Raw genomic sequence first — 115,343 nt, 5'->3', positions numbered from 1 at the left:
GATCTTGCAGGCGTAGCTGTCCAAACGGCGGACAGGATGAGCTTACTGGCAGCGGAGAAGCAGATTAGGCTGGTGCTTGAAGCCCCCGATGAACTTCGGGTATGTCTGGATCAGGAAAAAATCGTACAGTTGCTTGTCATTTTGCTGGAAAATGCGATCAAATATACCACAGCCGGGGGAAGCGTGAAGCTAATCGTCGCGCACAAGTACGCGCCGCCCAAGGGGAAGTTCGTTCTGGAGGTTCGCGATACGGGAGTGGGCATCCCGGAAGAAGAGCTTCCGCGCATCTTCGATCGTTTTTACCGGGTTGACAAATCGCGCTCACGGCAGATGGGCGGACATGGGCTCGGACTTGCCATCGCCAAGCATATTGTAGAGGAATGCGGGGGGACGATACTCGTGGAAAGCAGGCCGGGGGAAGGCAGTGTGTTCAAAGTGGAAATGGCGGATATGCTTTCTCCCTCTGAGCGGTAAAGCTGTTGCTGCGAATGAATCCCGGGCTCGTAAATATAACAACGTTATTAAGAAATTTCTTAAAACTATAAGGATCTTTAACAAGGGAGCTTCAAAGATGTCGAATTAATGAAGCCAAAGAATTTTATCCTAAAGCAATTGGAGGATGGTTACTTGTTTATTTATATAAAACGTACTTAAAAAACTTACCACGCCGTCAAATGGGTAAATAGTCAGTGAGACAATCCTAAAGGTGTCAGTAAGGATGAGAAAAAGTGAAATCCATCAGTTGAATCGAGCGATGAAAGAAACGCATGATAAGCGGTTGTATGAACGTTATCGTTACTTGGCTGTACGGCTACACTTGGAAGGAAGCTGACTCAGGGACAGCAGCATAAAATTCAAACTTATAGTCGACATGAAGGCGCCAAATTGTTCGGTGCGATTAACTATGAGACTGGCAGATCCATCATCGGGAAGAAGAGAAGGCAGACGTAGCTGCTTGGACCCGTTTCTTATCCGATTTGCAAAGTTTATCCAAAAGGAAAAAATGTCATGATTTTGGATAACAGCCATATTCATCACCCCACAGACTTCCAGCCCTTTCTAAGGGGTCATTTCCACTTGGGAACAGGAGGACTTATAGTAATTAAATGAGATATCTCAAGATATCTCTGATGATTTAGCAACAGAAGTTAAAAACTTGCTTGAAAATTGGAATTATCCTGACTTAAAAGGTGTATCCATTGATCAAGATCTAATTGTATCTGGGAAAAAACGAAAAAATCACGGGAAAGGTTATCGTGCAATTCTAAACACAGCATTTATTATCCCCATTATGAAGTATATGAGAATTAGGAATAAAGCATCCGGGATTAGTTATTATTGATTCTCCATTAACTACTTATAAAGAGAAAAGTAACCAAAGAAATATTTTAAAATAGACTTGACTTTCCGGAATTGCTGTAACTATAATTGTTATAGCATAGACAGTATGCTTAGTGGAAAAAATAGCTCCATAGGAGCCCCTGCAAAATACCACAGTTTTGAGCAGATGATGTGACATTGGTAAATTTTTTGCCGGATTCTGCGACAAAAATTAAAAAATGCAGTCCGTCCTCCTTCTGAAGGCGGGCTGCATTTGTCTTATCAATTCTACCACTCGCTTCGCATTACGACGAAAACGGTCAGTACAAATAGCTCCCTCCCATATTACTTTTTCATTTCAGCATTCTTATCCTCAATCTTAGGTCGACGACGAATTCGCTCTTTGAACGTATCGCTATTCTCAACCTCGATCTGTTCACTGATAGTGCTCTTCTACCATTCGAATCGAGTAGGTCTTATTTTTCACCCCAGGTTTACCCCCTCCTTCACTGAGTGGACATGTCTTGCAGTTCTCTATATGAAAGTAAAACATAAGAAAACGACTGTCACCGCTCTTCTTGCCTCCTTGTACGGTTTTCCGGCAGCTTCGGATCACAAATGGCGAAAAAGGCGCTTAGCGGCGTCTCGTAGCACCTGAAGTGGCTTCTGCTTTTGTGCAGCAACAGGGTATGGGTGGAATCCGAATAGCCGCTTAAAGCACCTCGTCTACTGCTCCAGCGCACAACTGATGATTCCGAGACTAATAATCGATTATATTTTAGAGAAGATGTATGTGTAGAATAGCTAGGGAATGGGCTTTTCTTTGAATTGCCGACATAGATAAATTGGCTTGTAACGATTCCTAATTTTCCCCAAGTGTCAATAGGTGATAATTGGATTGATCCCTAGTTGTCCTGCTCAATGAAATGAAGTAAACGTAGATGGAATTGCAGATATTTTGGCATATAAGTCAATTGAACGTTAGTCAAAGCATGCGCAAATTTAAAGGACAGCGGTTGATGAAAAAATAAAAGAGGGCAGAGGGTACTTACTAAGAATTATTCAAAAACTCACATTAAATCCCAAACAGATTCTTTCGGAAAAGACAAGATCTATTCTGTAATTTGCGAAGAAAATGACTGTGGAATGAACACAGGAGGACTTTCATGATTTACCTTGCATTTTTCATATTTATTGTTACGTTGGTTTTCGTGATCTGGCAGCCGAAGGGATTAAAGATCGGTTGGTCGGCTATGGGTGGATCAATACTTTCCCTTATTTTTGGTATCGTAAGCATTGAAGATGTAAGAGACGTCACACTAATCGTATGGAATGCGACATTGACATTCGTTGCTATTATTCTGATCTCACTTATTTTAGATGAAATTGGTTTTTTTGAATGGGCCGCGCTACATGTAGCGCGAATCGCTCGGGGCAATGGCACATTGATGTTCGTTTACGTTATCCTGCTTGGTGCTGCCGTGGCTGCATTTTTTGCGAACGATGGCACAGCACTGATTCTAACCCCAATTGTTTTAGCGATGGTCCGCGCTTTAAAGTTCGATGAACGTATGGTCCTGCCATTTATCATGGCAAGTGGTTTTATCGCAGATACCACATCCCTTCCTCTTGTGGTTAGTAATTTGGTGAATATTGTTTCTGCTGACTATTTTAATATCGGGTTTGTCGAGTACGCAAGTCGAATGATTGTACCCAATTTCTTTGCATTAGGAGCCAGTATCTTCGTCCTTTATTTGTTTTTTCACAAGAGCATACCGAAGCAATATGACATGATGCAATTAAAACAACCTCACCAAGTAATCAAGGATAGTAAGTTGTTCAGATTATCCTGGGGGGTTCTCGCTGTACTGTTTATTGCATATTTGCTTAGCGAATTTATTCATGTCCCTGTATCAATTATTGCAGGAGTTGTGGCAATAATATTGATTTTAGCCGCAAGACGTAGTTCAGTTATTCAAACAAAACGGATCATAAAAGAAGCTCCGTGGACAATCGTCGTGTTTTCCATCGGAATGTATGTCGTCGTTTACGGATTAAGAAATGTTGGATTAACGGATGCTCTAAGTAAGGTCATACAAGCCGTCGCAGACAGTGGTTTACTTGCAGCAACTGTGGGGACCGGTTTTATTGCGGCCATTTTATCGTCCATTATGAATAACATGCCGACCGTCATGATTAACGCTCTAGCCATAAAAGGGACGGAAACCGAGGGAATCATACGTGAGGCGCTGATCTATGCCAATGTCGTCGGTTCCGATTTGGGGCCAAAGATCACGCCAATCGGCTCTTTGGCAACCTTGCTTTGGCTTCATGTATTATCTACCAAAAACGTAAAGATCAGTTGGGGCTATTATTTAAAAATCGGCATAATCCTGACTGTGCCAACGCTGTTCATCGCCCTTACAGGTCTTTATTTCTGGTTGTATGCTATTCAGACTCTCCACATAAATATATGGTTAGGCATCATAGCATTTATCTTTCTGCTTACAGCAGTTGCAATGGTCGTAAAAACTGTACTAACTAGTAAACTTACTAAAAGAGACATCAAGGCGTATAAATAATTACTCTATTTGTGAATGAATCTTATAAACCCGAACAAATGAAAAGTTGAAAACCCGCATGCGATGCAAGTCATTATTGAAGCCGGATATCTATCTAAATGCTCCACCTCCAAAAACTATCATGCTCTAATTCTGGACAAAGTTTTCATGAATAAAGTTGCGAGGTTAAATCCATTGTGAATAATCAAGGCATTGAAGTGGTTATGGCACAGAACTCATACCTCTCTAAATTCTTGAAAGAACAAGGATTTTCTATATTTTAGGGTAAGGATTATATCGCAAAATAAAGGAACAGGCTCACGAATTAGGCGTACTGGAGCACAGATTTCAATCGATGTTCAAGTATATTGCCGAACTGCTCAATCGGGAATATCGTCATCGCTAAGACTAGCGACATACTGATTTCAAGTTAACATCACGTTGGTAAGCCGGTATGCCTTAGTAAGGCACGTGCGGTTCGAAAAGGGGAGAACCATGAGAGTGGTTCCCCTACTTTATTTGCAGAAGAGGGACGTTGTCCAAGCGAAGGCGCGACAGCGTCCTTTTATTTTGGGTTGGATGGGATTGACAAAGTAACTACGTTGTAACTATGGTTGTTACATCGGTTGTGATACATTTGGAGCAGATCAGTTCCTGTTTTTCATTGCTGTGCACACCCTTTTCCTTATTTCCGTATACCCGAATGATTGCACGGGGGACTTCATTGCAGGCAGCGTAAATAACAAATCCCGTTGTATCGGAGAATTTCTGCGGATGGAGACAATGAAACAAGAATCAGGCAACACTCAAATGCGGTAGCTGCTGCTGAGCGTGCCGGAGTTAAATTTATTGCTTATACCAGCATAGCCAGCGCCAAGGAGAGCAAGAACTTCCTTGCTCCAACGCATCGGACAACCGAGGAAGCTATTTTGAGGGGATTCCGAACTCTTTTTTGCTGACTCAAGAAGAACTGGCTTCCGCTCTCGGCGCCGTATTGGGTAAGGAGGTTCCGGTGCAGCAGGTTGACGCCGCCGCTTATGCCGACATCATGAAAGCCACGGGCATTTTTTTCTATGCAAATTGCCCGAATACAAAAACAATCTTAAAATCCCTGCTTTGTGAGGCACATGATCGAATAATGGTCTGATTGAGCTTGGTTTGATGTTCCTGGGTTAACCGCGAGGGCTTTCCTCCTCCCTTATACATAACGAACTCAAATGCTGGTCCAGCAAGTATTCCATCCGTTCCGGCGAGAGTCGCCCTGGCTGCATCAGCTGGTGTATGGCCAGTCCGTCGACCAGCGCGTACAATTTCTCCGCTTCCAAAGCGGCATCCAATCCCGATTTCGCCAGATTGGACTCTACCAAGGTTTCAATGACGAATTCAGCGGTCCGATACAAGCCGTTCTGCATTTCTTCACTTACTTTCTTTAGCTCGGGATAAATCATGACCTTAGCGTTAAATAAAAACCAAACCTCTATCTCCTTTGTTCTCTCCTCATTTACAGGCAAAAACTGCAACAGCAATTGCTTCAAATCCGGTAAAAACGGCTTCTCGACAGTAAGCTCTGCAACACGATTTTGGACGCGTTGAGCATAGAGGTCCATGCAAAAGGCAAAAAGCTCGACCTGTGTGGAAAAGTAATGCCGCATCGATCCTACGGACAGGCCGGCTTGAGCAACAATATGTCGCTGTTTCTCATGATCAACGATTTTTGGCATAGCTCTATTTATTTGAAAGCTGACGATTTTTGACCTCATAAATCCCGTTAAATCAAGCTGCTCAGTCTAAAACTTTATTTTCACTGAACACGAGTGATCATCGGCTTCGCTAGCCGCTGCATGCTCGACTTACTTCAGCTGCCACAGCGCCGCAACGTTGGGCGGCTCCCAGCCTTGCAGCGAGGTGTGGTTTTGGCGGCACACATAGGTTTTGCCTGCGTACGTAACCTCATCGCCGATTTTATAGGCGGTTCCGGGAGCCCACGGCTGCGCGCCTGACGGGGCATCCGTCGTCACCGTAATTACTGCGGCAGGCGAGACATTGCCGGCGGCATCCCTGGCCGTTACCGAGAACGTGTAGCTGGTATTCGGCTTCAGGCCTTCTACCGAGGCACTCGTTCCTGTCACGTTCACTTGCGAAGAGCCGTAGGCGACCGTGTAACCGGTCACGCCGACATTATCTGTCGATGCCGCCCAGCTCAACGTCACGCTCGTAGCCGACTTGGAGACCACGCTCAGTTGGGTCGGCGCGGTCGGGGCCTGGGTGTCGCCGGACGATTCGTCCGTCTTGACCGTCACTGCATTGCTGGCGGTCGAGACGTTGCCGGCGGCATCCTTGGCCGTTACCGTGAACGTATAGCTGGTGTTCGGCTTCAGGCCTTGGATGGTTGTGCTCGTGCCCGTTACGCTCACCTGGGTAGGGCCGTAGGCTACCGTGTAGCCCGTCACGCCGACATTGTCGGTCGAAGCGTTCCAGGACAGAGAGACGCTGGTCGCGGTTTTGCCTGTCGCAACCAGATTTGCCGGAGCTGTCGGAGGCTGCGTATCCGGCGCCGGCGGGTTCAAGGCGTTCAAATAGGCGCGGTGCTTCGTGGAAAACTCGAATTGATTGAACTTATCCCAGTTGATCGACCACGTCATCAGACCGCCAAAGTTCGGATAGCCGGTTGCGCTGCCCCGCGTTTTGTAGGAGCCAAGCTGCTGGCCCTTCACGAGCGCGTCGAGCGCCTTATGCACTTCGGCAACCGGTGTAAAGCCGCCGCCCGCATTGGCGTTCGCCGGCAAGCCAAGCAGCACCTGCTCCTGACGCAGCGGTGGGAAGAACAGGTTGGCGTTCTTGTTCACGGGGAACCCGGTCAACAGCATATCGGCCATGGCGACGTGAAAATCCGCGCTGCCCATCGTATGGTACTGGTCGTCGAGGCCGGTGATCGGGCCGGAGTTATAATTTTGCACTTGGAGCCAGTCCAGAATGTCGCGCGTCGCATAGATAACGGGCAGGTAAGCGCCGGCGCGCGAATCGCAGCTGATGCAGCTTCCGCCGTAGAACGAATACCCGAGCTGGACGAAGAACGTCTCTGGGGCCATGGTCAGAATGAATTTGTCCGTGCCAAAGTGGCTGTTCAGCGACTTGAGCGCATCGATCAGGTTGACGATGACGGGCGTAGTCGGATGGCGGAAGTCGGAATCGCCGGCGTTCAAATAGAGCGAGTGTCCTTCGAAATCGACATCGAGTCCGTCGAACCCGTATTTCTCGATGATGCTTGTCACCGAGCTGACGAACGCGTCGCGGGCGGCCGTAGTCGCCAGCTGCACTTGCCCGTTCGCGCCGCCGATGGAGATGACGACCTTTTTTCCTTTGCTCTGCAGATACGCAACGTCGGCTTTGAAGTCGGCTTCGGTATAGTTATAGGGGGTGAAGCCGATCACACCGCCACCGCCGCTTGTCGGCTCCGCGAACGAAACGTTAATCACGTCGAAATCCGGAGAGACGTCGCGCAGCCGGATAAAGCCGGAGCCATTATCGAAGTTGTGCCAATAGCCGACGATTTTATAGCCTCCGGCGGGAGCCGCGGCAGAGGGGAGAGGGGATGCCATCGCGGAGAAAAGCGAGACGATGAGCGAGGCAATGAGCCCTAGCAGCAGACGAGGGCGCAGGCGTGCGTACAAGGGAGAACCATGGAAGTTCATCAGTCGAGCCTCCTTTAATAGATTGGTATTTGAAATCGAACCATTTATTAAGCGCTTACAAAAAATCCTCCTCGCAAAAGACGATCTTCCGCATACCCTCCTTCCAGTCGTTCGGTCCCTTATGTATCCTCCTTTCCGCTATAAGGATTACTTACTATTATATGGGATGTTCCGCCCCCGAAAGAAGGGAGAACTTTTTATCGAAAGGGGAGAAATTAGTCCAAAGCACTTGCTCTGCAAGAGAAAAAGCTCCTGTCATTTCAGTATGACAAGAGCTTTTTTCATGACTATCGCTTGGATTGAACATAATGCTCAATCCCATCCAGTATTCGGGCGAGACCAAAATCAAATTCGAAACCGTAGGCATGCCCATCCTTGTAATCGTTCTCCGGCGAATAGGCGCCCGCAAGCACGACCGGCGACAGATAAGGAAACCGTTCCGAAGTGACGAGATGCTCCAATGCAGCCTTATAGCTTACGCCAGGGACAGGGCCCGAGTTAACGCCTGTCTGGACGGCACGGTCCATATCCCGTTGAAAAAAGCTGTGTACACGCGCATGACTGGTCAGCATGACCACGATCGAGATCTTCTCGCGGTGATCTAACGGAAGGTCGAACATTATCCGCAAGGCCCAATCGACAATACGCAAATTATTTGGCGTGATCGGGATGCCGGAGGCTGGGATATCGCACAACCATGGATGATCCTGAAAGCACCGCATGATGGCCAGGACAAAGGTGCGCATATTTTCGCGCCAATGAGTGGAATTTTCCTCCGGGATCGAGATATCGAACACGGCGTCCTGCATAAGAAGTACGAGATCTTCTTTGCTAGGAACGTAACGGTAGAGGGCCATGGTCGTAAATCCCAAGGATGCGGCGACCTTGTTCATAGACACAGCGGACAGTCCGTCTTTATCGGCTATGGCAATGGCGGAATCCACGATTTGCTTCAGACTCATCTCACGTTTCGGCCCGCGCTGCGTCGGTTTGACCAGCCCCCAGCTGAGCGCCACACCGGGTGGCAGCCCTTCTGCAAATTTGTTGTTATCCATACGAACGTCCTCCTGAATTGCTGAATGACCGTCAAGATGCCAAGCATTGAAAAAAGTCATTGCACCTTAATTGTATATATTATATACTGTTTATGCAATACACAGTAAATTCGAACGGACAACATCCTTTTATTGTAATGACAGGAGCGTGTTCTTCTATGACCGAAAAAACGAAACGCATACTGATTTCAGGAGCTAGCATTGCCGGACCTGCGCTTGCCTACTGGCTTCACCGTCACGGCTTCGAGGTGACGATCGTCGAGCGGGCCCCGGCCCTACGACGGGGCGGCTATGCGGTCGATATTCGCGGAGCGGCTTTGTTGGTCCTCGAACGGATGGGCATTCTCGATCAAGTACGTGCGGCGGATACGCAAATGACCGGCGTTTATTTTGTAAACGACAGCGGCAAGATCAAAGGGCGGATCGGCGAAGCGAGCATCGGCAACAAGGCAGGTCTGGACATCGAGGTTATGCGCGATGATCTGACTGACATTTTGTACAATCTCACCAAAGATACGGTGAACTATCTATGGAATGATTCGATCACTGCAATTCGCGAGACGGAAGAGGGGGCGGAGGTGCAATTTGCGAACGGCAAGCCGCAAACCTTCGATTTGGTGATCGGAGCGGATGGGCTTCATTCCAATGTGCGCAGGCTGACGTTTGGCGAGGAGGAACAGTTTAAACGTTCACTGGGCTGCTATATTTCGATATTTACGACCCGCAATTTCCTGGACCTCAACCATAGCCTGCAATTGTATACGGTTCCCGGCAGGACGGTAGGGATGTACAGCGCCCGTGACAACACGGAAGCGAAGGGCCTGTTCGTTTTTAAATCGGGACCCTTGCTATACGACCGGCACAATCCCGAAGCCCAGAAGCAGCTAGTGTCCGATACGTTTGGCGGTGAGAACGGTTGGGAAACCCAGCGGCTGCTCCAGGCCATGAAGGCGGCAGAAGATTTTTATTTTGACGAGATATGCCAAATTCATATGCCTGCATGGTCGAGAGGCCGTGTTGCGCTTGTCGGCGACGCGGCCTATGGCCCATCGCCGCTTTCCGGGCAGGGCAGCAGCCTGGCGCTTGTCGGTGCTTACGTGCTGGCCGGTGAGTTGAAACTCGCGCAAGGGGATTATACACGGGCTTTTGCGGCCTACGAGCAAGAGATGAAGGCATTTGTGGAGAAAAACCAAAAAATCGGCCAGTCAGCGGCAGAGGGGATGGTCGCCAGCTCCAGCTTCAAAATCATCCTGCAAAACTGGATGCTTCGCGTACCGTTCTTGATGAATGCCACGTTTCAAATGATTTCGAAGATGATCGCCAAAGCCGCGAACGGGATCGAGTTAAAAGGATATGAGGGAACATAAACTGGCACAACGAACGGAGCGCCTCCACCATGCGAATCATGTGGAAACGCTCCGTTTTCTAGTCGGCCACGATGGTTCGGTTTTTCCCCGATTCCTTCGCCCGATATAAAGCGTGGTCGGCCCGTTGAAACAGCATGTCAGCCGATTCGGCGTGGGATGGATAGTGAGCGATGCCTGACGAGACGGTTATCTGGATTTCGAGAGGATTTTCCCTCGTTTCAAAAGCGGTACGAATTCGCTCCGCCGTGGTCAGAGCATCCGGAACGCTCGCGAGCGGCAGAAGCACGACAAATTCCTCTCCGCCGTAACGGCAGCATATATCATGGGGACCTACGGACGAAGTGACGATGCGGGCCAGATGCTTCAATACTTCGTCACCCGCTTGATGACCGTAGGTATCGTTGATGGACTTGAATCGGTCGATATCCATGACAATCAGGGCGAAGGAGTACTGCTCATCCGTCCATTGCGTCATGATGGATTCAAACGTCCTGCGGTTCGTTAACCCCGTTAAAGAATCGGTCATGGCGGCATGAGCCAACTGCTCGGTCTGCTTCTGCAGATCGCTTAACGCAAGCGTAATCGTCTGTGTCAACAAGTCGGCTTCCCGGTTCCAGTGATGCTTGGCCTCCGGAAGAACGATTCTTTCGCCCCTGCCCAATCGGCCAGCCAGATCGGCAAGAGACACGAACGGACGGGCCAAACGCCGGGCAAGCCAGATGGCGGCGATCAACAATACGACAAACGGTGCCAGAGTGTACAGCAGAATCGTGCGAATATTGCGGTTCAATTCGTCATATACGACATTGATGGGGGACTGGACGACGACTCCCCAGCCGTTCTCCAGAACGGGGGAATAGCCGGCAAGAAAGGTGATTCCTTGGGAATTGGTTACCTGTTCGAATCCGCTTTCGCCCCGAAGCGTCTTCTGAACGACTAGATTGGCATTGATATCGTCGCCGATCCGGGATTTGTCGGGATGAAACAATAAATGACCGTTGGAGCTGACGACATAAAAGTACGAACCGTCGCTATTGAGATGATTATGCATCCCGAACATCATATTCAATATATTGTTTTCCTGCAAATAAAGACTGCCTCCGATAAAACCCCGATATGTTCCGTCTTTGTCGAAAAGCGGCTCGCTCATAAAAACGATAAGCCGTCCGGTGGCCGAATAGTAGGGCTTGGATATATAGGATTTTTTTACCGCGAGCGCTTCTTTGGTCGCTTCCGTTGCGATATGCAGTCCGGTCGTGCCGACGGAAGGCGGGTCCACACCGCGGACAAGGCCCGTTTCGTCCACGACGGCGATGGAGTTGAAATAGTGACTGCCTAAGCGCAGCGCTTCAAGCTGCCTCTGTATTTCTTGCGCATCCGATAGATCCCCGGCCGAAAGACGGACGCCGGTATAGGCCAGACCGGTCCGCATCGATTGGAATAAGGAATCGATGGAATGGCTCATTTTAGTCGCCGCCGAATAGTTCAACGCAAAGGTCGTTTCGAATAACGATTCCTTATTGGAATGATAAGAGGCGAGAAGCAGAATTGTCAAAGTAAGCGCGACGGAAAGGGAGACCAGCCCGGTTAACAGGGTGGCAAGACTGATTTTATTTTTTTCGGCACAGCGAATCCCGAACGGTCCGGACATGGTATCCCCCTCCTTATTTTCCAAGTTAAGTTCCACTTCATTTTCGACATGACCCGCCATAATCCTTTATCGCTCCCCGATTTTATTAAAAAGCTCCCAAGCTACATATAGACCTGGATTTGGAAGGTTGGCGGATGAATCTTCTTTCGTTTATACTCATTTTAAAAAATATCTTCATAGGGGGAACACATGTGAGGCGGTTTCTCAAAAATGAAACGATGCAAATTCTGCTTATCGCCCTGACGACGGCTATTGGTGCGGAAATCAAAGTATATCCGTTTCATGGAGATTATTTCCGTATGGGGCTTGGCGCCAGTACGTTTTTGTTCTTCTTGCTGTTTATGCGACACTTGCCTTACCTCAAGATCGGGATCATAACGGGAATATTCAGCGTATGCTTTCAGGGGACCGAATGGCTGACCCACTCGACTCCGCTTTCTTTCACAGCAAGCCTGCAGAATAATGTGGCCGCCGGTGTATATTATATCGTATTTGCTCTCTGCATGGGCAGGCTTCGAACAACAATTCACGAATATAATCCCCTTAGGCTAGGCGGGCTTGTCGCGGGCATCGATCTGATCTCGAACGGGGCCGAGCTCTTCTTGCGGTGGCTGCTGCTCGGCGTGAATGTGATGGATTGGGACGACTGGCTTCTTTTATTGGTCCTTACCGTGGTGCGCAGTTATTTTGTCATCGGGCTGTACAGCAGCATTGTGATAGGCCAAATGCGCGTCCTTCATGCCGAGAAGGAAAAACGGATGGAGCAGATGCTGCACGTGGGTACGGGGCTGTACGGGGAAACGTTTTATTTGCAAAAATCCATGGGCACGATCGAAGCGATTACCGAACAGAGCTATACTCTTTATTCCAAATTGAAAGAAGAGAACCTGGAGCGCTATGCCCAAAAGGCATTAAGTATCGCCCAGCAGATTCACGAAGTCAAGAAGGATTCCCAGCGCATCCTGGCCGGCCTGACCAAATTATACGACAGTGAAATCGTTGTCGATATGAGCTTGGCGGAAATGCTGGGCTTTGTCGTAAAAGCGAATCAAAAGTACAGTCGCATGTTCCAAAAGAAAATCAAGTTCACGACCGATCTGGATGCGGATTACCGGACCGCCGATTTCATTCCCCTGCTTACCATTGTGAATAACCTCGTCTCGAACGCGGTGGAAGCCATTCAAGAGCATGGGAGCATCAGTATACGTGTTTACGAAGATACGGCGGAGACGGTCTTCGTTGTTTCCGATACGGGCTGCGGCATTCGGGAATCGCACCGCGGCATTGTTTTTCAACCCGGATTTACGACGAAATATAACGAAAGCGGGGTAGCCGCAGCCGGGATCGGACTGTCGCATGTGCGCGATATCGTCCATTCGCTCGATGGGGAGATTGCCATCGGCTCTTCCGAAGAAGGCAGCGGAACGACATTTATCGTGCGTCTTCCGACCTTCAAAATAAGAAGTGCTTCAACCGCCGTGTAGATTTTTATATTTTTTAGTAGTCGAGATGGTATGTTCAAAGTGTACTTGACTATGAAAATAATGGATATTCGCCATTTCCGGCCGTGAGACTGAAAGCGTTGCCGAGGCAAACGAATGGTTGTGGCCGGAAGGGGACGGGGTTGGTTATCAATGGACATGACGAGCGTAAGCGATAGAACGATAGACTTGGGCGAATGGGTGGACCGGTACCGGTCTTACTCCGCCCTTGGGAACTGTGCCGATTACATTCCCGCGTTACGAAAGGCGGATCCGTCTCAATTGGGCATTTGCATGATTGGAACAGACGGAAGGATCGTAAAAGCCGGAGAGACCGAGTCGCCCTTTACCATCCAAAGTATTTCCAAAGTTATCGGATTTATGGCCGCTTGTTTAAGTTGCGGCATTGACACCGTGCTGGAGTATGTAGATGTGGAGCCTACTGGAGACGCTTTCAATTCAATCGTTCGGTTGGAGCTTCACAAGCCGGGCAGGCCTTTTAATCCCATGATTAATGCGGGAGCCATCACTATAGCTTCCATGCAGCCGGGAACGACCGCGGAATCCAAGCTTGAGGTTATCACGGCTTTATTGGAAGCCTTAACGGGAAAGCGCCCGACTTGCAACCGAGAGGTGTTTCAGTCCGAGTGGCAGACAGCCCATCGCAATCGAGCGCTGGCGTATTGTCTGCAGGAAATGAATTGTCTGCAATCTGACGTGGAAGTCGCGCTGGAAGTTTATTTGAAGCAATGCTCGCTTGAAGTCACGGTGGAAGATTTGGCCGCGATCGGGATGATTCTTGGGTGCGACGGCTACGACCCGGTACGGAAGAAGCAAGTGGTATCCAAAGATATCGCTCGCATCACGAAAGCGTTGATGCTGACATGCGGAATGTATAACGCTTCGGGAAAATTCGCCGCTTTTGTGGGCGTACCGGCCAAAAGCGGGGTATCCGGAGGAATTATGGCGGCTGTTCCGCCTCGCGCGAAATCCAGAGAGCTTCCTTTTCCGGACGGATGCGGGATCGGCATATATGGCCCTGCCATCGATAAGTATGGCAACAGTACGGCGGGACATATGCTCTTGAAGCATATCGCCCAAGCGTGGGATTTAAGCGTCTGTTAACCGACAATAGGAGGCAGTGCATTCATGAGAAACACGGCCATTGGAGAGGCAAAGTCATGAGATTTTTTATTGTAGACGATGACCCTGCGGTCCGTCTCATGCTGGCGCAAATGATTGAAGATGAGGGTCTGGGCCAAGTCGTGGGAGAAGCGGAAGACGGAGCGAAGATCGATGCTCAATCGATCGTCATGAACCAGGTGGATATTCTTTTCGTTGATGTCCTCATGCCTTACCGTGACGGGATTGAGACCGTTCGTGCACTATTGCCCGTATTTTTGGGAAAGATCATTATGCTCTCCGAAGTCGGTTCGAAAGATATCGTCAGCCGTACTTACTCGCTAGGCATCGAATATTACGTCCTTAAGCCTTTAAACCGGATCGAGCTCATAACGATCGTTAAGAAAGTGATGGAAAGCATGCTGCTTGAAACGTCGATTCAAACCATCAAGCAATCGATCGATTTTCTTTCTCCGTATGATATAAGCGAGAATAAGACCCGGCGATCAGGAGATGCGTCCATCCTAACTTGCGGAAATTATCTGTTGTCGGAGCTGGGTATGGCGGGAGAAAGCGGAACCCAGGACTTGCTGGAGATGTTGGAGTATTTATTCCAAGATGAATCGGAGCGAGCGTTAAAGGATGAATTTCCGGCTTTAAAAGATATTTTTTGGCAAATTTCATTGAAAAAACTCGGGGAACGCGTTGACTCCGAGCTCATTCAAAAAGAATTCAAGGCGGCTGAGCAGCGTGTACGGAGAGCGATATCTCATGCGCTAAATCATCTCGCATCGTTAGGCATAACGGATTATACCCATCCCAAGTTTGAAAATTACGCAGCGAAATTTTTCGATTTTATGGAAGTCCGGAGAAGAATGAACGAATTGGAAGAAGATCAAAAATCCAGCGTAAACCATAAAATCAATACGAAAAAATTCGTGCAAGTCCTGTATTTGGAAGCAAAGCAAATGATGGCGACATTGAACTGACTCCCAAAGCATACCCGATACGAAGAACACCTGTTACTGGCGTAAGCAGCTTGCCGGTGCAGGTTTTTTTATGAACGAAACAAAGATATCATAAAATGTAATTGTTTGGAGATAATACGGAATGGAAATTGATAAACAACCCATGGCTGAAGAAGGTGTATGACATGCCGGATGTTCCGTTCACAGACAACCTGTCCGCAAACCTTCGGATGATGAAGGATGCGATTGGGCATAGCCCCGACGTTATTTTCCGAGAGTTTCGAGTTGGACATTCCTCCTGGCAAGCGGCTGTCGTTTATATCGACGGTCTGGTGGATAAAACCGTTCTGAACGAGCAAGTGATCAAGCCTTTAATGCGGGAACGAGGTCTTTCCAGCGATTCCGCCATGAATAAAGAGCAGCTCAAGAGCACCATTTCCGATTCCGTCGTTTCGACAGCGGAGGTTCATGAGATACCCTGCTTGAAGGATTGCGTTCGTAAAGTCCTTGACGGGAATACCGCGCTATTACTGGACGGCTTGACCGATGTTATCGTTCTAAGCACCGTCGGAGGAGAGAGCCGTTCCATTGAAGAACCGTTATCGGAAGCGGTTGTTCGGGGACCGAGAGAAGGTTTTGTCGAGAAGCTTCATACCAATACGGCCATGCTTCGGCGCCGAATTAAAGACCCGGGCTTCACCATGATCCCTTACAAGCTTGGACGCCGGTCTCAAACGGACGTGTACCTGATTTATATCCAGGGATTAACGAACCAAGAGCTCGTGGAAGAAGCGAAGAGCCGAATCGGGCGGATCGATATTGATGAGATATCCGACTCCGGCTATATTGAGCAGCTTATCGAGGATCATACTTACTCTCCGTTTCCGCAGATGCAAAATACGGAGCGGCCCGATCGGGTAGCGGGCGCTTTGTTGCAGGGCCGTATCGCCTTGTTGGTAGACGGGACTCCTTTCGCCTTGATTATACCGGTTACTTTTTCCATGCTGATGACTTCTTCCGAAGACTATTTCGAACGGTGGATGCCCGCTTCCTTGATCCGCATCCTGCGATATGGGGCGGCATTCATCGCTCTGTTTCTTCCTGCACTTTATATTGCTTTGATTTCTTACAACCATGGATTAATTCCGACGAAACTCGTCATCTCCATTGCAGCGGGACGGGAAGGGGTTCCTTTTCCATCGATCATCGAAGCGCTCATTATGGAAGTGACGCTCGAACTTCTTCGGGAAGCGGGGCTGCGCCTGCCGAAACCGATCGGACAAGCGGTCGGTATTGTCGGCGGATTGGTAATCGGACAAGCCGCCGTCCAAGCGGCCATCGTGAGTCCTATCATGGTGATCGTCGTTGCGCTGACCGCCATTTCTTCCTTTGCCTTTCCTCAGTATTCTTCGGCAATTGCTATTCGCATGCTCCGGTTTGCGATGATGATGGCGGCGGCCATACTCGGGCTTTACGGTGTAATTCTGCTTTTCATCCTCATCATGGCCCATCTTGTGAAGCTCAAGAGCTTCGGGGTTGATTATATGGCTCCTTTCGCGCCCATGCAGGCAAAAGATTGGAAAGACCTGATCGTAAGAGTGCCTCTGCAAATGATGAAGCGGCGTCCCGGACTAATCAGACCGCAAGACCGCACGCGCCAATAGAAAAGGTAAAGGTGAGTCGTCACCATCATGAGTCGTAAAGATGAAATTACATCGTTGCAAGCTTCATTTATCGTATCGAAAAGCATGATTGGGACAGGGATTCTGTTTTTGCCGCAGCTTATGGCGAAGGAGGTAGGGACCCCGGACGGATGGATTTCCGTTCTGATTGGCGGGTTCCTCGCTTTGCTGGCCGGGTATGTCATCATCAAACTAAACCAGCGTTTTCCCAAACAAACGTTTTTCGAATTCAGCCAAACGGTGTTCGGCAAGGTGATAGGCGCGGTTCATATTGTCCTGCTGAGCGCTTATTTTACGATATCTGCCGGGTATTTGGCTCGTGTCATGGGCGAGGTGATCCACATGTATTTGCTGGATAAAACCCCGATTGCGTTTATCATCCTTGTCTTTATGATGGTTGGGGTTTATCTCGCCATAGGAGGAATCAACCCGATTGCGCGCTTGATCGAGCTATTTTTTCCCGTGATCTCAATCATCCTCGTTACGCTGATCGCGTTCAGCTTTCAGGAGTTCGAACTGGACAATATACGGCCGGTACTGGCAGAAGGATTCACGCCGGTATGGAAAGGGATACCGTCTTCGACGTTCGCTTACAGCGGCTTCGAGATTATGTTGGTTTTAAGCGCGTTTATGAAGAAGCCCCGGGACGTCGTAAAATCCATGCTGACAGGCATCGGCATCGTGATTCCTCTGTATACGTTAACCGTTTTAATTTCAATCGGAACGCTCACGGTAGACGAAGTTAAGACGCTGACCTGGCCAACCATGTCCGTAGCCAAGGACATCGAATTGCCGGGAGGATTTTTCGAGCGGTTCGAGTCGTTGTTCTCCGTGCTTTGGGTCATCTCGATGTATGCGACTTTTGTTCCGTACTATTATGTGGCAAGCCTCGGGTTAGGGCATCTATTCCGAACAAATTACCGAACCTTTATTTACCTCCTGTTCCCAGTGGTTTATCTCGTTGCCATGATGCCGAAAACATTAAACAACGTACTACGTTTCGGCAATTTTCTTAATGACTTTGCTTTGTTCATTATTGTGATCATGCCGCTCTACTTCTGGATCTTCGTCAAGTTGAGGGGGAAAGGCCATGCGAACGGCTAGAAGGCTGCGCTTGCTTTCGGCAAGTCTATTTCTTGTGTCCATGACGGGTTGCTGGGATCGGATAGAGATCGAGGACGTAGGGATCGTGCTGGGCATCGGCTTTGACATGCCTTCCCATGAAGCAACGAATCAAGAGAAAGGGATGCCCGAAGGTAAACAAAGCAAGGCTGAGCGAATCGCCATGACGCATCATTTTGCCGTGCCCAAGCAATTTTCCGCAAAAGAGGGGGTTTCAGCACAAAAGGATTATATAAACGTCTTTAGCGAGGGAAGGGTCGTATTTGACAACATTAACGGTTTATCAACGCGCTTGTCCCGCACTCCCAGTTATGAGCATCTGAGAGTTATTCTCATCAGCGAAGAGGTGGCACGCAGCTTTGATTTGAGAGATATCATCAACTTCTTGCTGCGCAACCCGGAGGCGAGACGGTCGATCCGTGTATTGGTATGCGAGGGAAAAACAAGAACCGTACTAGAAAAGAAAGGCATCGTGGCGAATCCGGCTTTGAATTTAAGGGGACTTGTAGAAGGCTTCCGCAAGACGCTGCGTATCCCTCCGATCATGAAGCTTGGAGATCTGTCCGAAAATTTAACGAAAAAAGAAAATTTCGTCATTCAATGGGTAACTGCAGCGCGAGAAGAAACGACGCTGTCCGGGGCCGCCGTGATCCGGGGAAAGGATGCCAGAATGGCCGGTTGGTTGGATGAGGAAGAGACGGTTGGCTTGAACTGGCTGAAGGGGGAGAAGAAGAGAACGGGAATTATCGAAGGAACGGACCCGATCAGCGGGGAAAAGATCGTCTATGAGGTCCGCAAGTTCGCAAGAAGCATCAAGCCCAGGCACAAGGACGGGCGAATCTCCTTTCAGGTGGAAATTAAGACGGAAGGAAGGCTGAGGGAAGATTGGGTCGATTCGGACGATGCTTTTAAAGAAAAATTTATCGCCAGGGCGGAGCGGGCGGCAGAAGCGTCGATTAAGTCTTCGCTTAAAAGAGTGCTGGTCAAAATGCAAAAGAAACTGAGGCTGGATGCCGCCGGGTTCGGGAAACGGCTGCAAGTCGAATATCCTCAGGTATGGAACAAAGTGAAAGAGAACTGGGATTCTACATTTAGCGAAGCTTCGATTGAGGTTAAAGTGAATGCCCGAATCGTCGAATTTGGAACAAGAGGAAGCAGGGGGGGATGAAGGGAACGGCATTTTTGCTGCCTTTGCACATTAATGCTCATTTGCGACTGATAATTAATAATTTAGACAAAAGTAAGCGCTGTACAAATCATAAATAATCATATACAATCATAAATGAGAAACATCGATGAAATTTCAGTCAAAAATGAGCATGTGAACGCAGCGTAGAGGGAGGGGCACGAATGTTGTTTGAGGAGGAACGTCAGCAGAAAATCGCCGATTACGTTCAAACGCGGGAACGAGCCTCGGTGCAGGAACTGGCACAGCAGTTTCAAGTATCCGAATCGACCGTCCGCAGGGATCTGAAGATTCTGGAGGAGAGCAGCCAGCTTCGCCGCACGCATGGGGGAGCGGTAGCGCTGGTAAACGATAATTCGGAGCCGCCGTTCATCGAGAAGGAAGACAGCTACCGGGCACAGAAGGAGGCGATCGCCAAAGCCGCCGCGGCCATGATCCAGGAAGGGGATACGATTGTTCTGGATTCCGGCACGACAACTTATTATTTGGCCAAGGAACTGAAAGCTTTCAAGCAATTAACCGTGGTGACCAATTCGGTCATGGCCGCGCAAGAGTTGCTCACGCATCCGGGTGTGGATCTCGTGCTAACCGGCGGGTCGCTTCGTCATGAAACGCTCGCGATGGTCGGGCCGTTGACGGAGAAAGCTTTGAAAGCGATCTATGTGGACAAAGCCTTCCTGGCAACCAACGGGCTGGACCCGGTGATCGGGCTGACGACGCCGAATATATTGGAAGCTTCGGCGAAGCAAAGTATTCTTCGCTCGGCCAAACAGGTGATTTTGCTTGCGGACCATAGCAAATTCGGAAAAGTTTCGTTTGCCAAAGTGGCCGAACTTCCGGAGATCGACCACTGGATCACCGACGACGGATTGCCGGACAATGCGCGAGAGGAGCTGGAGGCGGCTGGCCTGTCGGTGACGGTTATCCATGTGGGGGGCGAGAGGGTATGAGCTCTAAAGTTCTTACCGTCACCCTCAATCCGGCTTTGGACAAAACCGTAACGATTGAAGAGTTCGTGAGCGGCGGATTAAATCGGATTAAAGCGTGGAGGACGGACGCCGGTGGCAAAGGAATCAACGTCGCCAAAGCGCTCAAGCATTTTTCCGTCGACGTGGCATCATGGGGGCTGACGGCCGGCCACCAGGGAAAGATCGTTACCGAACAGCTTACCGGACTGGGCATCCCCAGCTATTTTATCGAGACGGAAGGCGAGACCAGAACCAATCTGAAAGTATACGTCGAATGCACCCAAGAAACGACCGAGCTCAACGAAGCGGGCTTTACGGTCAGCCGGAAAGCGCTGCATGAGTTCATTGAGAGGTATACCGACGCAGTCCGCAACGCTTCGATTGTCGTCTTGGGAGGCAGCCTGCCGCCCGGAGTTCCGGACGATACGTACAACACGTTAATCGAGATTGCGAATCGCGCCGGAGCCCGGACGGTGCTGGATGCCGACGGAGATCCGTTCAGGCACGGGATTGAGGCTGTTCCGTATGCGATCAAACCGAACATTCACGAGTTGGAAGCGCTTTTTAAAGAAACCTTCCAAAGTGACACGGAGATTGTTTCCGCTGCAAGAAGGCTCACAGGCAAAGGAATCGCTTACGTATCCGTTTCTTTAGGAGCCGAAGGGTCGATTCTGGTCAGCGAAACGGAAGCGGTACGCGCCAAGCCGTTTCCGATTGTACCTCTGAGCACGGTCGGCGCCGGCGATTCCATGGTGGCCGCTCTGGTGTACTGCCTGCTGGAAGGGAAGCCGCTTGTAGAGATGGCCCGCTGGACATCGGCGGCGGGAACGGTGACCGCTTCCAAGCCGGGAACGGAAGTTTGTACGCTTGCCGAAGTGGAAGAGAAGGTAAGCAAGGTGACAATATGGCCCTTATAATTTCATTTGCGATCATGAGTTGAGGAGGCGCTCCATATGAAAAAGATTTTGGCTGTGACCGCATGTCCGACGGGGGTAGCGCATACTTATATGGCTGCCGAATCTTTGGCCAAAGCGGCGAGAGAGAAGCAGGTTCCGATGAAAGTAGAGACGCGAGGAGCCGTCGGCGTGGAGAATGAGCTTTCTCCGGAGGAGATTGCCGAGGCGCATGCGATTATTGTGGCGGCTGACACGGATGTATTGGAATCCCGTTTCGCAGGAAAGCCCGTTGTTAAAGTGCCGGTAGCTCAGGCTATTAAAGACCCGTCGGGGCTTATTGACGAAGCGTTGAACAAACAAGCTGCATCCGCCGCAGACTACCGGGAGCAGGTGGAGCAATCGAAGGCGCAGCGCAGCGCTTCCCGGACCGGGGCGTATAAGCATTTGATGACCGGCGTATCCAATATGCTTCCTTTGGTTGTGGCAGGCGGACTGCTGATTGCCCTTTCCTTTGTGTTCGGCATCGAGGCGTTTAAAGAGAAAGGCACGCTGGCCGCCGCGTTAATGGATATCGGGGGCGGAGCGGCGTTTGCGCTCATGGTTCCGATATTGGCCGGATTTATTGCATTTTCGATTGCGGAAAAGCCGGGTCTTGCTCCTGGTCTCGTAGGCGGCATGCTGGCCTCCAAAATCGGGGCAGGGTTCCTTGGCGGCATCATTGCCGGATTTTTGGCCGGTTATGTGGCGAAGTGGTTAAAGGACTATATCAAGCTGCCCAGAAACTTGGAAGGCTTAAAGCCGATTCTGATTATTCCGCTTCTGGCGACCGGCATAACCGGACTTCTGATGATCTACGTCATCGGCGAGCCTGTGAAGACGATCATGGACGGCTTGACGGAATGGCTGAAATCGCTCGGATCGACCAACGCCGTCCTGCTCGGCGGTTTGCTTGGACTGATGATGGCGTTCGATATGGGCGGACCGGTGAATAAAGCGGCATATACGTTTTCCGTAGGCTTACTGGCCAGCGATGTATACGGGCCAATGGCCGCCGTGATGGCCGCAGGGATGACGCCTCCGCTTGGACTATGGTTAGCGACTCTGCTCGCTCCGAAGAAGTATACCAAGGAAGAGCGGGATGCCGGCAAGGCAGCCTCCGTACTGGGAATTTCGTTCATTACCGAAGGTGCCATTCCGTTTGCGGCAAGTGATCCGTTCCGCGTCATTCCTTCGATTATGGTCGGCTCCGCTTTAACGGGCGCTCTATCAATGCTTTTCGGCGCGACGCTTCGTGCGCCTCACGGCGGCATCTTCGTCTTGCCAATTCCGAACGCGGTGAGCCACCTGGCCTTGTATGCCGCAGCGATCGTCGCAGGAACCATCGTTACGGCGATCGTATTGAATGTATTAAAAAAGCCTGTTTTGAAATAATCGCCGATTTTATCCAATACCACCCTTATTCCATCAGGAGGATGAACGTATGAATATTCAAGCACTTTTGCAGGAACAAAGCATTATGATTCCGCTGGAAGCATCCGACAAGGAAAGCTGTATCCGGGCGATGATTGACGGACTCGAAGCCGCGGGATGCCTCCGCGACAAGTCCGCTTATTTGGACGCCGTGCTGAAGCGGGAGGAGACGGGATCGACAGGAATCGGTTTCGGCGTCGCCATTCCGCACGGAAAGTCTGGCGGCGTAAGCAAAGCCGGACTGGCTTTTGCCAAGCTAACGCAGCCGCTCGATTGGCAGTCTCTGGACGGAAATCCGGTATCGATCGTGTTTATGATCGCCGTTCCGGAGGAAGCGGCGGGCAATGAGCATCTGCAAATCTTGATCGCGCTTTCCCGGAAGCTAATTGACGAACAGTTCCGTCAAAGCTTGTTGAACGTTACAGAGCCACAGCAATTGATCGACCTATTGCAAACCATCTAGGAGGAGACAAGCGTATGATAACGAAAGAGGTTACGATCCGGAACGCATCCGGATTTCATATTCGGCCTGCCCAGCTGTTTACGGAGAAAGCAACGACATTTGAATCGAAAATTACCGTGAACTTCCATAAGGAATCCGGTACGGCGGAAGCGGATGGGAAAAGCATCCTGGGTCTGATGACCTTGGGACTGGAGAAAGGCTCTGTCGTTACCCTTTCGGCGGACGGACCGGATGAGCGTGAAGCGCTTGAATCGCTAGTCGAACTGGTGGAGAGCGGCTTTGGGGAAGTATAGCATCGTAGAACAAAGAGCCAGGAAATGGAGAGACGATCGATGGCGGAAAAAAGGCTGAAGGGACTTGGCGTATCGGCCGGGGTGAGAATCGGAAAGGCTTTCGTCTACTCGCCTGTCAGGCTGGCGGATATCGAGAGCAGGAAAACCGATGATAGCGGCCTGGAATTGCAGCGGCTTCAAAAAGCGAAAGAGAAATGCTCGGAGCAGCTTCAAGCGCTGATTGATCGCGCGCAAAGCACGCTAGGAGAAGATAAGGCGATGATCTTGAAGGGGCAGCTCAGCTTCTTGTCGGACCCGGTCTTTTATCCGCCGATGGAAGATCTGATTGTGCGGGAGCAGTGGTCAGCCGAGACGGCGGTTCACAAAGTCGTGACCCAAGTCGCGGGTTTGTTCGAGAGTATGGCGAACGAGTACATGCGGGAAAGAGCAGCCGACGTTCGCGATGTGGGCAACCGGCTGTTCGCTCAATTGTCCGATCATCAAGGCACCGGGCTTTCGGACATTCGGGAGCAGGTCATTCTCGTCGCGGACGATCTGACCCCTTCGGATACGGTGCAATTGGATAAAAACCTGGTGCTCGGGTTTGTTACCCGAGTAGGGGGCAAGACGTCGCATACGGCGATTCTGGCCAACTCGCTAGGCATCGCCGCTGTCTTGGGGATCGGAGACGGGATAGAAGCTATCGGTCACGGCGACGAGCTTATTATCGACGGCTCCGTGGGGGATTGCATCCTGAACCCGTCTGCGGCAACGATCGAAACGTATCGGGAGCAGCAGCAACGGGAACAATCGGAATGGGCCGATCTAAAGGCCTACGCGAATCGTGCGGCCGTCACGAAGGATGGCTTTCAGGTGGAGCTGGCCGCGAATATCGGAACGGTTGAGGAATCGTTGTCCCTGTTGGAGCAAGGGGCCGAAGCGGTAGGGCTGTACCGGACGGAATTTTTGTTCATGGGACAATCGCAATTGCCCGATGAAGAAACCCAATATCAAGCGTATTCGGCCGTGGCCGAAGCGATGCGGGGCCGTCCCGTCGTCATTCGTACGCTGGATATCGGAGGAGATAAGGAGCTTTCTTACCTGGAGCTGCCGAAGGAGATGAACCCTTTTCTCGGCTATCGTGCGATCCGGATCGGCTTGGATCGAACAGAACTGCTTCTTACCCAGCTTAAGGCCATCGCCAGAGCCGGCGTTCATGGAACCGTCAAGATTATGTTTCCGATGATTTCGGGGCTGGAGGAATGGCGCGAGGCGAAAGCGATTTACGAGCAGGCATGCGAACAGCTTCGTCAGGAAGGCAAGCCGTTTGCCGATAAGGTAGAGCTTGGGATCATGATCGAAATTCCGTCCGCGGCTCTGATGGCCGACAGCTTCGCTAAGGAAGTTGATTTTTTCAGCATCGGAACAAATGATTTGGTACAGTATACGGTTGCCGTCGATCGCATGAACGAAAAGGTATCCCATTTGTACGATTACTTCCATCCAGCCGTTATCAGATTGGTGAAACAGGTTATCGATGCGTCGGTTCGTCACGGGAAGTGGACGGGGATGTGCGGAACGATGGCCGGCGACCCGCTTGCCGCCCCTCTATTGGTCGGTTTGGGCCTTCACGAATGGAGCATGTCCGCTTCTTCGCTTTCCAAGGTGAAAAAGGTGCTCGTCCATGTGAATCGAAGCGAGTGTGCCGCCTTGGCAGAGCGCGTATTGTCGCTGGATACGGCCGCCGAGGTAAGACAAGCGCTGGAAGCCTTCCATCGGCAGGTAGAGGCGGGCGCGTGACTCGCTTAAATGAATGATATCCATTGGTAGACTGTCTCGGCAGTCTATTTTTTTTATCTTCAATGAACTTCGAAAACCTTGAATGAATTTTCATAAAAAGTTATTATAGGCATATTAAGTCTATAAAAGAAACGATATATTTCTGTTTTTCAATATGTCTGCAAGTGTATATCACATGCGAGTAGATCTGGCGTTGGACTGTACGCTAATTCTTAATAAGGAAACCTCCTATCCAAATAATTTGGATAGGGAGGCTTTTTAGTATTCTAGCGTTGTATAATATAGGTAATAATTTAGATCGGAAGGTATTTTATGGTTGATATGGCGCCAATTTTATTCACAATCCCTATTTATTTCAGAGAAAGGATGCGTATCGAGCCAGGAACTCCACTTGCATATGAGGAGTTCGAGTCGGGTGTGGGCAAGCGTGTTAAAATAAACTTTAAACCGAAGCAACCTTTTCTATTCGGAAACAAAAATCAAGATGTTTATCAGGTTTCAGCAAATGGACAGATTACCATTCCAAGGCATGTGCTTGCCTATCTAGGGATTCAAAATAAGGATGAAATAGATATCGAGCTTTACGCTAACGATTTAAGTCTAATCCGGGGCCACTTATTTCAATTTGAAGATATTATTGTAGCTAAAAGAAACGATTTCTTCACGAACAATTGTTTGGATCTTCTGATCGTAAGGTTCCATCAAGAATCCGATGAAGAGCATGAATCGACTCTATTTGTAGATAATTCAACCTTCCTTGAATTAAGACACTTATATTTCAAAATAAAATCGAAATTCGATCCAAACAGTTCCAATCCATGGGTAAACGTTCCCGAAGATAGGGAAGCCGGTTTAAAGGGGATTTCAATTCATTATTCAACAAAACCGGAAGCAGTAATCATTCAGAAATCCATTTTTGAATTTTTGCCAAATGCAGTGGCCCATCTTTGTCGTGAGCGAATTCCTTTTACCATACATGAATCCAAGATAACCTATGAGATGGATAATCTCCAACGTGTTGAAGAAATTCCTGTTTCATCGCGGATTATTGCAGCCTTATTTCAGAGACACGGACATGAAGCTGAAGACTATGTTTCCGATAACGGATCTATGGTCACTACTGTAAAATTACATACGAATGATTTGGTAGTTATTGAGCAACGGGGTTCAGTTGTCGTTCGCTTTTGGCCTTGCGACCGCCTCAGCAAAATTTTCTCATGATCAGCTCAATCGGACCACGGTTCATCCATCTTCTCCACACCGTCGAAAAAACGACGGCGAGCATGAAATAAACGATACCATATGACATGGCGATAGAAAGTTTGCCATTTTCTAAATAACCTACGGTCTCAAGCAGTCCTAATCCGATAACAATGTGCCCGATATAATGGGATAACGATAATTGGCCGGTATGGATTATCGCCTGTGTCAGAGGGGACTTCTCGAATTTGTCGACCACATAGACACAGATCGCAATAATGGCTAAAGCCGAACAAATGCCGGATAATACATACAGCATGTTGGGCGGCATCGGTTTCGTCCCAAAAAGATAATAGGCCGCCTTACCGAATGCAGGAGTTTTCCATTGGACCAAAACGAAAGAAATCGTTTCAAAAACAACCGTTCCCGACAGCGAATAGAGCAGTACCTTCGATCGGTTTTGTTTATTCAGCCAACGCTTTCTGCCGATCCACAAGCCGATGAGGAAGAAGCTCAACCAAGGAAAGACAGGATGGAATCCGTTAAAAAACAGATTGCGAGCGAACCCTTCTACCGTCCAAAAGCCCGTATATTGCTTAAAACTTGAGTCCCACCCTTGGGTGTAATCGAATACGACTAAAAATAACTGCGATGTTAATAGAATCATCAAGAACAGACCGAATATTTTATTGTCAGATACGGTGATCAAGACCGCAGCGACTAGCATGAACACGGCATAATAATGCAAAATGTCGGCGCTCCACCCCATTAGCATTAAAAGCACGCCAGCTACAAACAGGAAAGCGGCTCGCCGGTACAAGCTGTTCCGGCTTTGACGAATGAGCTCCTCGTTCATTGAATTTCGCGCTTTCGAGGTCATTAATGATATCCCGATGCCGGCCAGTACGACAAACAAGGCGGATGCTCGTCCCTCAAACAAACCAGCTATCGATTGCAGCCATGCCGGTCCGCCATTCTCCGCCTGCATGGCAAGCTTATAGTTCACGATAATCATTCCGAAGATCGCCAATGCTCTTGCAAAATCAAGGGCGGTTATCCGCTCTTTCGCTTGACTCATGGATTGACTCATGCTATTCCATCTCCCTTTAACGTTTCCTTTACAAATTACATTACCATATAATCCCATCTCGACTCCTTGAATATGAGATGCCACACGAAACTTTTCGATTGTGAATGAGTACGGAATAATAATTGCTCGTATAGCTGCTTCGCCCGCGGGTTTTTACCTGAGACGTACAAACTTAACCTATTCGGATTTCCATTTGATGGATATGGTTCCGATCGCTTCTCCATCCTGCCGGGCGACCATTCGTTGACTTGCCGGGTCGGCAGGAAAATGGTCAAGAAGCTTTTCGAAAAAAAGAGCAAGCTCGCCATCGTTCATATTCGTCAGGCACTGAAATTTTCCGCCAAACCCTTGGACAAGCAATCGGCCGACCTGTGGATTATACTTGGCCTGCATAGGTTCAATCGTTATAGATGCTGCCGTCATGTTCCATGCCTCCTTTCGGATTTTGCAGCCGGTTCGATTAAGGCCAGCAGCTCGTAGTGCAGCTTGTTTTCGCTAAATAGGGATAAATAAGATTTTTCAATGAGAATCAGAGGACCTGTGGTGACATAAGATTGCGCAGCGGCATAGCCGTGAAACTGTTCGATCAACGGTTCAAGATCTTCGTCTTCATTCACAAGGCTCTGTATGGAAAGGTAATCGCCGCCAGGCAAGCGCAAATCGCCAGACGCCTGCGTTTCCAGGTATAAGGCAACGGTGCTCGAACTGTCGTATACATAATGAATGTCTGATTCGAACAAGTTCGGAACGCGCTTCGTCTGCTCAGCCAATCGTGCGGCATTCAGCCTCGTGTGCGAATCCAGTTCAATCCAACGTGCCAGATAAGTGGTATCACGCCGCTTGATTTGGTACGGATTGGGCTGCGAGCTAAAGCTTTGTTGTTCGTGCAAAACTTTTTTGATAAACTGCTGAAGCTCTTGGAGCCGCAGCAGTTCCGCATCGATTTCCCGCAAGGAATGATGAAGAAGCTGGCGATATTGATCCGCGGAATAGGAAGTCATACAATCTTTGATGGACTGAACAGGCACTCTCAGCTTGCGAAGCAACAGAATATGCGCTAACTGATAAATTTGATCCATGCTGTACATTCTGTACTGATTATGATCCGTGTGAGCAGGTTGAAGGACTCCTTTCTCTTCAAAATAACGAATTTGATGAACAGATACGTTCATAAGCTTAGCTAATTCACTAATCGTAATTTCACTTTTCATCAAGTTCACTCCTAGGATGTGGCTTGGAATATGTTAACGATACACCTTAGGTCAGACCTAAGGTCAAGTGTTTCGAGTAAAATAATCGTTACTATCTATTGAACTCGACGCTCATATAGAGTAAATTCAAACATAGGCAAAAGATGGATTTGGGGAGGAACACACCTTGAAACACTTCACGATATTCGCATCCAGGAACGACATTGATGATATCGAAACTACGATATCGGACGTATTTGCAAAAGGCTACGAAATCAAGAGAGACGAGAATGATTATTTTCTCAAGTCCAGAACGCTGTTCAGCAAACATAAAATAACGATAAGAGTTGCGTCCGAAGATACGAATCCCGATTATTTCGCTAACAATATTCCCGGGATGATGGGATTCTACGATCGCATTCCGTTTGAAGACGAAAACCTCAAAGGACTGGTCATGACGCAAATATCCGTCTTAAATACGATGCTTGCGATCGAAACGGAGAAGGACATAACCGACGGGCAGCAGCAATTATTTACGGGGCTGCTGTCGCGAATCGGAGGAATCGGCTTTTTGCCGAACGGAATTTTGCTTGATCAAGCGGGAGAGGTTATTGTGTATCCCGACGGTACATCGGGCCCGTCTAACTTCAGGCCTCACGCCTGCACCAGAAAGGTGCTAGGCCCTGAAATCACATCCGAGGAAGGCGAACAACGAAAAAACAAGACCATCGCCTATTTAAGTGAAAGAGGGGTTCCGTTTATTCACGGACTGCCGCAGCTTCCGCCCTTGGGGCAATGCCGGTTTAAAACAAAGGAAGACATCGCAAGAAGAGCGGTCTCCTTATTAATCGTCATCCAATTCGCTTGCGACGTGGCGCAAGGCGAAGATATTCAGGGGTCGAGAGACTTTTTCACGGGCATGCTGCAAAAATTTGGCGTGGAAGAGTACCTCACGGAGAACGAAAGAAAGCTATTGCAGGATGATGAGCCGGCTAGGGAAGAGGCGATTAATATTTCCTGGCAATATGAAGCGTATTGGGCGCTTATTTGGGCACTGGGTCTTGTGGAGACGCTTGATTTTCCCGATCAAGTATGCGACTGTGACTATGCGATTGAGGTCGTCTCCAGCTGCGAAACGTTCGAACAATTCGTTCTCAAAACCGCGCTGCGCAGCGAGGAAGAAATGTTGGATGAGGCTGACAAAATTTATCGGCTTCACTGGGCGTGCGTCAACAGCCGAATCAAAGGGGAGGAAGCTCCGGCCGGCATGAACGAAAGCGTCGTTTTAGAAAGACGCCGTGGGTTGTTCTGGATCATAGGTCACCGCAATGAAGAATGGGATCATATTTCGATGGATACCTAGAATCAAAATGGCAGTAAAGGGAACTGCTCTTTTGGGCAGATCACGTTCTGCTTAAGGGATCAGATTAAAGGTGAATGAAATGAAAAAAGAGAATTCACACGCAAAAGAAGGTGCCGAAAGAACACGAAGAGCCATTGTGAAACTGCTCAAACACAACGGCTCTATGGACGCTTTAAGCTTGGCCAGCCAGCTTGGGGTGACCGCGATGGCGATAAGGCAGCACTTATATGATCTGCAGGAGCAAAGGCTGGTCACCTTCAAGGAAGAATCGCGAACGATGGGGCGGCCTGCGAAGATGTGGACGCTTACTTCCGAGGCAAATCGGCTGTTTCCTGATGGGTACGCCGATCTTACAGTCAGTTTGATCGAATCGATGAAAGAAGCGTTCGGAGACGAAGGCTTGGAGAAACTGCTGGAAATCCGTAATCGTAAACAACTGGAGGACTACCGGAACAAAGTGCCGGCGAGCCTGCCGCTCAAGGAAAAATTAAAGACTCTTGCGGAATCGCGAACGGCTGAAGGATATATGGCCGATGTTATCGAGAACTCCGACGGCTCCTTTTGCCTTGTAGAGAAGCATTGCCCGATTTGCGAGGCGGCGAAAGCATGCACCGGACTTTGCAAGAAGGAATTGGACATGTTCCAACGCATCCTTGGCGACGGGATTGAGATCACAAGAGGCGAGCATATTTTAAAAGGCGACAGCCGCTGTGTGTATTGGATTAAACCGGAATAGGAAGTGACTATATCCAAACGATGCTCTGGGGATTGTTCCAGGAGAGTTTTCATTCCAGCAATCCTCATTTTTCGTATATTATTGACGAGACGGCCAATAACCTCCAATCCCGCTTGACGTAAGCGAGACGGGAGGTTTTGTTGTTTTGTATAAGCATTCCATTCATCCATCGGGTGAACAACGATCTCAAAAGTTATGGTACTCACGGCGCAGATCCGCCGCATGATTCGGCTCGGGAAGGACGCCGCGGCTCATCTGCTCCAGCTCATCGTCCGATACGGGCTCTTTAATGACAACGAAATGGTACATGATCTCCTGCACGACATTGGCTTGCAGCGTATTCAAAACTTCCAGCTCCTCGGGCTCATAGAGCGGCGGGACAAAAGGCACCTGATAAAACAGCTCCATACGCAGCAAACGAAAGTCGTAGGGCGGAGGCGTTTCCGGCCAATAAGCGTACAGCTCGGGACAAATAGCTCCCTGAGAGGGCTGGAAGAAGGAAGCGGTAAGATAGCGCGGCGTATACTCATCAAATTTGTGCTTGAGCGACGGATTGGATATATGAGCAAAGCTATGAGCGTAAGGAGCCAAAATACAGACGACGGCTTTATGAATGCACAATCGGTATAACTCTGCCATGACGGATTCAAAGTGATGAACATAGGGGAGGGAGCGGCTGGCCATGACGAATTCGACACAATTATCGGGGAGGGGAAGGGGAGCATTCAAATCGCACACCAAGTCGACTCCGGGAAGAGCTCTGTTATCGATTCCCCAAAAGCCCGGATGCTTATTCAGGCCGCAGCCAATATCGATTTTCATCCAGATCACTCTCCAGATATGCGAACTTGTTGGAGGACGGTTCCAAATTCATAAGTGTAACGGATTAAACATTACCCTATTGTACGTTTGCACTTCATGAGCCGTATGGATGATTATCATGAATAGCAAGATTCATCCGTCAAAAAAATGGATTTACATTAGACATTTATATAAGTTGATGATATAATTTTGTCCATGGAACCTAAAACGAACTTAACAGAACTGAACGTTAGCGACTTCGCTATGGCGTTCGAAGAATTGACGAGGCTATTCATTCGGATGCCGTCTATCGAAAAGCTAAGCTTCACCACGCTATCCGTGTTACACACACTCTCCCTTAGAAGCCCGATGAGGCTGAGCGAGCTGATTGCGACGGAACAGGTAACGCAGTCCGCAATTACGCAGCTGGTGACTCGGCTGGAGCGCGATGGGTTGGTTGAGCGCCGTCCCGATCCGAGCGACGGTCGTGCAGTGCTTATCCACATCACCCCCCAGGGAGCAAGCGTCATCGATTCACGCCGGTCTGAACGCATAATGCGAATCGCCAAGCTTATTGAAAGGCTCTCTCCAGAGGAAAGAGCAGCTATAGCATCCGCGCTGCCCGCATTGACGCGCCTTGCCGAGTTCGGAAACGCTTAGCCTGAACTACATTCCAATGGTCCAAGGAGGAGTACTCGTGACAGAATCTCTTTTCGCGCTTGAACCGACTCCTATCTACGTGCCGGACGATCTGCTGGCAGATTTGAGAACCCGGCTGAAATTGACCAGATGGCCCCTCGATGCCAGTAACGACGACTGGTTTTACGGCGTCAGCCGGCGCTACCTTGAGGAACTGGTCGACTACTGGATCAACGAATTCGACTGGCGCAAATCCGAGGCCGCGATCAACGTCTACGAGCATTACAAGGTAAACGTTAATGGCGTTCCCGTGCATTTTATGCGCAAGCCCGGCGTAGGACCGAACCCGATTCCGCTGATTTTGACGCACGGCTGGCCGTGGACGTTCTGGCATTGGTCCAAAGTGATCGATCCGCTTGCCGACCCCGGCGCATTCGGGGGAGATCCCGCGGAGGCCTTCGACGTGATCGTGCCATCTCTTCCAGGCTTCGGTTTCTCGACGCCGCTGCCGAACAATCCGGACATGAACTTCTGGAAGGTCGCCGATCTTTGGCATACGCTAATGACCGATACTCTCGGCTATGCGAAATACGCGGCAGGGGGGTGCGATGTAGGTGCTCTCGTGACCGGTCAACTGGGGCACAAATATAGTGACGAGCTCTACGCAATACATATCGGGTCTGCGCTAAAGCTGAGCTTTTTCAACGGCGATCGCGCCTGGGATTTCTCCGGAGGGCAACCAATTCCTGACCATATCCCTGAAAGCATACGGAACGAGATCTTGAAGTTTGATCGTCGCTTCGCGTCGCATCTCGCCGTACACGTGCTCGATCCGAGTACGCTCGCCTTCGGGCTGAGCGACTCACCGGCAGGTATGCTTGCATGGATTTTGGAGCGATGGGCAAAATGGAGCGACAATGGCGGTAACATTGAGAGTGTCTTCTCGAAGGACGATTTACTTACACACGCGACGATCTTCTGGGTGAACAACACCATCGAAACCTCCATTCGCGTCTACGCGAACAATAACCGTTATCCATGGATACCCTCTCATAATCGCTGGCCTGTCATTGAGGCGCCCACAGGTATTACTTTTGTAGGTTACGAGAATCCGCCGGGTGTCACGACCGAAAATCGAGTACAGAATTTTCTGGACAGTGACCGCGCGTCCTGGTACAACCATATCAATATCGCCGTTCACGACCGCGGCGGTCACTTCATCCCCTGGGAAATTCCGGACCAGTGGGTTGACGACTTGCGCCGCACCTTTCGGGGACGCAGATAAGCGAATATCACGCATCTTAAATGGACATCCGTTTTCAAAAGACGGGATGTCCATTTTTGTCATCCCAAGTTCGCTGAATCGCGAAGCTATAGAAGGTGTGCGCCGCTGTCGGCAGATAACGGCCCATGATTCTCGATATGCCGGTAGTCATGGTGCAATGGGGCTCGGTTAGGGTAAGAACATGAAGCCGATCCTTTAAGAGTTCGGAGAATTTTTCCCAAAGGGGCTTCGGGATAAATGAGATGCCAAGACCGAGGCTCACCATTTCTCCGATGACAATAGAATCATTTCCCTCGAACGAAATTTTCGGAGCAAAGCCGGCTTGCCGACAAAGCTTTTCCAGCCAATTCGACGAATCGTAGCTCGTGTTGCTGCTAATAAATCTTTCGTCGGCGACTTCCATTAGTCGTATTTCCCGACGATGAACAAAGCGCTCTTCTCTCGGCACCAGCAATAGTAACTCTTCCGAAAATAAAGGGTCCCATTGGACATCGGGGCCTTCAATTAGCTCGGAAGAAATGCACATGTCGATCTCGCCTTTTTCCAGCAATTGATACATATTGATGTCGCTTCGCAAATACTGACGTATCCGAATATCCGGGTATTGACGGAGAAAAGCCGATACCAGACTCGGAAATAGACTGACGTTTGTGGTAGCAATGGAGACCGAGAGATTTTCGATCCGCGCCATGTCATTGATTTTCTTCTTGGCTTGATCCAGCTCCAGAAACGACCGCTCCAGATGGGCAAGAAAAATTTCGCCATATCGATTCAGCCGAATATGACGTCCTTTTCTTTCAAATAGAGGAACGCCGATATCTTCTTCCAATCGGGAGATCGTTCTGCTCAGCGCCGGTTGGGTAATGTTTAATTCCTCGGCTGCTTGTGTCATATGCTCCAATCGGGCTACGGTTTGAAAATAGCGAAGCTGCTGCAGTTCCATTGCCTGACCCCATTCATTGTTTCAATGTAATGAATTGATGTTCAATTATATATTGGATATTATGGATCGCCGCGGTTAAAATAAACCCATACTTTCGAATAAGTTTTCGAAGGTTAGGGTAATTTTTGTTACCGATGTTGGGGAATATTAACTACAAAAAGAGGGAGGTTTCTTTATGGAAAATCTGATGCCGATCCCCCAGCCCAAAACCTATGGCGTTCTAGGAAATATTCCGTTAATCGATAAGGATTCGCCTACGTTATCTTTCTGTAAGCTTGCTGACGAGTACGGTCCTATTTTCCGTTTCGAGGCATTGGGAAGATCCGTTTATATCATCTCGGGACCCGACTTGGTGGCCGATGTATGCGATGAATCGCGTTTTGACAAAGCGATAGGGCATCTGCTGAAAGTACGCGATTTTGCTGGAGACGGACTATTCACAAGTCTGACGGAAGAGCCGAACTGGAAAAAGGCGCATGCGATTCTGATGCCTTCCTTTAGCCTTCAAGCCATGAAGGGCTACCATGACATGATGGTGGATATCGCTGTGCAGCTTGTCCAGAAATGGGCGCGCCTCAATCCGGACGAAAGCATCGACGTTCCGGACGATATGACAAGGCTTACCCTGGATACTATAGGCTTATGCGGATTTAACTATCGTTTCAACAGCTACTACAGAGAAACGCCAAATCCTTTTATTGTCAGTATGGTTCGCTCTCTGGATGAAGCGATGCATTACGGCAACAGGCTGCCGATTCAGAACATGCTGATGGTGAAAACCAAACGCCAGTACGAGCAAGATATTCAATCGATGTTCTCCTTGGTCGATAAAATCATCGCCGAGCGTAAGGCAAAAGGGGATCAGGGAGAAACCGATTTGCTCGCCCGAATGCTGACCGCCAAAGATCCCGAGACCGGTCAACAGCTGGACGATCAAAATATTCGTTACCAAATTATCACGTTCCTGATCGCGGGCCATGAAACCACAAGCGGACTGCTGTCATTTACGATTTACTTTTTATTAAAGCATCCGGAAGTATTAAAAAAGGCTTACGCCGAAGTGGATGAAGTGCTGACAGGCGCAACGCCAACCTACGAACAAGTTCTGAAGCTGAAATATATCCGAATGATTTTAAACGAGTCTTTGCGTTTATGGCCGACCGCCCCTCAATTTAGCCTGTTCGCCAAGGAAGACACCGTCATCGGAGGAAAGTATCCGATTAAGAAAGGCGAGGCCGTCTCCATTGTTTTGCCCAAGCTTCACCGGGATAAAGGGGTATGGGGGGACGATGCGGAACAATTCCGGCCGGAACGGTTTGAAGACCCTGCCAAAGTGCCGAACCATGCCTATAAACCGTTCGGGAACGGGCAGCGAGCCTGTATCGGCATGCAGTTTGCGCTTCACGAAGCGACTTTGGTGCTCGGGATGATCCTCCAGCAATTTCAATTGCTCGATCCTTTGAACTACCAGTTGAAAGTCAAACAAACGCTGACGCTGAAGCCGGACGATTTCAAGATCCGCGTTCAATTGCGGGACAGGAAAATAACCGCTGCGCATCCCGACAAACCGGGAGAAGACCTTGCCCAAGCTTCCAGCCCTGAAAAACAAGCGCAGCAAGCTTCCGTCATCGGAGTGAACAACAGACCGCTGCTTGTGCTTTATGGCTCTAATATGGGAACCGCAGAACGTATAGCAAAAGAACTGGCGGACCTCGCACGACTGCACGGCATTCGAAGCGAAGCGGCGGCATTGAACGATCGGTTGGGCCATTTGCCGAAGGAAGGCGCTTTAATCATCATCACCTCTTCCTATAACGGGAAACCGCCGGGCAATGCGCGACAGTTCGTTCAATGGCTGGAGCAGGTTGAAGCGGGAGAGCTTAGCGGGGTGCATTATTCCGTATTTGGCTGCGGGGACCACAACTGGGCCTCGACGTATCAAGAGGTGCCGAGATTTATTGACGAGCAACTCGCCGCCAAAGGAGCGACAAGGTTCTCCCTGCGCGGGGAGGCTGATGCGAGCGGCGACTTCGAAAAGCAGTTTGAAGCGTGGAAAAGTCAAATGTGGACCGATGCGATGAAGGCGTTCGATCTCAAACTGAACGAAAATGCGGAAAAAGAACGGAACACCCTGAACATTCAGTTTGTCAGCGGCTTTGCCGAGACGCCTCTCGCTCAATCGTACGATGCGGTTCACGCGACAGTGGCGGAAAACCGCGAGCTTCAGCAGCTTGGCAGCGAACGCAGCACGCGGCATATCGAGATCGAGTTGCCGGAGGAGGTTACGTATCAAGAGGGCGATCACCTTGGCGTCTTTCCAAGCAACAGAAAAGAAAATGTCGACCGCATTCTGCGACGGTTTGGCTTGAGTGAGAAGGATCAAGTGATTTTGACGGCCAGCGGGGTCAGCGCATCCCATCTGCCTTTAGACAGGCCCGCATCGCTCTCGGACCTACTTAGCCATAATGTGGAGCTGCAGGAGCCGGCAACCAGAACCCAGATCCGTGAGGTTGCCGCTTTTACGGTTTGTCCTCCGCATAAGCGCGAACTGGAAGCTTTGTTAGAAGAGGGGACCTACGAAGAGCAGATATTGAAGAAACGGATCACAATGCTTGACCTTGTTGAAAAATACGAAGCCTGCGAAATTCCATTTGCGAAGTTTTTGGAGCTGCTGCCTCCGCTCAAACCCAGATATTATTCGATATCCAGTTCCCCCCGAATGAACGCAGGTCGGGCCAGCATTACGGTAGGTGTCGTCCGTAGTCCGGCATGGAGCGGACAAGGGGAATATATCGGAGTCGCCTCGAATTACTTGGCAGATCGCAAGTCGGGAGACGACATCGTCATGTTCGTCCGTACGCCGGAATCCGGCTTCCAGCTCCCCGACGATCCGCAGACTCCCGTGATTATGGTAGGGCCGGGGACAGGGGTAGCGCCATTCCGCGGGTTCCTGCAGGCCCGAGCGCAGCTGAAGCGGGAAGGACAATCGCTAGGCGAAGCCCATCTGTATTTCGGCTGCAGGAACGAAGCCGATTATATTTACCGCGAAGAGCTTGATCAGTATGAAAAAGACGGCGTGGTTACGCTTCATACGGCTTTTTCCCGCAAGGAAGGCGTATCCAAAACGTACGTACAGCATTTGATGGCAGACAATGCAGCTGAGTTAATCCGCATTCTTGATGCTGGAGGACGGCTTTACGTATGTGGTGACGGCAGCAAAATGGCGCCCGATGTCGAAAACGAGCTGAAGAAAGCTTACCAGGCCGTCCATGGGGTTGAACCACAAGAAGCGGAAAAATGGTTGGAGCACCTTCAGTCGAACGGCAGCTATGCCAAGGACGTCTGGGCAGGGATCTAAATGATATGAAAAAAGTCGCATATTGCGGCTTTTTTTAATTCCGAGATGCGCGAAACTTGTCCAAATACCGCTTTATTCAATATAATAGGGTAAGGAAAAAAAATAAGAAAGAGAAAGCGGGTACCAGTATGGGACGTAAGTGGAATAATATTAAAGAGAAAAAAGCATCGAAGGACGCCAGCACGAGTCGGGTCTATGCGAAGTTCGGAGTTGAGATTTATGTCGCGGCGAAGAAGGGTGAACCTGATCCGGAATCCAATCAAGCTTTAAAATTCGTGCTCGAACGAGCCAAAACATACAACGTACCGAAAGCGATCATCGACCGTGCGATCGAGAAGGCGAAAGGAAACTCGGAAGAGAGCTATACGGAGCTCCGCTATGAGGGATTCGGTCCGAGCGGCGCCATGATCATCGTCGATACGCTCACCAATAACGTAAATCGTACTGCCGCGGACGTACGTTCGGCTTTCAATAAAAGCGGCGGAAGCATGGGAGTCAGCGGCTCAGTAACTTATATGTTCAGCCCGACGGCCGTCTTTGGGGTCGAGGGGAAGACATCCGACGAAGTTTTGGAGCTATTGATGGAGGCGGATGTAGATGTTCGGGATATTGCGGAGGAAGAGGATTCGGTTATCGTCTATGCCGAGCCGGATCAGTTTCATGCCGTACAATCCGCGTTCAAGCAGGCGGGCATTACGGAATTTATCGTTGCAGAACAGACGATGCTGGCGCAAAATTATGTGACTCTTTCGGGAGACGCTCTGGTGCAGTTCGAGAAATTGGTCGATACTCTCGAAGACCTGGAAGATGTTCAACAGGTTTATCATAACGTGGAGCTGCCAGAAGAATAAGCTTGGCATGCATTTCTTTTCAGTGTAAGACCGCGTGATCCGCGGTCTTTTTGCGTTACGAAATAAAGCTGCTCATCAAGTCAGTGTGATTCCTTCTATTGCCTCCGCATTTGGATTTGTAGTACGATCATAGGGTAACCAAGTAATGGAAAAAATAGCAGCTCATACTTCAAGAGAATAGGAGTGTTATTGCATGCTGACGCCACTGAAGAATAAGACGGTCGTCGTGACCGGAGCGAGCAAAGGAATCGGCAAAGGAATCGCCAGAACCTTCGCCGAGAAGGGGGCGAAAGTCGCAGTTGTCGCACGCAGCCTGGCGAAAGCGGAGGAAACCGCGGTGGAAATCCGGGAGAACGGGGGCGTTGCTCATGCCTTCGAAGGCAACGTCGCCGATTTGGAATCGATGAAGGGCGTTGCGGACGAGACAGCCGGTATGTTCGGAGGAATTGACGTGCTGTGCGCCAACGCCGGGATTTTCCCGAATGCGCCGATTGAGGAGATGACCGGCGAGCAGTGGGATGAAGTGATGAACACGAATGCACGCGGGACGCTGTTTTCTCTTCAGGCCTGCCTGCCCTTCCTGAAGCAAGCGGAATACGGCCGGATCATCGTTACCTCGTCGATTACGGGGCCGGTCACCGGCTATGCCGGATGGTCGCATTACGGCGCGAGCAAAGCTGCTCAGCTTGGTTTCATGCGCAGTGCGGCGCTTGAGCTCGCTCGTTACAACATTACGATTAATGCCGTGATGCCCGGCAACATTATGACGGAAGGGCTGGAAGGTCTCGGAGACCAATATTTGCAGTCGATGACGGCGTCCATTCCGCTCAAGCGGCTCGGAAGCGTCGAAGATATCGCTTACGCCGCTATCTTTTTGGCTTCGAAGGAGGCCGGCTTTATTACAGGCCAAACGATCGTCGTCGATGGCGGGCAGATACTTCCGGAAAGTCTGGAAGCGATGGGCTGAACTCATGTATATCACGACCGTTTATCGGTATTCTACCGGGAAACGGTCGTTTTATTTTTTGCCGTTGACTTTGCCCTTAGGGTAAGCTGTACAGTGAAATGGAACGAAGTTCGTATCAAAATGGGAAGAATGGAGGTGACCTTTTGCTATCGATCGGAGAATTCTCGAAGATATGCGAAGTATCGACAAAAACGCTTCGGTATTATGAGGAAATCGGATTAATTCATCCCGATGAGATTAATCCTGAAAACGGCTATCGCTATTATTCCATCGGGCAGCTAAAAAAGATGCTCTTTATCAATCGTTTGAAATCTTATCATTTTTCTCTGGAAGAAATCAGAGCTGTTCTGGAATTGGAAGAGGATCAATCCGAAGAGAAGCTTTGTTCCGCCCTTCATCGCAAGAGAAGGGAGCTTCAGAGAAGGCTGTACGCTTTGGAGTATACCCTGAACCAAATGAGCAATGATATTTTAAACCTGGAGAAGGGCATCCCTGTGATGTCATACCTTGACAAGATCGAAGTACAGCTTGTTGAAACCCGGCCCATGAATATCCTTTATATGCGCGAGATGTTGAGTCGTGATGACTATGCTGCAGGCTATGGAAAGTATTTTGGCAGGCTCTATGAAAGGATTGCTACGGAAAAACTCACCTTGCTCGGCACGCCAATGACGATTTATCACAGCCCTGAATACAATCCTGCCGGCAATGATACCGAGTTTGCCATCCCGATCAAGGAGCCTGTAAAAGGAACGAGAGATTTGCCCGGAGGCCTTTGTGCGAAATCTGTGTTAAAGGGTTCCTATCCGGAATTGACGTCGTTGTACGCCAAGCTGAGGGAATGGATGGAAACCGAAGGATATGCCTTGGTGAAATCCCCCTATGAAGTGTATGTAACCGACCCCTATCAAGCCGCCGGTCCTGAGGAAATGGTGACCGAGGTATATTTTCCCATAAAGAAAAAATAGAGAGGTGCCTATCATGCAAAGAAACTACTGGCCAACGGCACAATGGCAAGTCACAGACCCGGCAGCCTTGGGTATGGACTCTAAACAGCTTTCAGCGCTTGAATCAACGATAAGATCCGAGTACAGCAATATCAACGGTATTGTTGTTGTGCGGAATGGATACATCGCTTATGAAAGTTATTATAACGGCTATGGTCCGAACGATCCGCACCATGTGGCATCTGTAACGAAAAGCATACTATCCGCCCTCATCGGTATTGCCATCGATGCAGGATATATTAAAGATGTAGATCAGAAGGTGCTGGATTTTTTCCCTGAATATGTTCCCGATGCTGCCGATCGGCAGAAACGCGAAATTACCATACGCCATCTTCTCACGATGACGGCTCCCTATCCGTTTGAGGACTGGCACGAACCGCTGGACAAGATGTGCATGCAGCCCGACTGGATAAAATATACGCTGGATATGCTGGGCCAACAAGGAAGTATAGGGGCGTTTAAGTATTCCACCGCAGGGGCGCACCTGCTTTCGGCCATCCTCACTCGCAGCACGGGAACAAGTGCCCGCGCGTTTGCCAACGAACACTTGTTTAAACCGGTCGGCATGCAGGAAATCCCGGATTACGAAATGAAATCATTCGGGTTTGAGGATTTGTTCGGGAAAAATGTGAAAGGGTGGGTTAACGACCCGAACGGCAACTCCACAGGAGGATGGGGACTTACGTTAACTCCCCGCGATATGGCTCGTTTCGGTTTTCTATACCTGAACCGCGGCCGTTGGGACAATCATCCGATTGTTTCCGAGGCCTGGATTGACGAATCGACAGCGATGAACCCCCATAACTACGGTTATCTATGGTGGTTACGCGAAGAGGACGGAGTTTCTGCATACTCAGCGCTAGGCGATGGCGGCAATGTCATTTGCTGCATTCCGGAAAAAGACCTGGTCGTAGCCATCGCATCGGAATTCATTATTCATCCCCGTGACAGGTGGACACTGATTAAGGAATGGATTGTCCCGGCTGTAATTGACTAAAAGTAGCCTTCCCCTTGGAACCGAATAGGAGAGCAACATTTCAAATGATGTGTTGTGATATAACTATACTTGAATTCGGACAAGGAGATGAAGACATGAATAGGTTGGAAGGCAAAGTCGCTTTAGTCACCGGGGCAAGCCGGGGAATTGGCCGCAGTATCGCATTGCGTCTGGCGCAGGAGGGAGCTTTTGTCGCCGTGCATTATGGAAAAAGACAAAATGAAGCGGAGGCCGTCGTTCGGCAGATCGAACAAAGCGGAGGGCGCGCTTGCGCGATTGGCGCTGACCTGAACACGCTCGACGGCGTTCATGAATTATTCGCGGCACTGGATGATGCCCTTGAGAAGTATACGGGCGGCAGCGAATTCGATATTCTTGTCAACAATGCCGGAATCGGCCAAATTGTCAGCCTGGATGAGGCAACGGAGCAATCATTTGACGAGGTGATGACAATCAACGTCAAAGCGCCGCTTTTCGTCACTCAGCAAGCTTTACTGCGTCTGAAAGAGGGAGGAAGCATTATTAATATTTCATCTTTTGTGACGCGCGTAGCCTCCCCAAGCGTGTTCGCCTACAGCATGTCAAAAGGAGCTATCGACACCTTTACCCGCCTTCTGGCCAAACAGCTTGGAGGCCGTAATATTACGGTTAACGCCATTCAACCCGGGATCATTAATACAGAGATGAATGCCGGGACGCTGCAAAATCCTGATGGGCAGCGATATGCGGCGGGACTTTCAACCTTCAACCGATGGGGAGAACCCGAGGATGTGGCGGATGTTGCCGCTTTTCTCGCTTCGTCGGACAGCCGTTGGGTAACCGGTCAATTGCTCGATGTAAGCGGCGGATCTCACCTGTAAATTCTCAACTGATAATAGAAAAATCACCAATGTTCCTTTACGGATTGGTGATTTTTTAATTTTACCCTTTAAGTCCTTATTTTGGATGCGTTGAACCCTTTGACGATCAGCCAAAGCGGCATCATGATCTCGAAAAGGGCTCCCGGAGCATACAGAACCATGCCATTATAACCCATAAGCTCTACGATGGCACTGGCTGACAACGATGCGTATCCAACAAGGCCTAAGACGGTTAGGAAACGCGGAATGAGTTTTGTTCGATACAGCAAAGTACAGAACACAAGGCTGTACAGACCGAGTACAATCATGGCCAGCTGAAAAGCCAAAAAACTGCCTTCTGCCGCTAACGCTCCTATGGTGTGAAAATAGGAATGAGCCGGTGCTCCTGCCTGGATATATTCTTGGCTTAATCTGATCTGCAATAACGGACCGATTGTCCCAACGATAAGGAGCATAGCCTCAATCACCCGGAAACCAATGTAGCCTAAGGCGATTTTTTCATTATGCTGCTTTAAGATGGGGAACAATACGATTGCGATTCCGACAACAGCGAAGCAATTTATGAGCTCAAGCAATACTCCCAAGATGACTTGGTCTTTCTTTGAATAAACATCTTTGAGATCATCCGGAGCGCTCATGATAGATTCAATCAGTACATTTCCTGAAATATACGCAGCCGTTGCAATTAAAAATAATACGCCAACCATGACTGCAGACCTTCGATTCGCACCCATGTTTCCCTCCTCCGTAGTTTACAGCCTGCCTATGGCCGAATTGGGCGATTCACGCTCATTCACGTGCAATTATATCCGCAATACAACTCGCCCTAATAGATACTAAAGTATGGATTAAAGGATCGTTTTTGGGGAAAAATAAGTAAATTGTCGTATTTAGTTTGTATTGGACTTATAGTAGGATATATGGATTGTGAAACAAACCATAGAATGTCAGGGCGGTATAAAGTCAACCTTGTGACGATTGCATGTTCTGTTAACGACGCGTCGTGCGGCAAGGTATTCAACTATGGGGGGGCGGGAAATGACGGAAGAGGTTTTGAGTTCGCCTATCGGTGATCTGCGCATCAACGAGAGCGACGACGGCGAAGTGTTCGCCCAGGGGCGATATGTCGCTTCAGGAAATCCGGTGTTTTTCTCCATCAAGTTGCCCGCTCGCGATCGCCTGGAAGAAGTCGATTTCGAGTTCATTCGCTTGAGGATCGCGGGGGTGAAGGCTTATACCGATATGGCGAGGGATTTCTTGATCTCCGAGCTGGGCCTCGATCCCGAAGGGGAGGGCAAGGCGCCGTTGATTGCCGATCCGGAGTTCACGTTCTGGGGCGGCTTGGACTGGTCCATCTTGTTCGCCGAGGGGAGTCTGGATATCTGTGAGCCTTACGGCGTGCTGGTGAATTTCCACGATGTGCGCATTATGGGGTTCGACGATCTTTCCGGCGCCGAAGAAAGTATACATCTAAAGGAGTTGAAGACATGATCGTATTGTCCAGGAGAACCGGAACATGTTCGTAATCCATGCCTACCTTGCGAAGTCGTCAAACCCATACTCCTATGAACGTCTTGCTTCGGAGTTGGGCACCTATTTTGATTTTGAAACAAAGAATGGTCTGGAAATAGGAACATCAACGAATCCTTTCACGAAACAAAAATATGCGATTCTTAATTGGCCAGGATGGAATTTTACGGCACACTTTGAAACGGGCCGCAATGTAGAAGCAGATGCAAATTATATTGCAAGCGTCGTCGAGGATTGTCCGCCAGAAATCAAAGATTATACCGATCGCATTCGCTTTGTATTCTCGGCTGATGAGAGACGGGATTTCACGAATCATATCATTTGGGCGATAGACTATTTATTGGAAATACCCGACGCCATCATTTTTGATGAAAGTCAAAAAACAATCATTCGTTAAATTCAAGGGTAGGAGAGGAGGGATGGCAGTGCAACTTTCAGATTCCACCTATTCCGAAATTACCGCTCTGTCTAAACAAGGCGATGATTTGGTGAAGGCAGGCGATCTTGAGGCGGGCAAGCAGAAGTATGTCGCGGCTCTCCGCTTATTGCCGGAAAACCATCGAGAGTGGGAGGCCGCTACGTGGTTGTACGTAGCTATTGGGGATGTTCATTTTGGAATGAAGAATTACGACAAGGCATTCAAATGCTTTTTTAATGCGGTACAGTGTCCGAAGGGGTTGGGCAACCCTTATATTCATCTTCGGCTAGGGCAGTTGTACTATGAACAGGAAAACCTAGAGAAGGCGGCAGACGAGCTAACCCGGGCTTACATGGGTGCCGGTATATCCATTTTTATGGAAGATGACCCGAAGTATCTTGAGTTTTTGGAGACAAAAATAGAAATTTAAAATTTCAGGTGCCGTATAAACATGATCTCGTGAGTTGCCGCGTAAATCGCGGCTTTTTTGTTTTATGGGATAAGGTTGTTGTCATGAGCAAAAGACAAGAGCTTTATCCCATTGCCGACAAAGGGTTCTTGACAGGTCGTAATATTGCGGCTATTATGGACACATTAAGTCTGTAATTGGGGTGAGAAAGATGAAATTCGAAAGCGACCGTCACCGGAACTCGGAAGTATTTGATGCAAACCAAGATTTTGTCGCCAAGCTTGGCGTCGGGGTCTTGACCTTGCTGCAGCCCCAACCCGGGGAGCGAATCCTGGACGTGGGCTGCGGGAATGGGAACTTGACGGCCGAGATCGCAGCCGCCGGAGCGGTACCTACAGGTATCGACCTGTCGGAGGAGATGGTTAGGCAGGCCCGACAGAAATACCCTGAACTGAATTTTCAGGTAGAAAACGCTTGTCATTACCGCACAGATGTCCGCTTTGACGCTGTGTTCTCCCATGCAGCGTTGCATTGGATCAAGGATGCTCCTGCCGTTGTCAACTCCATCTGGCTGGCCCTGCGGGATGGCGGCCGATTCGTTGCCGAATTCGCCGGTAGCGGCAATGTCGCCGTGTTGACCAACGCGATGGAGGAGGCGCTGGAGATACATGGTTATACGTGGGCGGGACGGAATCCGTGGTATTTTCCCACCATTGGTGAATATGCCAGCCTCCTAGAGGAGACCGGCTTCCGTGTCACGTTGGCTCAGCATTTCGACAAGCCAACCCCGCTCAAGGGAGAGACAGGGCTACGGAACTGGTTGGACAAATTCGCCGATTATTTCTTCCCGGACGTCACGCCGGAAGACAAAGCATCGATCTACCGCACCATCGAGGCAAAGGTTAAGCCGCACGTTGACCGGGGAGATCAATGGATGGCCGATACCCGCCGATTGCGCATTGTAGCCATCAAGCCATCGGCGTAAGGGGATGAACAGCTTTGGCTTTTTCTTGTCGCCTGTGCCAAGGAAAAGGAGACATGTATCTTGGTGAAATTGAATACCAACCATTTTCAAAGCCTCAACGAATATGTATATAACATACTATCAAGAGAGTTTCAGGCGGGGGAAAATTGGGCCTACAGAAATCCGGGCATTAACATGTTATTTGAGCTGGTCTCGAACTTAACGGAGTGAGGACCTCATTTACAACTATTATAAAGATATTTGGGTCGGTCCAAATAACAGCGATGCCGGAGACCAAAGCAATTTGTTTGTTAGCGCAAGAGACTTGGCAATGTGGGGATATATTCACCTTAAAAAGGGCCGGTTGAACGGAAGACAGCTGCTGCCTCCAAGTGTTTTGAACGAGTAACCTCACTGGCCACGCCGAAGACGGTTCCGCTTCATTTGCCTCGCAACGGTTGTATATGGTGGCTTCAGAGCGATACTTCTTTGAACCAGGTAGGAGAACGTTTGCCAAGCAGTTCTTATCAAATACTTGGCATAACGGGATGCGCATGCTTAGTTATTCCGGAGTATGATGCAGTCGTCGTACGAATGTATAACCAGTTAACCAATACCGGCGAATATGATTATTTAAAAGATATTAGACAGTTCGGAAATTTGGTCTATGACCTTCTGATCTGTGACCCGTAAGATGGACACTTTGACCATTTTACGGGTTATTTAGGTTTTAACGTCAAACGTAGATCCCGAAGAAAATCTATCGAAGAGTGAGTCAATCCACAGCATTCGACAGACGGGTTGTCTAAAAAAATCAACCTTGCCCATCCACCTTTCGGTTGATTCGTTTTTTTGAAATGATGGGGTAAGATGGAATTGAAGTGAAGAAAAGTAAAAGCCATAAGTGAAGCAGCAGCCGGAATAATTCGCTTAAATCAGCAAATATTTTATAATATTCGACAAAATCAACCGATGTCCAATAATTTTCCATGATGCTATACGGATTGTCCAAAACTGCGGCAAGACATCAGGCTGTTCTGTATGCAAATCCGGAATCGGAAGCGCTTCCAATAACGATTGAGTCGGCTTGTCCCGCAAGCGGAGCGTTGAAGTTGAATAGATTGCATGATCGGCTTTTCCTCAAAGCCCTTTCCATCCGTACACCTTGATTTTACATAATCGGTCTACCTAATCCATCGATTTACGAAACCAATGAGAGGAGTCATGGTCATGGCGCAAATTATTCCAAGTTTAGAGTTAAAATGGGGGTTCCCGTATATGTCTCCGAATGGGACAGAGCCTTCTCCTTATGTGTATCAAATCAACCTGGATCATGAAGTGGGGCCGGGTATTTTATTCCACGACTGTCTGGTGAAAGTCGCCAACGCTCACAAGGAACATCAAAAGGGGAGCATCTATTCCTGCTACGGAAGCTGGATCGGCGCAGGCGTCGTATGGCTCATGTACCCGATGAATGAAGCCGACGAACGCGAAAAGGCTCTTTCCGACGAGCAAGTTTTGTGTGAAGTGCTAGGGGAAGAGGAGGGCACGCAAACGATCGAGGCGTTCCGCTCTACGTTAATTTCGGACGAACGCAAGCTTCTGAAATATTTGCCGTTGGCCAGCAATCCGTCTTCCCAGAAAGAAGAAACGCCGATGGAATATATCTATTACGCTGTCGTGCAGCTGAATGAGAAATCGGGCACCGCCGAGTATCAAGAGCTGGTATCGAAGGCGATCCAAGCTCACAATCAGCACGGTCAAGGGTTAAAGTGGGTTGCCTATGCCGAGGAGGGAACGGATTCCCGTAAGGTCCATCTGTTTGTACCGATGAGAAAATTCGGTGATATGGATCCTTGGCAGGGACTGGGAGAGATTTTGAATGTATTCGGGAGCGAAGAAGCCAAGACGATTCGCGACTCGCTCTTAGCCGGAGTGGAAGACTACAAGTCGTATTTGATGACTTTCGTGCCCAGCTGCGACAATTCCGGCTGCGAATTCGTCGAGTAGCTCATTTTCCGGAAAGCAAGACCAATTTGATCCCTTATAAAGGAGCTGTCCACTCATGGAACAATTTTTATATCACTTGGATTTCTATATTATCCCGAGCAAAACATCGCAGTTTGAAGAAAATTTCACCAAAATTTTGGTCGCTCACCATAATCATGCCAAAGGCTTAGGGCACCGGCTGACGCTTTACCGCACCTTCGTGGGCGGAGATGACGTGCTGTCGCTGACCATTCCGATGGAGTCGCTCGGCGACATGGATCTGTGGATGCATACCCCCGAAATTGTAATCGAGTATTTCGGCCAGGAGGAAGGCATCCGTATTTTGAACGATTATTCGTCAGCGATGAAGGTATGGAAGAGCCGGATTACGAAACGTTTCGAATTCAATTTAGCAATTTAACCCGATGCTGCCACCGGTGAATTTATTCAGCGGTGGCAACCCTTATTCTTCAGGATACTTATCTTCGAGGTGACGACAGTGCTCAAAGAATCTTCGTTTCTGGACATTCTACGCCGACGTGTCGCCGACATGCCGGATCAAGCGATTCATACGTTCCTGCAGGACGGAGAGCTGCCCGGCGATTCGCTTACGTATGCTCTGCTGGATCTTCGGGCGAGAGCGATAGCAAGCGCTCTGCAAACCGAGGTTGCGCCCGGTCAGCGGGCGATTCTTTTGTTTCACCCGGGGATCGACTATATAACGGCATTATTTGGTTGTTTGTATGCCGGTGTCATCGCTGTCCCTGCTTATCCTCCCCGCCTTCGTCAGCGGGCAGCGGGCGGGGGAAGCCATCGGATCAGCTCGATGATCCGAGACGCGGAGCCCGTTATTGCCCTGACGCAATCCGGGCTACTGAAACAGCTTGAGAGCTGTAAAGAGCAGCTGCCCGAGCTATCGACGATGCGCTGGCTTGCCGTCGATCGGATTTCTTCGGATCAAGCCACGGCATATACTACATACGATCCCGCTCCAGAGGCGGTGGCTTACCTTCAATATACGTCAGGGTCCACTTCATTACCCAAAGGGGTAATGGTTACGCACGGCAATTTGTTGGCGCAATGCCGTCTGATGGTGGAATCCTTGCGGTACCGGGCGGACTCCGTTTCGCTGATTTGGCTGCCGCCTTTTCACGACTGGGGCTTGATCGAAGGGATCATGCTGCCCGTATACAACGGACATTGCGGTTTTTTAATGGACCCGGTCTCTTTCGTACAGCAGCCGGTCCGCTGGCTGGAGGCGATCACACGCTGGAAGGTAACCCACGGCGGGGGACCGAACTTTGCTTTTGACTTGTGCGTACGAAAGGTGACCCCGGAGCAGATCTCCCAGCTGGATCTGAGCAGTTGGGAAGCGATAGTGGTTTCGGCGGAGCCGGTCCGTCAAGAAACATTGGAGGAATTTGCTTCCATGTTCGCTGCATGCGGGTTTCGCCGGCAGGCGTTGGCGCCCGGCTACGGCATGGCCGAAACGACTCTTCAAGTCTCGTCCGCTTTGCGAAACGGGCCTACTTATATCATGGGAGCTTCGGCTGAGCTGTCCTCGAACAGGATCGTGGACTGTACCGGCGGAGAACCCGGCACGGCCTTTCCTTCCTGCGGAAAAGCGGGATGGGATATGAGAGTTCTTATCGTGGACCCGGAAACGCTGCAAGTATGCGCTGACAATCAGGTTGGCGAAATATGGGCAGCCGGCGGGTCCGTTTGCGCAGGCTACTGGAACCGGCCGGAAGAGACGGAAACGGCGTTCCGCGCCTATACCAGCGATACGAAAGAAGGACCTTTCCTGCGCACAGGCGATCTGGGATTTCTGCGGGATGGAGATTTGTATTTTGCCGGCCGACGGAAGGACTTGATCATTGTTGACGGGCAAAATCATTATCCGCAGGACATTGAGCTTACGGCGGAGAGAAGCTGCCCGATTTTGCGCAACGGGGCCGGGGCGGCGTTTGCCGTGAGGACTCGCGGAACGGAAGGCGTCGGTCTTGTCTACGAAGTGAAGCTTGCAGCGCGTAAGGCCAAGCTCGACATGGAAGCCGTCGCTCATGAGGTTCGTCAGGCGATCTCGGACGTTCACGGCATTTCCCTCGAATGCTTGACGCTGATCCGTCCCAGTAGCATTCCCAAAACGAGCAGCGGAAAAATCCAGCGAAACGCAAGTAAACAAGCTTATGAAAGCGGCCTGTTGGATGTGATTGGAAGCTGGAAGGCCTTGGCCGTCCCTGAACAAGAGGCTTCGCGGATTCAAGTTGACGGCCTGGAAGGGCAGTGGTTTGCCAGTTCCGGGAAAGAAGAGGCATTGGAGCATTGGGTCCGTGAACAGGTAGCTTCCCGTCTGGGACTGCCTTCTGCGGAGATTGATCCTCTAACGCCTTTCTCGTCTCTGGGGCTTGGTTCGAAGGAAGCCATCCTTCTGACTGGGGAGATTGAGCTGCATGTCGGACGCAGGCTGCCACCAACCTTGTTGTTCGAGCAGCCGAACATCCGCGCCTTGGCGAAGCATCTGACTGACGCCGGGACAGATACGGGGGCCCGCATCCAACGAAACCATAGCGCAGGGCCCATTGCGATTATCGGACTCGCATGTCGTTTTCCGGGAGCGCCCGACCCCGAAGCTTTCTGGCAAGTACTGCAGAGCGGGGAGGATTGTATTACGGAGGTACCCCCTGAGCGATGGAGGGTGGAAGACTACTATGACGCGGAGCCCGATGTGCTGGGGAAAACGTACAGCAAGCATGGCGGCTTCCTTGCCGATATCGATGTTTTCGACGCCAAGCTGTTCAATATCTCCCGTCCGGAAGCGATGGAGCTGGACCCACAGCAGCGGCTGCTGCTGGAGTTGAGCTGGGAGGCGCTGGAACGCAGCGGTCATGCTCCCGACCGGCTGGCAGGCCAGCCCGCGGGAGTATTTGTGGGCCTTAGCCAAAGCGACTATCAACGTATGCAGTGGATGGATATCGAGCGGCTTGGCCCCTATACGGCATCCGGCGGAGCGCTCAGTACGGCAGCCGGACGGCTCTCTTACTGCTTGGGGCTGCAAGGGCCTGCCATGGCGGTAGATACGGCCTGCTCCTCTTCGCTTATGGCCGTGCATCTTGCTTGTCAAAGCATTCGTAACGGGGAATGTGAGATGGCTCTGGCAGGCGGTGTAAACCTTACGCTGTCGCCTGAGGTGAACATCGGTCTTTCCAAGGCAAGAATGCTGTCGCCAACCGGACGATGCCATACCTTCGACGGTACGGCCGACGGCTATGTGCGCGGAGAAGGCTGCGCCGTTGTCGTACTCAAGCGGTTATCCGACGCGCAGGCGGCGAAAGACCCTATCCTGGCAGTCATTCGCGGGTCGGCTGCCAATCAGGACGGACGCACGAACGGACTCACCGCGCCGAGCAAGGCTTCCCAGACTGCGGTCATCCGTGAGGCGATCGGCAGCGCGGGCGTAAAGCCGCAGGAGATTCAGTACGTGGAAGCGCATGGGACAGGAACCGTGCTCGGCGACCCGATAGAAATCCATGCGCTTGCGGATGCGCTAGGCGAAGGACGCGGCCCGGATCATGCCCTTCTGGTCGGCTCTGTAAAGACGAATATAGGTCACTTGGAAGCTGCGGCCGGCATTGCCGGTTTGGTGAAAACGGTCCTCTCACTGCAAAACCGGTGCATACCCAAGCATCTTCATTTTCATCAGCCTAACCCTTACATCGATTGGAGCTCGCTTCCCATTGCCATTCCCACACAAAGCACGCCTTGGCCGAACGGACCTTCTTCTCGAAGGATCGCAGGGGTCAGCTCGTTCGGCTTTAGCGGAACCAATGTGCATGTGATTGTGGAAGAAGCGCCGCCGGTTGCGGACAAGCCGGTCGCGGAGCCTTCCGTTTCCCCGCTGCGACTGTTGACTTTGTCGGCAGGCAGCGAGCGGTCGCTGCGGGCTTTGGCCGGACGTTACGGGAAATTCTTGGCGGAAAAGCCGTCCGTCTCGCTTGCCGATTTCTGCTGCACGGCGAATACGGCACGAGCCCAACTGCCGTTCCGTACCGCCACGGTAGGGGCAACCCCCGGGGAAATGTCGGAGCAGTTGCGGCTCATCGGCCAAGGAACGGGTGAACCTTCGGCCTTGAGACGGACTTTAAAAAGCCCAAAGCTTGCCTTCATTTTTGCCGGGCAGGGGGAGGTCTACCCCGGAATGGGGCGGCAACTATATGAGACGGAGCCGGTATTCCGGCAGACGATGGATGCTTGCGACAGAACGCTTCAAGCTTTTCCTGCGTTTAAAGGACGCTCGCTTAAGGCGGCGATTCTTCAGGAGGAGGGTGCGGACAATTGGATGGAAGACACTTCTTATGTCCAGCCGCTTCTCTTTGCGTTTCAATACGCCTTGACCGAGCTTTATCGCGCTTGGGGGATCGGGCCTGCGGCTGTGTGCGGCCATAGCGTGGGAGAATTTGCCGCTGCCTGTGCCGCCGGAGTGCTGGACTGGCTCGACGGCTTGCGGTTGGTTGCCGAACGCGGGGAGCTGATGCAGTCGCTCACGGAACCCGGACGTATGGGGGCTTTGATGCTGCCATTACCGCAGGTTGAGGCCTTGCTGGAGCCGTATTCGGACCGGCTATCGGTCGCAGCCGTTAACGGTGCGGGGAATACGGTGGTGGCTGGCGATCCGGAAGCCCTTGACCGGTTGTGCGAGAGCCTGAAGGCCGAGGGAGTGGACTGCCGCTTTTTGCGGGTGTCGCACGCATTTCATTCGGCGAAAATGGATGCCGTGCTGGCGCCGTTCGAGGCTGCTGCGGCAAGGTACGCCTATGGAGCGCCTCAGCTTCCGCTGATCCGGAATTTGACCGGGACCGCTTGGCCGTCCGGGGAAAAGCCGGATGCAAGGTATTGGCGCGACCAACTTCGGCAGCCGGTACAGTTTGCAGCGGGTGTCCAAGCCCTCGGCGAGCTGGGCTGCGAAGTATTCGTCGAAATCGGTCCGACAGCAACTCTCACGTATTTAGCATCCCAGTCTTTGCCTGATGCCGTTTGTCTTCCCTCCTTGAGGAAAGGGAAAGACGATAGAAGAACCCTTTTGGAGGCAATGGGAGAGCTGTATTGTTATGGAATTTCCTTGAATTGGACCGCCAAGAGCGCGCAAGAATCGCACGAGACGGGAAGAAGGATAGCAATTCCGACTTATGCGTTTGACCAAGAGCGGTATTGGAGTCCATCAGTGACGGCCTTTCAGGCAAGGAACAGGTATGTAGGAGATATGAAGACGGGACCGGAAGCATGGCCGGATGCGACGGAAATTTCAGACTATCCGCCAATGACGGATACAAGTCGCGATGACCATGCTTTGCAAGAAGGCACCGACGAGCTTGGACGAATCTTGAAGGGGGGACCGGAGCAGGCGGAGGCTGTGACCGCCTATCTTCGGAAGCAGCTGGCTTCCATGCTTATGCTCTCCGAATCGTCTCTGGAAGGCGAGCAAGCTGTAGGGACGCTGGGCTTCGACTCGTTGATGGCCATACAGCTGCGGAACCGAATGCAAAGAGACCTTCGGGTGACTGTGCCGATGATTTCTTTCATGGGAGAGGCGACCTTGGCAAGCATCGCTGCGGTTTGCCTGCAGGTGCTTGATCCTTCGATGAACGCGGGTTCGTCAGGGGAGCAGGCGCCGATTTTGCAGCTCTCCAGGGGAGAAGAATCGTATACGCTGTCCATCCCGCAACGCCAGCTTTGGCTGCTTCAGCAGATGGACCCGTCAACGCCGGCCTACAATTTGCCCACTGGATTGCGCTTGAACGGACCGCTGAAGCAGGACGTACTGCATCGAAGCCTTCAGGAGCTTCTGAACCGACACGAGATTCTTCGGATACGTATCGATGCGATCGAAGGGGAACCGCGTCAGCGGGTGCTCGTTTCCGAGCCTATGCCGCTGCCGGTCGTTGATCTCCGCCATCTCGCCCCGGAGTCGCGGGAGATTGAAGCGAACCGCATTGCCTTGGAGGAGGCCAGACGGCCGCTGGACTTGAGCCAAGATCCGCTTATGCGGGCTCTCCTTATTAAGCTTGGCGACGAGGATCACATCTTGCTTCTCCTGCTCCACCATATTGTGGCGGACGGCTGGTCCTTGGTCGGTGTTTTTATGCGCGAGCTGGATTTATTGTACGCTGCTTTCGAGAAGGGGGAAGCTTCTCCGCTTTCCGGGCAGCACATTCAATATATCGATTACGCCGAGTGGCAGCGGACGCGATTGAACGACGCTTATTTAGCTCCGCAGCTAAACTATTGGAAGGAGCAATTGGAAGGGGCGTCGTTCCATCCCTGCTTCCCGGCCGACCGGCAAAGACAAGCCTTTACGAAGCATCTTGGCCGGCGGATACACGCTTACTTGCCGACGGAATTGATGGAAGCGGTGAATACGTTGAGCCGCAATCAGAACGTCACTCCTTTCGTGACGCTGGTGGCGGCCATGAAAGCTCTGCTATACCGCTGGACCGGTCGCGAGGACCTGATTATCGGCACTACCGTTTCCGGCAGGACGACGGAGGAGCTTGAGCAGATGATGGGCGATTTTACGAATCATCTGCCTTTACGTACGAAGGTTCAGGCCGATGCGAGCGCGCTCTCGTTCATTCATACGGTCGGAAGCACGGTGATGAACGCTTTTGCTCATAGCGAATGCCCGTTTGAAAAAATCGTCGAAGCGGTCAATCCGAGCCGTCATGGCAACCGTAATCCGTTATATGACATTGCGGTCGTGATGCATACCTTCTCCGGCCGGGCGTCCTCGTTAAAAATCGGGTCCTCGCTGGAGGCCGGTTTCATCGCTCCGGTGGCACAGATCGACAACGGGACGTCGGAGTTGGATTTGATTTTCGATCTGCTGGAGACCCCCAAGGGGCTGTTGATCGAATGCGAGTTCGATACGGAGCTGTTCGAAGCTGCGACCATCGAACGTTTTATTCAAAGCTTCGGAACGTTGCTGCGCAAGCTGGTCGATGATCCGGCGTGTGCGGTGAAGGATTTGCCCCTCCTTACGGAAGCCGAAGAGCGGGGACTTGCAGCAGAAGCGGTCCGTAGGCGCGTTGAGTTTGCGCCGCAAGCCTGCTTGCATCACCTCTTCGAGCAACAGGCGCAATGTCGTCCGGACAATGTGGCTGTCGTTTGCGGAGACCGGCAGCTGACTTACGGGCAGTTGGAAGCAAGGGCCAATGACATGGCGCGCAGGCTTGCCTCTCGGGGCGTCGGACAAGGAGCATTGGTCGGCATTTGCACCGAACGTTCGCTTGAGATGGTCATTGCCATTCTGGGCGTTTTGAAGGCAGGGGCGGGATATATCGCCTTAGATCCGGTATATCCGGAAGAGCAGCTGAACTTTATTCTCAGCGATTCTTCCGCTGCGGTGGTGATCACGCAGGAGGCGACAAGGGAGCGCGCGTTACGGTTGGATGGAGTGCAGGTTCTGTGCATCGATGCCGGGCCGGAACCCCGGCACGAGGACGGAAAGCCCCTCGACATCGAGGTGCGTCCGCAGGATACCGCTTATGTCCTCTATACCTCGGGTTCTACCGGAAAGCCCAAGGGTGCACTGATTACGCATTTTAACGTGGTCCGGTTGTTTCAAGCAACGGCGGATTGGTATCGCTTTGGAGAGAAAGACGTATGGACCTTGTTTCATTCGTATGCCTTCGATTTCTCCGTATGGGAGCTGTGGGGAGCACTGCTCCACGGTGGAAAGCTGGTTGTCGTTCCTTACTCCGTCAGCCGTTCTCCCGAGTTGTTCCTGAACCTGCTGCGCGACCAGAAGGTGACGGTGTTGAACCAGACGCCTTCGGCCTTCCGTCTGCTGATCTATGCGGACGGTCAGTGCTCCGATCCCGTTCCTCTTTCACTGCGGTATGTGATTTTCGGCGGCGAGGCGCTCGATCCCGGGCTGCTTGCCCCTTGGGTGGAAAGATACGGATTGGACGCTCCGCAACTGGTCAATATGTACGGCATTACGGAGACGACGGTGCATGTGACGTATTCCCCCATCCGTTCCATCGAGGAGGCGATGCTTCATCCGGCTTCAGTCGGAGTGCCGATCCCCGATCTGGAGATCTACATTCTTGATGCCGGTCTGCGGCCGGTGCCGCCCGGCGCCGTCGGTGAAATCTGCATCGGCGGTGCGGGTTTAGCCCAAGGCTATCTGAATCGTCCTGAGCTGACGGCTGCCCGGTTCGTTCCGAATCCGTTCCGTCCAGGCGAAGGAGAACGGTTGTATCGGTCTGGTGATTGGGGACGCATGCTGCCGGGAGGCTTGCTTGAATATGTCGGGCGAGCAGACGAACAGGTCAAAATTCGCGGTTTCCGGATCGAGCCCGGCGAGATTGAAGCTGTGCTGAGGCAGCATACGGCCGTACAGGATTGCGTGCTGCAAGTATGGGAACCGGCCCCGGAGGATCGCAGACTGGTGGCGTATGTCGTTGCGAAGCCCGAACGGGTCGAAGTCGATTTGCCCGAAAGCGTGGCGGGTCAGGAGCAGGTGTCCCAGTGGCAGGCTGTGTTCGACACGACCTATAGCCAAGGTGAACACCAGGGTGATCTTGCCTTGAATACGACAGGCTGGAGCAGCAGTTATACGGGTCAGCCGATCCCCGATCGCGAAATGCACGATTGGGTCGAACATACTGTAGAGCAAATCGCCCAGTTGAATGCCAAAGAGATACTGGAAATCGGCTGCGGAACCGGGATGCTTTTGTTCCGGCTCGCTCCGGATTGTACGCGCTATACGGCTTTGGACCTGTCCGACGTAGCCTTGAACTATGTGCGGAGCCAATTGGCAGCCGCAGGGTTGGAGGAGGCGAAGGTGGAATTGCTCCATCGGCCGGCAGACGACTTGTCCGGATTGGAAGACCGCTTCTATGATGCGGTTGTCATCAACTCCATGATGCAGTACTTGCCGAGTATCTCGTATTTTATCCATATGCTGGAGCAAGCCATCAGGCGGGTAAAACCGGGTGGAACCGTGTTTATCGGCGATATCAGGAATGCCGCTCTGCTGGAGGTTTTTCATACCTCGGTACAATTTTTCCGGGCGTCGGAGGACGCGGAGCTATCCGGCATTCATGCTGCCGCCCAGCGTGCCGTTCGGGAAGAAAACGAGCTGCTTGCCGAACCGGAGCTGTTTTACGCGCTCAAGCGCCGGATACCGCAAATCGGACAGGTGGAGGTTCGCCTGAAACGTGGACACTATGAGAACGAATTGACGCGTTACCGTTATGATGTACTGTTGCACATTGCAGATGCATCCGAGTCCGGTCCCGCAGAGCCGATAGAACCCGAACCGCTTGTGCTCGATTGGCGGAAAGACGGCCTTTCCCTCGCTTCGCTTCGGAGCAAGCTGGAACGGGAGGAACCCGAACGTGTGATCGTTAAGGGGATACCGAACCGGAGATTGACCGGCGAGCTGGCCATCTGGGAACAGGTGAAGGGAGGAGCGGCGCAGCGGACCAAAGCGGAAATAGCGTCTCATGACCTTCTCCGGACAGAAGAAGCTGTCGATCCCGGGCTGCTTTGGGCTTGGGAGAAGGAGCTGCCTTACTCCATTCACGTTGGTTGGAGCGGTGAAGCGGACGGCCTTCCTACGTTTCAAGCGGCCTTGTGCCGTCAGGGGACGGATGGAAAGAGCGGAAGGGCGATTCTTCCCGAACCGACGTTGGAGGATAAACCGCTGGCTTCGTATGCGAACGACCCGTCCTTCGGCACGTTGGCCAGAAAGCTTGCGCCGCAGCTGCGCTCCTATACGTTGGAGAGGCTGCCGGCTCATATGGTGCCGTCGGCTTTCGTCATCCTGGACCGGCTGCCGCTTACCGCGAACGGGAAGCTCGACCGCAGGGCCCTTCCTGCGCCGGATACCGACCGGCCCGCTATCGAAACCGCGTATGTCGAACCGCGCAATCCGATCGAAGCGATGCTGGCCGATATAGCTTGCGAGGTTTTGGGGATCGGGCAGGTCGGCGTGCATGACAACTTTTTTGAGCTTGGAGGCAATTCGCTGCTCGCAACGCAATTTGTGGGCCGGGTCCGCGCGGCCTTTATGATTGAAGTACGTTTGGTTGAACTGTTCACCGCTTCCACGATTGCTTTGCTGTCCGAACGCGTTGCGGAATTGCTGGTTCAGGAACTAGGAAGCGAATTTGTGGAAGAAATTGCACTGGCGGAAGAAGCATGACAAGGGGGGAGAACCGTGAACGATTCCTCACAGAAAATGAAAGCATTGTCGCAAGCGCAGCTGAATCGGGTGCTGGAGCGCATCGGCAGTAAGAAAAAGGGGACGACCACCATTCCGCGCCGTGACCATACGGAAGGCGAGACGGGTCTCTCCTTGGCTCAGCAGCGGCTGTGGTTCATGTGGCTGCTTGATCCGGACAATCCGTTCTATAACGTTCCGGGAGTGCTGCATTTAACCGGTACGTTGGACCTCCGAGCGCTGGAGCGCAGCTTGAGCGAGATTGTCCGCCGTCATGAAGTGCTTCGAACCGCCTTTATCGAAGAAGAAGGCCAAGCGGTTCAGCGTCTCGTATCCACGGGGGAATTCCGGCTGTCGTTTATCGATTTCAGCGCACTGCCGGAGCCTGAAAAGTCCAAGGAAGCCGAGAGGATCGTACAGGAGGAAGCCAGCCGGCCGTTTCACCTGGGGGAAGCGCTTTTGCTTCGGGGGCTGGTCGTGCGAATGGCCCCGGAAGAGCATCTCTTCGTCGTGGTTATGCACCATATGGTCTCGGACGGATGGTCACTCGGCGTATTCGTGAAGGAACTGGCCGCTCTCTACGACGCGTTGAAACAGGGGAATGAATCGCCGTTACCCGATCTGCCCATCCAGTATGCGGATTATGCTCATTGGCAGCGCCGCAAGTATGAAGCAGGCGAGCTGCAGGGGCAGCTGGCTTACTGGAAAAACAAGCTGGGTTGTGACAATACTTCCATTGCGCTTCCCACCGACCGCCGCCGGCCGCCGTTCCAACGGTACCGGGGCGCCAAATACCGCATGATGCTGCCAACCGGCCTCCAGCAAAAGCTGGAGGATACCGCCCGGGGAAGAAACGCCACTTTGTTTATGATCCTGCTGGCCGGTCTGCATGCGCTGCTGTACCGCTATTCCAATCAAAGCACCATCCGGATCGGCTGCCCCGTTGCAAACCGGAAATATTCGGAAATGGAAGGCCTGATCGGCGTATTCATGAATACGCTGGTGATGCGTGCCGAACTTTCGCCCGAGCTCTCCTTCAACGAATTGCTGAATCAGGTTCGCACGACGGCGCTGGAAGCTTTTGAGCATCAAGACGTGCCGTTTGAAAAATTGGTTGAGGAGCTGCAGCCGGAACGGCATATGAGCCACAATCCGTTCTTTCAAGTAGCCTTCTTTTTCCAAAACGCGCCGATGCCTCCGCTGGAGCTGGCCGACCTGACCATACGGCAAATCCCGGTGGACTGCGGGACCTCCAAATTTGATCTTACCTTCCAAATCACGCCCCGTGACGAGGGGATGGAGCTGGAGATCGAATACAACAGCGATCTGTTCGACGAATCTACGGTGGCCCGCATGTCGGGCCACTGGCAAACGCTGCTTACGGCGATTGCATGGAACGCCGATCTGCCTATAAGTGAACTGCCGCTGCTAAGCGAAGAGGAACTGCTACATTTTCGCACCTGGAACGCCACGTCGTCCGATTATGACGGTCCTTGGCTGCTTCATGAACTGTTCGAGGCCCAGGTTCGCCGCACGCCGGATGCCGTAGCTCTCGAATTTGAAGGCCACAGGCTCACCTATCTGGAGCTGGAGCAGCGAAGCAATCAGTTGGCCCACCATCTGAGAGGGAGAGGGATCGGACCGGAACGGACGGCAGGGCTGCTTCTGGACCGTTCGATCGAGCTTGTTATCGGCATTCTAGGCACGCTTAAGGCGGGCGGAGCGTATGTGCCGATCGGCCCGGATTATCCGCCGGATCGTATCCGCTTTATGATGGAAGACTCGCAAGTGCCTATCCTTCTTACGCAATCGCATTTGTTAACCGGACTGCCGGAAACGGGAGTGCCTGTCGTTGCGCTCGATACCGAATGGAAGGACAAGATTTCGCAGGAAAGCGTACTGCCGCCGGAGTCCGGCGTGAGGCCGGAGCATTTGGCTTATGTCATTTATACGTCCGGCTCGACGGGCAAGCCCAAAGGGGTCATGAACGAACACCGGGGAATTTGCAACCGAATGCACTGGATGCTTGAAACGTTCCGGCTGGAGCCCGACGACCGGGTCATCCAAAAAACGCCGTATACGTTTGACGTCTCCATCTGGGAATTGTTCTGGCCGTTAATTATGGGTGCGCGGCTGATGATCGCCAGACCGGGCGGACATGCGGATAGCGCGTATCTGGTTGATTTCATCGCAAAGCATGGGATCACCGTGGCCCACTTCGTGCCGTCCATGCTGCGGATTTTCCTGCAAGAACGGGATATGGGCCGCTGCGCCTCGCTTAAGCAGGTTTACTGCACAGGCGAAGCGCTCGCTCCGGACATCGCGCAGGATTGTATGGAAAGGCTCGGCGTCCGCTTGATCAATCTTTACGGACCGACGGAAGCCGCCGTCGAAGCCAGTTGGTGGGAATGTGCGAAGGGCGAATCGGAAGTGCCGATCGGACGACCCATTGCCAATATGCAGATGTACGTACTGGATGCCCAAGGCCATCGTGTGCCGGTCGGGGTGACCGGGGAACTGTACATCGGCGGAGTAGGGGTAGCCCGCGGTTATTGGAATCGGGAAGAACTGACGAAGGAACGTTTTTTGCCTGATCCGTATACGGACACACCGGGAGCCCGCTTGTATCGTACCGGCGATTTGGCACGCTTTCGGGCGAACGGTGCGCTGGAGTTCCTCGGACGCACCGATTATCAGGTGAAGGTCCGGGGCTTCCGAATTGAGTTGGGAGAGATCGAAGCCGTATTGGGGCAGCATGAGAGCGTGCGCGACGCCGTCCTGATCGCGCAGCCCGATGCGTCGGGCAGCTCCAGACTTATCGCGTATTGGGTGCGGGAGCCGGGTGCAACGATATCGGTTGCCGACCTGCGCGAACACATCCGGCAAGCTTTGCCGGTGTATATGATTCCTTCCTTGTTCATTGAGCTGGAGCGCATTCCGCTGCTCAGCAACGGAAAGACCGATCGCGGCTCCCTGCCTTCGCCCGACGCCGTGCAATGGGTCAAAGACAAGCCCCGGACAGCTCCCCGGACACCGCTGGAACGGACGTTGGTCCGAATCTGGAGCGAACTGCTCGGGACCGAGGAGATCGGAATCGAGGATAGCTTTTTTGAATTAGGCGGACACTCTCTGCTGGCCATTCGGCTGGTTGCCCAAATTCGGGAGGTTTTGAAGATCGATTGTGCGCTGCGGCAGTTGATCGCGGCGCCGACGATTGCCGAGCTGTCGGCTTGCTTGGATACGGCTGCGGCTGCGGGATCGCGCTCCGTGTTACCCGAAACTTCCGGGGGAGATGCTTGGCAACCGGCTGTTCCGGATGAGGAGCATTTGTACGAGCCGTTCCCGCTCAATGAGGTGCAGCAGGCTTATTGGATCGGCCGCAGCGCAGACTTTGAACTGGGCAATGTAGGAGCGCATCTTTATATCGAAATCGATGCCTCGGCGCTTTCCATTTTACGTTTGAATCAAGCCTTGAACGTGCTGATCCGCCGTCATCCGATGATGCGGGCCATTGTCCGCAGCGACGGCATGCAGCAGATTCTTCGGGAAGTCCCGCCTTATGAAGTCAACTGCCGGGATTTGCGCCATTTGCATCCGGAGGAGGCTGATCGCGAGCTTCTCGAGATCCGGAGCGAGCTTTCGCATCGCCATGCCCCGGCCGATCGCTACCCGCTTTTTGATATCAGCGCGACGCTTCTTGCCGACGAGAGACTCCGTCTGCATTTCAGCGTGGATCTTTTAATCGGGGACGCGCAAAGCTGGTACGTTCTGCTTCAGGAGCTCAATCAGCTTATGCGCGATCCGCAGGCGGCCCTGCCTCCGTTGGGGTTGACGTTCCGCGACTATGTACTGGCCGAGCGGCAGGTGCTCGAATCTGATACGTATACGCGCTCAAAAGCTTATTGGGCGACCCGGGTTCCCAAGCTGCCGCCGGCGCCGGAGCTGCCGCTTGCCCGCTCGGCCGGTTCCTTGCAGGCGCCGAGGTTTCGCCGTCTCGCCGCCTTCCTTAGCCCGGAAGATTGGCGCAGGCTCTGCGGGTATGGCGGCCGTTTTGCCGTTACGCCTTCGGCGATTTTGCTGGGGGCCTTCAGCGAAGTACTGGCCGCCTGGAGCAAAAAACCGAGATTTACGATCAATTTAACGCTGTTCAACCGGCTTCCTTTGCATCCGGATGTGAACCGGATCGTCGGCGATTTTACGACTTTAACGCTGCTTGAGGTGAACTATTCCGGCCAGGCTGCGTTCGGGGCGAGGGTGAAGACCATTCAACAGCAGCTGTGGGAGGATCTTGAGCATCGCTCCTACAGCGGCATTCAAGTGCTGCGCGATTACGCGCGCGCCAATCTCGACAGCTCCAGCGCGGCGATGCCGGTAGTTTTTACAAGCACTTTGACAAAGACGGATGGCCTGGATGCCTCCGTGATGAGGGGCTTGGGCGAAATGGTGTACGGGGTCAGCCAAACCCCGCAAGTTTATCTGGATCATCAGGTATACGAAGATGCCGGCATGCTGCGCTTCCATTGGGACGTGGCAGAGGACATGTTCCCGCCGGAAATGATCGACGATATGTTTGCCGCCTATTGTTCGCTGCTCAGACGCTTGACGGATGAGGCGGAGGCGTGGAGCGAGCCTGTCGGGCCATTGGCGCCCGCGAGTCAACTGGAACGGATTGGCAGCGTCAATGCGACAGAGACGGAACTGCCCCGCGGCCTGCTTCACGAGCCGTTCTTCGAGCGGGCGTCCCTACGCCCGGAAGAAACGGCCGTGCTGGCGCCGGGGATGACACTGACCTACGGTGAGCTGGCGCGACTTGCGGACAGCCTGGCCGACTGGCTTATCGGCCGTGGGGCAGGGCCGAATCGTCCCGTGGCGGTGGTGATGGAGAAAGGGTGGGAGCAAGCGGCGGCCGTCCTTGGAATTTTGCGCGCACATGCTCCTTATCTGCCTATCGATCCGGGGCTGCCGGCGGAGCGTATCCGTATGCTGCTGGAGAGCGGCGAAATTCGTTGTGCCATTACGCAATCAAAGGTAGATACCACCGTCCAATGGCCGGACGGGGTGGTACGATATTGTGTAGACGGACCGAAGCCTCATGCGGATGAAGCTCCCAAGGCTGAGGCGGTTACGGCGGCCTCGGAAGATGATTTGGCCTACATTATTTACACGTCGGGATCGACCGGGATGCCTAAAGGCGTCGCCATTACGCACGGAAGCGCCAGAAATACGCTGGAGGATTTACGTTCCCGCTGGCGGATCGGGGCGGAAGACCGGGTGTTGGCACTCTCTTCGTTAAGCTTCGACTTATCGGTGTTCGATCTGGCCGGCCTGCTCCAAGCGGGCGGTACTGTCGTCTATCCGTCTGCCGGCGCTCTGAAAGATCCGGCCCATTGGCTGGAACGGATGCATGAATGTCAAGTTACCGTCTGGAACTCGGTTCCGGCCTTGATGGGGCTGCTGGTCGATTATGCGGCTGCGACGTCGCGGCGGTTACCGGACTGCCTGAGGCTGATTATGCTGAGCGGTGACTGGATTCCGGTCGGTTTGCCGGAAAGAATTCGTGCAATTGCCGCGCCGGGCGTGGAGATCGTGAGCTTGGGAGGAGCGACGGAAGCTTCGATTTGGTCGGTTCTGTATCCCATCGGAACGGTCGATCCGGCTTGGCGAAGCATCCCGTACGGCCGTCCGATGGCGAACCAACGGCTCTATGTTCTTGACGAGAAGCTGGAGCATCGTCCCGTCTGGGTGCCGGGGCACCTGTACATCGGCGGGGTCGGATTAGCTCGCGAATATTGGCGCGATGCGGACAAAACGGCTTCCAGCTTCATTCGGCATCCGGCAACGGGGGAACGCTTGTATCGGACAGGAGACCTGGCGCGTTATTTGCCAAGCGGCGATCTTGAGTTTCTGGGACGCGAGGATGCCCAGGTCAAAATCCGAGGCTATCGAATCGAGCTTGGCGAGATCGAGCAAGCGCTGCGGGGGCATGAGGCTGTCAAGGAAGCGTTTGTGGCGGTAAAACCGGGGCCGTCCGGCGATGCCGCGGCTGTAGGTTACGTGCTGCTTCACTCCGGCGAACTGAATAAGATCGACGGCCAATATCTGCGGTCATTCCTTAGCGGCAAGCTTCCGGATTATATGGTTCCTTCTGCCGTCTTCATTCTGGAGCAGTGGCCGATGACCGCAAACGGGAAGCTGGATGTCAAGGCGCTGCCTGCGCCCGAAATGTCCGGTCAAACCTCCGGAACGGAAGCGCGCGGGGAGAACGTAACGGATCGGGAACGAATTATGACGATTGTCAAAGCGTCCTTGCAACTCGACGATTTGGCGGAGGACACCAATCTTCTGGAGATCGGCGTTACCTCGATGGATGTCGTTCGAATGGCCAATGCTTTGGAGAAAGCGTTCGGCTTGCGAATGAAATTCGATGAATTTTACCGTCGTCCGACGGTTGGCGACGTGACGCAATCGTATGTGGCCCGAATGCATAAACAAGCAGCGGAATCAAGCAAAATACCTCGGCCGGCCGCCGACCGGGCCCAAATGGAATCCTTCACCGCTTCGTACGAAGTGATCGTGGATCCCGAAGAACGCGAACGTTTCAAACAACGCCGCCACTGGCTGCGTTCGGAACCGTACGCCCCGGCGATCGACTTGACGGCCAGTCACAGCGAAGAAACAGCGGACGAATTCGTCACGCTGGAGCCGTGCCGCCATTATGCTCAGGAGCCGATGCCTTTTGGCCGGTTAGCGCGATTGCTGCAAGCCCTGCGCCACGACGAGACGCACGGCAAAGGTGTCCGGCAGCATCCATCCTTCGGCGAGCTTTATGCGGTCCAGACGTACTTGTATGTTCACGGCGAACGCGTAGAAGGCTTGGATGAAGGCGTGTATTATTACGATCCGTCCAAGAACAGGCTGCTGCTCCTGTCACCGGAAGCCCGGTTCAGCAAAGATATTCACGTCCCGTTCGTCTACCAGCCCGTATTCGAGCAGGCGGCCTTCTCGGTATTCCTGATTGCCGATCTGGACGCGATCGGACCGATGTACGGAGATCAGGCCGAGCGTCTGTGCACCTTGGAAGCAGGTTATATGGGCCAACTGCTCATGTCTACGGCGGCAGCGGAAGGGCTTGGTCTGCATCCGGTCGGCACGATCGATTTTGCTTCCATTCGCGGGATGTTCAAATTGAAAGAGCGGCATGTGCTGGTGCATTCCCTGCTCGGCGGTGTGCCGGAAGCTAGGACCGGCCGTCCGGAAGAGGACGGGGACGAAAACGATTGGGAGGAAGGCGTGCTGGAATGAACGATACCAATACAAGCCATATACGCGACATAGTAGACCGTTTCCGCGAACGGGGTATCGAACTGTGGGCCGAGGAAGGAAAATTGCGGTTCCGGGCGCCCAAAGGGACGCTAACGCCGGAGCTGCGCACCGAGCTTCAGGCTCACAAGGATATGCTGCTGGCCTACCTGCACGAGGAAAAAGGCGGCGGCGGGCTGTTGGGCCTGCCGCTTGCCCCAATAGCCCGTCATGGCGAAATGCCCCTTTCCTTCGCTCAACAGAGGCTCTGGTTTATGCAGCAGATGGATCCTACCAATATCTCATACAACGTGCCGATGACCGTCCGGATGGAAGGGGCACTGGATGCCGACATATTGGAATGCTGCTTGAACGAAATCATCCGGCGGCATGAAGCGCTGCGGGCGACGTTACCGTCTTCGAACGGGAAGCCGATGCAGCATATTGCGGAATCGATGCTGTTGAAATTGGAGCGTACGGACCTCAGGGAGGAACGGACGGAACGGCGGGAGCGCCGTGCGCTGGAATTGGCCGTACAAGAGGCGCGCCGTCCTTTTGACATCGCATCGGGACCGCTCATTCGTTCGAAGCTGATCCGGCTGGAGGACGAAGCGTACATCCTTGCGTTAAACCTGCACCATCTTGTAACCGACGGATGGTCGATGGGCATTCTGGGCAGCGAGCTTTCGGAGCTGTACGGGGCATTTTCGGCAGGAGAGGCGTCACCGCTGCCCGAGCTGGAAATTCAATATGCGGATTTCGCTTATTGGCAGCGCCGCTGGGTGGAGACGGATGCTTTGCAGGCCCAGCGGACGTACTGGCATCACAAGCTGGCCCAACTGCCGCCCCTGGAGCTGCCTACGGACCATCCGCGTCCGGCCCGGCAGAGCTTCAAGGGGGACATGGAAACCTTCGTATTTCCGGCTTCGCTGGCCGAAGCGCTGACCGCTTTGAGCCGCAAACAGGGCGTGACAACGTTCATGACCGTATTGACAGCCGTGAACGTGCTCTTGGCAAGATATACGTCGCAGGATGAAATTGTGCTGGCCACCCCGGTGTCCACACGCGGGATCACCGGTCTGGAAAAAGTAATCGGCACTTTTATGAACACGCTGGTGATGCGCACGCAAGTATCGGGAGACCCGACTTTTCTTGAATTGCTGGAACGGGTGCGCGACACTGCGGTCGAAGCGTTCGACCATCAGGACTTTCCTTTCGACAAGCTGGTGGAGGAAGTCCAGCCGGAGCGGAGCCGAAGCCATTCGCCCCTTTTCCAGGTGCTTTTCTTATTCGAGACGGTGGCGTCTTCCTTGATCCGGTTGCCCGGGCTGCGGACTTCGTCGATCCATATTCCGCTCGGCACTTCCCGCTTCGATATTGTGCTGCTGCTGACTTCCACGGAGCGCGGATTAGAGGGGGCCCTTGAGTATGCGACGGATTTGTTCGATTCGTCCACCATCCGCCGGATGATCGGGCATTTGGAAGTGCTTTTGGAGGGAATCGTTCACAATCCGCAAGCTCCTCTTTCCGAGCTGCCGCTGCTCACACCCGCCGAGCACCGGATGCTGGAGGAATGGAATGCGACCGGAGGCGCTTGGACACAGGAACGTACGTTCCCGAAGCTGTTTGAAGCGGCGGCTGAAGCAGCCCCCGACAGAACGGCACTCGTCTGCAAAAACGAGCGGCTGACGTTCCGGGAACTGAACTGCCGCGCGAATCGATTAGCTCATCGTTTGCGCAAGCATGGCGTAGATCGCGGAGTGCGGGTAGGCCTGTGCGTCGGACGTTCGATCGAAGCGATCGTAGGCTTGCTCGGAATCGTAAAAGCCGGAGGCGCCTATGTGCCGATCGATCCCTCGTACCCGGAGGACCGCATCCGCTACATGCTTCAAGACGCTTCCCCGAGTGTGATTCTGACCGATGAGGCTTCGGCAGGCAAAATGGACGGCAGTTTGGCGGTCAGAATTTATTTGGGGGCCGGGGAAACCGCGCTGGCCGAAGAACCGGGGTATAACCCGGAAAGCTTGGCTAAGCCGGAAGATCCGGTCTACGTGATCTATACCTCGGGCTCGACGGGCCAGCCCCGCGGGGTTGTCGTCACGCACCGCTCCTTGTTTCATTTAGGCGAGGCCTTGGAGGAAGCGATTTACCGCCATCATCCGGGAGTAGGGCAAGTAGTGGTGAACGGCTCCTTATCGTTCGATACGTCGGTGAAACAGATCATTCAACTGCTCCGGGGCCGCACCTTACATATCATCCCGGAGGAAATTCGGTTGGACGGCGCGGCTTTCGTGGCTTACCTTCGGGAACAGGAGATCGATGCTTTTGACTGTACCCCTTCGCAATGCCGCCTGCTGATGCAGTTCGGGCTGCTGGAGCGTCAGGGCACGCGCCCGCTGCTGGGGCTGATCGGCGGGGAGCCGATCGAGGAGTCGACATGGCAGGCGATGCGGGAAGCCAATGGCATCGAGTTTTACAACTTATACGGACCGACGGAATGCACGGTAGATGCCACCGTTTGCCGGGTTCGGGAAAGCGAGCTTCCGTCGCTCGGCCGCCCGCTGCGCAACGTCGCGATTTATTTGCTCGATTCCCGTCAAAAGCCGGTTCCGATAGGAATTCCCGGCGAGATCTGGATCGGCGGCTCCGGCGTATCCGAAGGCTACTTAGGCCGTCCGGATTTGACAGCGGAGAAATTTTGGCCGGACCGTTTTTCCGCGAAGGAAGGCGCCCGGATGTATCGGACCGGAGATGTCGGAAAACGACGGGCTGACGGATCGATCGCTTATTTAGGCCGGAACGACTTCCAAGTCAAAATCCGGGGGTTTCGAATCGAGCCCGAGGAAATCGAATCCGTGCTTGCCGGTCATCCGGATATCGAGCAAGCGTGCGTCATGGTCCGCGAAGACGAAGCGGGACAGCCTGCTTTGGCCGCCTATGTCGTGCCTTCGGCCGAGCGTGCGCCGACGGCTTCCGGACATACGCGCCATCTGCTGAATAACGGCTTGGCCGTGGTGCAGCTGAACAAAAACGAGACGAATTTTTTGTACCGCGATATTTTTGAAAATCTGGCTTATCTTCGTCACGGCATTTCGGTTGACGAAGGTCACGTGATTTTTGACGTAGGCGCCAATATCGGAATGTTTACTCTGCAGGCGCACATGCAAGCGCCGGGCGTTCGCATTTTTGCCTTCGAACCGAATCCGTACGTGCGGGAATTGACGATTCTAAACGCCCGCTTGTACGGGGCGGAGGCCACGATCATGGATTGTGCCCTCGCTGCGGAGGAAGGAGAGGCGGAGTTTACTTTTTATCCCAAATTCTCTTTCTTATCGGGGCTGCACACGGACACGGAGGAAGAAAAGGAGCTGGTCCGTTCCTTCATCCGGCGTAACGAGAAGCCTTCGCAGGAGCTGGACGTAGCCGTCGAGGCCATTCTGGACGACCGTTTGAAGAGCGTACAGCTGACCGTTCCCGTCCGCAGGCTGTCGGATGTGATCCGCGAGCATCGGGTGGAGCGAATCGACCTGTTGAAGATCAACGTGGAGAAGGCGGAGCTCGCCGTGCTCCAGGGGATTGATGCTGAAGACTGGCCGAAAATCGGACAGGTCGTTCTGGAGCTTCATGACGTGGACGATCGCCTCCAATGGGTCATGGAGCTGCTGAAGCGGCACGGGTTTCAAGTAATTGCGGAGAAAGACTGGTCTCTCGATGTGACGCAGAACATTTACTACCTTTATGCGACCCGTGAGCCCAAAGAAACCGTCGTGAGACGATGGATGACTCCGCTGCCCCCGATGAATGCGCAGGAAGTTCGCGTATATGCCGAACAAAGACTTCCGCGGTATATGGTTCCATCGCACGTTGTCTTGCTGGATCGTCTGCCGCTGACACCGCACGGGAAGGTTGACCGCCAGCGGCTTCCGGCTCCCGAAGAGGTTCGGGCCCAAGGGGCCGCCGCGCGGCAGCTTCCCCAGACCGCCGTCGAGCGTGCGGTAGCTTCCATCTGGAAAGACTTGCTGGGAGCGGGCGGCGTCGGGCTTGACGACAATTTCTTCGATATCGGAGGCCATTCCTTACTGCTTACCCAGGTTCATGCCCGGCTACGAAGCGAGCTGTCCGCCGATATGGAACTGTTGGAATTGTTCGAGTACCCGACCGTTCGTTTGTTGGCGCAGCGGTTAACTGCTTCTTCGAAGGAAAATACAGAGGAGGCGGAAAATCGGGTAGAGCAGACAGTCCCAAAAGCGGTGGTTGACCCCAGCGGACAAGCGGTCGCCATTATCGGCATGTCGGGGAGATTTCCGGGGGCGTCCGATATCGAGTCGTTCTGGGCCAATCTGGCGAACGAAGTCGAATCGATCCGCCGATTTACGCCGGACATGCTGGAAGCGAGCGGTCTTCCAAGGGAGCTGTTGACCCGACAAGAATACGTGCCGGCCCGGGGCACGGTTGACGGCATCGAATGGTTTGACGCCGGTTTCTTCGGCTACAGTCCGAGGGAAGCGGAGATGCTTGATCCGCAGCAGCGGTTGTTCCTAGAATGCGCCTGGGAAGCAATGGAAAAGGCGGGATACGATCCGTCTGGAGGAGGCGTTCCCGTAGGCGTTTATGCAGGGGCGGGCATTAGCACGTACTTGCTGTTCGGGCTGCTTCCCCATATCGACCCCGCTGATCCGGTAACCGGTTATCAAGCGCTCATCGCTAACGATAAAGATCATCTTGCAACGCGTACCGCCTACAAATTGAATTTAACGGGACCGAGCCTCTCGGTACAGACGGCATGCTCGACTTCTCTAGTGGCGGTTCATCTTGCGTGCCAAGCGTTGTCCCGCGGTGAATGCGGGATGGCGATCGCAGGCGGCGCGACGATTACTGTGCCCCACGAGCAGGGTTATGTTTACCGCGAAGGTGGCATTTTCTCCCCGGACGGACACTGCCGGGCGTTTGACGCCCAAGCGAAAGGGACAGTCGCGGGAAGCGGCGCAGGCGTCGTCGTGCTCAAGCGGCTGGACGAGGCGCTGCGGGATGGGGATACGGTTCATGCGGTGATCAAAGGATCGGCGATCAACAACGACGGAGGGCGCAAGGTCGGGTATACGGCCCCGAGCATCGGGGGTCAAGCGGAAGTGATCCGGATGGCGCTGGACGCCGCGGGCGTCGGAGCGGAGAGCATCTCGTACGTCGAGGCCCACGGGACAGGGACGCCGCTGGGCGACCCGATCGAACTGGCCGCGCTGACCGAAGTGTTCGGCCCATCCGCAGACGGCCCCCGGTGTGGGATCGGCTCGGTCAAAACGAACGTCGGGCATCTGGATGCGGCCGCCGGGGCGGCGAGCCTGATCAAGGTTGCGCTGTCGCTGCGCAATGGGCTGCTGCCGGCAAGCCTGCATTATACGAAAGGCAATCCGACGGTCGATTGGGCAAACAGCCCGTTTTACGTCGTAGACCGGGCCCGGCCGTGGAACGGCGGCAGTCCGGGACAGCCCCGTCGGGCAGGGGTGAGCTCCTTCGGCATCGGAGGGACGAACGCGCACGTCATCGTGGAAGAAGCTCCCGCGCAGCGGGCCTCCGACGCTGCGTCGGCCGAGGAAGCGCTGGTGCTGTCGGCCCGGACGCCGTCGGCGCTGCGGGCGATGCGCGAGCGGCTGGCCGCGCATCTGGAGGCGGAACCGTCGGTGAAGCTCTCCGACGTAGCGTTCACACTGCAGCAGGGCCGCAAGGCGTTCGGTCACCGCTGGAGCGCCGTGTGTGGTAACGCGGAGCAGGCGCTGAACGCTTTGCGGGGCGAAGACGCGAGAGCGGTGCGCACCGGTCTGGCGGAAGCGGGAGAGCGTCCCGTCGTCTTCTCTTTTCCGGGGCAGGGGAGCCAGTATGCCGGCATGGGCGCGGAGCTTTACGCGCAGGAGCCGGTGTACCGGGAAACGGTGGACCGCTGCGCCGAGCTGTTAATCCCGCATCTGGGAATGGACGTGCGGGATGCGCTGCTGGGAAGAGAAGGCTTCGAAGCGGAGCAGTTGGAGGAGACGTGGCTGACGCAGCCGGCGCTGTTCGTGGCGGAATATGCGCTGGCCCGGCTGTGGATGAGTGTAGGCGTGAAGCCGGCTGCGCTGATCGGACATAGTCTGGGCGAATATACGGCGGCGTGTATCGCCGGGGTATTCAGTCTGGAGGAAGGGCTGGAGCTGGTGAGCGTCCGCGGCCGTCTGATGCACCGGTGTGAAGCGGGAGCGATGGCAGCGGTCGGTGCGAATGCGACGGAGCTGACGGAGCAATTGAAGGGGACGCTGGAAATCGCGGCGGTCAACGGCCCGAAGATGAGCGTGGTGACGGGGGCGGCCGAAGAGGTGGAAGAGCTAATGGCCCGTCTGCAATCGGCCGGCGTCGAATGCCGGCAGCTGCGGACAGGCGGGGCGTTCCATTCCTCGCGGATGGAGCCGGCGTTGGGCGAGCTGGAAGCGACGTTACAGCGGGTGAAGTTGAGTGCGCCGCGAATTCCTTACGTGTCTAACGAGTCCGGGGATTGGATCACGGCGGAGCAGGCAGGAAGCGCGGCGTATTGGGTGTCCCATGCGCGGCATACAGTGAGATTTGCGGAAAATGCGGAGCGCGTGTTGGAGCGGTACCCGAATGCGGTGGTGATCGAAGTGGGGCCGGGCCAGACGCTGACGAGCTTGATGCGGCAGTCGGCCCGCTGGGGAGCGGAGCACCGCGGCGTGCGCACGCTGCCGCCGGGCAGAACCGGAGCCGGGGAGCGGCGGCAGTGGCTGGAAAGCGTGGCGGAGCTATGGAGCGGCGGGCAGAGCATCGCCTGGAAAGCGCTGCACGGCAGCCGGGTGCGCAATCGGGTCGAGCTGCCGACATATCCTTTCGAGCGTCAGCGGTACTGGATTGAGCCGCGCCTGACGGCGTTTTTCCCCGGAGCTGCAAGCGGACGGCACGCGTTACACGGCGCGGCGGAAGAGGTGGCGACGGCAGGGACGGTAAAAACAGAACCGGCTGCGGAAGCGGCCGAGCAATTGTATCCGCGTCCTCAACTGGCGACACCGTACAAGCCGCCGGAAAATGCGCTGGAAAAGCGGCTGGCGAGCATATGGCAGAAGCTGCTCGGGGTTGAACAAATCGGAACGCTCGATGACTTTTTTGATTTGGGCGGTCATTCGCTCTTGATCGTGCAAATGGCGGCGGAGGTGAAGCAAAGTCTGGGGGTCGACATCCAATCGCCCCGATTTTTCGAGCATCCGTGCGTCGCTCATTTGGCTTCTCTGGTTGAGGAGCATCAAGCAGCGGCAGAAGAGAAGAAGATTGTGAATGCTCCAGAGCTGGATGACCCAGCGGACTTGCTGGAGCGGATGGACAGCATGAGCGATGAAGAGATCGATGCGCTGCTGAAACAGATGGAAGCGGAGCCCCGCAAAGGAACTTCCGTGTTCGACACGGAGTGACTTGCCTCAATTTTTGTGGGAGACGAATGGATGGGAAGTGGGAACTATGGAACGCAGTACGGACGAGAAACGTCTTCGGTTGGCGCGTCTGCTGCAGGAACGGGAAACGAAACCGCGGCAGTACCCCCTTAGCCTGCCGCAGCAGCGGCTGTGGTTTTTGGAACAGATGGCACCCGGCAATACGGCTTACCTTATCACAACGGCTATCCGGATGGAAGGGGCCTTCGACCGGGAGGTGTTCGCAAAGTGCATGCGGCATCTCGTCCGGCGGCACGAGAGCTTGCGTACCCGGTTTCGGAACGAGAACGGAAAAGCGGTACAGCATGTGGACCCGCCTGCCGACATCGTTTCCTTTCCATTGCCCGAAACGGATTTGAGTTCATGGGGCCCGAAAGAAAAGGAAGCGGAGCTATCACGGCTGCTTCTGGCCGAAACGGACAAGCCTTTTGACATCGCCCGGGATCGACTGGTGCGCGCCCATTGGGTACTGCTGGGCCAAGAGGAAGGCGTTCTCCTGCTGACCCTGCACCATCTGATCTCCGACGGCTGGTCCCTTGGACTGCTGATCCGGGAAATCGAAACGTGCTACCGGGCTTACGTCCGGGGGGAAACGCCCAAGCTGGCGCCTCTGTCGTTTACCTACGGGGAATATGCCCAGCATCAGCGCGAAGCGATGGACGGAGATGGATTCAAGCGGAAGCTGTCTTATTGGACCGAGAAGCTTCGCAACAGCCCGTCTTTGCTGGCTCTGCCTACCGACCGTCCGCGGCCGGCCGTGCAGTCGACCTCCGGCGCCATGGTGCCGCTTAAGCTGCCCCGGGAGGTGAGCGAAAAGCTCAAGGGGCTGGCCAGAGAACGGGGAGCGAGCGTCTTTATGACGGCTTTGGCCGGATTTTACGCTCTGCTTGCCAGATATACAGGCCAAGAGGACATCGTTCTCGGTTGTCCGTCGGCCAACCGGAATGAAAGCGGAACGGCCGGTGTCGTCGGACTTTTTGTAAATCCGGTTGCCTTGCGGGTGCGCGTTTCCGGGGAGCTTAGCTTCCAGAGCCTGCTCTCGCAGGTGAAGGACACGATGGTCGAAGCTTTGGCTCATCAAGAGGTGCCTTTCGAGCGGATCGTCGAAGAGCTTCGGCCGCAGCGTTCTTTGGATGCGTCCCCGCTGTTTCAGGTCATGGCGGTCCAGACGGTCCCGGCGTCGCTCCCGGACCTTCCCGGACTGCGGTTATGTCCGGTGGGCGTGCAGGGAACGTCCGCCAAATTTGATATGACCCTCTATGTGGAGGAGACGGAATCGGAGTTATCCGTTGTTCTGGAGTACCGCAAGGACCTGTTTGACGCGGAAACGGCGGAAAGGCTGCTGGAGCGTTACCGCGTTCTGTTGGCCGCCGCCGCGGACGATCCGCTTCGCCCGATCGGCAATCTGCAGCTCTTGACGCCGGAAGAGGAGCATCAGGCGCTGGAAGACTGGCACCGCCCGTTGACGGCGGCCGAGGATGAGAAAGCCTCACTTCTGGAGCTGTTCGACCGGCAGGTTCAATCCGGTGAAGACCGCATAGCCTTAATAGAAGACGGGAGGCGCGTCTCCTACGGGATGCTAAACCGGATGGCGAACCGGATCGCATGGGAGCTGTTGTCTGCCGGCGTCGCGCCCGAGGCTTTCGTCGGCGTATGCATGGAGCGGGGAATCGAGCGGACAGCCGCGCTGCTGGGCATTCTCAAAGCGGGTGGCGCGTATGTGCCGCTCGATCCGGGATATCCCGCCGAGCGGCTGCGGCTGATTTTGCAGGAGACCGGAGCGCCGTTGGTGGTGACTCAATCGTTTCTCGCGGCGAAGGTGCCCGCAGGGGATTACCGTCTTCTGACGGCGGATTCGTTAAGGGAGCTTCCGGAGCGGTACGATCACAATCCTCCGGCCCCCGACATTCATGGGGATAGCGCGGCCTACGTCATTTTTACCTCGGGGTCTACGGGGGCCCCAAAAGGAGTCGTCGGTCTGCACCGGGGAATCCTGAACCGTCTTCGCTGGAGCTGGGAAACGTATCCGTATGCCGAAGACGAGGTTTGCTGCCATCAGGCGGCGCTTACGTTTGTGGATGCGGTGGCCGAGACGTTCGGTCCGCTCTTGCGCGGTGTGCCGGCCGTTATTTTGCCGCAGACGGCTCTTCAGGACCCGGAGGTGCTGGTGGATGCCTTGGCCAAGCACCGCATCTCGCGCATCGTCATGGTTCCCTCGCTGCTGAGGGTCGTGCTCGAAGCTTGCGCCCGTCGAAAAGAATTCCTGGAGCGTCTGCGCTATTGGTCCGTCAGCGGAGAAGCGCTTCCCCAAGCCTTGTGCGAGCGATTCTTCGAGCTGCTGCCGGGACGAACGCTTATCAACATTTACGGCTCCTCGGAAGTGGCGGCGGACGCGACCTATCACGCGATGACATCATCGCCCCAAGGCGCAGGCGTGCCGATCGGACGGCCCCTGCGCAACATGCGGGTATGTCTTGTGGATGAGCGGCTTCAGCTCGTGCCGCCCGGAGTGGCCGGCGAAATTTGCGTCGGAGGCGCCGGCTTGGCGCGAGGGTACCTGCATCGTCCGGATTGGACGGCGGAGCGGTTTATCGACGATCCGTTCGGTGCGGGTCAGGGCGAACGTCTGTACCGGACCGGGGATATCGGCAGGAGGCTTCCGGACGGCACGCTCCTTTTCGAAGGCAGACGGGATCAGCAAATTAAAATTCGCGGCATGCGCGTTGAGTTGAGTGAGATCGAATCGGTCTTGATCCGTCACCCGGCCGTGCGCAACGCCGTGGTTGCCGTGGTGGAGAAAAACGGCAAAGCCGAGCGCTTGGTCGCCTATGTGGTGCAGGAAGACGAACAGTGGGACCCGGCCGGGCTGCGCGGATATTTGCGCGAGCATTTGCCCGAGCATATGGTTCCTGCGCTATTCGTGCCGCTGGAGGCTTTGCCGCTAACGGCTACAGGCAAGATCGACCGCCGGGCGCTCCCGGCTTGGACGGAAGCTTCGGCCTCTGCTTCTCCCGGATTCGTTCCTCCGGTCACGGACATGGAACGGCGCATCTCGTCGGTCTGGCGGCAGGCGCTTCAGACGGATCGCGTGGGCCTTCACGATAATTTCTTTGATCTGGGCGGCCATTCGCTGCTCCTGATCGAGGTGCGGGATCGGCTTAGCTTGGAGCTGTCCCGCGAGTTAAGCGTCGTCGAGCTGTTTCAATACCCGACGGTGGCCGAGCTTGCGAGCCATTTGGCGGGTCAAAGCGCAGGTAGCAGCTCCCGCCGCGCACGCAAGCGGAGCTCGGCCTCGGCCTCGGCGGAGTATTCAGGCCTGCCGAACGATGCGGCGGATATCGCGATTATCGGCATGTCCGGCCGATTTCCCGGCGCAGACGGGATCAAGGCGTTCTGGACGAATCTGCTCCGGAGCGAGTGCGGAATCCGCCGCTTCTCGAAGGAGGAGCTGGAGAACGCGGGAGTACCCGCGCGGATGCGCGAGGACCGGCATTTTGTAAGCTGCGGCGGGACGGTGGAAGGGATCGAGTTGTTTGACGCCGCATTTTTCGGATATACGCCGGGCGAAGCGGAAATGCTCGATCCCCAGCACCGGGTGTTTCTGGAGTGCGCATGGGAAGCGCTGGAACGGGCCGGGTATGCTCCCGGCAGCAACGAAGGAGCGGTCGGCGTCTACGCGGGCACGACGCAGAGCACCTATCTGTTGTGTTCGCTTCTTCCGCGTCTTGACCCGGCGGACCCGGCAGGCATGTTTGCGGCGAGCACGGCGAACCAGGAGAGCTACCTTGCGACCCGGGTGGCTTACAAGCTGGATCTTCATGGCCCCGGGGTCACTGTGCAGACGGCGTGCTCGACGTCTCTGGTCGCCGTACATACCGCCGCGCAGGCGCTGCTTGCAGGCGAATGCGATATGGCGCTGGCGGGAGGCGTTACGGTAAAAGTGCCGCAGACAACGGGATATGTATACCGGGAAGGCTCCATTGTTTCGGCAGACGGCTTATGCAAAGCGTTCGATGCAGAAGCGGACGGCACGGTTTTTGCCAACGGTGCAGGTGTCGTCGTGCTCAAGCGGCTGGACGAAGCGCTGCGGGACGGAGATACGGTGTATGCGGTGATCAAAGGATCGGCGATCAATAACGACGGAGGGCGCAAGGTCGGGTATACGGCCCCAAGCGTCGGGGGACAGGCGGAAGTGATCCGGATGGCGCTGGATGCTGCGGGCGTCGGAGCGGAGAGCATCTCGTACGTCGAGGCCCACGGGACAGGGACGCCGCTGGGCGATCCGATCGAGCTGGCGGCGCTGACCGAAGTGTTCGGCCCATCCGCGGACGGACCTAGGTGCGGGATCGGCTCGGTCAAAACGAACGTTGGGCATCTGGATGCGGCCGCCGGGGTGGCGAGCCTGATCAAGGTTGCGCTGTCGTTGCGCAACGGCCTGCTGCCGGCAAGCTTGCATTATACAAAGGGCAACCCGGCGGTCGATTGGGCAAACAGCCCGTTTTACGTCGTAGACCGGGCCCGGCCGTGGACCGGCGGCAGTCCGGAACAGCCCCGCCGGGCAGGGGTCAGCTCCTTCGGCATCGGAGGGACGAACGCGCACGTCATCGTGGAAGAAGCTCCCGCACAGCGGGCTTCCGACGATGCGGCGGCCGAGGAAGTGCTGGTGCTGTCGGCCCGGACGCCGTCGGCGCTGGAGGCGATGCGCGAACGGCTGGCGGCGCATTTGGAGGCGGAACCATCGGTGAAGCTCTCCGACGTGGCGTACACGCTGCAGCAGGGCCGCAAGGCGTTCGGCCACCGCTGGAGCGCCGTGTGCGGCAGCGCGGAGCAGGCGCTGAGCGCCTTGCGGGGCGAAGACGCGAGAGCGGTGCGCACCGGTCTGGCAGAAGCGGGAGAGCGTCCCGTCGTCTTCGCTTTTCCAGGACAAGGGAGCCAATATGCGTGCATGGGCGCGGAGCTGTACGCACAGGAGCCGGTGTACCGGGAAACGGTGGACCGCTGCGCCGAGCTGCTCATGCCGCATCTGGGAATGGACGTGCGGGATGCGCTGCTGGGAAGCGAAGGCTTCGAAGAGGAGCGGCTGGAGGAGACGTGGCTGACGCAGCCTGCGCTGTTCGTGGCGGAATATGCGTTGGCCCGGCTGTGGATGAGCGTGGGCGTGAAGCCGGCTGCGCTGATCGGGCATAGTCTGGGCGAGTATACGGCGGCGTGTATCGCCGGGGTATTCAGCCTGGAGGAAGGGCTGGAGCTGGTAAGCGTCCGCGGCCGTCTGATGCACCGGTGCGAAGCGGGAGCGATGGCGGCGGTTGGCGCGAATGCGGCGGAGCTGACGGAGCGATTAAAGGGGACGCTGGAAATCGCGGCGGTCAACGGCCCGAGGATGAGCGTGGTGACGGGTTCGGCGGAAGAAGTGGAAGAGCTGACGGCCCGTCTGCAGTCGGCAGGCGTCGAATGCCGACGGCTGCGGACAGGCGGGGCGTTCCATTCCTCGCGGATGGAGCCGGCGCTGGGCGAGCTGGAAGCGGCGCTAAAGCGGATGAAGCTGGGCGCGCCGCAAATTCCTTATGTGTCTAACGAGTCGGGGGATTGGATCACGGCGGAGCAGGCAGGAAGCGCGGTGTATTGGGTGTCCCACGCGCGGCATACGGTGAGGTTTGCTGAAAACTCGGAGCGCGTGCTGGAGCGGTACCCGAATGCGGTGGTGATCGAAGTCGGCCCGGGCCAGACGCTGACGAGCCTGATGCGGCAATCGGCCCGCTGGGGAGCGGAGCACCGTGGCGTGCGCACGCTGCCGCCGGGGAGAACCGGAGCCGGAGAGCGGCGGCAGTGGCTGGAAAGCGTGGCGGAGCTGTGGAGCGGCGGACAGAGCATTGCCTGGAAAGCGCTGCACGGCAGCCGAGTGCGCAATCGGGTCGAGCTGCCGACGTATCCGTTCGAGCGTCAGCGGTACTGGATCGAGCCGCGCCTGACCTCTGCGGCAGCTTCTGCAGTTCGCGGCCGCGGGCTGGAGCGATTGGAGCCGGAACAATGGCTCTACGAGCCCGTGTTCCGGCCGACGACGTCTATCTCCACGTGGCATCCCAAGGAGCGCAGCGGGTTGTGGATTGTCTTCGAGGAGGAGCGCGGGGGCTGGATGGATGTACTGGCGGAGCGGCTTGAGCATGCCAGCCAGCCTGTCGTTCGGGTCCGGGAAGCTTCGGGCTTCGAACGGCTGAGCGAGCGGCTGTACGGCTTGAACCCGGCCCGGCCCGAACAGTACGCGCTGCTCTTCGACACTCTGGCTGCGGGTAAAGGGCCGATGCGGGTTATCTGCTCATGCTGTTCGTGGACACAAGAGGATTCCTCCTTTGGCGGCGTGACCGGCTTTTTGCAGTTGTCCAGGGCACTGCAGGCTCATGCCGGTGCTGCTGGAAATTCAGCCCATTTGTGTGTCGTTACGGAGGGGCTTTACAGTATTGCGGGCGAAACAGACGTTCGGCCCGAACGGATGATGGTCGCCGGGCTGGGCCAAGTCTGGATGCAGGAGCATGCGCTGTCCTCGTTTCATCTGGCAGATGCACTCATGCCGAACCGTCGTTCGCAGGCAGCAGCTATGGCAGACGCCATTTTGGAGGACTTTATGTCCGCCCCGGCGGGAAGTCCGCGTATCTACCGCGGAAATCAGCGGTGGATGCTCGAATACGAGCCTGTACATGCAAATCGGAATGATGCGGAAAATGAAATTGCGCATGCCACCGGTACCTATCTTCTCATCGGCCCGTTCGATCGTAAAATGCAAGCCTTCGCTCAATATCTGGTTCAACCGTCGCCCGATCAGGGGCATAAGCGGATCGTCATCATAAACGAGCAGCCGGTCATGCCGGACAAAGCCGTCTGGCCTGCGATTGCGAACGGCGAAATACCCGCCGGCGATAAGGCTCGACAGGCTGCGGCTCATGCACTGCGGCTGGAGGAGCTGGGGGTGGAGGTTCATTTTGTCCCCATTGCCTCCCCGAAGCAGAGGGCGCTGACAGAGGCTGTGGACCAAGCGGCAGCTCTGTTCGGGGAGCCTACCGGCGTCCTCTATGGGGATTGGTCCTCGGAAGAAATGACTTTTGCCGCCGCGAGCGAATTGGATGGGCAGACCGCCGAAGCCGAGCTTGACCGGACGGCGCAGGGCTTGGACGAGCTGGAACGGGCTTTGGCACCGTATCGGCCGGAATTTTGCCTCATCCAGTCCTCGATTGCTTCCGAGCTCGGAGGCTTGGGTTTAACGCTTCATGCCGCTGCGGCTGCTTATACGGAGGCGTTCGTGCGCAGGCACAACGAACTGACGGATTCACGCTGGCGCTGCATTCAATGGGATGCCTGGACCTCGGGACCCGTCTCCTCCGATCGGGAAGGAAGAGTGAGCGAGCTGGCAAGACTGGCCATTCGTCCCGAGGAAGGAGTCCGGTTATGGACGAAGCTGATGGCCTGCGATACTGTTTCTCAATGCCTTGTCTCCACGGCGGACTTTGCCGCTCGGCGGGCTTACGCTTTACAGAGCCGGAGCCGGCAGGCAGAGCAGGCAGGCCCGCATAAGGGCAATCTGGCGCTCCGCCCCCGTCCGGCGCTGTCGGTATCACTGGTTGCTCCCCGCCATGATATGGAGCAGCAGCTTGCGGACGCTTGGTCCGAGCTGCTCGGCATGGAGCCGATTGGCATTCATGACGACTTCTTCAATCTTGGCGGCCATTCTCTGCTGGCTACGCAAGTGATTTCATGGGTGAACAGCCGGTTTCCAATCGAATTTCCGCTGAAGCTCTTTTTCGAGCATCCGACGGTCGCCGAGGTTGCCGAGGCCATTGAAGCGCTGTTGATCGAAAAACTGGAATCGATGACGGATGAACAAGTCAGCGAGCTTTTATAGGGCTCCGATCATGAAAGAGAAAGGGTGACAGAAGGTGTCCATTGAAAGCGCATCGCCATCTGGCGGCAATCTATCCGATGCCAAACGGGCCCTGCTCGAAAAGTGGAAAAAGGGAGGCGCTGCGGCGGGAAAAATGGGCCCGCGCGAGCGGCGGGGGCCGCTTCCGCTGTCGTTTGCTCAGCGGCGAATATGGTTTTTGGAGCAGTTGGTTCCGGGGACACCGGTCTATAACATTCCGGGAGCCGTTAGTTTAAGTGGTGAATTGAACACGGACGCGCTCAAGCTGGCGCTCAGCGAGATCATTCGACGTCATGAGGTGTTCCGCACCCGATTTACGGTTCGGGAAGCCATCCCTTACCAGGAAATCGAAGAGCTCGGAGCCTGCGAACTGCCGGTCGAGGATTTGAGCCGCCTTCCGGAAACGGAGCGGGAGGCGGAAGCCGCCCGCCTGCTCTCGGATGAGGCGAAGAAGCCATTCGACTTGACTTGTTCGAGGCTTCTGCGCGCCCGGCTGATCCGTTTGCAGGAGAACGATCATCTTCTCGTGATTTGCATGCACCATATTATTTCCGACGGGTGGTCACTCGGGGTTTTCCAGCGGGAGCTCGCTTTGCTCTATGAAGCTTATTCCCAGGGTCAGCCTTCGCCCCTGCCGGAGCTGCCGATTCAGTACGGGGATTTCTCGGAGTGGCAGCGGAAGCGAATGGAGGCGGGAGCATACGAGGAGCAGCTGGCTTATTGGAGGCGCCAGCTTGCCGGCCTGCGGTCTGATGCGGCTCTACCGTACGATCGAATGCGTTCGGCGGTACCGACTTATCGGGGGGAACGGCATTACTTCGAACTGTCCGAAGCGCAAACGGAGGGCTTGCGTCGCCTTGCCCAGGAAGAAGGGGCTACTCTCTATATGGCGCTGCTGTCCGTGTGGAAGGTGCTGCTTTATCGGTACGGCCAATCGCCTGACATTTCGGTAGGCTGCCCGATTGCCAATCGGAATCAGGCGCAGATTGAAGGCTTGATCGGCTTCTTCGTCAATACGCTCGTCATGCGCTCCCAGCTTGGCGAGGACGACGATTTTCCGGCGGTTCTCCGCCAGGTGAAGCGTGTGGCGCTGGAAGCGTACGATCGGCAGGATGTGCCGTTTGAGCGTTTGGTGGAGGCTCTTCAACCCGACCGCGATCTGAGCGTTTCGTCGCCGTTTTTTCAGACGGGCTTCGTCTTTCAGAACACGCCGTTTCCGAAGACCCAGCTGAACGGACTGGAGCTGGCCCCCATTACCGTACACAACGGGATGGCGCCCTTCGACCTGCTGCTCTCGCTTACGGAAAGCGAGGGCAAGCTGATCGGTTTCTTCGAGTACTCGACGGAGCTGTTTGACGCAGAAACCGTCGTCCGCATGACATCGCACTTTCAGGTGTTGACGGACAGCATTCTTTCCAATGCCCGATTGCCGGTGAAGCGTCTGGCCCTATTGCCGGAGGAGGAGCGTCGGCGGGTGCTGACGTGGGGAGCCGCGGCCAAATCGCCGCAGCCCGTCACAAGCTGCATTCACGAACGCTTCGAACAGGCGGCCGCTCTGACTCCCAAGGCGGTTGCCGTTACGTACGAAGGCAGGTCGCTGACCTACGCCGAGCTGGATGGAAGGGCCAACGCTCTGGCCCGCCGGCTTAGACGGCTGGGTGTCGAGGCGGAGGTCCGGGTCGGCATCTATCTGGAGCGTTCACTTGAGCTTGTCGTTGCGATTCTCGCTGTGCTCAAAGCGGGCGGCGCCTACATACCGCTCGATCCTGCCTATCCGAAGCAGCGGATCGCTTATATCGCCGGCGATGCCGGGCTGTCCTTGATGCTGACGCAGGCTTCGCTTCTCGATACGCTGCCCGATCTCGATGCACCGACCATTGCGGTGGATGATTTCGACGCGGATGCGGAGAGCCAAGCGCCGCTTGAGCTCGGGACGGATCCCGCACAATTGGCCTATGTGATCTACACCTCCGGCTCGACCGGCCAGCCGAAAGGCGTGCTTGTGGAGCACCGGAATGTCGTCCGCTTGTTCGACGAGACGCATGCCTGGTTCGGGTTTGACCGGAGCGACGTATGGACGCTTTTCCACTCGCACGCTTTCGATTTTTCGGTGTGGGAAATGTGGGGCGCTTTGTTCTATGGAGGCAAGCTTGTCGTCGTTCCTTATCTGGTCAGCCGTTCGCCAGAAAGCTTCCATGTGCTTCTGCATTCGGAAGGGGTGACCGTCCTTTGTCAGACCCCTTCAGCTTTTCGCCAGCTGGCGCAGCACGAGGAGAGACAGCAGACCAAAATGCTCGAAGCCCTTCGGTATGTTGTATTTGGCGGGGAAGTGTTGGAAATGCATACGCTCAAAGGCTGGTTTGACCGGCATGGCGATGCCCGGCCCCAACTGGTCAACATGTACGGCATTACCGAAACTACGGTGCATGTCACCTACAGACCGCTGACCCTGGCCGATCTCGAAGCGCGAAAAAGCCCCATCGGGATTCCCATCCCCGATCTGAGCCTGTACCTGCTGGACCGCAACCTCGAGCCGGTGCCGATCGGCATCGCCGGCGAGGTGTATGTGGGAGGAGCGGGCGTATCGCGGGGATATCTGAATCGTTCGGAGCTGACGGCCGAGCGGTTCGTCCTGAACCCGTTCTCCGGCGTCCCGGACGCTACTCTCTACAAAACCGGCGATGAAGCAAGGCTTTTGCCGTCAGGAGAGCTGGAGTTCCTCGGGCGCAACGATCATCAGGTTAAAATCCGCGGCTTTCGCATCGAATTGGGAGAAATCGAAGCAGCGCTGAAGCAGCATGCTGCCGTCCGCGATGCCGTGGTGGCCGTAAAGCAGGATGCCATGGGACATCCGCAGCTGGTAGCCTATCTCATCGAGAAGGAAGCGGATGGCCACGATGTGGAAATAACGAAGCAATGGGAGCATGTATTCGATCAAACCTACGAAAACGGAGCGGATGCGGAAGCCGCCGATTTCAATATCGCCGGGTGGAACAGCCTGTACGACGGCCGGCCTCTTCCTGCGGAGGACATGCGGGAGTGGGTGGACGCAACAGTAAAGCACTTGCTCGACGCGAAGCCGAAGCGCGTGCTGGAGCTGGGCTGCGGAACGGGGCTGCTGCTTTTCCGGGTGGCGCCGGAGTGCGAGCATTACATGGGAACCGACATTTCGTTAACGGCGATCCGGCGGCTGGAAACGCTGACGGAGAAGCTGCCGCAGGTGAGCCTTCGGCAGCAGCCGGCCCATCATACGGAGGGAATAGAACCAGGCTCTTATGATCTGGTCATACTCAACTCAGTCATCCAATATTTCCCGAGCGTGGAGTATTTCCTGGAAGTGCTCGATGCTGCCGTGCGGGCCGTTCGTCCCGGAGGCAGCATATTTATCGGAGACGTGCGGAGCTTGCCGCTGCAGGAAGCATTTTATTCTTCAGTGGAGCAGTTCAAGGCGAGACGGGCGCTCACGCCGGAGGAACGAAGCTCCCGGGTGAAGGAACGGATGGAACGCGAGCATGAGCTGCTTCTCGATCCGCAGCTTTTTGTGAAGCTTGCTGAGAGCAAGGAGCAGATTGCCCATGCGGAAATTCAGTGGAAGCGGGGAAGCCGCTGGAACGAATTGACACGGTTTCGCTACGATGTCCTGCTGCGCGTGAGCGCCTCGGAACAGCGGACGGTTGAACCGTTACTGCTTCCTTGGACCTGCGTTCGGGACGCGGAGAGCGCGCTGCAAAAGCTGGCCGGACAAGGCGCGGAAGCCGTTGCGATCCGTGGCGTCCCCAACGCCAGGCTGCGGGGCTTTCTGGAAGAGGTGGGAGAAGACGCCGTCGATCCTATGGCCTTTGTCGAGCTCGAGCGTTCCCTTCCTTACGATATCGCGACCCATTGGGCGGGCCCCGGCCGGGAAGACCGCTTCGATGTACTCTGTACCCGTCGGGACTTGTCACCGGACAAACGAATCGTCCAGACGGGAAGCGGAAAATCGGAAGGAAGCGAAGAATGGAGCGCATACGCCAACCGGCCAGTAAAGCTCACAGCGCCTGGTGGACTGAGTCCGGAGCTGCGCAGCCTGCTGAAGGAGCGGCTCCCGGATTATTTCATTCCGTCCGCCTGCGTTACCGTACGTTCGTTCCCGCTTACTTCCAACGGCAAAATCGACAGGGCGGCGCTACCGGCCCCGGGCCGCGAACGTCCGGAGCTGGAAAATCCGTATGTCGAACCCCATACTCCGCTGGAGCGGCGGCTTGCAGAGCTTTGGAGCAGCGTGCTGGGTATCCCGCAAATCGGCGTCCTGGACAGCTTCTTCGAGCTGGGAGGCCACTCTTTGCTCGCAACCCAGCTTATTTTCAAGCTGCGCGACGAGCTCGGCATCGAAATTCCGCTGCGCGTGCTGTTTGAGACGCCAACCATCGAGTGGATGAGCGCCGCCGTCGAAGCTATCCAAAGCGGTCAGGGAGAGCTTGTCGCTTCGCGGCTCGATCTATGGAGCGAGAGCAGCCTTCCGTTTGCCATTCGTGATCCGGGAACGGCCGGTCAGACGAGTAGACCTGTGCAAAACATTTTGCTGACGGGAGCCACGGGCTTCCTTGGAGCCTTCCTGCTGCGCGAGCTGCTGCGAAGCACGGCGGCCGATATTTTCTGCCTTGTCCGCGGGCGCACCGAAGAGGAGGCCATGCGGCGGCTGCAAACCAATCTTGCCAAATACGGGGTTCGCGACGAAGCAGTCTCGGAGCGTATTAGGGTCATTCCCGGCGATCTCGGGCAGGAGAGGCTGGGGTTGTCCGAAGCGGTCTTCGAGCGGCTGGCCGGGCAGATGGACGCCCTTTATCACAACGGCAGCATGGTGCATTTTATAGCGCCCTATGTCGAGCACAAGGCGGCGAATGTTCTGGGAACCCGGGAAATGATCCGGCTGGCGAATACCGGGCGTTTCAAAACGTTACACTTCGTCTCGACCACGCACGTGTTCTCGGGACGCGATATCAAGGACGGCGTTTTGATGGAGAAGGACCTGCCGCAGCATCCCGAAGACCTTAGGCTTGGTTATACCCAGAGCAAATGGGTAGCGGAGCGGTTGGTGCTGGAAGCCGCTCGCTCGGGACTGCCCGCGCTCATTTACCGCCCGGGCCGTATTTGGGGAGACAGCGTAACGGGCCGCTGCCAATCGAGCGATTTTATGTGGCTGATCATCAAAGCCTCGCTGCAGTTGGGGCTCATTCCCGCTATGGAAGCGGAGCTGGAGATTGTGCCGGCGGATTTCGCGGCTCGGGCGATTGTGCATCTGTCGGGGGCGGAAACGCCAGACGGTCGCGCGTACCATCTTGTGAATCCTACGCGGACCACGTGGAGCGAGGTGATCGAGAGCCTGGCCGACTACGGGTATGCTCTCCGGACGGTACCTTACGGGATTTGGCACGAACGGATCTTACAGGCGGCGGGCGAGTCCGGAGATCAGGCGGCGAAGGCGGTTCTGCCGCTCCTCGAAGGCGACTGGGGAGACGGCATGTCGGAATTCCAGGTTGTCTACGATTGCACCCATCTTCATCAGGGCTTGAACGGAAGCGGCGTAACGTGTCCGAAGCTGGACCGATCCTTGATGAGCACTTACCTTACTTATTTTGTCCAAACCGGGTTCCTGCCGCAGCCTAGCAGCGGAAAGACAGGCCATCAGGGAGCGTGAGGAAAGCTATGGAACCATTGTATATCCAGCCGCTTCTCGAAATCAGGGAGTATCTTCGCTTGGCGTTTGAGCCGTCCGCGGATCAGCAGGCTGTGGAGGAGAGGCTGGACCGATACGTCACGGAAGTGATTGAAGGGTTGTACGGGGCTTCGTGTGTCACGACAGATACGGCATTGGAACGTTTGTCCTTGCTCCGACAGGAGGCGGCCGTTCCCGGGAGCGCGCTGCATCCCGAAGCGTATATGAGCCGCTTGGTTCATGAGGTCGTGCCTCATTCCATCAATACGTCATCCCCGAACTTTATCGGCCATATGACCTCGGCGCTGCCGATGTTTTTCAGGCCGTTGAGCCGGCTGCTCACGGCTTTAAACCAAAACGTGGTCAAAGTGGAAACGTCCAAGTCGTTCACCGTCCTTGAGCGGCAAGCGCTCGCGTTCATGCACCGTCAGGTCTATGGCTGCGATGAATCCTTTTATGCCGAGCACGGGCAACATCCCGAAAGCACGCTGGGCATGATGACTTCGGGCGGGACGATTTCAAACCTGACCGCCTTGTGGATCGCGCGCAATGCGGCACTGCTTTCGCCGGAAGCGAACGTGAAGCGGGACGGGTACGCGCTGGCGCTGCACAAGAACGGATACCGGCGGGGCGTCATCCTAGGCTCTTCCTTGATGCATTACTCGATCGACAAAGCCGCGGATATTCTCGGCTTGGGGAGCGACGGCGTGATCCGGATCGGCTGCGACTCTCGCGGCCGGATCGATCTGTCGAAGCTGGCGAAGGAGATCGCCGCTTGCCGCGAACGTGGCGACCGGATCCTTGCCATCGTCGGCATCGCCGGCACAACGGAAAGCGGCGCCATCGATCCGCTGCAAGAATTAGCACGAATGGCCCGCGCGGAACGTATTCATTTTCATGTGGATGCCGCTTGGGGAGGTCCGCTGCTGCTGTCGGATGCCCACGCCCATAAGCTCCAGGGGATCGAATGGGCGGACACCGTCACCATCGACGGGCACAAGCAGATGTATTTGCCGATGGGCACGGGTCTGCTCTTGTTGAAGGACCCGTTAGCCGCGGCCTTGATCGAGAAAAAAGCGCAGTACATCATCCGCGGGGGCTCCGCCGATTTGGGACGGCGATCTCTGGAGGGGTCCCGTCCGGCGATGTCGGTGTTTCTGCATGCGGGACTCCATTTGCTGGGCCGGGAAGGCTATGGCTATTTGCTCGATGAAGGCATTCGCAAAACCCGTTGGATGGCCGATCTGCTTGCCGAACATCACGCCTTCGAGCTGATCGGAGAGCCCGAAATCAATATTTTAACGTATCGTTACATCCCTGCGCCACTGCGTGAAGCAGTACGGAACGGCACTCTGACCCCCGAGGAGCACAACCGGATTAACCGGTTGAATGAGCGTCTTCAGGAAATGCAGGGACGGCAAGGGGAGTCCTTCGTTTCCCGCACTACGCTGTCCGGTATCGAAGGACTGCCGGAATCCATCGTCGTATTGCGGGTCATCCTGGCTAATCCGTTAACGACGGAGGAGCATATTAAGAACATCCTGGACCTTCAGCAGACGATCGCCGAGGAGTTGGAGCTTTCGTTCGGCTAGCGGGAGCCGGGCCGCCGTTCCGTAGGGCATCCTGCTTTACGGGCGGTTTGCTCATTGTTTCGATCGATATGTTTTGGTATAAATTACATATAAAGGAATCCTGTGTTTTCGTGGATCTGTCCTATAAAGGAGTGAGGTACCATGTCCTTAAGAACGCCTAAATCCCTGTCGACGTTTCCGAAAGGAGCGATCAGGAACGCCCAAATCGATCAGCGGTTTCCCGCCGAGGGTATCCGGGAATTTCGCATCGACGTGCATACGCTGGGTAACATGCTGATTTGTTTTGATGCGGAGGATGAAATTAGCATTGTGGCTGCCGGCGAATCCCATCTGCTGCCTCAAAGGTTGTTCTGCTCCGGCGGCGCACTGCGGTACGAGGGAAGCAACTTTGTCTCTTACCTCAAAAACGGACAAAAGCAAAAAATTCTCATTGAAGTCCATGTCCCTCCGGAAACAAAGGTTCTGGCGAAATTCACGGCGGGTGTCGTGATCTTGGACGGAGGCCGGGGCGATATTGACATCCGGGGGACATTCGGTGAAGTGTCCGGGATTACGCACTCTTCCAAGGTGCGGATCAAGCTGCAAACAGGAGATGTTTCGTTGAACGAATTGCAAGGGGAGGCGGATATCCGGCTGAACGTAGGAAGCGCTACGCTGGGGTGGACCGAGCTGGCCGGCCCGAATCGTATTCACGTTCACTGCGGATTCGGCGGAATCGACTTGCTCTTGCCCGCTGTCGAATTCGCCGCTCACGATGAAGGGGTTTTGCCCCGAACGAAACGGATAACGACATCTTCCGGGTCGGAAATAACGGCTGTGGCAGGAATGGGCTCGATTGACGTTAAGCATTGGTAATGGTCATTATGAAAAAATGTAACGCAGCCGAATAAGGCTGCGTTTTTGCGTATGAAGATTCCAGGCTTCAGAGAGTTGCGATATCGGGTTCAAACCCGTTCCAGATGATCGTCTGCTCCACAGGGAAGCGTGAGGTAGGCCGGGCAGGGACAGCCGCCTTGCCAATGGCTACGAGCAGAACGGGAATATAACGCGGCTGCACATGGAACGCTTGGACGAAGGCGTTGGCGTCGAAGCCAACCATCGGGCCCGAGTCGAGCCCTTTCGCTTTCGCGGCAAGCATAAGCTGCATCGCGGCCAGCGAGGCGTTGCGAATCGCTTCGTCTCGCCGATAGGAGGAAGAATCGTCCGCGTAAGCTTCTTCGATTTGAGCGATCATGGCCGTATGGGAAGAATAGCCTGCGTAAGCATTTTCAGATCCGGCCTGGATGGCTGGTCCGTATACGGCTTCGACATTCCGATGGGCCTGCAGGTCCCCGAGTACGGCGACGGTAACGGAAGCGTCGACGACTTGTTTTTGGCCGTTTGCGATTGGGAGCAGCTTTTCCTTGGCCGCCGCCTTGGTAAAGGCAATGAACTTCCAATGCTGAAGATTCCAAGACGACGGGGCGCTGCCCGCAAGCTCCAGAAGCTCCTTGATCTCTTGTTCGCTAAGTTTGTGCGATGCATCGAAATGTCTGACGGAGTTACGTTCACGGAGGACAGTGAAAAAATCTTTTGCAGTGGATGACATATCTCAATCGGCTCCTTTGAATGGTAATGTTTTTGGTTGAGTGACGTTACTTGACATGATAGGCCGATCTGGAGCTTGGAACAATAGCCTATTTCCTAAAGTGTATTGATACAGTTGACGGAGTATAATATGATGGCTAGTGGAAAGCGAGGGGGGCGGAATGAAAAAATATTTGGATATTCTCTCCGATCTGGAGCAAAAAATCAACGAAGGTCAGTTCGTTTCGGGTCAAAAGCTGCCTTCGGTCCGCAATGCTGCGAAGCTGTACGGCTGCAGCGTCAATACGATTACTCGGGCCTACGCGGAATTGGAGAAACAACACGCCATTTACTCGATTGCTCAAAGCGGCTATTACGTCGTTGATAAGCCGGGGAACCGGCTCAACGCCACGAAGAGCAAGACGATCGATTTCGCCTCTTCGTCGCCGGATCCGAGCGTGTTGCCGTATTTGGATTTCCAGCACTGCTTGAATAAAGCAGTAGACACTTATAAATACGATCTGTTCACCTGCGGCGATTCGAATGGGCTGGAGTCGCTGCGTCGTACGCTCGTTTCCCATTTGGCCGGAGATCAAGTATTTGTCAAAGCGGAACGGATCATCGTAACGTCGGGTGCCAACCAGGCTCTCGAAATATTGGCGAAAATGCCGTTTCCGAACGGGAATTCGATCGTTCTGGTCGAACAGCCGAGCTACGAAATTTATATGCGTTTTTTGGAGGCGGAGGGCATTCCGGTATGCGGAATCGCCCGTACGACGGCAGGCATTGATTTGTTGGAATTAGAGGAGAAATTCCGGCAGGGAAACATCAAGTTTTTCTACACCATGTCGAGGTATCACAGCCCGCTCGGCACTTCTTACAGCGCAGACGAGCGGAAAATGATCGCTCGTTTGGCGAGCAAATATGACGTTTACGTCGTGGAAGACGATTACATGGCCGATTTGGGCGAAGAACCGGGCATCGATCCCATTTTCGCCTATAACGGTACGTCACACGTTGTTTATTTGAAAAGCTTCTCGAAAATCATTTTCCCGGGACTGAGGCTCGGCGCTGCCGTTTTGCCGGAAAAGCTGCTGGAGCCGTTCCGCCAATACAAAAGATATGCGGACACCTCGCAGCTGTCTCAGGCCGCGCTCGAAGTGTATATCAAAAATGGCATGTACGAGCGGCACAAACGCAAAATACGCAGCCAATACGCAGCGCGGATTAGCGCTCTGAACGAGGCGGTGCGGCGGCATAACGTTGAAGGATTGCTGGAAATACCGGATGTCCGCTACGGGGTGTACGTGCAATTCAAGCTGCCGGCAAAGGTCAATCTTGAGCGCCTGATCAAACGGCTTGCGGCGAAGGATATTCTTGTCTTCTCCGGCAAGCCGTGTTATTTATCGGATTATAAGGAGCGGGAGAAGTTTTTGCGGATCAGCATCTCGCGGGCGCAGCCGGAGCAAATCGATGAGGGGGTTAGGGAAATCATCGAAGAAGTGAGGCGGGAAGTCAAGTTCCCTTCTTAACGGCAACGAAGCGAGATCTAAAAATAAAGTATTTCTTAAATGGATCGATGTACTTCATTGCGGAAATATAATGGAATCCAAGGAGAGGGAAGCTCATTGAAGGATAAGACAAACATTTTACTGGTGGAGGACGATCCGGAAATTGCACGTGTCATCCGCGATTATTTAACGACGGAAGGATACAGAATTACCTGGTCTTCTACAGGCGGGGAAGGATGGGAGGATTTCAATCAGGACAAATACGATCTGGTGCTTGTCGATTTGATGCTGCCTGAAATGGACGGGTTGAGCCTGTGTCGAAACATTCGTTTGAACAGCGACGTTCCTATGATCATCGTCAGCGCTCATCACGAGGATCATCACAAGGTCAGCGGTTTGACTCTTGGCGCGGACGATTATTTGACCAAGCCATTCAGTCTTGCGGAGCTTTCCGCCCGCATTCTTTCTCATCTCCGCCGATACCGCAGATATCAAGGCGAGCGGGAAGAAACTGGTCAACGGGTGGATTACCGGCACGGCTTGTCGATCTGTTTTGCGAATCAAAGGGTGTTCTTGAGCGGGGAAGAAATTTTGTTGACGGCCAAAGAACTTGCCTTGATTTTATTGCTGGCCAAGCACCCTTACCGGACGTTTTCCAAGAAAGAGCTCTACGAACAAATCTGGCATCAGGCGGAAGTGGACGGCAACAATACCGTAACGGTTCACATCAAATGCCTGCGGACGAAGCTGAAGGATGTCTCCAGGGAGGCCCTGTTTATCCAAACGGTATGGGGCAGCGGTTATCGCTTTATCGGGGAGCCGTGTGATGAAACTTAAATACTGGTTAATGATTGCATTTCTGATTGTGATGCTTCTTCCCGCCGCGGCCATTTATGCGTATTACTTACTATTAAATCAATTGGATCAAAAACAGGATCTGCTCGAGTATTTTGAGGTTGCAGGTAAGATAAGCAATATGGAGTCGGCTTTGCAGGACGGCTCTTTGTATGAGATTCAACCGGGCGATCGTTACCGGGCAATCCGGGACTTGGCCAACGATTCGCTAAAAATTACGCTATACCGTTATGACGGCATTACCCTGTTTTCTTCTTCGGCGGATTCCCTGACTCCATCTTTGCTTCGTGAACCGAACGAGTTTCTTTATCGGCACTTATATGAATTGCAGAAGAACAATCGGACGTATACGATCAAAAATCCGGTGTTTAACGGGTCGAAATTGCTCGGTTTCTACGAAATTACGATAGCCCGGGAGCGTTGGCTTGAGGGCGTATCGCAAAGAACCGTTTGGCTTTCATTCGTGCTTGTATTTTTCTTTCTTGTTCTATATGCTGCAATCATTTATTTGGTCCACCGGAAAATTTCGCGGCCCGTTTGGCTGTTGATGGGACAAATGACTTCTTTTGCTCAGGATCAACCGGTCAATCCGATCCAACATCGGGCAAAGGATGAAATCGGTGAATTGATCGTAAATTTTGACCGGATGAGGTCGCAAATCCTGCGTTCGCGGGAAGAACTGAAGGTTGAGCAGCAAGAAAAAGAATATATCGTCGCTTCCTTATCGCATGACTTAAAAACGCCTCTGACCGTAATCCGTTCTTACACCGAGCTGCTGCAGCGAAAAGAACGGATAGGCGATAAGGAGAGGGAACAATATTTCTCGATTCTATTCGAAAAGACGGACTATATGAAACAGCTTTTGGACGATTTATCGATGTACGCGGTGCTGCGTTCGGCACATCACGTGATGGAACGGGTAGAAGTGGAAGGCGACGAGTTATTCGAAATGCTTCTTTCCGGCTACGATGAGCTATGCGCAAAAAACGGGATTCGTCTGGAAAAAGAAAATTGCGTAAGCGGCACGTATTCGGTCAATGTATCGCAGATGATTCGTATCGTCGATAATTTAATGAACAATGCCACCCGCCACACGAATCCATGCGGGATGATCGGCTTGGCGGCCATTTCCGAGGAATGCGATTTGCCCTCTTGGGTTTTCCCTCCTTTTCAAGAAGCATTATCGGAATGGCGCAAGTCCGGCGTTGTGCTTCTCGTACAGAATGATGGCGAATCGATTCCTGCGCAAGCGCAAGAAAAGGTATTCGAACCGTTTTATCAAATGGATGAATCCCGAACGAAAACCAAGACAGGCCAGTCGGGTCTGGGGTTAAGCATCGCAAAAATCATTATTGACAAGCATGGCGGGAAAATCCGCCTATGGTCAGCGCCCGGGTACGGTACCCTTGTGGCTTGCTGGTTGCGAAAGAAAGGATGATAGACTATGAAATTTAAACAACTATTTATCGGAATCAGTCTAGCTGCATGTCTTGTAGCGGCCGGTTGTGAGGACGCGGGGATGGGACAGAAAGGGAATACGCCGGCCGATATCGTATCTAAAGTTTTGGAATCGCAAAAGAAAACGGGCTCTTATTATGCTGAAAGTACGGTACGCGTATATAAAAACAACCACGTAACCGAAGATTCCACTTCGAAAGAATGGTACGAAGCAACTACCGGCAAGCGACGCTTCGAAACCAAAAGCAACGGTCAAGAGGCCCTGTCTGTCAACGATGGCAGCCAAGTGATCACCTACGATAAAACAAACAAAAGCGCTTTTTCCATGAACATTACCGACGATATGGGGCTCAACCCGTTGTCCCAGAGAGACGTATTGATGAATATGATCAAAAAAATGCAGTCCACGCATAAATTTGAAGTTATTGGCGAAGAGAAAGTGCTGGGTATGAATACCTACCATGTGAAGTTGACGGCCAATACGTCTAGTACGCTAATGGGGGATATGGAGTTTTGGGTGGATTCGAAAACGTGGTTTGTCTTAAAATCAACCTTTGCGAACGGTGATCTAAAGACGGAATCGGAATACACCAGGCTGGATTTTTCCCCGAAGTTTGCGGAAGATACCTTCAAACTGGATATCCCGAAGGATATACAAGTCAAACCGATCGAGGACCTGAGTCCGGTCAAGGAAGTCACGCTTGAAGAAGCTGAACGCGCACTTGGTCAACCGTTGCTCGTTTTTAATGATCAACATGTGACATTAACGAAAGTGGCTTTGCATGAGCTGAAGGGAGAAATCAATCGGACGGAGGTAGAGGCTCAATTCTACAAAGATCAAGTGCCCTCCTTGTCGCTTAGTGTTTTTAAAAAGCCGGCCGATTCAGATCCGGGCGCTCTGGGCAAAGAAATTAAGGTGCGCCAAACGAATGGGTGGTATTCGGCCGAAATTCGGGCGTTGACTTGGGATGAAGGCGGGCTCCGATATTCCCTGCTCAACGAAAATCCGGATGTAACCCTGGATCAACTAGTGGAAATGGTACAAAGCATGAAGCTTAGTTCCTAATCATTCCCGACGATCTTTCAAGCTGTGAGGGGAGAGCAAAAATGAGTATTGCCAATAAATATCAAGATAGAGTGAAAAAGGATTTGGAACCAAACGAACAACTTGTTGATATCATTGCCGGCAGAACCGCCCCGACGAATTGGGTAATGAAGCTTCTTCCCGAAATTTCTTGGCTCACGAAAGAGAATATGCCAATGGTATTGGTGATAACAGATCAAAGATTGCTTATATATAAACAACAAATGAGTCTGGAGATCCAGCTCGCCATTGGAATTCATCGTTCCGATATAGCAGAGTGCAAAGAAGTCAAAGGTGTATTGAACGGGGCAATTCAAGTTGTGCTAAAAGACAGTCAATCTTTCAAATTTGTCATGAAAAAAGAACGAGTAACAACGATCGTGAAAGAGCTCAACTAATAGAAAGATGATTAGCCGGTCATATCGAGGTGAACAGGCTGCCGATATTTATTGGCAACCTGTTCCGTTCTTGACCAAGCGAGGATTCTAAAGAGAATTGGAACCTAGCCCAGCAGTTCTTTGGCCCCGTTCATCACTAAAGGCATAGTCTGTTTAACGAATGATTCTGCAGGTAGTAGACGCCCCTCTTTGTTCCAAACGTAAGCGGCCCCGTACATCCCCCAACTTAACATGATGGAAGCTGTATTGATTAATTGCGCGTTTGGACTCGAAAGCACCTTGTCTTTGTCTATAAAGGAAAGAAGTATCGCTTGAATTTTTTCCTTTATTTGAATTTCGAATACAGGTCCAAGCGGTTTATAGCTTCTTTTGCACATGGCGCTTAAATTCTCGTGAAAATCGCATACAGCCAGAAAAATACTCTGAATTGTTTCTTCATTTAATATTTCGTGACCGCTTATTCTACGATTTATGATGGCCATAAAAGATTCCGTTAATTTGGACTCCAGAATTTCGAATTTATCTGCAAAGTGCGCATAAAAAGTCGCTCTGTTCACCGTAGCCCTCTCTGTAATATCCCTAACGGTTATCGATTCGAAATCTTTTTCTTGAAGTAATGAAGTGAAAGCGTCCTGAAGGAGTCGCCGTGTACGTATCACGCGAGGATCAGCTTCATTCTTTTTAATTGTCATGTGGGCTGGAGACCTCCTAACTAAAACGACATTATAGAGATGGTGTTGTTTATACAACGTTTCATTGATATTGATGATTGCGTGCCACTCGGTTCTTATTATAACATATGAATACAACACGTGTTGCACAAACAACTAATGTTGTTTTAAAGCAGGATGCTGCATACAAAGAGGAGGAGAGAACCATGTCCGTTTCACAACCGTCGCAAACGATGGAGCAACAATCTTTTTTTGATGTTATTCGAGAACGCCGTTCGGTTCGCAGCTATGATCCCGAGGTCAAGATTTCGCGGGAGGAATTGAGCGAAATCTTGCAGCAAGCCACGCTGGCTCCCTCGGCCGCTAACCTGCAGCCGTGGCGGTTTCTCGTTATCGACTCGCCGGAGCTGAAGCAGAAGCTGCTTCCGATCGCATTCAATCAACAGCAAGTGGTCGAGGCTTCGGCTGTCATCGCCGTTCTTGGGGACCTGGAGAACATCCGGATAGCCGAGAAGATTTACGGCCAGGCTGTCGATGCGGGCTTCATGCCTGCGGATACGGCAAAATCGTTTGTTGAGCGTTATACCGGTATGTATTCGAGCATGCCGCCCGAGGCCATCCGCCAAATCGTTTATACCGACGGCGGACTAGTATCGATGCAACTTATGCTTGTCGCCCGCGCCAAAGGCTACGATACGGTACCGATGGCCGGTTACGACAAACAAAAGTTCATGGAAGCCTTCGGCGTATCAGACCGGTATGCCCCGGTTATGCTGATCGCCATCGGCAAGGCAGCGAAGCCTGGTCATCCGACGGTGAGGCTGCCAATCGAGGATATTGCTTTTTTTAACGAAATGCCTAACGAATAAGAACATGCAAAAGACCTTCGCATCCGTATAAACAACGGCGTGCCAAGGTCTTTTATAAATTCTGCGCATCTGATCCCAACAAGGCGTTCATTGACGAAATTCAAGCTCTTCCAATTGCCCCGACTCCCGGCGCCTCCAGCTCATGAATACCAAGGACAATGCAATTACCGTGAGAATAATCCCCAGCAAGCGAAATCCCCCGAAGCTGAACTGATCTCCCATGACGATACCTATCAATAATGAAGAGATAATGGCCCCCAGGTTTCTTGATGTATTAAATAAGCCGGATGCTACACCGATGATTTCTTTTGGGGCACTTTTGAATAAGGCTGCTTGCATACCGACATTGTTCAATCCGTTGCTGATGCCGAATGCCGCTAACGCCACACACACGCTGATAACCGGTGAAAATTCGTTCAAGGTCACGATCCACACGGCCCCGAATATCATGAGAATCGCGGACACGAGCAACGCCGGCCTGGGCCCCGATTTATCGATCCATCGCCCTGCCATTGGAGAAGCAACGAGCGAGCACAAGCCCAAGGTTAGCATGAGAATTCCAGTATGGAATTCGCTAATATGACGTACCATTTGCAAATAGGACGGAAGCCCGAAAAAGAGTGCATAAAAAAGTATGTTAACGACCATGAATTGGACATTGACCCACGTCACCGCAGGATATTTGGCGAATGTGCGCAAGGGAATAAAGGGTGAAGCCGTTTTTAGCTCATGTCGTACGAAGGCTCCCAGTACAACGAGGCCGATCAACCCGGTAATGATATACCCAGAGGAAACATGACCGGATGATTTTGCCGACAGTATTCCGACAAGCAGGGCAATCAGCCCCACAGTGAAGAGCAGAATCCCTGGCGCATCAATCAAATTCAGCCATTTGCGAAAGGACATTTTGCGTTCAACAGATGTTGGCGTCTCGTCTTTAGGAATCATCCTCCAAGACCATAGAAAGCTCGCCACCACGAACGGAATATTAACGAAAAAGATACCGGGCCAATCCCACCAATGAATCAAAACCCCGCCAATAAAAGGGCCAATGGCTGCCGCCCCGGATTGAAAGATGGACAAAACGGACACCGCAGTCGCTTGTTTCTCCGTAATATGAATTCGCACGATGGCCATTCCAACGGAAATCATCATGCTTGTCCCGATGGATTGCACAATGCGGAACACGATGAGCCATCCAAAGTTCGGTGAAAGTGGAGCTAATAATGAGGCAATGAAGGATATAACAAGCCCGGTAAGAAATATTTTCCTGCGGCCGAATAAATCGCTGGCCCTTCCCATGACAGGTTGAGCCACAGCACTTGCGATATAGAAGGTAAAAATAATCCAGGAAACAACAGTAAAGTCAAGCTGGAATCCATTTTGCAGCCTGGGAATAGCAACGGAAACCATCGAAGAATTTAATGGGTTCAATAGTATCCCCAGTCCAACGGAAATCATCAACCACCTACTGCGAGCATTCATTTTGGAGTCCCCCCCGAAGTGTTTTAAAGATATCGTACTTGAAATCGAGTATTTACTCCAACGCATTTTATGTTATGATTTCATTGACACGAAGGAATGAACGGAGGGTGCAGGATGGAGCTTCTTCAATTGCAATATTTTCTCGCGGTAGCTCGATTGGAGCATGTGACCGAAGCGGCACGAAGTCTGCACGTTACTCAATCGTCACTAAGCAAAACGATCCAACGCCTGGAGGAGGATCTAGGGGTTCCTCTATTCGATCGAACAGGGAGGAAGCTGCGATTGAATGAGTTCGGAAGCAGATTCCTTCGTCGTGCGGAAAGGGCTTTATTTGAATTGGAACAGGGGAAGCAGGAGCTTAGCGATTTGTCCAGCCCGGAGCATGGCACAATCGAATTGGCGGTGACCAACGCAAGCAAGCTGCCCAATATTCTTCGAGAGTTTCGGAAAAAGCATCCCCATATCCAATTTCACGTGCAAATGCTGACCACACAGGAAATGGTTACGCTTCTCCATCGAGGAGAGGTCGATTTCTGCTTGTCCTCGCCTCCTATACAAGGGGATGACATTGAATGTCAAATCGTGTATTACGATCCCATTCTTGTAGCTGTTCCAAAGGGGCATCGGCTGGCAGACCGAAGCAGCGTATCCTTGACGGAACTGAAGGACGAATGGTTTGTCGGTGTAAAGAGAGGGTACCTCACTCGCGATTTAGTGGACTCCGTATGCAAATCGGTTGGGTTTACGCCTAAATATGTGTATGAGGGAAACGAGCCTGCCCGACTAAGCGCTCTTGTGGAAGCAGAGATTGGCATAGGCTTCATACCAAGCACGGCAAGGAATCCGCGGGAAGATATTCACTATCTTCAGGTAGAGGATCACGAATTGGTACGGGAGATCGCTTTATTATGGCACAAGAGCCGGTACATTTCGCGGGCTGCTCTGGAATTCCGCGAGGTCGTTGTACAATATTTTGAGGCGCTATCCAAACTATTTAACACAGAGGAGAAGCTATCATGACGGAAAATCGCAATGTGTTTCATCCGCCCTATGTCGTACGTTTTCCATTTGCAAAATCGCTCGGACTACGTTATGCGCTGATTGACGTGAACGGAAATCTTGTTCGCGAGCCGAATTTGCTTAAAGTACATAACTTTACTTCAAATGGCAAGGGAGGTTACATAACCGCAGCTCAGGACCTAAACGAAAAATGGGGGTATCTGGATCAAAACGGCCGCTGGTTGATCGAGCCGATTTTGGAGGATGCGCGCATTTTTGGCGAGGATGGCTTGGCCAGATTCAAAAAAGAAGGGCTATGGGGTTATGTAGATTTGAACGGCGAGGTCAAAATCCAACTCCAGTTTGAGGAGGCGCTGCCATTTAGCGCAGGCTTGGCAGCGGTTCGATTGCACAATGGTTACGCTTATATCGATGGTGCGGGACAAGTCGTCATCGAAGGACCGTTTGACGAGGCAGGCTTCTTTTCGCCGATCGGTCTGGCTGCCGTGAAAAATCAGGGAAGCTCCTCTTGTGGGATTATCAATATGAAAGGCGAAATGGTGATCGCCCCACAATTTGCGGATGTCAGCATGTATACAAGCGATGGTATAGCCCCTGCAAGGAAAGGTAAACTATGGGGACTGATCGATACGCAAGGCGAATGGATCGTGAAGCCGACCTATTCACGTATCGAAGAGTTCAACGAAGAGGGGCTCGCTTTTTTCACTGATTATACCGATATGATGAACATAAGAAAGGGTTATCTCAATACAAAGGGCGATGTGATCATTGAGGGAACGTCGATTTCGGACCAAATGGTGTGCGGGCTGGCAAAACAAGATGTGCCTTATGGCGGAGGTATCGGCTTCTTCGATCGTACCGGTACGATGGTGATCCCGCCACAGTACGCTTGGGCCGATCCTTTTCATGAGTGTGGCGCCAGCGTCGTTCTTCACGAGGAAAAATGGGGAATTCATACAATGGACGGCCAGTTCCGGGAAATGCCTTATGTGGAGCCGCTGACGGATCATGAAGGCTGGGTACTGGGCTTTAATGGCGGCAAGGGAATGGCTCCGTTTCTTGTCCGGCAGGGCGAAGTCGTCTACGTGGACGCGGCTGGAAGGGAAGTTTGCAGACTGCGGGTAGAGGAGACGGGGAAGCCGCAGGAGCGTGTATTGCGACTATTCAATGCTGAGGGAAGAATCGCATGGCAAAACGAAGGAGAGAAGGGTACATTTTTAACGGAGAGACCGTTTTTGTGCAGGCAGCCAGCCCAGCATTTTGAGGATATCCAGTATTGGGAGGGAGATATTACGGATGCCGCACAAACCCTCTTGGATGCGGAACCTAGAGTTTTTTACCCCTATGGCTGGTATGAACGGGATGTGTACGATCTATCGGAAGAGGATGAAGATGAAATCGACGAGCATAAAAAAAGAGGCGCGATGGAGGTCCTGGCCGGCACCTATGTGAGCGAGGAGCATTACGGGCATTACCCTTTTCTCGGAGAATGGGAAAGAAGCGCGTTCGAACAGTATTTTACAGTGATCGCTGAGCGTCTTTCCGATTCTTTTGGCGATCCGCTGCCCGATGCTTCCATCATGCTGCGCTGGGGTGATAACAACCTTAGCAAGATGTGGGAAGTGAACGGCAAGTATCTGGTGCTGGAATGGTTCACTGAATATGGCGACGGTGATTTCGTCCACCGGCTGTGGCTTGCTGCAGGAACCAGAGAGGATTTGGAATACGATGAGGAGGATGACGAGAACGAATACGATTCAAACGAGGAAGAAACCCAAGAAAATGACAAGACCTTCGATCTCGATCAGTTTGAGAAGCTGGTGAAAGAGGCACAGGCTCATATGGATGCGGAGGAGTATGAGGAAGTTCTCGATTTGGCGTTCCAAATGGAGGAGCTCGCCTCAGATTCCACGGATGTGGATGTCGAGCACATGAGTTGGATCTATGACTGCAAGCGGAATGCGCTTTATCCATTGGGGCGGGTAGGAGAAGCGCTCGAGACCTGCCGTGAAGCGATTGCCTATATCTCCCCGAGGATGTTATTCAACTATCGGCCGGAACCCCGCCAAACGCTGCGCGCTTGCCATAATATGCTCGCACGGGAGCTAATGGAGCACGCCACATCCAAAGAAGAATGTCTGACAGCCTGGGAACATGTAAAGGCTTGTTTCAAAACGAAGGAACCGAACGAGGGCGAAGCGGTACTTGAATATTTTTATGACACCCGAGCGCTTGTGCTGCTGAAGCTGAGTGAGTTTGATCCCGCTGAGCAAGCGAAGGCCTTTGCTTTTCTTCAGCGGATGCAGACCATCGGGTCACCATATCTGAGAGACGAGCCTCGACTGGCTAAAGCGATAAACTCAGCAGAGTACCAGGCCTTTTTGAGAAGCAGCCGTGAAGTCGATCGAGAATATGTACAGGCACCTGCACAGGAAACCGCTATGGAGGCAGTGACCCGGTACCACAAGGCATACGAAACATTTAGCCAGTTCAACTCGCACGTGGAAAAGGAGTTTGGGCCCATTCTTTCCCTTGCGTTTAGGGAGGAAATGATTGCGAAGGCCGAAGAGGAATTAGGATTTGCCTTGCCGGATGCACTTCGTCAATTTATGCTGGTGCCTGGCCTTGTACACGGGATATACCCGGAACTTGTGCCTCCTATGGAAATTCAAGGGGTGTTTTCGCTAATCAGTGATGTGTGGGGAGTTCGCCGGCAGTTCGAGGAGCGTTTGACGCAGAAAGAATTGTACTGGCTGGAGGTTCATTGTCAGATCTGCGGCTTGTCACAGATGGATGATCATAGTCAAGAGTATATGTACTTTACTCCCGGAAAAGGATTTGGCACCTTTACCTACACTCGGGAGGATTGGGATAAATTTGAGGCGAATGTGCTCAGACCGCTGCTGGCGCAAGAGATTCCCGTTGAGACATTCGACCAGATGTATTCCCGAAAGGTGACCGATCAGATTAAGCGGATAATTGAAGTTAGCAACAGAAACCCTGGTGCAATGCACTGATCGTACCCCCTCTAAGTAAACGGTAAAGGATAAGGCCCTTACTGTTTGCTTGGAGGGGATCTTCTGTCCAGTCAAATGAAAGTATTGACATTACTACGAAAACGTATTAAATTGAGTTCAGACATATATTACGAATTCGTAGTAATTTCAGTCTCTTTTTTTACATTTATTACGAATTCGTACTAAAAGAACGATCATGAGAATAAGCCGACGAATGCATGGAAGATCGAATAATTTCGGTCTAAATTAAAGCGCGGGAGGGGGATTTATATGAATTGGCAAGACGCAGCCTTGGTGATGGCTGGGCTTATCGGAAGTGGCGTGGCGGTGATTCACGGCAGTCTGACCCAACGGCTCATGATCAGGCCGCTAACGAAATCTGCTCTCGCCGACGAACTAACGTTAGTCAAAAAGCTCGTGCCGTCACTCTTGCAGTTCAGTACGTTCAACTGGTTTCTCGGCGGTCTAGCCTTGATCGCTTCTGCCCTCTGGTTCGAGCAGGACGTAAGGCTTGCGACTAGCCTGCTCGTTGGCAGTTCCTACCTGTATGGCGCTCTCGTGAACCTTTGGGCGACACGCGGCCGTCATCCCGGCTGGATGCTTTACACGGTTGCACTCGGCTTGATCGCCTTCGGCGTCAGCGGATCCGGCGGTTGAGGCAATGACTTTCGCAAGGTCCGAAACGGGGCGCGGTCGGCAGATTTATGTTCGTATGCCCCGGATTCCGATTCCGGGGCACTTCTTTTTCTCAAGTTTGGTTTCCTTACATGGCAGCAGCCGGTTGTGCTTTTTTAGACGCTTCCTGACTCGTCGTAAAGTCGATCGGCGCAACGCCTTCCGCTTTCCACACCGTACCTCTTCGCTCGTACTCGAATAACTTTTCGACGGCATTCGCGATTTGGGGCCCGAGTTCACGCTCAACCAAATACAAGGCCACGTCGAGTCCCGAAGTCACACCTCCGCCGCTTACGAGGCGAGGACCGTCTACAACGACTCTTGCATCAACCGGAATTGCGCCGGCAGCTTTTAACGCAGCCATGCCCATATGGTTGGTTACGGCGTGTCTATCTTTCAACAAACCTTTCATAGCAAGCAGCAATGAGCCTCCGCATACGGTAGCCACAGTAACTTCCTTATTGTCAACAGCTTGCTTCAGCAAATCCGGTAAGCCTGTCTTCATGGCTCGCCCTAATATATTCGGAATGGCGTCTTCCGAATTTCCCACCGGTTTACCCGCAGCCCCGGGCACCAAAATAATTCCCGGACGATTCGGATCTAACGCCGCTTGCGCTTCGAGGGCGGGCCCATTCATACCGCTCGGGACAGAACGCTTGCCTTCTGCGGATACCAATTCCAGCGTAACCGCTCCTCCCGAGTACAGTCCCGCAGCAGCGAATACTTCGTATGGCGCCAAGGCGTCCAGCAGATCGAAACCATCGAATAGTACAATTTGAACATGCACACTTTTGTCCTTGAACGCATCATGATTCTCTTGTGCTTTCGCACTTGCTGCCGGGGCAACCAGACTTAGCACCAGAACAAGCGACAGGAGCAATCCAATAAATTTTTTCATCTTTAACCATTCCTTTCGTTTGGAGGTGAGTGGACCACCTCATGCACGGGGAACCGCAGCTTCCCCGGATGAACCGTTCATTCTAATGATGACGTCAGGAATAACCAGCAGCAGCACAATGGAGCCATAAACGCCAATGGTATAGCTGGTAGCGTAAACAAGACCGAAACCCTGATGAAACAGGAAGGTGATGAGATGAATGAACATGTTCGTAAAACAAAAAGCGTAGCTTCGGATCATCTAGTTTCGGTGTCGGGTGATCCGTTTCATTTTGATTTGGACGAGCGCCGTTATTGTAATAAACAGCCATATAACATTCAGTGCATTGAATCCCATACTGCTTATTTTTCCTCCGGTGGCGTAAGGCGCCATGTATCCGGAAGTCAGCACGACAATCAGTACGGACACCAAATAAACGTAGCCGTTGATGCGATGGAACTTGCGGCTTTTTTCCATGACTCGGTTGGAAAAGTTGAGCAGCCCCGCCGCCATGGCAATGCAGGCAAATGCAACATGAACGTACATCACGTTTAACCAGACCGGGAGATGGAGCACGCGTTTGAGTCCGGTTTTATGGCTTAAAAAGCTCTCGGCTCCGGGATCGATAATATAATTGTTCACCAAGGCGTAAAGGATAAATAAAATCGTGATACCGGTCAAAAGGCCGGATAATCGTTTCCGTTTTTTCATGTGCTCCGAACCCCCGTGGCTTCATTTTTATGACCAATACACAGTTCCGGGCTAGGAAACGCGATGACCTGTTAATTTGGATGCCGGCAGCATGCCGGCCTCGGCGATTCCGGTCATGTGATCTCCATCGGTGGCAACTTCGAATTTCAGATTCAAGCGCATCGGTTTCGTGATTTGCAGCGACCAAGTAAGCTTGCTATCCTGAAGGGCGGGGTTCAACAACGCTACCGTCTCATTCCCTTGAGTGGCCTTGCCTTGGATCACCCCATTGTTTGTTGAGATGGAGAGCTTAACCTGCATTTTCCCAACTGGCGTAGCGATTGTCGTATCCCAATCCCCTTCGAAGACCGATGCCGGTGTGAGTTTGTTATCCGAAGTGTCATAAGTCATGGGTGCTTTGTCCGCCGCAATGCTCGGTTCGTCGCCTGTCCATGTTTTTGGACGGACAGGTGCCATTCCTGTTGCTCTCCAAACCGTCCCCCTCCGTTCAAATTCGAACAACTGTTCTACTGCGAGCGCGATACGCGGTCCAAGCTCACGTTCCACCAGATACAGCGCTACATCGAGTCCCGAAGTTACGCCGCCGCCGCTAACCAGGTTGCCATCGTCCACGACGCGCGCCGAGACGGGAATGGCTCCGGTTGCTTCAAGTACACTCATGCCCAGATGATGGGTTACCGCCGGTCTGCCTTCCAGGAGCCCTCCCATGGCCAGCAGCAGGGAGCCGCCGCATACCGTGGCGACTACGATGTCTTTTTGCGCGAGTGCCTGCCTAATCATACCGGTCAATTCCGTGTTCATGGCCCGGGCCAGAATAGCCGGAATGGAATCGGGGCCATCTCCTTGGACGTCACCCGCGGCGCCGGGCACGACAATGATGCCCGCACGTTCCGGATTCAATCTGTCGCTTGCTTCAAGCATTAATCCGTTGATGCCGCTAGTCACGGTCCTCGGCCCTTCGGCGGTGACGAATTGTACGCTTAACGCGTTATCAGCATTCGTGGCAGCGGCGCAAAAAACTTCGTAAGGTGCAATGGCATCCAGAAGGTCGAAGCCGTCAAAAAGTACAATTTGAACCGTTAACATCAGTAAATCTTCCTCCTTTATCCGTTTCTGCGTAGGACGAGACGCGTCATGACCCGGTATTAGCCATCCGTGTTCGCAAGGAAAATTGTAACAAACGAATATCTCAAACGAAGTTGTAAAAAGGTCACAAAACAATAAACAAATCATCACAAATCAGATCGTTTCGTTAGCTTCTTGCGGAAAAGATGCTAAACTAGAATTCGAAGGTGGGATATTCATGAGCGAAGTTAATACGATACTGGTTGTAGACGACGACCAGAGTATCGTCGACCTTTTGAGAGACTTTTTAGAATACGAAAATTTTCACGTGATAACCGCTTGTGATACTGCTCAAGCGTGGGCTGTATTCCAACAGAGTTCCATTCATTGCATCGTTCTTGACATCATGATGCCGGGAGAAAACGGATTCGAGTTATGCCGCCGGATTCGGGCGGAGAGCAACGTTCCGATCCTTTTCTTGAGCGCACGCAGCGATGATGTGGACAAGATTCGAGGGCTGACGCTCGGCGGCGATGATTATATCGTCAAAACCGCTTCACCGGGTGAGATTGTAGCCAGGGTCAAAGCGGTATTGCGGCGTTTCGCTTCTCAGCATCAAACGGATGGAAGAGTCTTGGATTTTGGCCGGATCAAGCTGAATCTGTCCACAAGAGAAGTGATCGTGGATGGGAAGAATGTAGTGCTCACGCCGAAGGAATATGCGTTGTTTCGATTATTTGTCGAACACCCCAGACATGTTTTTACCTACGAACAAATACTTGCAAAATTTTGGGACGGGGTGGGCGATAAGCATACGATTCGGGTGTATCTCGGTCGACTTCGCGAAAAAATCGAATCCGATCCGAACCATCCGCAATACTTGGTCAACGTATGGGGAGTAGGGTATCGCTTCGAGGGAGGATAACATGAGAACGCTTCGTATTCGTACGTTTACTTTGCTGTGCTTTTTCTTCATACAGCTCGTGCCGTGGATCTTCTTTGTTACGGCTCACTTCATGGAGACGAAAACGCTCAGCTTCACAAAAAGTCAACCGCAAGACGAGCTTCTGCAAAGACATTTGACCGAAATCATACATCTGATCGAAACCAACTCGGACAAATGGAGGGACCCGAATTGGCAAAACGAATTGCATAGCCAATTGCGGCAAGCGAAGATGGAGGCGGCTATTGTATCTGCGTCAGATCAGGAAATTTATCGGTCTAATCCGGAGCTCGATGGCGCAATGTCGACAATTGAACGGTTCTCCGTCATAGCGGACGGTCATTTACTCGGTAAGGTCGTCATTTCCCTACCGAAGTCCAATACGGTTCAGATCATTGCGGTGGTTGCCGGAGTATTGCTCGCTTTCTTTATTATCGCTGTTGCCATGCGAAGATTCCTTCTTAAGCCCCTCGAAAGGATGAGCTTTGCAGCCAGACAAATCGCCGCAGGAGATTGGGATGTGAAGCTGCCTCGGTCCAGGATCACCGAAATCTCTGAAGTACGCGATGGATTCGAAGTCATGGTGAAGGGGCTTCAACAATCTTTTCGGAAACAAGCGGAATTGGAAGAAGAGCGTCGATTCGTAATCGGCGCTGTCGCGCATGATTTACGAACTCCGTTGTTCGCCTTACGAGGTTATTTGGATGGTCTTGAGCAAGGAATTGCTCAATCTCCGGAGAAAATTACAAAATATTTGGCGGTGTGTAAGGAAAAATCGACGCAATTGGACCGGCTGGTAGAGGACCTTTTCACATTTACCAAGATGGAGTATTTGGAGATGAAGCTTCACAGCAAGACGATTGATTTCAAACGCATACTCCAGAAATCGATCGATAGTCTAAGTCCGCTAGCTCGGCAAAAGCACATCTCGATTTTGAACTATGCTGCAGACGACTGCTTCATTAGCGGTGACATGCACTTATTGGAACGTTCTATCAATAACCTTTTGGATAATGCCGTCAGGCATACACCCTCCTATGGTGAAATTGTTGTTCAATGTTATATAGATCATGATTGCGTAAAGTTTACGATACGTGATACAGGGCCGGGCTTCTCATCGGAAGAACTGCAGCGGGTTTTTGAACCTTTATATCGAGGTGAACAATCCAGGAATCGCTCGACCGGAGGCAGCGGGCTAGGGTTGACGATTTCACGGAGAGTTATTAGGCGTCACGGAGGGGAACTTGCCGCAGGTAACCATTCGGAGGGTGGGGCTCTGCTGAGTGGTTGGATACCTGCAAACAATCAGGACTAGACTCGCTTCTTTTTTTCTTGCGGAATATCGGACCTTTGGAAAAAATATGGTATAGCCGTTGACAAATGGAAACATAACATATATTGTAGATATATAATATCTATAATTAGTAAGGGCGGTAAGGGCTGTCATCAACCCCAAGTCACGGAAAGCAGATAATTTCAGAAAATAAATGAGAGGGGATATGAACATGTTGAACGATTTTTTCAACGAAACCGTCTGGGAAAAAGCTTGGAAGGAAGATACGCAGACCGCAGTCAACAAGATGAAAAAAGCCGGCATGGATGCAGTTCGCGTTTTTGACCATAAGGCAAAGTCATTCAACGATGAGGCTTTTAGCGAGGAAGGCAGACAAAGAACTAAACGGATTATGAATTGGCTGGAAGGACAGGGTGTGACATTCAACGAAATATCCATTCTAGACATTGGTGCGGCTTCGGGCGGATTTACAGTGCCATTCGCGGAAAGAGGGGCCCGCGTTACTTCCGTAGAGCCATCTCTCCCTTTGGCAGAACTCCTGAAAGAAAATGTGACGGGATTAACAAACGGGAAGGTTGAGCTGGTGACGGAGCCGTTCGAAAACATTCATATTCAGGCAAAGGGATGGGAGAAAGCCTTTGATTTGGTATTTGTCTCCATGTGCCCGGTTATCGTCGATTGGGAGAGTGTGGAGAAGGTGCTCAGCTGCGCGCGTCGGTTCTGCTATATCAGTCTGGCTGCCGGCTCCAGAGAGCACAGTCTGGTGAACGAGATTTGGACTTTGGTCACCGATCAGCCTCAGAAAACCGAGCATCTGGAGATGGCTTATTTGCAACATTTGTTGTATCTTAAAGGCTACTCCTATGAGTCGCTGATCACCCGGGAGATGAAAACCAGGGAGGTATCCAGAGAAACGGCGCTCATGGAGGCTATGGACTGGCTTAAAATTTTGGGTCTGCCTGCGGATGATCGAAACCGGCAAATCGTCACCGAGTATTTGGCACGGACTTATCCGTCGGACAAGGTGGGAATCCGGCAGGGGGGTCGATTTGGCAAAGTTCTGATTCGATTGCAGGATCAGAACATGTACACCAGAAATAGTGTGTAAAGAGGAGAAAACCGCGGAATTACGCGAATAGTTATTTATCTTCTGAAATGCCGCATACATTGCGGCTTTTTTTGTTTTATCTCATGTTGACGGATCGCTGCGATGCTGAAAATTATGTGCTTGATTTTACAGCCAGGCAGGCTTCATTTTTGGGAAAATGAGGAGTTCTTATAGAACTTTTGTTCTAGTTAATTCGGTATCTTGGAACCACTAAATAGTGATATCCATGATATACATCAAATGGCAAAATAAGGTCTAAATTACCATGAAATATAACCATAATTTAGATATAATGAACAATTAGTGGGCTAATTGTAATCTGATGTATAATTCGTCCGCATAAATATTGAATGGATGCCGGGAACTTTGTCGGCTATCGAGACATCACATTTCATAGATCCCCAGACTAGCGAGAATCCCTTTTTTTCTTGCCTCCGAAGAAATTCGAGAAACATTTCCCACGATTGCCTCTACAGAAAACCTATCATATGTTGATCGTACGCGGCGATTTGTCGCCTTGTTCCAGTGGTTGCACTTCCATCCATAAAATGAATATCAATTAGGAGAGTGTCAATGTGAGCGAGAATACGAACAAACGATTGCCTTTGACTCAAGCGCAGCGAAGAATATGGAATATGGAAATGATGTATCCGAATACGACGGTGGGAAACATCGCAGGAACTTTATACATGCGGGGGGCCGTCCATACTTCTGTTTTGATACAGGCTGTTTATAAACTAATTAAAGAACACGATGCTTTCCGTATCCGAATTGCGTCTTCTGCCGATACCGCTCAGCCCATGCAATGGTTCGAGAATGAATCGAACATTGTCCCGGAGTGCGATTACTTGGAAATGAGGGACGACCAGGAAGCCAAGGAGTGGCTGGAGCGTTTTAATAAAATCCCGATCAGCATTTTCGATGAGAAGCTGTATCATTTTTGCGTGTTTAACATCAACAACGAAGAGCATTGGTTTAACCTGAAAATCAACCACATTATAGCGGATGGCGTGGCCTCGCATATCATCTGCAATACGGTCATTCAAAACTATATCGAGCTTCTGAACGGAACCGGGCAGGCCCCGAAAGCCAAAAGCTCCTATCTCGATTATATTTATGCAGAGCAGGAATACGAGCGTTCGGAGCGGTACCAGAAAGACAAATCCTATTGGTTGGACAAGTTCGAATCGTTCTCGGAAATAACGGCAATGAAGCCGAGTACGCCGTATGCCATAAGCACGGAGGCCAAACGGACGACGGCTGTCGTTGCCCGGGAACGATACGAGCGGTTACAAAACTTCGCCGAACAGCAGAAGATCAGTATCTTTACGTTGTTTTTGTCATCCTTATATATTCTTCTTCATAAAGTTACGGGAAATCAGGACCTGACGGTAGGAACGATTTATGCCAACCGGACGTCGAAGCAAGAAAAAGACACCCTGGGGATGTTTGTCAGTACGGTGGCGGCCAGAATCCTGCTCGATCCAGATCAGAGCGCCTTATCGTTTCTGCATCATGTCTCCAAAGAGCAAAAGTCGAATCTGCGCCATCAGAAATATCCGTATAACCAACTCATTCAGGATTTAAGGAAACGCAACAAGCAGCAGGATGTTCCGGAGTTATTCCGTGTGGATATTGAATATTTGCCGCTTAGCTGGTCGCACTTCGAAAATCTCAGCGTGCTGCAAAACAGCAGTTTTTGCGGGCATGAAGTGGGGGATTTCGCCATACACGTCGTCGACATGGTCGATGACCGGCGAATCGAATTGAATATCGATTACCGCGTTCAATTGTTCGAAGAGCATGAAATACGGCGCATGGCCGGGCAGCTTATCGCGATTATTGAACAAATCATGCACCATCCGCATCAGACAGTACGCGAGCTGTCCATGCTGAACGAGGAAGAGCGGCATAAGATTTTGACCCGGTTCAACCCGGCGATCCCGGAGCAGCCGCCGGAGAAGACGTTCCACCAACTGTTCGAGGAGCAGGCGTCGCGGACCCCGGAAGCGGTGGCGGTGCGGTGTGAGGACAAGCAGCTGACGTACCGGGAGCTGAACGAACGGGCGAACCGGCTGGCGAGCACGCTGCGTTCGGCCGGCATCGGGCGGGAGTCGATGGTCGGCATTTTGGCGGACCGTTCGGTGGACCTGCTGGTCGGCGTCATGGGGGTTTGGAAGGCGGGAGGCGCATATGTGCCGCTTGATCCGGATTATCCGTCCGACCGCATCGGGTTTATGCTGGAGGACAGCGGGGCTACGGTTCTGTTGACGCAAACCCATCTGAGAGCGCGCGCCCAAGCGTGGCTGGAGGAAGGAGCAGCGCTGCATGACGTGCTGTGCCTGGACGATGGGCAGTCGTACGGTGGAGATGGGGAGAACGGGCCTCATCATGGGAACGATGGGCCCGGCGTTTGCGAGCCGCATAATCTGGCGTATGTGATTTACACGTCGGGAACGACGGGACGGCCAAAAGGCGTTATGATCGAGCACCGCAGTCTGGTCAATACGGCGGCGGCTTACCGCCGGGAGTATCGGTTGGATCAGTTCCCGGTGCGGCTGCTGCAATTGGCGAGCTTCTCCTTCGACGTATTCGTCGGGGACATTGCCCGGACGTTGTACAACGGAGGCACGATGGTCATCTGTCCGAAGGACGACCGAATCGATCCGGTCCGTTTATACGACTGGATTCGTGACGGACAGATCACGATCTTCGAATCGACGCCTGCGCTGATTGTGCCATTTATGGACTATGTGGCGGAGCAAGGTCTCGACATGAGCTCGATGGAGCTGCTGATCACAAGCTCGGACAGCTGCAGCGTAACGGATTACCGGCTGTTGCAGGAGCGCTACGGCTCGCAGTTTAGAATCATCAACGCGTACGGCGTAACGGAGGCGGCAATCGATTCGAGCTTCTATGACGAGCCGCTCGCTAAGCTGCCGGAGGCGGGAAATGTACCGATCGGCAAAGCGTGGCTGAACGCCCGGTTCTATATCGTGGATGCTCACCTGAATCCGGTACCGGTGGGGGTATTGGGCGAGCTGTGCATCGGCGGCGTCGGCGTGGCCCGTGGGTATTTAAATCGCCCGGAGCTGACGGAAGAAAAGTTCGTGGACAGCCCGTTCGTCCCCGGGGAACGGCTGTACCGCACAGGCGATCTGGCGCGCTGGATGGAAGACGGCAACGTGGACTTTATCGGGCGGATCGACTATCAGGTTAAGATTCGCGGTTACCGGATCGAACTGGGCGAGATTGAGACCGCGATGCTGCGTTTCGCTGGAGTTCGTCAGGCCGTCGTAACCGATTGGACCGATGAGCGCGGACAAAAATATTTGTGCGGCTACGCGGTCGCGGAGCAGGAGTTCAGACTGGACGAGCTGCAGGCGTATCTGGAACAAAGCCTGCCAACGCATATGGTTCCTGCGCGCCTGATGCACCTGGAGCAGCTGCCGCTTACGCCTAACGGTAAGGTAGACCGCAAAGCGCTCCCTGAGCCGGAGGGAAGCGTTCAAGTAGGGGCGAAATATGCGGCGCCCCGTACGGCGGCGGAGCAAGCACTGGCTTCCGTATGGCAATCCGTGCTGGGCACAGACAGGGTCGGGATTCTGGATAACTTCTTTGCGCTCGGCGGCGACTCGATCAAAGCGCTGCAGGTGTCTTCGCGGCTTCTCCAGGCCGGCTACAAGCTGGTCATGCGGGATTTGTTCCATTATCCGACGATCACGCAGCTCAGTCCGCATCTTCAGGCTGCCGGCAAAATTGCGAGCCAGGAAGAAGTGACGGGCGACGTGAAGCTGACGCCGATTCAGCGGTGGTTCTTCGAGCAAAATCCGGCTGACCCGCATCACAGCAACCAATCCTTTATGCAGTACCGTCAGCAAGGCTTCGATGAAGCGGCGCTGCGCCAGACGATGAAGAAGATTGTCGAGCATCACGACGCGCTGCGTACGGTATACCGGAAAACCGAAAATGGCGTCTACGCGGCCTGGAACCGGGGAATCGACGAAGGCGAGCTGTACAGCTTGGAAGTCGTGGACTTGACCGGCACCGAGGACCGCGCTGCAGCGATTGAAGCAAAGGCGAACGAAATTCAAGGCAGCATCGACCTTGAAAACGGACCTCTCGTAAAGCTGGGTCTGTTCCGCTGCGCGGATGGCGACCATCTGTTGATCGCCATTCATCATCTGGTCGTGGATGGCGTGTCCTGGCGCATTTTGTTCGAAGACCTGGCTACGGGCTATGAACAGGCTTTAAGCGGTCAAGCGATCCGGTTTCCGCACAAAACGGATTCGTTCCGGACGTGGGCCGAACAACTGTCCCTCCATGCCAATAGTCCGGCGATGCAGTCCGAACGGACGTACTGGCAGGTGATCGAACAAGCCGGGAATGTCCCGCTGCCTAAAGATTACGAGCAGGGCAAGTCGCTGCTCGAAGACAGCGATGTAGTGACCGTAAGATGGACGGCACCAGAAACGGAACAGCTCTTGAAGCAGGCGCATCGCGCCTACAATACGGAGATGAACGATCTGCTGCTTGCCGCGCTGGGCATGGCCGTGCGCCAGTGGACCGGGCTCAACCGGGTGCTTGTGAATCTGGAAGGCCACGGGCGGGAAGACATCGTGAAGGATGTCGACATTACGCGCACAGTAGGTTGGTTCACGAGCCAATTTCCGATCGTGCTGGAGACAGGCCAGGGCCATACCGTTTCGCAGCAGATCAAGCAGGTTAAGGAAGGGCTGCGCCGCATACCGAACAAGGGAATCGGCTACGGTATCCTGAGATATTTGTCCGCTCCGCAAGAGGGCGAGCGTTTTGTTCTGGAGCCGGAAATCAGCTTTAACTATTTGGGTCAGTTCGATCAGGACTATGACAGCAACGGAATGAAGCCTTCTCCGTACTCCACCGGTTCGGACGTCAGCAGGAACGCGACGATGGATTTTGCGCTGGACATGAACGGCATGGTTTCGGAAGGCGCTTTGGAATTGACCATCCGGTACGGCACGACCCAGTACCGCCGGGAAACGGTGGAGCGGCTCGGTGCACTGCTCCAGTCGAGCTTACGGGAAGTGATCGCGCACTGCCTGACGAAAGAACGGCCCGAACTGACGCCGAGCGACGTCCTGCTGAATGGACTGACGGTGGAAGAGCTCGAGCAGTTGGCGAAGCTTGCCTCGCCGATCGGCGAGCTCGAAAACGTATATACGCTGACCCCGATGCAGAAAGGGATGCTGTTCCACAATATGATGGACGCCCAATCGGGAGCGTATTTCGAGCAGGTGACATTCGATCTGCAGGGAAGCTTCGACGTGGAGTCGTTCTCACGAAGCTTGAATTTGCTGGTTCAGCGGCATGAGGCGCTGCGGGCCAATTATATAAGCGGCTGGAAGGACGAGCCGGTGCAGGTCATTTTCCGCGAGCGGAGCTGCGAGCTTCATTACGAAGATGTGAGCGGGATGCCGCGGGCGGAACGCCGGCAATATGCCATTGACTTTGCGGATGCCGACAAGGCCAGAGGGTTTGATTTGGCCCGGGACCCGCTCATGCGGGTGGCGGTTTTGCGCACCGGGGAGCAAGTTCATCATGTCATTTGGAGTCATCACCATATTCTGATGGACGGCTGGTGCATGTTCTCCATGATCAAGGAAGTGTTCGACAGCTACTTTGCGTATCAGGAACAAAGACAGCCAGAGCTGGCTCCGGTTACGCCGTTCGCCCGGTTTATCGAATGGCTGGAAAAGCAGGATGTGCATGCGGCGTCAAATTACTGGAGCGGGTATTTGGCCGGTTACGAGCAGCAGACGGCGCTGCCTCAAGCGAAATCGCAGTCCAAGCCGGAGGACTACGTTCCGGTTGAGCTGGACCTTGAGCTCAGCGAGGAGCTGAGCGAGCGGATCGAACGGGCGGCCAGACAGAACCAGGTGACGGTCAATACGCTCATTCAGACCGTTTGGGGACTCTTACTGCAGGCCTATAACAACAGCAGAGATGCCGTGTTCGGCTGCGTCGTGTCGGGTCGTCCGGCGGATATTCCGGGCGTGGAGAGCATGATCGGCCTGTTTATCAATACGATTCCGGTGCGCATTCAAAGCGAAGCGGGAGATTCGTTTGCCGATGTGATGAGAAGAACGCAAGAGCAGGCGCTGACCTCAGGTGCCTACGATACGTTCCCGCTGTACGAGATTCAAGCGCTGAGTGAGCAGAAGCGGGACTTGATCAACCATATTCTGGTGTTCGAAAACTACCCGGCGGAGCAACGGATCGAACATCTGGTCGGAGGGGGCAAAGAAGCTCTATCCATCTCCAATATTCAGGCGCCGGAGCAAACGAACTATGACTTTGACGTAACTGTGATACCGAACGAGCGAATTCTGTTTCGTTTCAGCTACAATGCGCTGACGTTCGACGAAACGGGCGTCCGACAGCTGTTCGGCCACTTCGCCCGGATGATGGAGCAGGTTGCAGCCAATCCGAGCATTTGCTTGGACGAGTTGGAGCTGCTTACCGACTCGGAAAAAGAGCAAATTATGGAACGGTTCAACCCGGCGATCCCGGAGCCGCCGCCGGAGAAGACGTTCCACCGGCTGTTCGAGGAGCAGGCGGCGCGGACCCCGGAAGCGGCGGCGGTGCGGTACGAGGACAAGCAGCTGACGTACCGGGAGCTGAACGAACGGGCGAACCGGCTGGCGAGCACGCTGCGTTCGGCCGGCATCGGACGGGAGTCGATCGTCGGCATTTTGGCGGACCGTTCGGTGGACCTGCTGGTCGGCGTCATGGGGGTTTGGAAGGCGGGAGGCGCGTATGTGCCGCTTGATCCGGATTATCCGTCCGACCGGATCGGTTTTATGCTGGAGGACAGCGGGGCTACGGTGCTGCTGAC

General features: G+C 53.1%; 67 protein-coding genes and 2 pseudogenes (2 of these 69 running past the window's edge). 53 read left to right on the top strand and 16 right to left on the bottom strand.

Annotated features, from left to right (window positions below; all coding sequences use genetic code 11):
- The 3 genes and pseudogenes from QMG93_RS02920 to QMG93_RS02905 form a co-directional block, all read left to right on the top strand.
- On the top strand, window positions 1–474 hold the final stretch of the coding sequence (locus QMG93_RS02920) for a sensor histidine kinase (RefSeq protein ID WP_281933576.1). The gene continues 930 nt to the left of window position 1, outside the view; 474 of the gene's 1,404 nt are visible here — the last part of the coding sequence; its start codon lies beyond the left edge, outside the window; its stop codon occupies window positions 472–474.
- Between the two features lie 2,012 nt (window positions 475–2,486).
- Window positions 2,487–3,902 carry an arsenic transporter gene (locus QMG93_RS02910; protein ID WP_281933392.1) on the top strand — a complete coding sequence of 472 codons (1,416 nt, stop codon included), beginning with the start codon at window positions 2,487–2,489 and terminating at the stop codon, window positions 3,900–3,902.
- A gap of 743 nt (window positions 3,903–4,645) precedes the next feature.
- A pseudogene (locus QMG93_RS02905) lies at window positions 4,646–4,947 on the top strand (SDR family NAD(P)-dependent oxidoreductase); the annotation flags it as partial.
- 106 nt (window positions 4,948–5,053) lie between these two features.
- Here QMG93_RS02905 and QMG93_RS02900 read toward each other — a convergent pair.
- The 3 genes from QMG93_RS02900 to QMG93_RS02890 form a co-directional block, all read right to left on the bottom strand.
- Window positions 5,054–5,602, bottom strand: coding sequence for a TetR family transcriptional regulator C-terminal domain-containing protein (locus tag QMG93_RS02900; protein ID WP_281933391.1), 549 nt, complete (start codon window positions 5,600–5,602; stop codon window positions 5,054–5,056).
- Between the two features lie 129 nt (window positions 5,603–5,731).
- Window positions 5,732–7,573: a fibronectin type III domain-containing protein gene (locus QMG93_RS02895; RefSeq protein ID WP_281933390.1), complete on the bottom strand. Its 1,842-nt coding sequence runs from the start codon at window positions 7,571–7,573 to the stop codon at window positions 5,732–5,734.
- A gap of 287 nt (window positions 7,574–7,860) precedes the next feature.
- The gene (locus tag QMG93_RS02890) at window positions 7,861–8,628 is read right to left on the bottom strand and encodes a TetR/AcrR family transcriptional regulator (RefSeq protein WP_281933389.1); all 768 of its coding nucleotides are present in this window, start codon (window positions 8,626–8,628) and stop codon (window positions 7,861–7,863) included.
- A gap of 158 nt (window positions 8,629–8,786) precedes the next feature.
- Here QMG93_RS02890 and QMG93_RS02885 point away from each other — a divergent pair, with 158 nt between their 5' ends.
- The gene (locus QMG93_RS02885) at window positions 8,787–9,995 is read left to right on the top strand and encodes an FAD-dependent monooxygenase (RefSeq protein WP_281933388.1); all 1,209 of its coding nucleotides are present in this window, start codon (window positions 8,787–8,789) and stop codon (window positions 9,993–9,995) included.
- Window positions 9,996–10,053: 58 nt separating this feature from the next.
- On the opposite strand, the gene QMG93_RS02880 is transcribed toward QMG93_RS02885, so the two are convergent.
- Window positions 10,054–11,646: a diguanylate cyclase gene (locus tag QMG93_RS02880; RefSeq protein WP_281933387.1), complete on the bottom strand. Its 1,593-nt coding sequence runs from the start codon at window positions 11,644–11,646 to the stop codon at window positions 10,054–10,056.
- Window positions 11,647–11,837: 191 nt separating this feature from the next.
- Here QMG93_RS02880 and QMG93_RS02875 point away from each other — a divergent pair, with 191 nt between their 5' ends.
- The 13 genes from QMG93_RS02875 (at window position 11,838) to QMG93_RS02815 (ending at window position 26,297) form a co-directional block, all read left to right on the top strand.
- Window positions 11,838–13,130 (top strand): sensor histidine kinase, encoded by a 1,293-nt coding sequence (locus tag QMG93_RS02875; RefSeq protein WP_281933386.1) that lies wholly within the window; start codon window positions 11,838–11,840, stop codon window positions 13,128–13,130.
- A gap of 150 nt (window positions 13,131–13,280) precedes the next feature.
- Window positions 13,281–14,252, top strand: coding sequence for a glutaminase (locus QMG93_RS02870; RefSeq protein WP_281933385.1), 972 nt, complete (start codon window positions 13,281–13,283; stop codon window positions 14,250–14,252).
- A 56-nt stretch (window positions 14,253–14,308) separates the two neighbouring features.
- A complete protein-coding gene (locus QMG93_RS02865; protein WP_281933384.1) occupies window positions 14,309–15,238 on the top strand; it encodes a response regulator in 930 nt (309 codons plus the stop codon).
- A 164-nt stretch (window positions 15,239–15,402) separates the two neighbouring features.
- Window positions 15,403–16,881, top strand: a complete 1,479-nt coding sequence (locus QMG93_RS02860) for a spore germination protein (protein WP_281933383.1) — start codon at window positions 15,403–15,405, stop codon at window positions 16,879–16,881.
- 27 nt (window positions 16,882–16,908) lie between these two features.
- Window positions 16,909–18,003: a GerAB/ArcD/ProY family transporter gene (locus tag QMG93_RS02855; protein ID WP_281933382.1), complete on the top strand. Its 1,095-nt coding sequence runs from the start codon at window positions 16,909–16,911 to the stop codon at window positions 18,001–18,003.
- The gene (locus tag QMG93_RS02850; protein ID WP_281933381.1) at window positions 17,990–19,189 is read left to right on the top strand and encodes a Ger(x)C family spore germination protein; all 1,200 of its coding nucleotides are present in this window, start codon (window positions 17,990–17,992) and stop codon (window positions 19,187–19,189) included. The genes QMG93_RS02855 and QMG93_RS02850 overlap by 14 nt, the downstream gene beginning before the upstream one ends.
- 182 nt (window positions 19,190–19,371) lie before the next feature.
- The gene (locus tag QMG93_RS02845; RefSeq protein WP_281933380.1) at window positions 19,372–20,157 is read left to right on the top strand and encodes a DeoR/GlpR family DNA-binding transcription regulator; all 786 of its coding nucleotides are present in this window, start codon (window positions 19,372–19,374) and stop codon (window positions 20,155–20,157) included.
- Window positions 20,154–21,092 carry a 1-phosphofructokinase gene (gene pfkB, locus QMG93_RS02840; protein WP_281933379.1) on the top strand — a complete coding sequence of 313 codons (939 nt, stop codon included), beginning with the start codon at window positions 20,154–20,156 and terminating at the stop codon, window positions 21,090–21,092. Before QMG93_RS02845 ends, pfkB begins: the two co-directional genes overlap by 4 nt.
- Before the next feature lie 36 nt (window positions 21,093–21,128).
- Window positions 21,129–22,502 (top strand): PTS fructose transporter subunit IIC, encoded by a 1,374-nt coding sequence (locus QMG93_RS02835; protein ID WP_281933378.1) that lies wholly within the window; start codon window positions 21,129–21,131, stop codon window positions 22,500–22,502.
- A gap of 49 nt (window positions 22,503–22,551) precedes the next feature.
- Complete coding sequence (locus QMG93_RS02830; protein ID WP_108533588.1) at window positions 22,552–23,004, top strand: PTS sugar transporter subunit IIA; 453 nt, start codon at window positions 22,552–22,554, stop codon at window positions 23,002–23,004.
- A 14-nt stretch (window positions 23,005–23,018) separates the two neighbouring features.
- A complete protein-coding gene (locus tag QMG93_RS02825; protein ID WP_281933377.1) occupies window positions 23,019–23,297 on the top strand; it encodes an HPr family phosphocarrier protein in 279 nt (92 codons plus the stop codon).
- A gap of 39 nt (window positions 23,298–23,336) precedes the next feature.
- The gene (ptsP, locus tag QMG93_RS02820) at window positions 23,337–25,076 is read left to right on the top strand and encodes a phosphoenolpyruvate--protein phosphotransferase (protein WP_281933376.1); all 1,740 of its coding nucleotides are present in this window, start codon (window positions 23,337–23,339) and stop codon (window positions 25,074–25,076) included.
- A gap of 312 nt (window positions 25,077–25,388) precedes the next feature.
- Window positions 25,389–26,297: an AbrB/MazE/SpoVT family DNA-binding domain-containing protein gene (locus QMG93_RS02815; RefSeq protein WP_281933375.1), complete on the top strand. Its 909-nt coding sequence runs from the start codon at window positions 25,389–25,391 to the stop codon at window positions 26,295–26,297.
- On the opposite strand, the gene QMG93_RS02810 is transcribed toward QMG93_RS02815, so the two are convergent.
- From QMG93_RS02810 to QMG93_RS02800, 3 genes are all read right to left on the bottom strand, one after another.
- Window positions 26,278–27,423: a DUF418 domain-containing protein gene (locus QMG93_RS02810; protein ID WP_281933374.1), complete on the bottom strand. Its 1,146-nt coding sequence runs from the start codon at window positions 27,421–27,423 to the stop codon at window positions 26,278–26,280. The genes QMG93_RS02815 and QMG93_RS02810 overlap by 20 nt on opposite strands.
- A gap of 120 nt (window positions 27,424–27,543) precedes the next feature.
- Window positions 27,544–27,789: a hypothetical protein gene (locus tag QMG93_RS02805; RefSeq protein WP_281933373.1), complete on the bottom strand. Its 246-nt coding sequence runs from the start codon at window positions 27,787–27,789 to the stop codon at window positions 27,544–27,546.
- Window positions 27,786–28,577, bottom strand: a complete 792-nt coding sequence (locus QMG93_RS02800) for a MerR family transcriptional regulator (RefSeq protein WP_281933372.1) — start codon at window positions 28,575–28,577, stop codon at window positions 27,786–27,788. Before QMG93_RS02800 ends, QMG93_RS02805 begins: the two co-directional genes overlap by 4 nt.
- Window positions 28,578–28,743: 166 nt before the next feature.
- Between QMG93_RS02800 and QMG93_RS02795 the strand changes: the two genes are divergently transcribed.
- Together QMG93_RS02795 and QMG93_RS02790 are read left to right on the top strand one after the other, a co-directional pair.
- Complete coding sequence (locus QMG93_RS02795; protein ID WP_281933371.1) at window positions 28,744–29,919, top strand: DUF4272 domain-containing protein; 1,176 nt, start codon at window positions 28,744–28,746, stop codon at window positions 29,917–29,919.
- A gap of 79 nt (window positions 29,920–29,998) precedes the next feature.
- The gene (locus QMG93_RS02790) at window positions 29,999–30,655 is read left to right on the top strand and encodes a helix-turn-helix transcriptional regulator (protein ID WP_281933370.1); all 657 of its coding nucleotides are present in this window, start codon (window positions 29,999–30,001) and stop codon (window positions 30,653–30,655) included.
- A 186-nt stretch (window positions 30,656–30,841) separates the two neighbouring features.
- On the opposite strand, the gene QMG93_RS02785 is transcribed toward QMG93_RS02790, so the two are convergent.
- Entirely contained in the window at window positions 30,842–31,477 is a 636-nt protein-coding gene (locus QMG93_RS02785; RefSeq protein ID WP_281933369.1) for a hypothetical protein, read from the bottom strand.
- A 195-nt stretch (window positions 31,478–31,672) separates the two neighbouring features.
- On the opposite strand from QMG93_RS02785, the gene QMG93_RS02780 reads away from it, so the two are divergent.
- Window positions 31,673–32,116: a MarR family transcriptional regulator gene (locus tag QMG93_RS02780; RefSeq protein ID WP_309299647.1), complete on the top strand. Its 444-nt coding sequence runs from the start codon at window positions 31,673–31,675 to the stop codon at window positions 32,114–32,116.
- A gap of 37 nt (window positions 32,117–32,153) precedes the next feature.
- On the top strand, window positions 32,154–33,380 hold the full coding sequence (locus QMG93_RS02775; protein WP_281933368.1) for an epoxide hydrolase family protein: 1,227 nt from the start codon (window positions 32,154–32,156) through the stop codon (window positions 33,378–33,380).
- A gap of 34 nt (window positions 33,381–33,414) precedes the next feature.
- On the opposite strand, the gene QMG93_RS02770 is transcribed toward QMG93_RS02775, so the two are convergent.
- Window positions 33,415–34,323 (bottom strand): LysR family transcriptional regulator, encoded by a 909-nt coding sequence (locus QMG93_RS02770; RefSeq protein WP_281933367.1) that lies wholly within the window; start codon window positions 34,321–34,323, stop codon window positions 33,415–33,417.
- Between the two features lie 175 nt (window positions 34,324–34,498).
- On the opposite strand from QMG93_RS02770, the gene QMG93_RS02765 reads away from it, so the two are divergent.
- The 6 genes from QMG93_RS02765 (at window position 34,499) to QMG93_RS02740 (ending at window position 42,363) form a co-directional block, all read left to right on the top strand.
- A complete protein-coding gene (locus QMG93_RS02765; RefSeq protein WP_281933366.1) occupies window positions 34,499–37,681 on the top strand; it encodes a bifunctional cytochrome P450/NADPH--P450 reductase in 3,183 nt (1,060 codons plus the stop codon).
- Window positions 37,682–37,809: 128 nt separating this feature from the next.
- Window positions 37,810–38,532, top strand: a complete 723-nt coding sequence (locus QMG93_RS02760; protein WP_281933365.1) for a YebC/PmpR family DNA-binding transcriptional regulator — start codon at window positions 37,810–37,812, stop codon at window positions 38,530–38,532.
- A gap of 193 nt (window positions 38,533–38,725) precedes the next feature.
- Entirely contained in the window at window positions 38,726–39,499 is a 774-nt protein-coding gene (gene fabG, locus QMG93_RS02755; protein ID WP_281933364.1) for a 3-oxoacyl-ACP reductase FabG, read from the top strand.
- Window positions 39,500–39,642: 143 nt separating this feature from the next.
- Complete coding sequence (locus tag QMG93_RS02750; protein ID WP_281933363.1) at window positions 39,643–40,467, top strand: MerR family transcriptional regulator; 825 nt, start codon at window positions 39,643–39,645, stop codon at window positions 40,465–40,467.
- 13 nt (window positions 40,468–40,480) lie between these two features.
- Window positions 40,481–41,503: a serine hydrolase domain-containing protein gene (locus QMG93_RS02745; protein WP_281933362.1), complete on the top strand. Its 1,023-nt coding sequence runs from the start codon at window positions 40,481–40,483 to the stop codon at window positions 41,501–41,503.
- A gap of 95 nt (window positions 41,504–41,598) precedes the next feature.
- On the top strand, window positions 41,599–42,363 hold the full coding sequence (locus tag QMG93_RS02740; protein ID WP_281933361.1) for an SDR family oxidoreductase: 765 nt from the start codon (window positions 41,599–41,601) through the stop codon (window positions 42,361–42,363).
- 68 nt (window positions 42,364–42,431) lie between these two features.
- On the opposite strand, the gene QMG93_RS02735 is transcribed toward QMG93_RS02740, so the two are convergent.
- Window positions 42,432–43,097 (bottom strand): DUF4386 domain-containing protein, encoded by a 666-nt coding sequence (locus QMG93_RS02735; protein ID WP_281933360.1) that lies wholly within the window; start codon window positions 43,095–43,097, stop codon window positions 42,432–42,434.
- Between the two features lie 304 nt (window positions 43,098–43,401).
- On the opposite strand from QMG93_RS02735, the gene QMG93_RS02730 reads away from it, so the two are divergent.
- The 13 genes from QMG93_RS02730 (at window position 43,402) to QMG93_RS02670 (ending at window position 88,714) form a co-directional block, all read left to right on the top strand.
- A complete protein-coding gene (locus QMG93_RS02730) occupies window positions 43,402–43,854 on the top strand; it encodes a hypothetical protein (protein ID WP_281933359.1) in 453 nt (150 codons plus the stop codon).
- Window positions 43,855–43,879: 25 nt separating this feature from the next.
- Entirely contained in the window at window positions 43,880–44,290 is a 411-nt protein-coding gene (locus tag QMG93_RS02725; RefSeq protein ID WP_281933358.1) for a hypothetical protein, read from the top strand.
- A gap of 28 nt (window positions 44,291–44,318) precedes the next feature.
- Window positions 44,319–44,741, top strand: a complete 423-nt coding sequence (locus QMG93_RS02720; RefSeq protein WP_309299649.1) for a tetratricopeptide repeat protein — start codon at window positions 44,319–44,321, stop codon at window positions 44,739–44,741.
- Window positions 44,742–44,931: 190 nt separating this feature from the next.
- Window positions 44,932–45,705, top strand: coding sequence for a class I SAM-dependent methyltransferase (locus tag QMG93_RS02715; protein WP_281933356.1), 774 nt, complete (start codon window positions 44,932–44,934; stop codon window positions 45,703–45,705).
- A gap of 1,257 nt (window positions 45,706–46,962) precedes the next feature.
- Window positions 46,963–47,694, top strand: coding sequence for a hypothetical protein (locus QMG93_RS02710; RefSeq protein WP_281933355.1), 732 nt, complete (start codon window positions 46,963–46,965; stop codon window positions 47,692–47,694).
- Between the two features lie 55 nt (window positions 47,695–47,749).
- The gene (locus tag QMG93_RS02705) at window positions 47,750–48,094 is read left to right on the top strand and encodes a hypothetical protein (RefSeq protein WP_063177861.1); all 345 of its coding nucleotides are present in this window, start codon (window positions 47,750–47,752) and stop codon (window positions 48,092–48,094) included.
- A gap of 78 nt (window positions 48,095–48,172) precedes the next feature.
- A complete protein-coding gene (locus tag QMG93_RS02700; RefSeq protein WP_413789259.1) occupies window positions 48,173–57,883 on the top strand; it encodes an amino acid adenylation domain-containing protein in 9,711 nt (3,236 codons plus the stop codon).
- Window positions 57,884–57,898: 15 nt separating this feature from the next.
- Complete coding sequence (locus QMG93_RS02695) at window positions 57,899–65,203, top strand: non-ribosomal peptide synthetase (RefSeq protein WP_281933353.1); 7,305 nt, start codon at window positions 57,899–57,901, stop codon at window positions 65,201–65,203.
- Window positions 65,200–72,645 carry a non-ribosomal peptide synthetase/type I polyketide synthase gene (locus tag QMG93_RS02690; protein WP_281933352.1) on the top strand — a complete coding sequence of 2,482 codons (7,446 nt, stop codon included), beginning with the start codon at window positions 65,200–65,202 and terminating at the stop codon, window positions 72,643–72,645. Before QMG93_RS02695 ends, QMG93_RS02690 begins: the two co-directional genes overlap by 4 nt.
- 46 nt (window positions 72,646–72,691) lie before the next feature.
- Window positions 72,692–80,554: a non-ribosomal peptide synthetase/type I polyketide synthase gene (locus tag QMG93_RS02685; protein WP_281933351.1), complete on the top strand. Its 7,863-nt coding sequence runs from the start codon at window positions 72,692–72,694 to the stop codon at window positions 80,552–80,554.
- A 34-nt stretch (window positions 80,555–80,588) separates the two neighbouring features.
- Window positions 80,589–86,249 carry a non-ribosomal peptide synthetase gene (locus tag QMG93_RS02680; protein ID WP_281933350.1) on the top strand — a complete coding sequence of 1,887 codons (5,661 nt, stop codon included), beginning with the start codon at window positions 80,589–80,591 and terminating at the stop codon, window positions 86,247–86,249.
- 8 nt (window positions 86,250–86,257) lie between these two features.
- On the top strand, window positions 86,258–87,859 hold the full coding sequence (locus tag QMG93_RS02675; RefSeq protein WP_281933349.1) for an aminotransferase class V-fold PLP-dependent enzyme: 1,602 nt from the start codon (window positions 86,258–86,260) through the stop codon (window positions 87,857–87,859).
- 141 nt (window positions 87,860–88,000) lie between these two features.
- Window positions 88,001–88,714, top strand: coding sequence for a hypothetical protein (locus tag QMG93_RS02670; protein WP_281933348.1), 714 nt, complete (start codon window positions 88,001–88,003; stop codon window positions 88,712–88,714).
- A gap of 67 nt (window positions 88,715–88,781) precedes the next feature.
- On the opposite strand, the gene QMG93_RS02665 is transcribed toward QMG93_RS02670, so the two are convergent.
- Window positions 88,782–89,447, bottom strand: coding sequence for a nitroreductase family protein (locus QMG93_RS02665; protein WP_281933347.1), 666 nt, complete (start codon window positions 89,445–89,447; stop codon window positions 88,782–88,784).
- A gap of 160 nt (window positions 89,448–89,607) precedes the next feature.
- Here QMG93_RS02665 and QMG93_RS02660 point away from each other — a divergent pair, with 160 nt between their 5' ends.
- The 5 genes from QMG93_RS02660 (at window position 89,608) to QMG93_RS02640 (ending at window position 94,731) form a co-directional block, all read left to right on the top strand.
- Window positions 89,608–90,957 carry a PLP-dependent aminotransferase family protein gene (locus QMG93_RS02660; RefSeq protein ID WP_281933346.1) on the top strand — a complete coding sequence of 450 codons (1,350 nt, stop codon included), beginning with the start codon at window positions 89,608–89,610 and terminating at the stop codon, window positions 90,955–90,957.
- 96 nt (window positions 90,958–91,053) lie between these two features.
- On the top strand, window positions 91,054–91,773 hold the full coding sequence (locus QMG93_RS02655; protein ID WP_281933345.1) for a response regulator transcription factor: 720 nt from the start codon (window positions 91,054–91,056) through the stop codon (window positions 91,771–91,773).
- A complete protein-coding gene (locus tag QMG93_RS02650; RefSeq protein WP_281933344.1) occupies window positions 91,763–93,229 on the top strand; it encodes a sensor histidine kinase in 1,467 nt (488 codons plus the stop codon). The genes QMG93_RS02655 and QMG93_RS02650 overlap by 11 nt, the downstream gene beginning before the upstream one ends.
- Window positions 93,230–93,235: 6 nt before the next feature.
- Window positions 93,236–94,315, top strand: a complete 1,080-nt coding sequence (locus QMG93_RS02645) for a LolA family protein (RefSeq protein WP_281933343.1) — start codon at window positions 93,236–93,238, stop codon at window positions 94,313–94,315.
- 41 nt (window positions 94,316–94,356) lie between these two features.
- A complete protein-coding gene (locus QMG93_RS02640) occupies window positions 94,357–94,731 on the top strand; it encodes a hypothetical protein (protein WP_281933342.1) in 375 nt (124 codons plus the stop codon).
- Between the two features lie 104 nt (window positions 94,732–94,835).
- Here QMG93_RS02640 and QMG93_RS02635 read toward each other — a convergent pair whose 3' ends face one another.
- Window positions 94,836–95,423, bottom strand: coding sequence for a TetR/AcrR family transcriptional regulator (locus tag QMG93_RS02635; RefSeq protein WP_281933341.1), 588 nt, complete (start codon window positions 95,421–95,423; stop codon window positions 94,836–94,838).
- Between the two features lie 185 nt (window positions 95,424–95,608).
- On the opposite strand from QMG93_RS02635, the gene QMG93_RS02630 reads away from it, so the two are divergent.
- Window positions 95,609–96,271: a nitroreductase family protein gene (locus tag QMG93_RS02630; RefSeq protein WP_281933340.1), complete on the top strand. Its 663-nt coding sequence runs from the start codon at window positions 95,609–95,611 to the stop codon at window positions 96,269–96,271.
- 87 nt (window positions 96,272–96,358) lie between these two features.
- Here QMG93_RS02630 and QMG93_RS02625 read toward each other — a convergent pair whose 3' ends face one another.
- Window positions 96,359–97,756 carry an MFS transporter gene (locus QMG93_RS02625; protein ID WP_281933339.1) on the bottom strand — a complete coding sequence of 466 codons (1,398 nt, stop codon included), beginning with the start codon at window positions 97,754–97,756 and terminating at the stop codon, window positions 96,359–96,361.
- Window positions 97,757–97,870: 114 nt separating this feature from the next.
- On the opposite strand from QMG93_RS02625, the gene QMG93_RS02620 reads away from it, so the two are divergent.
- The 3 genes from QMG93_RS02620 (at window position 97,871) to QMG93_RS02610 (ending at window position 102,450) form a co-directional block, all read left to right on the top strand.
- Window positions 97,871–98,776 (top strand): LysR family transcriptional regulator, encoded by a 906-nt coding sequence (locus tag QMG93_RS02620; protein ID WP_281933338.1) that lies wholly within the window; start codon window positions 97,871–97,873, stop codon window positions 98,774–98,776.
- A complete protein-coding gene (locus QMG93_RS02615) occupies window positions 98,773–101,793 on the top strand; it encodes a WG repeat-containing protein (RefSeq protein WP_281933337.1) in 3,021 nt (1,006 codons plus the stop codon). The genes QMG93_RS02620 and QMG93_RS02615 overlap by 4 nt, the downstream gene beginning before the upstream one ends.
- Window positions 101,794–102,063: 270 nt before the next feature.
- Complete coding sequence (locus QMG93_RS02610) at window positions 102,064–102,450, top strand: hypothetical protein (protein ID WP_281933336.1); 387 nt, start codon at window positions 102,064–102,066, stop codon at window positions 102,448–102,450.
- A 106-nt stretch (window positions 102,451–102,556) separates the two neighbouring features.
- On the opposite strand, the gene QMG93_RS02605 is transcribed toward QMG93_RS02610, so the two are convergent.
- The 3 genes and pseudogenes from QMG93_RS02605 to QMG93_RS02595 all read right to left on the bottom strand — a co-directional run bounded on the left by QMG93_RS02605 (window position 102,557) and on the right by QMG93_RS02595 (window position 105,142).
- Window positions 102,557–103,366 carry a DJ-1/PfpI family protein gene (locus tag QMG93_RS02605; RefSeq protein WP_281933335.1) on the bottom strand — a complete coding sequence of 270 codons (810 nt, stop codon included), beginning with the start codon at window positions 103,364–103,366 and terminating at the stop codon, window positions 102,557–102,559.
- A gap of 39 nt (window positions 103,367–103,405) precedes the next feature.
- A pseudogene (locus tag QMG93_RS02600) lies at window positions 103,406–104,056 on the bottom strand (DUF2306 domain-containing protein).
- A gap of 51 nt (window positions 104,057–104,107) precedes the next feature.
- Window positions 104,108–105,142 carry a DJ-1/PfpI family protein gene (locus tag QMG93_RS02595; protein WP_281933334.1) on the bottom strand — a complete coding sequence of 345 codons (1,035 nt, stop codon included), beginning with the start codon at window positions 105,140–105,142 and terminating at the stop codon, window positions 104,108–104,110.
- A 217-nt stretch (window positions 105,143–105,359) separates the two neighbouring features.
- On the opposite strand from QMG93_RS02595, the gene QMG93_RS02590 reads away from it, so the two are divergent.
- The 4 genes from QMG93_RS02590 to QMG93_RS02575 form a co-directional block, all read left to right on the top strand.
- Entirely contained in the window at window positions 105,360–106,046 is a 687-nt protein-coding gene (locus QMG93_RS02590) for a response regulator transcription factor (RefSeq protein WP_281933333.1), read from the top strand.
- Between the two features lies 1 nt (window position 106,047).
- Window positions 106,048–107,379 carry a sensor histidine kinase gene (locus QMG93_RS02585; protein ID WP_281933332.1) on the top strand — a complete coding sequence of 444 codons (1,332 nt, stop codon included), beginning with the start codon at window positions 106,048–106,050 and terminating at the stop codon, window positions 107,377–107,379.
- 190 nt (window positions 107,380–107,569) lie between these two features.
- Window positions 107,570–108,466 carry a class I SAM-dependent methyltransferase gene (locus tag QMG93_RS02580; protein WP_281933331.1) on the top strand — a complete coding sequence of 299 codons (897 nt, stop codon included), beginning with the start codon at window positions 107,570–107,572 and terminating at the stop codon, window positions 108,464–108,466.
- Between the two features lie 575 nt (window positions 108,467–109,041).
- On the top strand, window positions 109,042–115,343 hold the 5' portion of the coding sequence (locus QMG93_RS02575) for a non-ribosomal peptide synthetase (protein WP_281933330.1). The gene runs 2,851 nt beyond the window's last position; only the first 6,302 of its 9,153 coding nucleotides appear in the window; the start codon lies at window positions 109,042–109,044; the stop codon falls past the right edge of the window.

Origin of the sequence: Paenibacillus tyrphae, assembly GCF_027925525.1 — a bacterium.
Classification (GTDB): Bacteria; Bacillota; Bacilli; order Paenibacillales; family NBRC-103111; genus Paenibacillus_G; species Paenibacillus_G tyrfis_B.
This window is presented reverse-complemented; position numbering and strand designations above follow the sequence as displayed.

Bases quoted from the DNA above. Each gene is read 5' to 3' on its own strand.
- QMG93_RS02910 (WP_281933392.1), top strand. From the start codon at position 2,487: ATGATTTACCTTGCATTTTTCATATTTATTGTTACGTTGGTTTTCGTG.
- QMG93_RS02900 (WP_281933391.1), bottom strand. From the start codon at position 5,602: ATGCCAAAAATCGTTGATCATGAGAAACAGCGACATATTGTTGCTCAA.
- QMG93_RS02895 (WP_281933390.1), bottom strand. From the start codon at position 7,573: ATGAACTTCCATGGTTCTCCCTTGTACGCACGCCTGCGCCCTCGTCTG.
- QMG93_RS02890 (WP_281933389.1), bottom strand. From the start codon at position 8,628: ATGGATAACAACAAATTTGCAGAAGGGCTGCCACCCGGTGTGGCGCTC.
- QMG93_RS02885 (WP_281933388.1), top strand. From the start codon at position 8,787: ATGACCGAAAAAACGAAACGCATACTGATTTCAGGAGCTAGCATTGCC.
- QMG93_RS02880 (WP_281933387.1), bottom strand. From the start codon at position 11,646: ATGTCCGGACCGTTCGGGATTCGCTGTGCCGAAAAAAATAAAATCAGT.
- QMG93_RS02870 (WP_281933385.1), top strand. From the start codon at position 13,281: ATGGACATGACGAGCGTAAGCGATAGAACGATAGACTTGGGCGAATGG.
- QMG93_RS02865 (WP_281933384.1), top strand. From the start codon at position 14,309: ATGAGATTTTTTATTGTAGACGATGACCCTGCGGTCCGTCTCATGCTG.
- QMG93_RS02860 (WP_281933383.1), top strand. From the start codon at position 15,403: ATGCCGGATGTTCCGTTCACAGACAACCTGTCCGCAAACCTTCGGATG.
- QMG93_RS02855 (WP_281933382.1), top strand. From the start codon at position 16,909: ATGAGTCGTAAAGATGAAATTACATCGTTGCAAGCTTCATTTATCGTA.
- QMG93_RS02850 (WP_281933381.1), top strand. From the start codon at position 17,990: ATGCGAACGGCTAGAAGGCTGCGCTTGCTTTCGGCAAGTCTATTTCTT.
- QMG93_RS02845 (WP_281933380.1), top strand. From the start codon at position 19,372: ATGTTGTTTGAGGAGGAACGTCAGCAGAAAATCGCCGATTACGTTCAA.
- pfkB (WP_281933379.1), top strand. From the start codon at position 20,154: ATGAGCTCTAAAGTTCTTACCGTCACCCTCAATCCGGCTTTGGACAAA.
- QMG93_RS02835 (WP_281933378.1), top strand. From the start codon at position 21,129: ATGAAAAAGATTTTGGCTGTGACCGCATGTCCGACGGGGGTAGCGCAT.
- QMG93_RS02830 (WP_108533588.1), top strand. From the start codon at position 22,552: ATGAATATTCAAGCACTTTTGCAGGAACAAAGCATTATGATTCCGCTG.
- QMG93_RS02825 (WP_281933377.1), top strand. From the start codon at position 23,019: ATGATAACGAAAGAGGTTACGATCCGGAACGCATCCGGATTTCATATT.
- ptsP (WP_281933376.1), top strand. From the start codon at position 23,337: ATGGCGGAAAAAAGGCTGAAGGGACTTGGCGTATCGGCCGGGGTGAGA.
- QMG93_RS02815 (WP_281933375.1), top strand. From the start codon at position 25,389: ATGGTTGATATGGCGCCAATTTTATTCACAATCCCTATTTATTTCAGA.
- QMG93_RS02810 (WP_281933374.1), bottom strand. From the start codon at position 27,423: ATGGGATTATATGGTAATGTAATTTGTAAAGGAAACGTTAAAGGGAGA.
- QMG93_RS02805 (WP_281933373.1), bottom strand. From the start codon at position 27,789: ATGACGGCAGCATCTATAACGATTGAACCTATGCAGGCCAAGTATAAT.
- QMG93_RS02800 (WP_281933372.1), bottom strand. From the start codon at position 28,577: ATGAAAAGTGAAATTACGATTAGTGAATTAGCTAAGCTTATGAACGTA.
- QMG93_RS02790 (WP_281933370.1), top strand. From the start codon at position 29,999: ATGAAAAAAGAGAATTCACACGCAAAAGAAGGTGCCGAAAGAACACGA.
- QMG93_RS02785 (WP_281933369.1), bottom strand. From the start codon at position 31,477: ATGAAAATCGATATTGGCTGCGGCCTGAATAAGCATCCGGGCTTTTGG.
- QMG93_RS02780 (WP_309299647.1), top strand. From the start codon at position 31,673: ATGGAACCTAAAACGAACTTAACAGAACTGAACGTTAGCGACTTCGCT.
- QMG93_RS02770 (WP_281933367.1), bottom strand. From the start codon at position 34,323: ATGGAACTGCAGCAGCTTCGCTATTTTCAAACCGTAGCCCGATTGGAG.
- QMG93_RS02765 (WP_281933366.1), top strand. From the start codon at position 34,499: ATGGAAAATCTGATGCCGATCCCCCAGCCCAAAACCTATGGCGTTCTA.
- QMG93_RS02760 (WP_281933365.1), top strand. From the start codon at position 37,810: ATGGGACGTAAGTGGAATAATATTAAAGAGAAAAAAGCATCGAAGGAC.
- fabG (WP_281933364.1), top strand. From the start codon at position 38,726: ATGCTGACGCCACTGAAGAATAAGACGGTCGTCGTGACCGGAGCGAGC.
- QMG93_RS02745 (WP_281933362.1), top strand. From the start codon at position 40,481: ATGCAAAGAAACTACTGGCCAACGGCACAATGGCAAGTCACAGACCCG.
- QMG93_RS02740 (WP_281933361.1), top strand. From the start codon at position 41,599: ATGAATAGGTTGGAAGGCAAAGTCGCTTTAGTCACCGGGGCAAGCCGG.
- QMG93_RS02735 (WP_281933360.1), bottom strand. From the start codon at position 43,097: ATGGGTGCGAATCGAAGGTCTGCAGTCATGGTTGGCGTATTATTTTTA.
- QMG93_RS02730 (WP_281933359.1), top strand. From the start codon at position 43,402: ATGACGGAAGAGGTTTTGAGTTCGCCTATCGGTGATCTGCGCATCAAC.
- QMG93_RS02725 (WP_281933358.1), top strand. From the start codon at position 43,880: ATGTTCGTAATCCATGCCTACCTTGCGAAGTCGTCAAACCCATACTCC.
- QMG93_RS02715 (WP_281933356.1), top strand. From the start codon at position 44,932: ATGAAATTCGAAAGCGACCGTCACCGGAACTCGGAAGTATTTGATGCA.
- QMG93_RS02710 (WP_281933355.1), top strand. From the start codon at position 46,963: ATGTCTCCGAATGGGACAGAGCCTTCTCCTTATGTGTATCAAATCAAC.
- QMG93_RS02705 (WP_063177861.1), top strand. From the start codon at position 47,750: ATGGAACAATTTTTATATCACTTGGATTTCTATATTATCCCGAGCAAA.
- QMG93_RS02690 (WP_281933352.1), top strand. From the start codon at position 65,200: ATGAACGATACCAATACAAGCCATATACGCGACATAGTAGACCGTTTC.
- QMG93_RS02685 (WP_281933351.1), top strand. From the start codon at position 72,692: ATGGAACGCAGTACGGACGAGAAACGTCTTCGGTTGGCGCGTCTGCTG.
- QMG93_RS02675 (WP_281933349.1), top strand. From the start codon at position 86,258: ATGGAACCATTGTATATCCAGCCGCTTCTCGAAATCAGGGAGTATCTT.
- QMG93_RS02670 (WP_281933348.1), top strand. From the start codon at position 88,001: ATGTCCTTAAGAACGCCTAAATCCCTGTCGACGTTTCCGAAAGGAGCG.
- QMG93_RS02665 (WP_281933347.1), bottom strand. From the start codon at position 89,447: ATGTCATCCACTGCAAAAGATTTTTTCACTGTCCTCCGTGAACGTAAC.
- QMG93_RS02660 (WP_281933346.1), top strand. From the start codon at position 89,608: ATGAAAAAATATTTGGATATTCTCTCCGATCTGGAGCAAAAAATCAAC.
- QMG93_RS02650 (WP_281933344.1), top strand. From the start codon at position 91,763: ATGAAACTTAAATACTGGTTAATGATTGCATTTCTGATTGTGATGCTT.
- QMG93_RS02645 (WP_281933343.1), top strand. From the start codon at position 93,236: ATGAAATTTAAACAACTATTTATCGGAATCAGTCTAGCTGCATGTCTT.
- QMG93_RS02640 (WP_281933342.1), top strand. From the start codon at position 94,357: ATGAGTATTGCCAATAAATATCAAGATAGAGTGAAAAAGGATTTGGAA.
- QMG93_RS02635 (WP_281933341.1), bottom strand. From the start codon at position 95,423: ATGACAATTAAAAAGAATGAAGCTGATCCTCGCGTGATACGTACACGG.
- QMG93_RS02630 (WP_281933340.1), top strand. From the start codon at position 95,609: ATGTCCGTTTCACAACCGTCGCAAACGATGGAGCAACAATCTTTTTTT.
- QMG93_RS02625 (WP_281933339.1), bottom strand. From the start codon at position 97,756: ATGAATGCTCGCAGTAGGTGGTTGATGATTTCCGTTGGACTGGGGATA.
- QMG93_RS02620 (WP_281933338.1), top strand. From the start codon at position 97,871: ATGGAGCTTCTTCAATTGCAATATTTTCTCGCGGTAGCTCGATTGGAG.
- QMG93_RS02615 (WP_281933337.1), top strand. From the start codon at position 98,773: ATGACGGAAAATCGCAATGTGTTTCATCCGCCCTATGTCGTACGTTTT.
- QMG93_RS02610 (WP_281933336.1), top strand. From the start codon at position 102,064: ATGAATTGGCAAGACGCAGCCTTGGTGATGGCTGGGCTTATCGGAAGT.
- QMG93_RS02605 (WP_281933335.1), bottom strand. From the start codon at position 103,366: ATGAAAAAATTTATTGGATTGCTCCTGTCGCTTGTTCTGGTGCTAAGT.
- QMG93_RS02595 (WP_281933334.1), bottom strand. From the start codon at position 105,142: ATGTTAACGGTTCAAATTGTACTTTTTGACGGCTTCGACCTTCTGGAT.
- QMG93_RS02590 (WP_281933333.1), top strand. From the start codon at position 105,360: ATGAGCGAAGTTAATACGATACTGGTTGTAGACGACGACCAGAGTATC.
- QMG93_RS02585 (WP_281933332.1), top strand. From the start codon at position 106,048: ATGAGAACGCTTCGTATTCGTACGTTTACTTTGCTGTGCTTTTTCTTC.
- QMG93_RS02580 (WP_281933331.1), top strand. From the start codon at position 107,570: ATGTTGAACGATTTTTTCAACGAAACCGTCTGGGAAAAAGCTTGGAAG.